Source organism: Cyclobacterium sp. SOCE241 (assembly GCF_056867545.1).
This window is the reverse complement of record NZ_CP149779.1, coordinates 576,715-692,057: the sequence shown is the minus strand read 5'-3', so window position 1 is coordinate 692,057 and position 115,343 is coordinate 576,715. Positions and strand designations below refer to the sequence as shown.

At 37.2% G+C, this 115,343-nt stretch carries 104 protein-coding genes, 2 tRNA genes and 17 pseudogenes (2 of these 123 only partly in view); 59 read left to right on the top strand and 64 right to left on the bottom strand.

The features are described from left to right. From WG932_RS03295 to WG932_RS03230, 14 genes and pseudogenes are all read left to right on the top strand, one after another. Window positions 1–102, top strand: the 3' portion of a protein-coding gene (locus WG932_RS03295) for a right-handed parallel beta-helix repeat-containing protein (protein WP_483086944.1). The gene continues 567 nt to the left of window position 1, outside the view; the window shows 102 of its 669 coding nt (coding positions 568–669); its start codon lies beyond the left edge, outside the window; the stop codon is at window positions 100–102. 119 nt (window positions 103–221) lie between these two features. Further along, complete coding sequence (locus WG932_RS03290) at window positions 222–1,574, top strand: malectin domain-containing carbohydrate-binding protein (RefSeq protein WP_483086943.1); 1,353 nt, start codon at window positions 222–224, stop codon at window positions 1,572–1,574. After that, the gene (locus tag WG932_RS03285; protein ID WP_483086942.1) at window positions 1,501–2,304 is read left to right on the top strand and encodes a malectin domain-containing carbohydrate-binding protein; all 804 of its coding nucleotides are present in this window, start codon (window positions 1,501–1,503) and stop codon (window positions 2,302–2,304) included. Before WG932_RS03290 ends, WG932_RS03285 begins: the two co-directional genes overlap by 74 nt. 129 nt (window positions 2,305–2,433) lie before the next feature. Next, complete coding sequence (locus WG932_RS03280) at window positions 2,434–3,609, top strand: exo-alpha-sialidase (protein ID WP_149392287.1); 1,176 nt, start codon at window positions 2,434–2,436, stop codon at window positions 3,607–3,609. A 9-nt stretch (window positions 3,610–3,618) separates the two neighbouring features. Continuing rightward, window positions 3,619–4,206 (top strand): hypothetical protein, encoded by a 588-nt coding sequence (locus WG932_RS03275; RefSeq protein WP_483086941.1) that lies wholly within the window; start codon window positions 3,619–3,621, stop codon window positions 4,204–4,206. Between the two features lie 7 nt (window positions 4,207–4,213). Next, a complete protein-coding gene (locus tag WG932_RS03270; RefSeq protein WP_483086940.1) occupies window positions 4,214–4,501 on the top strand; it encodes a hypothetical protein in 288 nt (95 codons plus the stop codon). An 11-nt stretch (window positions 4,502–4,512) separates the two neighbouring features. Continuing rightward, window positions 4,513–4,659 carry a hypothetical protein gene (locus WG932_RS03265; protein ID WP_483086939.1) on the top strand — a complete coding sequence of 49 codons (147 nt, stop codon included), beginning with the start codon at window positions 4,513–4,515 and terminating at the stop codon, window positions 4,657–4,659. A 274-nt stretch (window positions 4,660–4,933) separates the two neighbouring features. Then, window positions 4,934–5,251, top strand: coding sequence for a peptidyl-tRNA hydrolase (locus tag WG932_RS03260; RefSeq protein ID WP_483086938.1), 318 nt, complete (start codon window positions 4,934–4,936; stop codon window positions 5,249–5,251). Continuing rightward, window positions 5,252–5,434: a hypothetical protein gene (locus WG932_RS03255; RefSeq protein WP_483086937.1), complete on the top strand. Its 183-nt coding sequence runs from the start codon at window positions 5,252–5,254 to the stop codon at window positions 5,432–5,434. A 470-nt stretch (window positions 5,435–5,904) separates the two neighbouring features. Then, window positions 5,905–6,363: a tRNA (cytidine(34)-2'-O)-methyltransferase gene (locus WG932_RS03250; RefSeq protein ID WP_149392291.1), complete on the top strand. Its 459-nt coding sequence runs from the start codon at window positions 5,905–5,907 to the stop codon at window positions 6,361–6,363. Window positions 6,364–6,366: 3 nt separating this feature from the next. After that, window positions 6,367–6,699 carry an RlmF-related methyltransferase gene (locus WG932_RS03245; RefSeq protein WP_483086936.1) on the top strand — a complete coding sequence of 111 codons (333 nt, stop codon included), beginning with the start codon at window positions 6,367–6,369 and terminating at the stop codon, window positions 6,697–6,699. 5 nt (window positions 6,700–6,704) lie between these two features. After that, window positions 6,705–7,016 (top strand): RlmF-related methyltransferase, encoded by a 312-nt coding sequence (locus tag WG932_RS03240; protein ID WP_483086935.1) that lies wholly within the window; start codon window positions 6,705–6,707, stop codon window positions 7,014–7,016. A gap of 55 nt (window positions 7,017–7,071) precedes the next feature. Then, window positions 7,072–7,314, top strand: a pseudogene (locus WG932_RS03235) (RlmF-related methyltransferase); the annotation flags it as partial. 297 nt (window positions 7,315–7,611) lie between these two features. After that, a complete protein-coding gene (locus WG932_RS03230) occupies window positions 7,612–9,831 on the top strand; it encodes a TonB-dependent receptor (protein WP_483086934.1) in 2,220 nt (739 codons plus the stop codon). A gap of 79 nt (window positions 9,832–9,910) precedes the next feature. On the opposite strand, the pseudogene ypfJ reads toward WG932_RS03230, so the two are convergent. Next, window positions 9,911–10,805, bottom strand: a pseudogene (gene ypfJ / locus WG932_RS03225) (KPN_02809 family neutral zinc metallopeptidase). A 190-nt stretch (window positions 10,806–10,995) separates the two neighbouring features. Here ypfJ and WG932_RS03220 point away from each other — a divergent pair. From WG932_RS03220 to WG932_RS03165, 12 genes are all read left to right on the top strand, one after another. Next, window positions 10,996–11,727 (top strand): helix-turn-helix transcriptional regulator, encoded by a 732-nt coding sequence (locus WG932_RS03220; protein WP_483086933.1) that lies wholly within the window; start codon window positions 10,996–10,998, stop codon window positions 11,725–11,727. Between the two features lie 33 nt (window positions 11,728–11,760). Then, a complete protein-coding gene (locus tag WG932_RS03215; protein ID WP_483086932.1) occupies window positions 11,761–12,225 on the top strand; it encodes a GyrI-like domain-containing protein in 465 nt (154 codons plus the stop codon). Window positions 12,226–12,235: 10 nt separating this feature from the next. Beyond that, window positions 12,236–12,655: a DUF1801 domain-containing protein gene (locus tag WG932_RS03210; protein ID WP_483086931.1), complete on the top strand. Its 420-nt coding sequence runs from the start codon at window positions 12,236–12,238 to the stop codon at window positions 12,653–12,655. A gap of 168 nt (window positions 12,656–12,823) precedes the next feature. After that, on the top strand, window positions 12,824–13,402 hold the full coding sequence (locus WG932_RS03205; RefSeq protein WP_014021965.1) for a Crp/Fnr family transcriptional regulator: 579 nt from the start codon (window positions 12,824–12,826) through the stop codon (window positions 13,400–13,402). Window positions 13,403–13,467: 65 nt separating this feature from the next. Beyond that, a complete protein-coding gene (locus WG932_RS03200; RefSeq protein WP_483086930.1) occupies window positions 13,468–13,830 on the top strand; it encodes a DUF4260 domain-containing protein in 363 nt (120 codons plus the stop codon). Window positions 13,831–14,088: 258 nt separating this feature from the next. Then, window positions 14,089–14,592, top strand: coding sequence for a hypothetical protein (locus tag WG932_RS03195; RefSeq protein WP_483086929.1), 504 nt, complete (start codon window positions 14,089–14,091; stop codon window positions 14,590–14,592). Beyond that, window positions 14,589–15,083 carry a hypothetical protein gene (locus WG932_RS03190; protein WP_483086928.1) on the top strand — a complete coding sequence of 165 codons (495 nt, stop codon included), beginning with the start codon at window positions 14,589–14,591 and terminating at the stop codon, window positions 15,081–15,083. The genes WG932_RS03195 and WG932_RS03190 overlap by 4 nt, the downstream gene beginning before the upstream one ends. Before the next feature lie 155 nt (window positions 15,084–15,238). Then, window positions 15,239–15,682 (top strand): hypothetical protein, encoded by a 444-nt coding sequence (locus WG932_RS03185; RefSeq protein ID WP_483086927.1) that lies wholly within the window; start codon window positions 15,239–15,241, stop codon window positions 15,680–15,682. Continuing rightward, window positions 15,679–16,155: a helix-turn-helix domain-containing protein gene (locus WG932_RS03180; RefSeq protein WP_483086926.1), complete on the top strand. Its 477-nt coding sequence runs from the start codon at window positions 15,679–15,681 to the stop codon at window positions 16,153–16,155. The genes WG932_RS03185 and WG932_RS03180 overlap by 4 nt, the downstream gene beginning before the upstream one ends. Before the next feature lie 6 nt (window positions 16,156–16,161). After that, window positions 16,162–16,842 (top strand): Rossmann-fold NAD(P)-binding domain-containing protein, encoded by a 681-nt coding sequence (locus WG932_RS03175; protein ID WP_339680965.1) that lies wholly within the window; start codon window positions 16,162–16,164, stop codon window positions 16,840–16,842. Between the two features lie 538 nt (window positions 16,843–17,380). Next, window positions 17,381–17,821 carry an SDR family oxidoreductase gene (locus tag WG932_RS03170; RefSeq protein WP_483086925.1) on the top strand — a complete coding sequence of 147 codons (441 nt, stop codon included), beginning with the start codon at window positions 17,381–17,383 and terminating at the stop codon, window positions 17,819–17,821. A gap of 38 nt (window positions 17,822–17,859) precedes the next feature. Beyond that, complete coding sequence (locus tag WG932_RS03165) at window positions 17,860–18,348, top strand: Rossmann-fold NAD(P)-binding domain-containing protein (protein ID WP_483086924.1); 489 nt, start codon at window positions 17,860–17,862, stop codon at window positions 18,346–18,348. 159 nt (window positions 18,349–18,507) lie between these two features. On the opposite strand, the gene WG932_RS03160 is transcribed toward WG932_RS03165, so the two are convergent. From WG932_RS03160 to WG932_RS03150, 3 genes are read right to left on the bottom strand one after another with little or no spacing between them, the layout of a single operon-like run. After that, on the bottom strand, window positions 18,508–18,861 hold the full coding sequence (locus WG932_RS03160; RefSeq protein WP_483086923.1) for a glucuronyl esterase domain-containing protein: 354 nt from the start codon (window positions 18,859–18,861) through the stop codon (window positions 18,508–18,510). Next, on the bottom strand, window positions 18,854–19,414 hold the full coding sequence (locus WG932_RS03155; protein ID WP_483086922.1) for a glucuronyl esterase domain-containing protein: 561 nt from the start codon (window positions 19,412–19,414) through the stop codon (window positions 18,854–18,856). The genes WG932_RS03160 and WG932_RS03155 overlap by 8 nt, the downstream gene beginning before the upstream one ends. Window positions 19,415–19,425: 11 nt before the next feature. After that, on the bottom strand, window positions 19,426–19,761 hold the full coding sequence (locus tag WG932_RS03150; protein WP_483086921.1) for a hypothetical protein: 336 nt from the start codon (window positions 19,759–19,761) through the stop codon (window positions 19,426–19,428). Window positions 19,762–20,316: 555 nt separating this feature from the next. Between WG932_RS03150 and WG932_RS03145 the strand changes: the two genes are divergently transcribed. From WG932_RS03145 to WG932_RS03135, 3 genes are read left to right on the top strand one after another with little or no spacing between them, the layout of a single operon-like run. Further along, on the top strand, window positions 20,317–21,429 hold the full coding sequence (locus WG932_RS03145) for a Re/Si-specific NAD(P)(+) transhydrogenase subunit alpha (protein ID WP_014021958.1): 1,113 nt from the start codon (window positions 20,317–20,319) through the stop codon (window positions 21,427–21,429). Between the two features lies 1 nt (window position 21,430). Beyond that, window positions 21,431–21,748: an NAD(P) transhydrogenase subunit alpha part 2 gene (locus tag WG932_RS03140; RefSeq protein WP_014021957.1), complete on the top strand. Its 318-nt coding sequence runs from the start codon at window positions 21,431–21,433 to the stop codon at window positions 21,746–21,748. 5 nt (window positions 21,749–21,753) lie between these two features. After that, window positions 21,754–23,121 carry an NAD(P)(+) transhydrogenase (Re/Si-specific) subunit beta gene (locus WG932_RS03135; protein WP_483088565.1) on the top strand — a complete coding sequence of 456 codons (1,368 nt, stop codon included), beginning with the start codon at window positions 21,754–21,756 and terminating at the stop codon, window positions 23,119–23,121. A 239-nt stretch (window positions 23,122–23,360) separates the two neighbouring features. Here the strand turns inward: WG932_RS03135 and WG932_RS03130 are convergent, their stop codons facing one another. Next, window positions 23,361–23,837: a class I SAM-dependent methyltransferase gene (locus WG932_RS03130; RefSeq protein ID WP_483086920.1), complete on the bottom strand. Its 477-nt coding sequence runs from the start codon at window positions 23,835–23,837 to the stop codon at window positions 23,361–23,363. Window positions 23,838–24,099: 262 nt separating this feature from the next. Here WG932_RS03130 and WG932_RS03125 point away from each other — a divergent pair, with 262 nt between their 5' ends. The 3 genes from WG932_RS03125 to WG932_RS03115 are packed head-to-tail and all read left to right on the top strand — an operon-like array spanning window position 24,100 to window position 27,911. Then, window positions 24,100–26,010: a hypothetical protein gene (locus WG932_RS03125; protein ID WP_483086919.1), complete on the top strand. Its 1,911-nt coding sequence runs from the start codon at window positions 24,100–24,102 to the stop codon at window positions 26,008–26,010. Between the two features lie 3 nt (window positions 26,011–26,013). Then, complete coding sequence (locus tag WG932_RS03120) at window positions 26,014–27,672, top strand: receptor L domain-containing protein (RefSeq protein WP_483086918.1); 1,659 nt, start codon at window positions 26,014–26,016, stop codon at window positions 27,670–27,672. Window positions 27,673–27,713: 41 nt separating this feature from the next. Further along, entirely contained in the window at window positions 27,714–27,911 is a 198-nt protein-coding gene (locus WG932_RS03115; protein ID WP_483086917.1) for a hypothetical protein, read from the top strand. A gap of 184 nt (window positions 27,912–28,095) precedes the next feature. Here the strand turns inward: WG932_RS03115 and WG932_RS03110 are convergent, their stop codons facing one another. The 4 genes from WG932_RS03110 to WG932_RS03095 all read right to left on the bottom strand — a co-directional run bounded on the left by WG932_RS03110 (window position 28,096) and on the right by WG932_RS03095 (window position 31,377). Beyond that, entirely contained in the window at window positions 28,096–28,425 is a 330-nt protein-coding gene (locus WG932_RS03110) for an L-rhamnose mutarotase (protein WP_483086916.1), read from the bottom strand. A 15-nt stretch (window positions 28,426–28,440) separates the two neighbouring features. After that, window positions 28,441–29,124, bottom strand: a complete 684-nt coding sequence (locus WG932_RS03105) for an amidohydrolase family protein (protein ID WP_483086915.1) — start codon at window positions 29,122–29,124, stop codon at window positions 28,441–28,443. Window positions 29,125–29,290: 166 nt separating this feature from the next. Continuing rightward, complete coding sequence (locus tag WG932_RS03100) at window positions 29,291–30,376, bottom strand: 3-oxoacyl-ACP synthase III family protein (protein WP_483086914.1); 1,086 nt, start codon at window positions 30,374–30,376, stop codon at window positions 29,291–29,293. 365 nt (window positions 30,377–30,741) lie between these two features. Beyond that, window positions 30,742–31,377: a peroxiredoxin gene (locus tag WG932_RS03095; protein WP_483086913.1), complete on the bottom strand. Its 636-nt coding sequence runs from the start codon at window positions 31,375–31,377 to the stop codon at window positions 30,742–30,744. A gap of 229 nt (window positions 31,378–31,606) precedes the next feature. Between WG932_RS03095 and WG932_RS03090 the strand changes: the two genes are divergently transcribed. Further along, window positions 31,607–31,678 (top strand) — tRNA-Glu (locus WG932_RS03090). A gap of 27 nt (window positions 31,679–31,705) precedes the next feature. Continuing rightward, window positions 31,706–31,777 (top strand) — tRNA-Glu (locus WG932_RS03085). 136 nt (window positions 31,778–31,913) lie between these two features. On the opposite strand, the gene WG932_RS03080 is transcribed toward WG932_RS03085, so the two are convergent. The 5 genes and pseudogenes from WG932_RS03080 to WG932_RS03060 all read right to left on the bottom strand — a co-directional run bounded on the left by WG932_RS03080 (window position 31,914) and on the right by WG932_RS03060 (window position 36,119). Continuing rightward, window positions 31,914–32,207, bottom strand: a complete 294-nt coding sequence (locus tag WG932_RS03080; protein WP_483088564.1) for a CBS domain-containing protein — start codon at window positions 32,205–32,207, stop codon at window positions 31,914–31,916. Next, window positions 32,208–33,237: pseudogene (locus tag WG932_RS03075) on the bottom strand (chloride channel protein); the annotation flags it as partial. Beyond that, window positions 33,132–33,638 (bottom strand): hypothetical protein, encoded by a 507-nt coding sequence (locus WG932_RS03070; RefSeq protein WP_483086912.1) that lies wholly within the window; start codon window positions 33,636–33,638, stop codon window positions 33,132–33,134. The pseudogene WG932_RS03075 and the gene WG932_RS03070, both read right to left, overlap by 106 nt. Window positions 33,639–34,253: 615 nt before the next feature. Next, a complete protein-coding gene (locus tag WG932_RS03065) occupies window positions 34,254–34,772 on the bottom strand; it encodes a DUF4943 family protein (protein WP_483086911.1) in 519 nt (172 codons plus the stop codon). A 48-nt stretch (window positions 34,773–34,820) separates the two neighbouring features. Continuing rightward, window positions 34,821–36,119 (bottom strand): alpha/beta hydrolase family protein, encoded by a 1,299-nt coding sequence (locus WG932_RS03060; protein WP_483086910.1) that lies wholly within the window; start codon window positions 36,117–36,119, stop codon window positions 34,821–34,823. Window positions 36,120–36,359: 240 nt separating this feature from the next. On the opposite strand from WG932_RS03060, the gene WG932_RS03055 reads away from it, so the two are divergent. The 3 genes from WG932_RS03055 (at window position 36,360) to WG932_RS03045 (ending at window position 39,462) form a co-directional block, all read left to right on the top strand. Beyond that, entirely contained in the window at window positions 36,360–37,730 is a 1,371-nt protein-coding gene (locus WG932_RS03055) for a SulP family inorganic anion transporter (protein WP_483086909.1), read from the top strand. A 168-nt stretch (window positions 37,731–37,898) separates the two neighbouring features. Further along, window positions 37,899–38,348 carry a carbonic anhydrase gene (locus WG932_RS03050; protein WP_483086908.1) on the top strand — a complete coding sequence of 150 codons (450 nt, stop codon included), beginning with the start codon at window positions 37,899–37,901 and terminating at the stop codon, window positions 38,346–38,348. Between the two features lie 280 nt (window positions 38,349–38,628). Further along, entirely contained in the window at window positions 38,629–39,462 is an 834-nt protein-coding gene (locus WG932_RS03045) for a 3-keto-disaccharide hydrolase (RefSeq protein WP_483086907.1), read from the top strand. Between the two features lie 5 nt (window positions 39,463–39,467). On the opposite strand, the gene WG932_RS03040 is transcribed toward WG932_RS03045, so the two are convergent. The 4 genes and pseudogenes from WG932_RS03040 to WG932_RS03025 all read right to left on the bottom strand — a co-directional run bounded on the left by WG932_RS03040 (window position 39,468) and on the right by WG932_RS03025 (window position 40,925). Next, on the bottom strand, window positions 39,468–39,785 hold the full coding sequence (locus WG932_RS03040) for a LytR/AlgR family response regulator transcription factor (protein ID WP_483086906.1): 318 nt from the start codon (window positions 39,783–39,785) through the stop codon (window positions 39,468–39,470). A 120-nt stretch (window positions 39,786–39,905) separates the two neighbouring features. Continuing rightward, a pseudogene (locus WG932_RS03035) lies at window positions 39,906–40,013 on the bottom strand (LytR/AlgR family response regulator transcription factor); the annotation flags it as partial. Further along, window positions 39,995–40,183 carry a hypothetical protein gene (locus WG932_RS03030; RefSeq protein ID WP_483086905.1) on the bottom strand — a complete coding sequence of 63 codons (189 nt, stop codon included), beginning with the start codon at window positions 40,181–40,183 and terminating at the stop codon, window positions 39,995–39,997. The gene WG932_RS03030 and the pseudogene WG932_RS03035, both read right to left, overlap by 19 nt. Further along, a complete protein-coding gene (locus WG932_RS03025) occupies window positions 40,173–40,925 on the bottom strand; it encodes a sensor histidine kinase (protein ID WP_483086904.1) in 753 nt (250 codons plus the stop codon). The genes WG932_RS03030 and WG932_RS03025 overlap by 11 nt, the downstream gene beginning before the upstream one ends. Before the next feature lie 479 nt (window positions 40,926–41,404). On the opposite strand from WG932_RS03025, the gene WG932_RS03020 reads away from it, so the two are divergent. The 3 genes and pseudogenes from WG932_RS03020 to WG932_RS03010 form a co-directional block, all read left to right on the top strand. After that, window positions 41,405–42,136, top strand: a complete 732-nt coding sequence (locus tag WG932_RS03020) for a carboxypeptidase-like regulatory domain-containing protein (protein WP_483086903.1) — start codon at window positions 41,405–41,407, stop codon at window positions 42,134–42,136. Beyond that, window positions 42,117–42,470 (top strand): hypothetical protein, encoded by a 354-nt coding sequence (locus WG932_RS03015; RefSeq protein ID WP_483086902.1) that lies wholly within the window; start codon window positions 42,117–42,119, stop codon window positions 42,468–42,470. The genes WG932_RS03020 and WG932_RS03015 overlap by 20 nt, the downstream gene beginning before the upstream one ends. 17 nt (window positions 42,471–42,487) lie before the next feature. Beyond that, window positions 42,488–43,774 (top strand): annotated as a pseudogene (locus tag WG932_RS03010) (outer membrane beta-barrel family protein); the annotation flags it as partial. 595 nt (window positions 43,775–44,369) lie between these two features. Here WG932_RS03010 and WG932_RS03005 read toward each other — a convergent pair. The 6 genes and pseudogenes from WG932_RS03005 to WG932_RS02980 form a co-directional block, all read right to left on the bottom strand. Beyond that, entirely contained in the window at window positions 44,370–45,731 is a 1,362-nt protein-coding gene (locus WG932_RS03005) for an efflux transporter outer membrane subunit (protein ID WP_483086901.1), read from the bottom strand. 46 nt (window positions 45,732–45,777) lie between these two features. Next, window positions 45,778–48,587 (bottom strand): annotated as a pseudogene (locus WG932_RS03000) (efflux RND transporter permease subunit). A gap of 11 nt (window positions 48,588–48,598) precedes the next feature. Beyond that, entirely contained in the window at window positions 48,599–48,904 is a 306-nt protein-coding gene (locus WG932_RS02995; protein WP_483086900.1) for an efflux RND transporter permease subunit, read from the bottom strand. Window positions 48,905–48,910: 6 nt separating this feature from the next. Next, window positions 48,911–50,023 carry an efflux RND transporter periplasmic adaptor subunit gene (locus WG932_RS02990; protein ID WP_014021938.1) on the bottom strand — a complete coding sequence of 371 codons (1,113 nt, stop codon included), beginning with the start codon at window positions 50,021–50,023 and terminating at the stop codon, window positions 48,911–48,913. Between the two features lie 43 nt (window positions 50,024–50,066). Further along, window positions 50,067–50,369 carry a hypothetical protein gene (locus tag WG932_RS02985; RefSeq protein WP_483086899.1) on the bottom strand — a complete coding sequence of 101 codons (303 nt, stop codon included), beginning with the start codon at window positions 50,367–50,369 and terminating at the stop codon, window positions 50,067–50,069. Further along, the gene (locus WG932_RS02980; protein WP_483086898.1) at window positions 50,366–50,638 is read right to left on the bottom strand and encodes a TetR/AcrR family transcriptional regulator; all 273 of its coding nucleotides are present in this window, start codon (window positions 50,636–50,638) and stop codon (window positions 50,366–50,368) included. Before WG932_RS02980 ends, WG932_RS02985 begins: the two co-directional genes overlap by 4 nt. A 282-nt stretch (window positions 50,639–50,920) precedes the next feature. Here WG932_RS02980 and WG932_RS02975 point away from each other — a divergent pair, with 282 nt between their 5' ends. From WG932_RS02975 to WG932_RS02965, 3 genes and pseudogenes are all read left to right on the top strand, one after another. Further along, window positions 50,921–52,399 (top strand): hypothetical protein, encoded by a 1,479-nt coding sequence (locus WG932_RS02975; RefSeq protein WP_483086897.1) that lies wholly within the window; start codon window positions 50,921–50,923, stop codon window positions 52,397–52,399. Continuing rightward, a complete protein-coding gene (locus WG932_RS02970) occupies window positions 52,396–53,220 on the top strand; it encodes a hypothetical protein (protein WP_483086896.1) in 825 nt (274 codons plus the stop codon). The genes WG932_RS02975 and WG932_RS02970 overlap by 4 nt, the downstream gene beginning before the upstream one ends. An 89-nt stretch (window positions 53,221–53,309) precedes the next feature. Continuing rightward, window positions 53,310–53,701 (top strand): annotated as a pseudogene (locus tag WG932_RS02965) (hypothetical protein). Here the strand turns inward: WG932_RS02965 and WG932_RS02960 are convergent. Then, window positions 53,691–54,612 (bottom strand): annotated as a pseudogene (locus tag WG932_RS02960) (ROK family protein). The pseudogenes WG932_RS02965 and WG932_RS02960 sit on opposite strands and share 11 nt — an antisense overlap. A 177-nt stretch (window positions 54,613–54,789) precedes the next feature. Further along, the gene (locus WG932_RS02955) at window positions 54,790–55,617 is read right to left on the bottom strand and encodes a CvfB family protein (RefSeq protein WP_483086895.1); all 828 of its coding nucleotides are present in this window, start codon (window positions 55,615–55,617) and stop codon (window positions 54,790–54,792) included. Window positions 55,618–56,201: 584 nt separating this feature from the next. On the opposite strand from WG932_RS02955, the pseudogene WG932_RS02950 reads away from it, so the two are divergent. From WG932_RS02950 to WG932_RS02930, 5 genes and pseudogenes are all read left to right on the top strand, one after another. Beyond that, a pseudogene (locus WG932_RS02950) lies at window positions 56,202–57,631 on the top strand (alanine/glycine:cation symporter family protein). 320 nt (window positions 57,632–57,951) lie between these two features. Then, entirely contained in the window at window positions 57,952–58,959 is a 1,008-nt protein-coding gene (locus tag WG932_RS02945) for an acyl-CoA dehydrogenase family protein (protein WP_483086894.1), read from the top strand. Next, a complete protein-coding gene (locus WG932_RS02940) occupies window positions 58,935–60,245 on the top strand; it encodes an acyl-CoA dehydrogenase family protein (RefSeq protein WP_483086893.1) in 1,311 nt (436 codons plus the stop codon). Before WG932_RS02945 ends, WG932_RS02940 begins: the two co-directional genes overlap by 25 nt. Window positions 60,246–60,251: 6 nt before the next feature. Continuing rightward, window positions 60,252–61,129: pseudogene (locus WG932_RS02935) on the top strand (SLC13 family permease). Continuing rightward, window positions 61,090–62,022 carry an SLC13 family permease gene (locus WG932_RS02930; protein WP_483086892.1) on the top strand — a complete coding sequence of 311 codons (933 nt, stop codon included), beginning with the start codon at window positions 61,090–61,092 and terminating at the stop codon, window positions 62,020–62,022. Before WG932_RS02935 ends, WG932_RS02930 begins: the two are co-directional and overlap by 40 nt. 250 nt (window positions 62,023–62,272) lie before the next feature. Here the strand turns inward: WG932_RS02930 and WG932_RS02925 are convergent, their stop codons facing one another. From WG932_RS02925 to WG932_RS02880, 10 genes and pseudogenes are all read right to left on the bottom strand, one after another. Continuing rightward, a complete protein-coding gene (locus WG932_RS02925) occupies window positions 62,273–63,859 on the bottom strand; it encodes a sulfatase (protein WP_483086891.1) in 1,587 nt (528 codons plus the stop codon). A gap of 27 nt (window positions 63,860–63,886) precedes the next feature. After that, window positions 63,887–64,318, bottom strand: a complete 432-nt coding sequence (locus tag WG932_RS02920) for a sulfatase/phosphatase domain-containing protein (protein ID WP_483086890.1) — start codon at window positions 64,316–64,318, stop codon at window positions 63,887–63,889. Beyond that, complete coding sequence (locus tag WG932_RS02915; protein WP_483086889.1) at window positions 64,315–65,346, bottom strand: sulfatase-like hydrolase/transferase; 1,032 nt, start codon at window positions 65,344–65,346, stop codon at window positions 64,315–64,317. The genes WG932_RS02920 and WG932_RS02915 overlap by 4 nt, the downstream gene beginning before the upstream one ends. A gap of 221 nt (window positions 65,347–65,567) precedes the next feature. After that, window positions 65,568–66,428, bottom strand: coding sequence for a mandelate racemase/muconate lactonizing enzyme family protein (locus WG932_RS02910; protein ID WP_483086888.1), 861 nt, complete (start codon window positions 66,426–66,428; stop codon window positions 65,568–65,570). A 41-nt stretch (window positions 66,429–66,469) separates the two neighbouring features. Then, window positions 66,470–66,832 (bottom strand): hypothetical protein, encoded by a 363-nt coding sequence (locus WG932_RS02905; protein ID WP_483086887.1) that lies wholly within the window; start codon window positions 66,830–66,832, stop codon window positions 66,470–66,472. 10 nt (window positions 66,833–66,842) lie between these two features. Then, window positions 66,843–67,010, bottom strand: a complete 168-nt coding sequence (locus tag WG932_RS02900) for an SMP-30/gluconolactonase/LRE family protein (RefSeq protein ID WP_483088563.1) — start codon at window positions 67,008–67,010, stop codon at window positions 66,843–66,845. 61 nt (window positions 67,011–67,071) lie between these two features. Then, window positions 67,072–67,752, bottom strand: a complete 681-nt coding sequence (locus tag WG932_RS02895; protein ID WP_483086886.1) for an SMP-30/gluconolactonase/LRE family protein — start codon at window positions 67,750–67,752, stop codon at window positions 67,072–67,074. Between the two features lie 134 nt (window positions 67,753–67,886). Then, window positions 67,887–68,365 (bottom strand): annotated as a pseudogene (locus tag WG932_RS02890) (cytochrome d ubiquinol oxidase subunit II). Window positions 68,366–68,418: 53 nt separating this feature from the next. Continuing rightward, window positions 68,419–68,898, bottom strand: coding sequence for a cytochrome d ubiquinol oxidase subunit II (gene cydB, locus WG932_RS02885; RefSeq protein WP_483086885.1), 480 nt, complete (start codon window positions 68,896–68,898; stop codon window positions 68,419–68,421). Between the two features lie 6 nt (window positions 68,899–68,904). Beyond that, a complete protein-coding gene (locus WG932_RS02880; protein WP_149392322.1) occupies window positions 68,905–70,287 on the bottom strand; it encodes a cytochrome ubiquinol oxidase subunit I in 1,383 nt (460 codons plus the stop codon). A gap of 275 nt (window positions 70,288–70,562) precedes the next feature. Here WG932_RS02880 and WG932_RS02875 point away from each other — a divergent pair, with 275 nt between their 5' ends. Both WG932_RS02875 and WG932_RS02870 read left to right on the top strand, forming a co-directional pair. Continuing rightward, window positions 70,563–70,880, top strand: coding sequence for an antibiotic biosynthesis monooxygenase family protein (locus tag WG932_RS02875; RefSeq protein ID WP_014021923.1), 318 nt, complete (start codon window positions 70,563–70,565; stop codon window positions 70,878–70,880). A 139-nt stretch (window positions 70,881–71,019) separates the two neighbouring features. Further along, on the top strand, window positions 71,020–72,666 hold the full coding sequence (locus tag WG932_RS02870; protein WP_483086884.1) for an amidohydrolase: 1,647 nt from the start codon (window positions 71,020–71,022) through the stop codon (window positions 72,664–72,666). A gap of 51 nt (window positions 72,667–72,717) precedes the next feature. On the opposite strand, the pseudogene WG932_RS02865 reads toward WG932_RS02870, so the two are convergent. Together WG932_RS02865 and WG932_RS02860 are read right to left on the bottom strand one after the other, a co-directional pair. Continuing rightward, window positions 72,718–73,115: pseudogene (locus tag WG932_RS02865) on the bottom strand (DUF779 domain-containing protein). Between the two features lie 62 nt (window positions 73,116–73,177). Beyond that, complete coding sequence (locus WG932_RS02860) at window positions 73,178–74,704, bottom strand: aldehyde dehydrogenase family protein (RefSeq protein WP_483086883.1); 1,527 nt, start codon at window positions 74,702–74,704, stop codon at window positions 73,178–73,180. Window positions 74,705–74,885: 181 nt separating this feature from the next. On the opposite strand from WG932_RS02860, the gene WG932_RS02855 reads away from it, so the two are divergent. Together WG932_RS02855 and WG932_RS02850 are read left to right on the top strand one after the other, a co-directional pair. Beyond that, the gene (locus tag WG932_RS02855; protein ID WP_041934782.1) at window positions 74,886–75,818 is read left to right on the top strand and encodes an AraC family transcriptional regulator; all 933 of its coding nucleotides are present in this window, start codon (window positions 74,886–74,888) and stop codon (window positions 75,816–75,818) included. A 587-nt stretch (window positions 75,819–76,405) separates the two neighbouring features. Next, entirely contained in the window at window positions 76,406–78,715 is a 2,310-nt protein-coding gene (locus WG932_RS02850) for a hypothetical protein (protein ID WP_483086882.1), read from the top strand. A 346-nt stretch (window positions 78,716–79,061) separates the two neighbouring features. Here WG932_RS02850 and WG932_RS02845 read toward each other — a convergent pair whose 3' ends face one another. The 9 genes from WG932_RS02845 to WG932_RS02805 form a co-directional block, all read right to left on the bottom strand. After that, entirely contained in the window at window positions 79,062–81,272 is a 2,211-nt protein-coding gene (locus tag WG932_RS02845; protein ID WP_483086881.1) for a carbohydrate binding family 9 domain-containing protein, read from the bottom strand. Window positions 81,273–81,374: 102 nt separating this feature from the next. After that, window positions 81,375–82,025, bottom strand: coding sequence for an alkaline phosphatase family protein (locus tag WG932_RS02840; protein ID WP_483086880.1), 651 nt, complete (start codon window positions 82,023–82,025; stop codon window positions 81,375–81,377). Then, on the bottom strand, window positions 82,022–82,606 hold the full coding sequence (locus WG932_RS02835) for an alkaline phosphatase family protein (RefSeq protein WP_483086879.1): 585 nt from the start codon (window positions 82,604–82,606) through the stop codon (window positions 82,022–82,024). The genes WG932_RS02840 and WG932_RS02835 overlap by 4 nt, the downstream gene beginning before the upstream one ends. Before the next feature lie 96 nt (window positions 82,607–82,702). Next, entirely contained in the window at window positions 82,703–83,725 is a 1,023-nt protein-coding gene (locus WG932_RS02830; RefSeq protein ID WP_483086878.1) for a RagB/SusD family nutrient uptake outer membrane protein, read from the bottom strand. After that, complete coding sequence (locus WG932_RS02825; protein ID WP_483086877.1) at window positions 83,704–84,498, bottom strand: RagB/SusD family nutrient uptake outer membrane protein; 795 nt, start codon at window positions 84,496–84,498, stop codon at window positions 83,704–83,706. Before WG932_RS02825 ends, WG932_RS02830 begins: the two co-directional genes overlap by 22 nt. 13 nt (window positions 84,499–84,511) lie before the next feature. Further along, window positions 84,512–86,959, bottom strand: coding sequence for a SusC/RagA family TonB-linked outer membrane protein (locus WG932_RS02820; protein WP_483086876.1), 2,448 nt, complete (start codon window positions 86,957–86,959; stop codon window positions 84,512–84,514). 41 nt (window positions 86,960–87,000) lie between these two features. After that, window positions 87,001–87,342: a TonB-dependent receptor plug domain-containing protein gene (locus tag WG932_RS02815; protein ID WP_483086875.1), complete on the bottom strand. Its 342-nt coding sequence runs from the start codon at window positions 87,340–87,342 to the stop codon at window positions 87,001–87,003. After that, window positions 87,291–87,548: a carboxypeptidase-like regulatory domain-containing protein gene (locus WG932_RS02810; RefSeq protein WP_483088562.1), complete on the bottom strand. Its 258-nt coding sequence runs from the start codon at window positions 87,546–87,548 to the stop codon at window positions 87,291–87,293. The genes WG932_RS02815 and WG932_RS02810 overlap by 52 nt, the downstream gene beginning before the upstream one ends. 2 nt (window positions 87,549–87,550) lie before the next feature. Continuing rightward, on the bottom strand, window positions 87,551–87,730 hold the full coding sequence (locus WG932_RS02805; protein ID WP_483086874.1) for a hypothetical protein: 180 nt from the start codon (window positions 87,728–87,730) through the stop codon (window positions 87,551–87,553). 204 nt (window positions 87,731–87,934) lie between these two features. Between WG932_RS02805 and WG932_RS02800 the strand changes: the two genes are divergently transcribed. The 4 genes from WG932_RS02800 (at window position 87,935) to WG932_RS02785 (ending at window position 92,557) form a co-directional block, all read left to right on the top strand. Further along, entirely contained in the window at window positions 87,935–88,546 is a 612-nt protein-coding gene (locus tag WG932_RS02800) for a TetR family transcriptional regulator (RefSeq protein WP_483086873.1), read from the top strand. 316 nt (window positions 88,547–88,862) lie between these two features. Next, window positions 88,863–89,336: a hypothetical protein gene (locus WG932_RS02795; RefSeq protein WP_483086872.1), complete on the top strand. Its 474-nt coding sequence runs from the start codon at window positions 88,863–88,865 to the stop codon at window positions 89,334–89,336. A gap of 29 nt (window positions 89,337–89,365) precedes the next feature. Further along, window positions 89,366–90,937 carry a tetratricopeptide repeat-containing sensor histidine kinase gene (locus tag WG932_RS02790; protein WP_483086871.1) on the top strand — a complete coding sequence of 524 codons (1,572 nt, stop codon included), beginning with the start codon at window positions 89,366–89,368 and terminating at the stop codon, window positions 90,935–90,937. 231 nt (window positions 90,938–91,168) lie between these two features. Beyond that, window positions 91,169–92,557 carry an arginine decarboxylase gene (locus WG932_RS02785; RefSeq protein ID WP_483086870.1) on the top strand — a complete coding sequence of 463 codons (1,389 nt, stop codon included), beginning with the start codon at window positions 91,169–91,171 and terminating at the stop codon, window positions 92,555–92,557. A 653-nt stretch (window positions 92,558–93,210) separates the two neighbouring features. Here the strand turns inward: WG932_RS02785 and WG932_RS02780 are convergent. Then, window positions 93,211–93,660 carry a hypothetical protein gene (locus tag WG932_RS02780; RefSeq protein WP_483086869.1) on the bottom strand — a complete coding sequence of 150 codons (450 nt, stop codon included), beginning with the start codon at window positions 93,658–93,660 and terminating at the stop codon, window positions 93,211–93,213. Further along, the gene (locus WG932_RS02775) at window positions 93,636–94,964 is read right to left on the bottom strand and encodes a c-type cytochrome (RefSeq protein WP_483086868.1); all 1,329 of its coding nucleotides are present in this window, start codon (window positions 94,962–94,964) and stop codon (window positions 93,636–93,638) included. Before WG932_RS02775 ends, WG932_RS02780 begins: the two co-directional genes overlap by 25 nt. Window positions 94,965–95,195: 231 nt before the next feature. Here WG932_RS02775 and WG932_RS02770 point away from each other — a divergent pair, with 231 nt between their 5' ends. Next, on the top strand, window positions 95,196–95,735 hold the full coding sequence (locus WG932_RS02770; protein ID WP_483086867.1) for a hypothetical protein: 540 nt from the start codon (window positions 95,196–95,198) through the stop codon (window positions 95,733–95,735). A gap of 102 nt (window positions 95,736–95,837) precedes the next feature. On the opposite strand, the pseudogene WG932_RS02765 reads toward WG932_RS02770, so the two are convergent. From WG932_RS02765 to WG932_RS02705, 13 genes and pseudogenes are all read right to left on the bottom strand, one after another. Next, window positions 95,838–97,347: pseudogene (locus tag WG932_RS02765) on the bottom strand (IS1634 family transposase). A 244-nt stretch (window positions 97,348–97,591) separates the two neighbouring features. Next, window positions 97,592–98,803, bottom strand: coding sequence for a bifunctional glutamate N-acetyltransferase/amino-acid acetyltransferase ArgJ (argJ, locus tag WG932_RS02760; RefSeq protein ID WP_149392333.1), 1,212 nt, complete (start codon window positions 98,801–98,803; stop codon window positions 97,592–97,594). A 13-nt stretch (window positions 98,804–98,816) separates the two neighbouring features. Beyond that, on the bottom strand, window positions 98,817–99,860 hold the full coding sequence (gene argC, locus WG932_RS02755; protein WP_483086866.1) for an N-acetyl-gamma-glutamyl-phosphate reductase: 1,044 nt from the start codon (window positions 99,858–99,860) through the stop codon (window positions 98,817–98,819). Continuing rightward, window positions 99,850–101,052 carry an acetylornithine transaminase gene (locus tag WG932_RS02750; protein ID WP_149392335.1) on the bottom strand — a complete coding sequence of 401 codons (1,203 nt, stop codon included), beginning with the start codon at window positions 101,050–101,052 and terminating at the stop codon, window positions 99,850–99,852. The genes argC and WG932_RS02750 overlap by 11 nt, the downstream gene beginning before the upstream one ends. Before the next feature lie 2 nt (window positions 101,053–101,054). Continuing rightward, complete coding sequence (gene argB, locus WG932_RS02745) at window positions 101,055–101,879, bottom strand: acetylglutamate kinase (protein ID WP_483086865.1); 825 nt, start codon at window positions 101,877–101,879, stop codon at window positions 101,055–101,057. Between the two features lie 393 nt (window positions 101,880–102,272). After that, window positions 102,273–102,947: a PhzF family phenazine biosynthesis protein gene (locus WG932_RS02740; protein WP_483086864.1), complete on the bottom strand. Its 675-nt coding sequence runs from the start codon at window positions 102,945–102,947 to the stop codon at window positions 102,273–102,275. Window positions 102,948–102,963: 16 nt separating this feature from the next. Beyond that, window positions 102,964–104,414 (bottom strand): annotated as a pseudogene (locus WG932_RS02735) (TrkH family potassium uptake protein). A 2-nt stretch (window positions 104,415–104,416) separates the two neighbouring features. Beyond that, window positions 104,417–105,762 (bottom strand): annotated as a pseudogene (trkA, locus tag WG932_RS02730) (Trk system potassium transporter TrkA). 114 nt (window positions 105,763–105,876) lie between these two features. Beyond that, window positions 105,877–107,877, bottom strand: a pseudogene (locus WG932_RS02725) (alpha amylase C-terminal domain-containing protein). Between the two features lie 44 nt (window positions 107,878–107,921). Then, entirely contained in the window at window positions 107,922–108,548 is a 627-nt protein-coding gene (locus WG932_RS02720; protein WP_483086863.1) for a rhodanese-like domain-containing protein, read from the bottom strand. A gap of 20 nt (window positions 108,549–108,568) precedes the next feature. Then, the gene (locus tag WG932_RS02715) at window positions 108,569–109,339 is read right to left on the bottom strand and encodes a Ca2+-dependent phosphoinositide-specific phospholipase C (protein WP_483086862.1); all 771 of its coding nucleotides are present in this window, start codon (window positions 109,337–109,339) and stop codon (window positions 108,569–108,571) included. Window positions 109,340–109,383: 44 nt separating this feature from the next. Then, a complete protein-coding gene (locus WG932_RS02710) occupies window positions 109,384–110,364 on the bottom strand; it encodes an endonuclease/exonuclease/phosphatase family protein (RefSeq protein WP_149392341.1) in 981 nt (326 codons plus the stop codon). Between the two features lie 131 nt (window positions 110,365–110,495). After that, window positions 110,496–111,773 (bottom strand): DUF445 domain-containing protein, encoded by a 1,278-nt coding sequence (locus WG932_RS02705; protein ID WP_014021898.1) that lies wholly within the window; start codon window positions 111,771–111,773, stop codon window positions 110,496–110,498. A gap of 260 nt (window positions 111,774–112,033) precedes the next feature. Between WG932_RS02705 and WG932_RS02700 the strand changes: the two genes are divergently transcribed. Both WG932_RS02700 and WG932_RS02695 read left to right on the top strand, forming a co-directional pair. Then, window positions 112,034–113,185: a sensor histidine kinase gene (locus WG932_RS02700; protein ID WP_483086861.1), complete on the top strand. Its 1,152-nt coding sequence runs from the start codon at window positions 112,034–112,036 to the stop codon at window positions 113,183–113,185. Between the two features lie 25 nt (window positions 113,186–113,210). Continuing rightward, window positions 113,211–113,384 (top strand): ATP-binding protein, encoded by a 174-nt coding sequence (locus WG932_RS02695; protein WP_483088561.1) that lies wholly within the window; start codon window positions 113,211–113,213, stop codon window positions 113,382–113,384. A 6-nt stretch (window positions 113,385–113,390) separates the two neighbouring features. Here WG932_RS02695 and WG932_RS02690 read toward each other — a convergent pair. Beyond that, window positions 113,391–114,106 (bottom strand): annotated as a pseudogene (locus WG932_RS02690) (NYN domain-containing protein). A gap of 306 nt (window positions 114,107–114,412) precedes the next feature. Further along, window positions 114,413–115,343, bottom strand: partial view of a sulfatase gene (locus WG932_RS02685; protein WP_483086860.1) — the 3' portion only. It continues 374 nt past the right edge of the window; the window shows 931 of its 1,305 coding nt (coding positions 375–1,305); its start codon lies beyond the right edge, outside the window — the gene reads right to left on this strand; its stop codon occupies window positions 114,413–114,415.

Below are 115,343 nucleotides of genomic sequence, written 5' to 3'. Positions count from 1 at the left end.
ACGGTGGCAAATACCAGCAACAGTGGCCTTAAAATAGCAAACGGTAACAGCATAACTGTAGATAATAATCTTTTTTTAACAATGGAAATGCCCTTAGCATAGGAAATAGCACCACTGGAAATGATACAAGAAATAACCGCATTGTAAACAACCAATTTTTCAACAAACATATTGACCAGAATTCATATTTCATCAACACATACAAAGATGACATTTCTCAAATGGCAAGCTTTGATAAGAATTACTTTTTCAGACCCATGGGAGATGAATTCAGTATACTCAATCAATACCAAAAAAACGGTGAGAAGAAGAGACTGCTACACGACTTAAATGAATGGAAATCAAAGTATAATAAGGATCAAAATTCTACAAGCAATACTGTTGATATTTCCACCTATTCGATTCATAAGGTTATTGGTGAGAGCATATATGCAAATTCCACTTTTGATGAGAACATCAAAGAATTATCCTGTAGCAATTGTCTAGAAACCTGGGATGCTGAAAGCAAATTATCAGGAGGGGCATTAAAAGTGTCCAGCTCCACTCAAAGTTCTATTAAGATAAACCTTGGTACCTTAAAGCAAGATAAAACCTATGTATTGTCTTTTAAAAGTTATGCAACCAAACCTACTCATCTTGAATTTAATTTAAGGTTTTCTGACAGTCCTTGGGAAAGGCTCTCCCCTATTAAAACATTTAGGATCAACGAACAAGTAAGTTCTTATGAAGCAATTTTCACCCCTTATCAAGATGTAGAAGAGGTATCCCTAATGGTTCATTTCAATGCTGAAGAAAGCATAACCTATTGGCTTGATGATTTGGAGTTTGTAGAAGTGGAAGCTACCCTAATCTCTCCGGATGATTTGATGTTATTTGAATACAACCCAGGCAATACTAACAAAACAATTAATTTATCAGGGGCATATGTTAATGCTAAATTAGAGCAGTATTCCGGTAAAGTCATCTTACCTCCTTATGGTGCCTTGGCTCTTTTCCGCACCTCTGATACTAATAAACCCAATGAAAGCCAGGATGAGTTGTATTACCATACAGGTGAGGAAGCTTCTATTGAATACGATGGTCAAACCTTTGAACCAATCAAAAGTACCTACATCACCAGTTCAAGCAGTACTTATAAAAATACCAATGCCAGCAATGAACAGCTTTTTCAGTCCGAAAGGTTTGCAAATGAATTGACCTTTCAAATACCCGTAGAAAATGGGGCTTATACGATTAAAACTTACCATAACGAATTGTACTTTGGTAAAGGTGGGGCAACCGCCCAAAAAGGAAACAGGGTTTTTGATATTTATATAGAGGAGGAATTGGTGAAAGAAGATTTAGATCTTTTTGTTCATAGTAACAATTGGGAGGAAACGCTTACTTTTGAGTCGATACAAATCACTGATGGACTGCTTGACCTTAAGCTTATTTCCAGCGCCAATAATGCTACCATATCCGGGCTTGCTATCATTTCAGAAAATAGGATTGATAGTCCGGATGGTGAATTTACCTTTTTTAAACACCGGTGGCCAAAGGGAGGCAACCCTGATTGGCAAAACCTTTGTTGCTGAATCAGAAAAAGCCATCTTTTTTAACGATGAATCCTCTCGGTTCGAAAATATAGATTTAGATGTTGAACAGCTTTTCCAAACCGAAAGAAACGGAAAGCATCTGGTTTATTCAATTCCTGTTCCAAGTGGCAATTATACCTTATTTACTTTTCACAATGAGTTATGGTTTGGTCAAAATGGAGTTCCGGAAAAAGCAGCAAGCAGGGTTTTTGATATCTCAATTGAGGATGAAGTTTTGACAAGTGATTTTGATCTTTTTGTAGAAAACAATAACTCACCTACAATATTGTCTTTTGATAATATTGCTGTAACAGATGGGCATTTAACCCTCGAGATGATTTCCAAGCTTAACAATGCTAGTATTTCGGGAATTGCCATAATAGGCAACGGAGCCAAAAATAGTGAATTGGTCGTTGAACTGAAAAATCTACAGGCCTACTATTACAATATTTCTGATAAAGAAAGTCCAAACGAAAAAATCAACTATCGGATATTTCCAAATCCGACAAAGGGGGAAGCAAATTTAGAAATTGGTGCTGGGATGGAAAAAGGAACAGTTGTGATTTACAATAGCAATGGTCATCTGGTCAACAAGTTTGATTGGGACAAACCAACCAATAACAATAAACTAAGCATCCCTTTAGAAAATTTATCGATGGGTATCTATTTTATTAATGTCATCGATGAGCGTAACCTTTTATTCAGGCAAAAATTAATTATCAGCCCCTAAGTAATCGATCCTTATTCGGACGGAGGGACACGTTTAAATTCCCGAAAATTCGAAATCAATGGAAATTAGAGGGTATGATTATCTTTATAACCTTCAAAACATTCGCCAATAAACCAAAATAAAAACAAAATGAGAGTTACAGTTCTTTTGATGGCAATTTTAGTAACCATACCTATTATGGCTCAGGAAAATTTCCCATTGTGGAAGCCAAGTGAAAAGCTACCTGAATTAAGTGAAATCCCCACCATTGATGATATAGAATTTTCTGTCATCAAACCTTTTGAATTTGATAAAGACGGTTATCGATTTTTACATGGGGTGGCATTAATCTGGCACAAAAACAAACTCTACGCATCATTCGGCCACAATAAAAACGGTGAAAACACTGTAACAGAGGAAGCCAATTACCGTGTCAGCGAAGATGGGGGCAAAACCTGGGGACCACTTAAAAATATTGGAGGAGGTGATAAGGTTGCGGTAAGCCATGGTGAATTCTTATCCTATAAAGGGCAGTTATGGGCTTTTCATGGAGAATACGATGGCATTATGGAAAACCTTCGCATGCGGGCTTATCTTCTTGATGAAAATACAGACACTTGGGTGGATAAAGGCATCGTGGCAAGGGATAATTTTTGGCCACTAACAACTCCCGAAAAAATGGACAATGGCAATTGGATAATCTCCGGCTTTCAAGTTAATGAGATTGGAAGTGGTAACAACCCTCCGGCTGTAGCCATTAGTAGTGGAGATGATTTTACAGATTGGAATGTGGTGGTGATACCTATGGAAACAAAAAATGTCTGGGGGGAGAGTTCAATATTAATTGATGGACCCAATATCATTAACATTGCCCGATGGGGTGAAGAAGCCATTGCTTTGGCCTCAAAAAGTGCTGATTATGGACAAACTTGGTCTAAAGTTAGCCCAAGTAATTTACCCATGTCCACTTCAAAGCCCTACTCCGGACGCTTGAGCTCCGGTGAGTACTATTTAATAGGAGCAACTTATGAAGGTGTCAAAAAATCAAGAAAAACCTTAACCATTGCACTTAGTCAACCGGGTGAATTACTCTTTTCAAAGATCTTTGTGATACGACACGCAGATTTTCCTGAAGGTATAGGTGAATCCCACCCCAATGCCGCATTGGCCTATCCTCATGCGGTAGAACACGAAGGTAAACTTTACATTGGTTATTCCAACAATGGTGGAAAAGTGGGTCGGCCGGAAGGCGAAGGTCGTGAACTGTGGAACAACAACAGTGCAGAGATGGCCATTATCCCTATTGATCAACTTACTCAACCCTAATATTTATTTATGTTATATATCAAATTCAATCGTTTGTCCTCTGATAAGTTTGAAGATTTTATCTTGCTTTACAAGCACATGGAAATGGTTCGCCAACCCGGTTTTAGTTTTGAAGAAGAAGAACCTGAGCCCATTGAATGGGAAAAGTTAACTCAAGCTGAAGTTGATGAAGCAGTAGACAAATTATGTGAATTTGTCTTTGAAGATCCGGCAGCAAGAAGATACCAAAGGTTGATCCCTGAATACGCAAATGAGATATTATTGGAGTATTTGAAAATAGACAATGAAAGATTAGAAGAGCTAGGTATTGAGAAAAAGCTTTCCATATTTAACTATTTGGAGTTTGGCCTTGAAGTGGATTTCACAAATTTGGAATACAACGAGGAGCAAAAGGGTATAATTGAGTTTTCAACATTGAATTACCCTTTTGGAGGAATTGACCGGTTTTTGATAGTTTTAAAGGCATTTGATATACTTCCTACGGAGTGTTTTGATGGTTTTAATATTTTTAGGTTTGACTGGACAAACAATTTCGAATACAATGCCCATGAATTGCCGGAAAAAACCGCCGCTTACATCAAAAGATACGAAACTTAAAAATACCATGTTAAAAGAAAATGACTCAGTTGAATCAATTCTTGTTCGCGATTTCAACAACAATTCAGTTGATCTGATTAAAAAATACCAGGGCAAATCACTTTTGGTCATTATCTATAACAACCAATGTTTGGGCTGTACAGGTAGAGCTATTCCTTTGGCCTATGAATTACAAAAAGAAAATAAAGAGCTTCAGGTTATAGGCATTCATACGAGCTTCAATGCAGGCCAAGTGACAGAAAGCGATATTAAAAGCATTTTTACAATTAATGAGCTTCCATTTCCTATTTTTTAGACAATGGAAGAATGGTTTATGATCAATTTGATTCATCCGGCACCCCTCAATGGATATTAATCACCAAAGGGGGAAAATTGTCCCGCACCATTTTTGGATCCCAGGAAGGAGCGCAAAATCGATTGTATTATGCCATTGAGCAGTTAAAGGGAAAATAGCTAATTGCCAATTCACAATTTTAGCAAATAGAATACACGCTTAGTTCATTTTCAACAATCAGGGACATTAATCCTGCAATTGGAAGCTGAAATTCAGCCCGAGTTAGCTAAAAAACAATACTTTTTTTAATTTATGAATTGGAGTTGATTCGGTCTCAATCGAACTATTTTACTTAAATTGAAATTAATTTATTAAATATTTCTCAAGACCTCATCTAATTCATAAGCCATTGCCCATAAGGCGGGCTTTTGACCCCACTTGACATTCCCATTTATGAAAATGTACATTGTCGTAAAAGACAGCATTCCAGATAAATTAATCCCAGTCATTACTGCCCATGCTTCTTTAGCCTGCTACAAAAAATTTGAAGAAAATGAACAGATGATCAAATGGATTAATGGAATATTTAATAAAGTGGTTTGCGTAGTTAATGAAGATGAATTTGAGCGCTTGAAAAAAGAGGTCGATCATGTTTTGTTAACGGAGTCAGCCTTAGATAACCAAGAGGTTTGCCTGGCATTTTGTCCAAGAGAAGAATACCCCAAAAAATTCAAGTTTTTAAAGATGTGGACGCCTCAAGGGCTTGGATAAATGGAAAACCAACTTTTCAGTTTGTTTCCTAAGAAAGGAAACATTGTTATTGATAAAACTGAATACAAGATACGTTTGCAACTCGACTATGAAAATGGAGATCATTGTCTTTTGGCTTCTACGGATACCCAAGATCTCATACAATTGTTAACAAGTCTTTCACAGCAAATATGGGAGGACTAAAATTACACAAAAACACCTTATGTAGCACAATTGTTTGTCGAAAATCATAATGTTTACCATTGGAAAATAGATTCTTCAGAATTAAGCATCGAATGCAATGAATCAAAAAATGGTATTGAACTTTATCACAAGGGCAATAACCCTATGCAATTAGAAATAAACCAAGTAATTGAAATCGTGCAAATTCTGGAAGGATTGATAAATTAACCAAGCGTGTTGAAGGCTTATTTACATTTTCATAGGTAACTTGCTTTTTATAATTTTAAAAGTTTAAAATAGTTCAACTCGGATTTCACAATCGGATTCGCGGCGCCATTACCATATTTGTATAGGGAAAAGTAGCAATCCGAAGAAGAGAAGGGTATTTGGAAATTCAAGTCGAGTACATTCAAGAAAAATTTGAAAGGGATTCACCTTTCTTGCGTAACTACTGATCACCATATCGCTAGAAAAAAAGACATAAAAAAATAATGGGATTAAATATTGTATTAGTTGAACCGGAAATACCAACAAATACCGGAAATATTGGCCGATTGAGTTTGGGATCCGGATCAGCCTTGCACCTTATCAAGCCATTTGGTTTTGAATTAAGCGACAAACGACTTAAAAGAGCTGGACTGGATTATTGGAAACATGTTCCTCTTTTTATTTATGAAAACATTGCGGAATTCTATGATAAAAATGAAGGCAAGAATTTTGTTTATTTCTCAAGCCATGGCAAACAGGATTATTGTTCAATTGACTATCAAGATGATATGTTTTTGGTATTCGGTAAAGAATCCACTGGTTTACCCACAAACATAGTAGAGCAAAACAGTGATTTGGTTTACAATATCCCAATTTTCTCCCCACATATCCGAAGTTTAAATTTAGCCAATGCGGTAGCAATTGTGGTTTATGAGGGAATAAGAGCTATGAAAAACCGATAGTTCATGACTTCTTCTAATCTAGATAAATTGCGTCTTCACCCAAGGAATAAGAACAGGAAGAGGTATGATATCCATGCATTGACCAAGGAAGTTCCTGCTTTGAAAAACCACTTGAACACCAGTAAAACCGGAGCCATCACAATCAATTTTTCTAATCCAACTGCCGTCAAATTATTAAATAAAGCAATACTGTTTCACCATTACAATCTAAATTATTGGGAATTTCCTGATGGAAATTTATGTCCTCCCATTCCGGGAAGAGCCGATTATTTGCACTATATGGCTGATCTATTGGGAAACAGTAATAATGGTGAAATTCCCAAAGGAAAAAAATAAACTGTTTGGATATCGGGGTTGGTGCAAGTTGTATATACCCCATCATTGGCAATACAAGTTATAAATGGCAATTTACCGGAACGGATATAGACCCTAAATCAATCGCTTCCTCCCAAAAAATTATCGACAACAATTCCATTTTAACCAATAAAATAACATTACAATTTCAAAAAAAATCAAATGCTATTTTTAGGGGCATAATCAGACCTGAAGATAAATTCGACCTAACAATTTGTAACCCACCCTTTCATTCGTCCGCAGCGGAAGCACATAATGGTACCATAAGGAAAGTAAAAATTAAATGGAAAAAGGGTTAAAAACCCACAACTCAATTTTTCAGGTACTTCCAGAGAGCTTGTTTTTGAGGGAGGTGAATTAAAATTTATTCAACAAATTATTAAGGAAAGCCAAAATTTCCCTGACAAGGTTTTTTGGTTTTCAAGCCTAGTTTCCAAACAATCAAACCTTAGTTCAATCTATAAATCTCTAGCAAAAGTAGGCGCAAAAATGCACAAAACAATCCCCATGGGTACAGGCAACAAATCCACTAGAATTGTAGCTTGGACCTTCCTGACCACCAATGCCCAGAAAGAGTGGGTGGATAGGAAATGGTAAAGTGATCAATTTTAGGACGGAGATTTTGAGTCTTTTTATATTGATAATTTTAAGGGCTGTTTATATTTTTTCTATTTAAAGAATAGGTAATGAATGAAAACAGTTTTTTAACACACATCATGTGAAAATATTTCTGAGGTGCTTACCTTTGTTCTCTCAACTAAAAACATCTTATAATATCAAAATAACATGGCCTTTCCGCAAGAGTTTTAGTATTGATTTTAAGCTATTATATTTTTTCAAGCAAAAATAAGCACTAATATAATTTAATTGTAAAGGCCAAATACAAGGATCCTTATGAACCGACTATTTATTGTACTGTTACTCAATCTATTTCAAGCCAACCTTATAGGGCAAACCTTTCAGGGGTCAGTTATCAATAATAAAAAAGAATCGATAGTTGATGCTCAAATATTAGATCTTAATTCTAAAAAGCATACTCATACGGATGCAAATGGCAAATTCATTATTCAAGATATTTCCCAAGGTGACAGCCTTAAAATCTCTCATATCGGTTTTGAGGTAAAATACTTTATTGTCCAATCTATGAATTCTTCTCCGGTAATTGTTTTAGAGGACAAACCTGTTTCATTGGAAGGTGTAGTTATTTCACCGAAAACGAACGCACTGAACCTAATTACAGCCATAGATATAAAGACCAATCCTGTGAATTCTTCTCAAGATATACTTACACAAATTCCGGGGCTTTTTATAGGTCAGCATGCAGGAGGAGGAAAAGCGGAGCAGATATTTTTAAGAGGTTTTGATATTGACCATGGAACAGATATAGGCATTACTGTAGATGGCTTGCCGGTCAATATGGTTTCCCATGCCCATGGTCAAGGTTATGCAGATTTGCACTTTGTTATTCCCGAAACCGTAGACAATATCGATTTTGGAAAAGGTCCGTATTATGCCGACAAGGGTAATTTTACTACTGCTGGGTATGTGAATTTTAAAACCAAAAGAAATCTTGAAAACAGCACAATAAAATTAGAGAAAGGGCAATTTAGCACCAATCGATTATTGGGTATGTTTGATGTATTGAATACAGCAAAACATGATGCATATATTGCCGCAGAGCACCTTAGCACAGATGGACCTTTTGACAGTCCTCAAAACTTCAAAAGAATCAATTTGTTTGGGAAGTATACTGGCAATATTACTTCTACGGAAAAATTAGGCATGACATTCTCTCATCTTTCAAGTAAATGGGATGCCTCCGGTCAAATTCCACAAAGAGCAGTTGACTCAGGTTTGATTGGTCGTTTTGGAGCCATAGATGATACTGAAGGTGGGAATACAGGAAGAACAAATGTATTGGTCAATTATGAGAAAATTTTAACCAATGATTCCTATATAAAAAGTAGTTTGTATTACAGTAAGTATGATTTCGAGTTGTTTTCAAACTTCACCTTCTTCTTAGAAGATGAAATCAATGGGGATCAAATTAAACAGAAAGAAGATCGGAACATTTATGGGCTAAATAGTGAATTTAATAAGTCACTTGATTTAAATGATATAGAGGCTTCCATCCAAGTAGGTGTCAATTTGAGAAATGACCAGAGCAAAAATAATGAGCTTTCTCACACTTTAAATCGTAAGAATACGCTTTCTTTTATACAGCTTGGAAACATCAATGAAACCAATTTTGGCACCTACCTCAACACTAACTTTTATTATAAAAAATGGACTTTTAATCCTTCTATTAGGTTAGATTATTTTGATTTTCAATACAATGATGCATTACAAGAAATTTACCAAACTCAAACCTCTACTAAAACTATTGTAAGCCCAAAGGTAAACGTATTGTATGATTACACCCCAAACCTTCAACTGTATCTTAAGGGTGGAAAAGGATTTCACTCGAATGACTCCCGGGTTATCCTTTCGAATGCTGCTAAAGAAACACTTCCTGCTGCTTATGGATATGATGTAGGCCTAGTTTGGAAACCTGTACCAAAATTACTCCTTAACGCCGCCTACTGGTATTTATTTCTAGAGCAGGAATTTGTTTATGTAGGCGATGCAGGGATAGTTGAGCCTAGTGGTAAAACCCGAAGGCAAGGATTAGATTTGAGTATTCGTTACCAACCATTAAAATGGTTGTTTTGGAATTTTGATACCAACTATACTCATGCGAGAGCAATAGACGAAGAGGCAGGTCAGGATTATATACCATTGGCTCCGGATTTTATATTAAAAAGTGGGTTAAATGCCCTTCATGAATCAGGTATTTATGGAGGAGCAAATGTGCGTCATATCAAAGACAGGCCTGCCAATGAAGACAATTCAATCGTTGCCAAAGGCTATACTGTGGTAGATCTCAACATGGGGTATAAATGGAAGAATATAGACTTTGGGTTTCAAATTCAAAACCTTTTCGATACAGAATGGAATGAAACTCAATTTGCCACAGAATCCAAGTTGCAAAATGAAACATCAGCCATAGAAGAAATACATTTTACTCCAGGCACTCCATTTTTTATTAAAGGTGTAATTGAATACAGGTTTTAATTGAAATAAGCTATTGGGAATAATTTAGGATTAAAGAATTTAACCTTTCTTTTATCCCTATAAATTCATTTGGTTCTCCTTAAAGTGCCTTCGCATTAAACGTATCCCCTTGTGCAATATCTCCAGTTTCAAAACCTTTTTGAACCACCTTACCCTTTGTTCAGAGGTGCCATGGGTGAAGGAATCGGGAACTACCCTTCCGGTAGATTGTTTTTGCAAACGATCGTCACCAATGGCATTGGCCGCGTTCAATGCTTCTTCCAGGTCTCCTGCCTCCATCATACTCATCCTACTCTCCGAACGATTTGCCCACACTCCGGCAAAAAAATCGGCTTGTAATTCTAACATTACAGAATATTTGTTGTATTCTGCCTCACTAACTTGTCCCCTAAGTTTGTGTAATCAGTAATTCCCATTAATTTTTGCACATGATGTCCTACTTCATGCGCGATGACATAGGCTTGGGCAAAATCTCCCGGAGCATTTAATTTACGCTCCATATCATCAAAAAAGCTAAGGTCAATATATAGTTTCTCATCTCCCGGACAATAAAATGGACCTGTAGCACTTGAAGCTGATCCACATGCAGAAGAGACAGAACCCGTAAACAAAACAAGGGTAGGTTCTCGGTAATTGTCCAATATCTCATTCCAAACATCTTCCGTACTCGCCAAGATTGTCGCACTAAAGTCTGCCAGTTCATTTTCCTCATCTGTACCTTGATAGGTAGTAGAAGTGTTTTGTTGACCAACGTTTCCTGAGATTAATCCACTAAGTAGACTCAGTGGATTATTTCCCGTGACAAAAGAAACCACTATAAATATACCCGCTATAACCAACCCTACTTTGGAGAATAGAATTTTGATCAAAGGTCCCATTAGCAGTGAACTTAATCCACCAATTCCCTTACCTGAACCGGAATGCCCTCTTCGGTCATCGACATTCGAACTTTTACGCCTACCTTGCCATTTCATATTGTTACCTTATTGATGGTAAATATTTTATTCCAATAATTACTTAAATATATTTAATTTATTGCCTCGCTAAAGCATCAAGGTCAAATAAAATTATCTCTTTGCTACAATATCCGCTGCAGAAGATTTTTATTGATTATTTTCATTTTATGCTTGATAGTACTTAAGATTACTCGCAAAACTCACAATAATGGCAGCAGAAAAACCACGATTGGCTAGATTAACAGCAATGCTGACTCAATTACAAGCAGGCAAAATTGTAACTGCTAAGGAGATAGCTGATAGGCACAGAGTAAGCATCAGGACCATATATAGAGATATCCGTACACTTGAAGAATCCGGTATTCCCATTGTGACCATAGAAGGAAAAGGTTTCTCCATTATGGAAGGTTATAAAATCCCACCTGTTTTATTTACCCAGGAAGAAGCCAATGCACTTATTACAGCAGAACAATTGGTAAAAAATAACAAAGACCATTCTTTAACCACTCAATTCGAAAGTGCTATTACCAAAATTAAGGCCGTTTTAAAGTACAATCAAAGAGACAAAACTGCATTTCTTTCCAGTAGACTTCAGGTAAGGGATAACTTTGAGAAAAATAAAACAAGTAACTATCTTATTCAACTTCAATCGACGATTACCAATTATCAATTGATAAGAATTAATTATTTTTCATTAGAAAAAACACGGAGCAATAGGGAAATTGAACCTTTTGCACTTTATACAACACAGGAAAATTGGATTCTCATTGCATTTTGCCGCTTAAGAAATGATTTTAGGGCATTTCGATTGGATTGCATCCTTCAGATGGAGGTTTTATCTGCTAACTTTAAACCCCATGACATGACTTTAGAAGAATACTTGGAAAAGTGTAGAAAAAATTATTCGAACACCCCTGACATACCTATGTCAAAAGCCTAACTTATATTTGCTCTATACCTAAAGACAAAAAAGATGCAGACAAAAATAATTGAGCCTTTTAAAATCATAGGAATTTCAATTCAAACCACCAATGAAAATGATCAAGCTTCGAAAGATATTGCAGCTTTATGGGGAAGATTTATGGATGAAAATCTTCTGACAAAGATTCCTAATAAAACTGGAAGTGATATTTATTCTTTATATACCTCCTATGAGGGTGACCATACCCTACCCTATACCACCATTCTAGGTTGCAAGGTGGAAAATTTGGATGAGATTCCGGCAGGAATGGTAGGCAGATCCTTTGATGGAGGTAAATACTTTGCAACAAGTGCCAAAGGAAATTTGATGCAAGGTTTAATTGTAAAGCAATGGGAGAAAATATTTGAATTGGACTTAAATAGAACCTATTTGGCTGATTTTGAAATTTATGGTGAAAAAGCTCAAAACCCATTAGCCGCGGAAGTGGATTTTTATGTAGGAATAAAAGATGAATAATCCCTAAATCATGAAGTTAACAACAGATCCAAAAGTTGATACGGTATTTGACAATTATCCGGATCATGTAAAAGAAAAAATGCTTACCCTAAGGAAATTGGTGATTGAAACGGCTGAAGAAACTAAGGTCATCTCCGAACTTCATGAAACATTGAAATGGGGAGAACCAAGCTTTGTTACAAAGATTGGTAGTACCCTTAGAATGGACTGGAAAGCCAAGAATCCCAATCAATATGCCATGTATTTTCAATGTACCAGCAGACTGGTCTCTACCTTCAAATTGATTTATAAAGATCACTTTCACTTTGAGGGAAATCGTGCCATTGTTTTTTCAATGGATCAAAAAATCCCTACTTCTGTTTTAAAAAATTGCATTAAAGCAAGTCTTACATATCATAAAGTAAAAAACTTGATGACTTTGGGAATTTAAAAAGCATCTGTCATAAATTTAGAGAACATTGGTGCCATTTAAACCCCTTTTATGCAAAAAGCAATTCGAACTTCATCAGCATGTGTTGTAGCTTAAAATGAAATAATGCACTTTTATCAAATATTAAAAAATGTGTTTGACATAAATTAGTTAATTGAGATATCTAAATTGAAAGAGATCAATCAAATATTACAAGATCATTTTGGTAAGCTCTCTCCTCGAGAATTGGAAGTAATTGAACCCTATTTTCATGAAGAAAAGCTGTTAAAAAATGATTTTTTCACCTTGTCCGGAAAGAAATGTGACCGCTTAAGCTTTATTAAATCGGGAATGCTTAGGATTTACACTTTAGCTGATGGTAAGGAAGTTACACAGTGGATTTCTACAGAAAACTATTTGATCACTGAAGTAATGGGCTTTTTCTTTAACAAACCTAACCGCTGGAATATTCAGGCCATGGTAAACACTTCTTTGATTACAATTAGTAAACAAAATTACCTTAAACTTTGCAATGAATTTCCCAGATGGAATAATCTAGAAAAAGAATTCATCGTTAAGTGTTTCGTAATGCTCGAGGACAGGGTTTATTCTCATATTTCCATGACAGCTGAAGAGCGTTATGATTTGTATTATGCGCAAAACAAAGAACTATTTAACCAGATCCCTTTACAATACATTGCTTCTGTGTTAGGTATGTCGGCTGAAACCCTAAGTAGAATAAGAAATCGTAAGCGTACAAGTTCTTGATTAATGTCAAGGGGAATCGAATAAAATTTGTTGAATTTTGTAACCAACAAAACATTTCAGAAACCATGACAAAAAATATGAGCGCCCTATTGAAATCTGAAGAACTAGGGCAATTTTTACTGGCAATTTACTTGTTTACTAATTTAGATTATGCTTGGTGGGTTTTCCCGGCTTGTATATTATTGCCGGACCTCTCAATGATAGGCTATTTAATCAATCCTAAATATGGGGCTTTTCTGTATAATTTTTTTCACCATAAGTTAACAGCAATATTAATTTTTATGCTTGGCTCTATAACCAGCATGCCCGTCATAATTTTAGTGGGTATAATTTTATTTGGCCATTCTTCTATGGATAGAATTTTTGGCTATGGGCTAAAGTTCAATGACAGTTTTAACCATACGCATTTGGGCAAAATAGGAAAATAGAAAATATTCGAGGATAAGTTTTATTAGGAAAAATTCATCCAAATCACCCCATTAATCAACAACATAAAACACTGTCATTAAGTACATTTGGATTTTTTTACCTATTTTTATTAATGTCTTTTGGGTGACTCAAAAACCCTATTCGAACTCAATTTACCTTATAAAAACTTCTACTTAAAATTTCTTTCATCCTTTAATGTCCTTTCCTAAACAAAATAGACAAACTGGTAAAGATTAACAAAAGGACAAACGGGAAGCTTGAAATCAGCACCTATTATCGATTTAACTTTTCAAATCATGAATATTACTTTAGATATTGCCGCTTTAGCAAGTGCCATACTTTATCCATTGGTAATATTAATTGTATTTATCCTTTTTCGAAAAGAAATTCCTTTATTAATCAAAAGTCTGACGGGTCGCTTGACAGGCTTATCATTTGCAGGAATATCTTTAGATTTGGCAAAAGCAGAAGAATTTTCTCCCAATTGGTTAGCCCAGGGAGCATTGGACTTGAGACAAAAAGCACAGGCAGCAAATGTGAATGATAGTACGGCTGGTAATTTCAGATCCATTCTTGAGACTAAAGATGATGTAGATTATGTAATAGTTAATCTTGGCAGAGGGAAAGAATGGTTGGCTTCTCGCTTGTATATTATGGCCATTATTTTTGAAAATAGGAAAGGAATAAAAGGTATTGTATTTTTGGAATCTACAAAAAATACTAGAAAAAATACATTGGCTGGGCAGAACCAGAAAAAGTGAGGTGGGCATTGGCCAATCAATTTCCATGGTTCGAAAAAGCTTATTCTGAAGCATATGGTATAATTCTAGACCAAGGCGCCAAAATCATAAATTCCGAAGGAAGATTAGGTAACAGCTATGATCCTAATAGCTCAGGATACAGCATTACTTTATTGGAAAACTTCCTGAAAAAAATTCAGTCGCCTCCCGAAAACCCTCCATTACCTGAAGAAGAAATAGAATGGGTAAATTTACCTTCAGACCCCTTAAACCCAACTCATACAAAAGAACACACATGCTGGCTGAATGGCCAAAGCCTAGAAAACACACTCGCTGAAGTATTGATTACGGAAAACATTAAGCCTTCCAGTCAATCCTCCGAAGCTATTGATAAACAAGTGAAAATGGCTTTGATTTCATCTCAAAAATTTATAGCAGTAGTAAACGAGGAGAAGCAATTCTCCTTCTTGGTCAAACGAGAAAAAATATTGGAACAACTACTTCCGGATTAAACCAATTGTAGGCAAAATAGAAGAAATGTTTACTTTTTATTAATCAGTTGTCAAACTGACTTAAAAGTAAACACTCTATGTGTTCGTCTTTCTGCATTTTGTGTTATACTTTTTAATATTATTCGTTGAAATTTGAACCTGAGATAAACAAAAAAATGCCAGAAGATATATTTCATATAAACTCCATTAGCGAACTACATAAACAGCTTGGTTTACCTAAGCCTTCGCATCCTCTAATCAGTATCCTAGATGTAAGTCAACTGGAAATAGGCCCTCAATGGGTCGGTAAAAAGTTGGTTACTGATTTGTATTCCATAGCCCTAAAAGATGCCAGCTGCGGCATGGATTATGGACGAAATTCTTATGATTTTAATGAGGGAGTATTAATTTTTACTGCGCCTAATCAAGTTACATCTACTCAAAAGGAACAGCGACTAAATGAGATCCAAGGGTGGATGCTGTTTATTCATCCTGACCTTATTCGCAATACCGACCTAGGTAGACGGATGGATAATTTCGGTTTTTCTCTTACGATGTGTATGAAGCACTTCATATTTCCGACGGAGAACAAAAAACCTTTAACGAATGTATCAAATTGATTCAAACCGAAATTGATGAGCGCATTGATAACCATAGTCAAAGGGTTATCGTAAGCACATTGGAATTGCTATTGAATTACAGTTTGCGCTATTATGAACGGCAATTCAATACCAGAACAGCTCAAAATATCGATGTTGTAAGTCAATTTGAATCTTTGTTAAAAGATTATTATAAAGAAGGGAAGTTTGAAGAACAAGGGCCTCCTCCTATTGATTACTTTACTGAAGCCATCCACCTTTCGCCCCATTATTTAAGTGATTTATTAAAAAAAGAAACCGGACTAAGTACTAAAGACCATATCAATCATTTTCTAGTAGAGAAAGCCAAATTGCTTTTACTTAGTCAGTCAGACACAATCAGTGGTATTGCTTACAAATTAGGCTTTAACTATCCACATTATTTCAGTCGCTTATTTAAATCAAGGACAGGTTTAAGCCCAAATGAGTACAGAAACAAAGCCTCATTAAACTAATATTCAATGAAAATAATTATTACAGGGGCTTCCGGCATGGTTGGCCAAGCCGCACTAATAGAAAGTCTGAATTCCCCAACAGTTTCAGAAATATTGATTATCAATCGGAAGTCAATTGAATTAAAACATCCTAAGCTTAAAGAGCTCTTGATTGCAGATTATTCGGAAATCCCATTCCATACTGACAAATTTATTGGGTATGACGGATGTCTACACTGCATGGGGATCTCTGCAGTAGGAATTGATGAAATTGATTATACCAAAATAACTTTTGGCTATAGTAAAATTCTATTTGACAGCCTGTTAAAAATAAACCCTGATATGAAAATAATTTATGTATCGGGGGCAGGAACGGACAGTACAGAAAAGGGTAATTACATGTGGGCAAGAATAAAAGGCAAAACCGAAAATTACCTTTTAAACTTAGGCTTTAAAGATGCGTATGCTTTTAGACCGGGAATAATTTTGCCTGAAAAAGGGGTAAAATCAAAAACAGCTTGGTACAATGCAATGTATTCAATCCTGCGGCCTGTTTTCCCTTTAATAAAGAAAATGAAAGGTACCATTGGAAGTAGCGATTTAGGCAAGGCCATGCTATCTCTCCTTAAAAAACCAATAGAGTTAAAAATCATTGATCCTTTACAAATTAAAAATTTGGCGAAAAATTTTACAGAAAATGATTTATAGGAGTTAAAATCATACATTTTAAGTACTTTAAAATATAAGATCAGTGCTCAACTACCCTAGTTATCAAATAAAATAGTTCCTATTCGAAGGTTTAGCAATATTTCCTACCACATATTGTCAGAAAAAAAATTCAAAAGATTGGATTAATCTCCTATTTGTGTTTTTTATTCTGAATTTTGTGTTAACCTTCCTCTCAATTTTTAAGAATTTTAATCCGGAATACTAAACCTAAATCATGTAATAGACAATCTATTACGTACTGAAATTGCTTCAAAATCAAATATTTGATGCTATTTCCTCCCCAACTAATCGCTAATCAGGTATACCAAAGGGATGCTATGTTTAGATCTCCAAACAGCCTTATTTTCTTTCTCTTGCAATACTTATCAAGAATACCTAATGAATAATCCAAATTTAACTTTCATAATAAATTATAAAAAATGACGACAACAGATAAATCTAAACCGGTATTGGTAACAGGAGCCAATGGATATGTAGCCAGCTGGCTGGTAAAAAACTGCTTGATGAAGGAATAACGGTGCATGCAGCTGTTCGAGATCCTAACAATGACAAAAAAATAAGTCACCTAAAAGAGGTAGCTTCCAAGTCTAAGGGTGAAATTAAGTTTTTTGCCGGAGATTTAATGAAACCGGACTCTTACAAAGCAGCCATGGAAGGTTGTGCTTTGGTTTATCATACGGCTTCCCCATTTTCTTTGGATATAAAAGATCCTCAAGCAGAATTAATAGCACCTGCCGTAAATGGAACAGCCAATGTTTTGAATACCGCGAAAGAGGTAAGTAGCGTCAGACGTATAGTTGTCACCAGCAGTTGTGCAGCTATCTACACGGATGCTATTGACACGGTCAACGCGCCAGAAGGCAAAATAACTGAAGAAGTTTGGAATACTACAGCCTCATTAGACTACCAACCTTATTCTTATTCGAAAACTTTGGCTGAAAAAAAGCCTGGGAATTAGAGAAATCACAAAGTCAGTGGGATCTGGTGACCATTAATATGTCTTTAGTACTGGGCCCTGCATTAAACCTTGGCAATACAACTTCAGAAAGCATAAACATACTGAAAATGCTTGGAGGCGGAGAACTCAAAATGGGAGCTCCTAAAATGGGGCTTGGGGTGGTAGATGTTCGTGATGTTGCAGAAGCACATTATAAAGCAGGGTTTACCCCTGAAGCAAAAGGGCGTTACATAACGTCTGCTTATGACACAAACCTCTTGGAAATAAGTAAAATTTTACTGCCTAAATACGGGAAAAAATTCCCTTTACCCAAAAGAGCAATGCCAAAATGGCTTCTAATGTTGGTTGGGCCTTTGGCAAATAAACTTTTTACAAGAAAGTACATTAAAAACAACGTCAACATACCATTCCATGCTGACAATTCTAAAATTAAAAAAGAGTTGGGCATCAAATTTATACCCTTGAAAAAAACGATGGAAGATTCCTTTCAAATGATGATCGATGAAGGGATTTTTAAATCCAAATAGGTTACTCACTGTTGCGGGAAAGGAAAATTCAAAAATAGAAAAGCGGTCAATTGGATCTCTTTTCTATTCGCTATCACTTTGCGATGTCCATACATCATCAATACTATAGCGTTTGTAATAAATTTAGATCTCAATAAATGGTCTGATCCATATCTTGGCTTAAAAATGCCTGTCAGCAAAATCTAGGTATTGTTGCCAATCATATGGCAACAAACCATGGCCACCGGATCGAATGTGATAACCGATGGTTCCCATCACCGGTTGGTCTAATGGAGGCAGCACTGTTGCAGGCATTCCTACTTTTCCAAATAACTTGTAGGCCGGAGAAGCAGCTACACAAGACAAAAACTCCCCTTTGGGATCTGCCCACTTATCTTCTGCTCCACTTGCCACATAAAGAGGTCTAGGAGCCATTAAAGCCAATAATTGATGTTGATCTACAGGCAAATCATTTTCCCTTTTATAGTAAACTTTGAAGCTATCTGAAAACCAATAAGGAATTACCTCAATCATTCGCCCAACGGTCTCTCCATAAGATCGACGAGACAAGGCTGCCCCCACAACCCGAGTTATTGGAGATCACCATCGCAAACCTTTCGTCCGTTGCACCTGCCCATAATGCAGCTTTACCTAGCCTACTGTGTCCCAAAACAGCCACCTTTTTATTGTCAATCCAATCTTCACCTTCTAAGAAATCCATCACCCGAGAAAGTCCCCAAGCCCAGCCAGCAATACTTGCCCAAGAGTTGGGCTCTCTTTTTCTTTCGGAATACAATGCATGTACACCATCTTTAAATCCATCTGCATAATCGGGGTCTATTTCACCATAATACATGGTAACCAAACCATAACCTCTAGTAAGAATCTCTTCATAAGGCCAGTTAGCTATTCGTTGACCTCTTCCCTTTTCTGAAGCTTTATTATTAAAACTCCCCATTTTCTCATTGTTTCTTATCCAAGCATCAGGAACAGCCACCTGCTCATCGGAAGAAATGGTATGATTGCCATAAAAATTAAGCCCTAAAAAAGCAGGTACTTGTTTTCCCGAGTTTGGATAAAAAACCAATAAATTAAAATCTAGCGATTTTTCTCCCCTTTTAAAGTTAATTTTACCACTTTTCTAGTGGCTTCACCATTCAGGTAATCCTTATTTTCAAGTAATACTTTACTTGAAATTTGTCCATCCCATACAGGTGATTTGCCATAAATTTCATTTTCAAATATTTCTACTAATTCAGCCCTCCTATTGCTCCATTGTCTTTTGTTAGTAATAAGTTGCCCATTTTCCATCCTTAATAAGTCGGGCAACTGATACTCTGGGACCTTATCTTCTTCATAATTGGGTTCAAAATCTTGAGCTAAAACCTGAATAGAAATACCTACAAAATAAATTAGGGTAAATATTGTTTTCATTTGGGATGCATTAAATTAAGTAGACTGACCTAAAGTTAGGAATTATTCAGTGTATTTGTTCATGCGCTAAAACATAATAATACAGACTAACCATTTGGTATATACATCTATCGGCTTACCATCCTTTCTCAACTTATTTTATCATAAAAATAGGATATAGCTTTCTAAAGGGAGTAATTTTGAAGTCCGTTATTAATAAAGGATTTCTTTCTACGATTCCCTTTAAGTAGTTTAAAGCCGATTTATGAATGAATTTTTTAAAAGAAAATCATTTTAAAGGGTCCTTAAATATTTTATTTCCTTATGAAAAAGGGGAGGCAATCAAGCTCGGGTAAGAACAAAATATTTTTAAAGAAGTTTATCAAATAAGGCAAAAAAATCAATCAATCCGTTAAAAATCGAAAGTTTTAAAGGACAATACGATAAAATCCGTAAAAAAGTGCTTTTTTTGCACTGCCAAAGTTAAATGTTATTTTGAATCTATTTAAATGCGAGGCAAAGCGATGATTTGATTTTGGAAACTCAATGTTTGGAATACGTCAATAAACCACCATTATGATTTTAGGAATTTTAAAAGAACCTTCCCCGGAAACTAGAGTTTCTCTACATCCGGAAGCAGTAAAGGTCCTAACAGGAACAGGAAATAAAGTCCTGATTGAAAAAGGGGCCGGTGTGTCCTCTTTCCTTTCTGATGCCACATTTTTGGAAGCAGGTGCTGAAGTAAAAGAACGCCAAGAAGTTTTGAAAGAGGCAGAGATGATTTTTCAAATCACGCCCTTAGCACCTGAAGATTATCCCTCGTTAAATAAAGGAAAATTTTTATTTGGAGTCTACCAACCATTGGTAGCAAGAGAGCTAATGAAAACCATTGCAGATACCGGAGTATCCTTATTCAGTATGGATTCCATCCCAAGGATCACAAGGGCTCAGAGTATGGATGTACTTTCTTCTATGAGTACAGTTTCCGGTTATAAAGCGGTATTACTTGCTGCTGCCAACTTACCGAGATTTTTCCCAATGCTTATGACAGCTGCAGGCACTATTGCACCGGCTAAAGTATTGGTAATTGGTGCAGGTGTAGCTGGATTACAAGCTATTGCAACAGCCAAAAGACTGGGTGCTGTAGTAGAAGCCTTTGATACCAGACCTTCAGTAAAGGAACAAGTGGAGAGTTTAGGTGGGAAATTTGTTGAAGTTCCCGGTGCCGTTGAAGACAAAGGTGCCGGTGGATATGCAGTTGAACAATCGGAGGAATACAAGAAAAAGCAATCTGAAATGTTGGAGCAGTCTATTGTCAAATCAGATGTTGTAATCACCACTGCCTTGATCCCGGGAAGAAAGGCTCCGATACTTATTACAAAGCCTATGCTTGAAAAAATGAAGGCAGGAGCTGTAGTCGTGGATTTGGCCGCTGCTAATGGCGGAAACTGTGAAGGCACGCAAAACAATGAAACTGTTACAGTCAATGGTGTAACTGTAATAGGAAATTCTGCTTTGCCTTCCACAATGTCTCAGGATGCAAGCAAGATGTACAGTAAAAACGTACAGAATCTTTTAAAATTACTTTTAAAAGAAGATCAGTTGAATCTCAACTTTGAAGATGAAATTATTAAAGGAACCTGCATCACACATGATGGAGCGATAGTTTATGAACCCTTATTAAAATAATATGGAAGCGATTATTGAATATATATCAATTAACCAACAAGAACTCTATATTTTCATTCTAGCGATTTTTGTGGGTGTTGAGGTGATCTCTAAAGTACCTACAGTTTTACATACCCCGCTAATGTCAGGTTCAAATGCCCTTTCGGGAGTGGTAATTGTCGGATCAATTATAGTTTTGGGAAAAACTGATCCTTCAAATTATTTGGCCTTGTCTTTAGGCTTTTTAGCAGTATTGCTTGCTACACTCAATGTGGTTGGAGGTTTTGCTGTGACGAATAGAATGTTAGAGATGTTTAAGAAAAAACCCGGTAAAAAATAAGAATGATGATTTTACAGATAATAGATATTTGCTACCTGATTGCGGTAGTACTTTTTATCGTTGGGATCAAGATGATGAGTCATCCGGATTCTGCGAGGAAAGGTAATAGCATTGCATTATCAGGAATGATATTGGCTATTTTAGCCTCTTTTCTAACACCAGGTTTAGACAATCTGGCACTAATCATAATTGCCATGGTTCTTGGAACCATCGGCGGTATTTATTCGGCCAAAACCGTACAAATGACAGCCATGCCTCAATTGGTATCCTTCTTCAATGGGATGGGAGGAGCTGCTGCCGCTTTGATTGGTTTGGTAGAATACGGAGACCTTCCCGTAGATGATATTGGTAAAGGAGCTGTGTTGATGTCCAGCTTAATTATTGGGTCGGTATCATTTTCCGGTTCATTAATTGCGATGGGAAAACTACAAGGGGTTGTAAAAGACATTCAAATTAATAAAATTTTCGGCTTCGCTGTACTTGCCATTGCCGTGGCTTTGGCTGCATATATCCTAACTTCCGGCGCACCACAGCCAATATTAATCTATGTATTGGTAGTGTTGTCATTGATTTATGGTCTTATGTTCGTTTACCCAATTGGGGGAGCAGATATGCCTGTAGTTATTTCACTACTCAACTCACTTACCGGGGTTACAGCCGCTACTACAGGTTTACTTTATGACAATAAGGTAATGTTAATGGGTGGTATTTTGGTAGGTTCAGCAGGGATTCTATTGACCTTATTAATGGCCAAGGCCATGAACAGATCAGTTTCTAACATTTTGTTCACTTCCTTTGGTTCTTCCGCAGGAGGAGCTGCTGCAGGTGTTGATGGCGAACAAGTAGCCAAAGAAATCAATGCCTACGATTCTTCTATTTTAATGGCTTATGCTAAAAGGGTAGTGATTGTACCTGGCTATGGTTTGGCCGTTGCTCAGGCCCAACATGCAGTACATGATTTAGAAAAAATACTGGAAGAAAAAGGTGTTGAAGTCCTTTATGGTATTCACCCTGTGGCAGGTAGGATGCCGGGCCATATGAACGTATTATTGGCTGAATCGGATGTTCCTTATGACAAGCTTATCGAAATGGATGACATGAACGAGAAGCTACCTAACACAGATGTTGTCATGGTGATTGGTGCCAATGATGTTGTTAACCCGGCTGCCAATGACGATCCATCCAGTCCTATATATGGAATGCCTATTCTGGAAGTCAATAAAGCTGCCAATGTAATAGTGATAAAAAGAAGTATGAGCTCTGGTTATGCCGGAATTCAAAACGCACTTTTCTTTGAACCTAAAACCCGAATGTTATTTGGGGATGCCAAAAAGGTGCTCAATGAACTTGTTGCAGAAGTTAAAAATATGTAATAAAAAAAGGCTGCTTATAAAAGCAGCCTTTTTTTTGGAATGAATCTGTAATTCTCAAATAGTTTTTTCTGATTTCTTGAAGGTTTGTCAGCCTTATTTTTTCTTCCCGACGAACCGAATGACCGAGCCTTTCCCATTATGGTAAAGCCCCTCTCCCAACTCTACCTCTTTTTCTTCCAACTGCAAAATTTCATAATTGGGAAAGTCAGTTTTAAGTTCCTCAATAGAGAAAAGAGAATCTAAATCTCTAGGTCCTCCAATCTTCTCATTCTGAGCCCTATATTCCAAATTATTTTTACTAAAGGCTTCAAAAACCACAAAACCTCCTTTTTTAAATATCCATCCAATGTTTTATGGTATGCCGACTTGATATTAGCCGGAAAATGAGCATAGATAAGCCCAATAACATCAAACTCCTCCTTAGGGTAATTTACAAGCTCTAAGCTTCCTACTTGATAGTCTATGTTCACTCCATTCTTTTCTGCCAATTTCATGGCCTTCTTTTGCCCTTCTTCACTTTGATCAAAAGCGAAAACAGACCAGCCGATTTTGGCTGCAAACACTGCATTTCTACCTTCCCCTTCAGCCGGTAATAGTATTTTACCGCATTTTAACCCCTTAATCTTTTCCTCAAAGAATACATTAGGCTTTTCCCCATAGGCATATTCTTCCTCACCATATCTTTCATTCCATTTTTTTATCCAAATATCTTCCATAGCTTAAGGTTTTCTCAATTAACAAACTTGTTTAAAAAAAGATCTTTATTCCTAGCAGATTTTTATCAGAAAGCCACTAGTATGTAGACCAACACAATTTCCATCTCAATACCAAAAATACATCTAAAACTCAGAAAAAGAAAAACGCTTATATCCATACGAAACACATTTAAACTATTTTGAAATACATTATTAATAATTTAAAATACATTACAATGGTTTAAAAAATTATATTTAGTTTTGACAAACGTTTTTTAAAGATATGAACAAATGGAAATTAATCCAGTACATTCAACTTTTTAGTTTGATTGTTTTGGGAGCATGTACCACAGAGTACGAGCAACACATACCAACTGATGGAACCGTGAGCTTTAAGGTCAATGAAACCTATGTAGATAATGAAAGTAACAGAAATTTGGCGCTACCTGTCCAAGGAGTGAACAGTGTTATTCTATCAATCGAAACTGAAGATGGTTCTCAAACCATCTATGAACGTAAATCTTTACCAATTTTGGGTTTTGGTGATGAACTCCTAATTGAAGATATACATCTTTCACCGGGAAGCTATCAACTTAGTGCTTTTTATTTAACTGATAACACCGGTAACATCCATTATGCTACGCCAATGGAAGGCTCCGAATATGGGGATTATTTAGCAGCGCCTCTACCTATTCCGTTTGAAGTGACCGATAACGAATCCCAAAACTTAAACCTTGAAATCATCTCTACTGCGGGAAAAAATCCTGAGCCTTTCGGTTTTGAATCAGGTATGGAAGGTTTCCGGGAGACTTTTTACTTTTTCATTTCTGCAGTACGTGAGATGGTAGATGACTTTATGGACTTTATTCCGGCTGAATTGACAGTTAGCCAAGGGGAGCATTTGCTGACCCGTCAACTTACTGGCAAATTGAACAAAATTGTACTGCCAAAGACAAGTGAGAATTATGATTTTTCACTAACCTATGGCCCTTTCCAGCCTATAACAAAGGAAATAAGCTACGATAGCCTTCAAAAATTTGAGCATCTTCCTTTAGTAATTGAAATGACCAAAAAACGCGATGATGCCTTTTATATAGGCGGAACATTCAAAGGGAATATAACTTTGTCCACCCAAGCAGCCCTTGATTCTTTTGGTTTGAAGGGATATGATATTATCGAAGGAAATTTAACAATTGGGAATACTCCTGATGACTCAGAAGACCCTATTTTAGACCTTTCTCCATTGGCTACAATAGACCAAGTAAAAAATAATTTAAACATCATAAATAATCCGGAATTACGATCATTGGAGGGACTGAATTACCTCCGATACATTTCTCAAGAATTAATAGTAAAAAACAACTCCATGCTAGAGTCATTCTATGGATTGACATCTTTGGAGAAATTGCCAAGTCTGAACCTAACCAATAACCCTAGTATCCGAGACTTTAATGGATTTAACCATGTGGCTCCTACGATAGCATCTTTACATATTGAAAATATGGAGCATTTTATTGGATTAGAAGGAGAAGGATTTGAAAACGCAATAAATTTGAGCCATATAACCATTCTTGCCAATCCCAATTTAATTGATTTGAGTTTCCCTACCCAAACTCAAACCATCATTTCTAACCTTTATATAGCTAACAACCCTGCTTTAATCTCTTTCGGTGGTGGTGATGGAGGATTTAGATTTATATCCAACCTCGAACTAAATAATAACGAGAATTTGGAAAACTTGGAAGGACTTCTTCAACCTAAAGGTGAGGGAGTAGATGATTTAATTGTCTTAAACTGTCCCAAACTTACTACCCTTTCTCCTCTATTTTTAGCTGAGCAAGTTGGTGAAATCCACTTAGAGAACAATGCTACTTTGGAAGATATAACGGCAATTGCCTCTGCAAAGATAATTTTCAGCGATATTACTATAATTAATAATCCTCAACTAAAAAGTCTGAATGGTTTCGAAGGTGGAAAAGTCCTTTATTACTTTGTTTATAAAGGGGAAGATCCCTATCCGGGATATGTCTGGACACCGCCTGTAAAAATTACTATCAAAGATAATATATCACTTGTCGATTTTTGTGGACTAAAGGATATCAAGGTTACACTTGTTAATAACCTTCCTTTTGGCACAGAGATTAAAGGAAATGCCTTTAATCCAAGTTTCGACAATATTCGAAGGGGGGTGTAAACCATGAGAGAAATTATATTAAAATTCCGTTTAGTCTTATTTATTCTTTTTATTTCTCTTGGTGCAGGATTGGTCTCTTGTGAAGAGGCTGAAAAACCAACTGTAATCCCAGATCCGATTACAAACCCTGGAGAAGAAGAGGAAAACCCTGAAAATCAGGAGAAATTACCCACAGTTGTAATTAAAATTGCTAAAACTTCAAACACATCTTCAAGGCAACTTAGGGTAACCGCTTATAGTAAAGCAATTATTACAATCCAAACGGCAAACGGAGATTCAACCTCCTACACTAATAAGAATATTCAGGTTCAGGACATGGGAGACCATTACCTGACTGAGAAGATCATTCTTCCGGAAGGCTCCTATCAGGTAGTTGCATTTTATGTGCTGGATGATAACAATGACATTGTAGAGGCCACTCCTAAGAAAAACTCATCACTGAGTGAGGACCAAAATTTGTCATTGCCTTTGACTTTTGAATTAGAGACCATAGAAACAGAAGAGGAAGCAGAGATACAAATATCCATGCAAGTGGTAGCTGCAGAAGGACATAGCCCCTCGGACTTTGGTTTTCAGTCCTTTGGTTTGGATATTGTAACTGCTACTTCTAATAATATCTACGTGGCAATGGTTACTGACCAGCGATTAATGGACTTTCTGCCTGGATCAATAGAAATAACTGCAGACGGAGAAGTCATTACCCAAGAACTAATTGCCGGAATTAATGAATCTGTAACACTTCCCATAGCTGATAGTTATGCTATACTTTTTAAAAGCTTCAACTTTGATGATTTCATTGATACCCTAAGTTTTGATCAATTAAAGTCCTATGTTGAGCAGCCGTTGGTAGTTGAAATGGTAGAAGCAGAAATTAAATGTGTGGGTGGTGAATTCATCGAAGATTTGGTATTGACTACCCAAACTGAATTAAACGATTGGGCATTACGCTGTCATACCGGTATTCAAGGAGACCTTATCATTCAGGGTGGCGATGACCAAGACCCTATCGTAGACCTGAGCCCTTTGGAATTGGTTACTCATGTCTATGGGAGTTTAAAAATTGAAAACACTTCAAACCTAAAAAACCTTCATGGTTTGCAAAACCTAAATCTTGTAGAAGGATGGGTAACGATTGATGGAAACAGTAGTTTGGAAACACTCGAGGGTTTGTCTTTATCTGAAAACCAGCAAGTACATTTAACTATTTCGAGCAACCCCAACTTATTAAATTTTAATGGATTGGAAAGAATAAATAAATTAGGCTATGTAATCATAAGATCTAACCCTAAATTGGTCAATTTTAAAGGGATGGATCAAGTACAAGAGATTTCTGGCTTGGAAGTTTCTTTCAATGAAGTACAAACTTCATTCGAAGGGCTCGAGAATGTTCGTCTAATAGGTACTCTTGAAATTATAGGTCTAAACATTACCAATTTTAATGGATTCCAAGGAGTAGAGTCCATCAGTTCCCTAACACTGTACAACCTGTATGATTTAAAAGACTTTACAGGATTTACGGGCACCGTGACATCTTCCATAGATTTAATGAGTAATGGTATCAGGAAATTGGAAGGACTTACGGTTTCAGAGGAGCTTAGTAGGGTTAATATCAAAGATACCTCTCTTGGTAATCTTCGTGAATTGAGCAATCTTAAAAAATAACTAGAAGCCTAACAATTCAAGATAATATTAATTTTAACTCCTTGGAAGGACTCGATAACCTGGTCTCTGTTGCCGGTAGCATGATTATTCAATCAAATAATTATCTCACAAATTACTGTGCTATATCGAAATTGGTAAATGAGGGTACCCATCCGAAAATAACGATTGATAACAATGGTTATAATCCCACTTTGGAGCAAATTCAAGGAGAGGAATGTAAAGGGGAAATGGAATGGTAAAATTATCCCGGATAAGCAAATTGCTTATCCGGGATTACTTATTAAACCCGAAATATGCAATAAAATTTCCCTCGTGAAAACCACTCAATCCTTGCATAGAATTCTAGGGCTACCAATTTTTATTCAATCAAATGAAAAAACTACTTTTTTTGAAGTTAAAAGAAGTTATCAAAAAATCAGGGTGTTACAAAGAAAAAATCTTTTCCATTAGCACCCATTTCTCCCCGGGTTTTGCCCAAGGTAAATTTTTCTGAAGGGTTCCCATTAACGTTTCCCACTCCTGCACTTTTTCATTGCTAGCGTCCATTTTGGCTTTCTCTTCAAAAGAAAAGGAGTCCCCTACCTCCATAATCATAAATAGCCGATTACCTGTCAGGTAGATATCCATCACCTGGATATCCGCATCCTTAATACTAGAGATAATCTCATCAGAGACCTTTTTGTGATGCTCTACATACTTTTCAATAATTTCCGGATCATCCTTTAAATCCAGGGCAAGACAATACCTTTGCATAGTATAAGTATAAAATTAAAGTTGATAGAATTTTATGGCATTGGCTCGCCAAACTTTCTCCAATGCCTCTGGTGAGCAGCCTTTAAAATAGCCTTCGACCAAACCAATAACCTGTTCATAGCTCCCTGCCAATTTACAGACAGGCCAATCTGACCCAAACATTACCCGGTCTTCTCCAAATGCTTTCATTATAACATCCAAATAAGGATAAAACTCTTTTTCATCCCAATCTTCCCAAGCTGCTTCTGTAATCATACCGGACAACTTACAATAAACGTTAGGCCTCTCTGCCAATGCTTTGATATTGACCTCCCAATCTTTGATTAGGCCTGCTTTGATAGGGGGCTTGGCAATATGATCCAATACAAACCTCCCCTCCTCAAAATTAGAAACCGTTTGAATGGCTCCATCTAATTGATGGGGATATACCAATAGGTCATAAGTAAACCCTGCCTTAAAAATTGATTTTAAGCCATTTTGAAAAGCTTGATTTAAAATAAAGTTAGGGTCAGCTTCATCCTGAAGTACGTGCCTAAATCCTTTTAACTTTTTATGGTTTTTATAGCTTTCAAGTGTAGTTTCCAGGTCTGGTGATTTCAAATCTATCCAACCTATCACAGCCAAGATAAAAGGGTGTTTTTCTGCAAGTTCCAAAAGGAAAAAATTTTCTTTTTCATCCTGAACGGCCTGAACGGCCACCGTACCTTCTACGCTATTTCTTTGGATGATGGGAAATATATCATCAGGAGAAAATCACGCTTCAATTGAAGCATCTTATCATCAATCCAAGCATATCTTTGCTTACTATACTGCCAAAAATGCTGGTGTGCATCAATTTTATTTATCATATTTTGGGTTGCTTGACTTAAGGGTGAATGTATACAAAGGCATTAATATTCATTCCAGCCCCAACCGAGGCAAAAATTGAATGATCTCCGGATATAAAACGATGGCCTTCCTTCGCTCCTTTTGCGATTAAATCATATAAAATTGGAACTGTAGCAACTGAATTATTACCGAACTCCTGAATACTCATAGGCATGAGGTTTTCAGGTATTTCATGCTTGTCATACAATAAAAAAAGCCGCTCTAAAATGTTATGGTCCATTTTGGCATTTGCCTGATGGATTAACACATGTTGAATATCTTCTACTCTTTTTCCTGCTCGATCCAGACATTCTTTTAGTGTAGCAGGCACTGTTTTAATTGCATATTCATAAAGCTTCCTACCATTCATCTTTAAAAACCGTGTATTGTCTGGATAGTTTGGATTGTAAGAAGCATCCATATTCAGCAAGTGAGCATGGTTCAAGGTATCTGACCTTGTGAGATGGGCCATAATTCCTACTTTTGAGTCCCCTTCTTTAGCTTCCAAAATAACTGCCCCGGCCCCGTCAGAGAAAATCATACTGTCAATGTCATGAGGATCAGATATCCTTGACAAGTTTTCTGCACCAATCACCATCACTCTTTTTGCATCACCCGACTGAAGGTAATAATTGGCTTGAATCATTCCCTGCACCCATCCCGGACATCCAAATGGTAAATCATAGGCAACGGTGTACGGATTTTTTATACCCAATTTGTGTTTTACCCTTGCGGCCAAAGTAGGACAGGTATCGGTCCGAATATTATCTTTTAGTAGGTCACCAAAATTATGGGCTACGATAATATAATCCAACGTTTCTCCATCAATACCAGTAGAGGAAAGGGCGTCTTTAGCTGCCAAATGAGCCATATCTGAAGTCATTAAATTGTCTTCAAGGTACCTCCTCTCTCTTATTTCAGTAATTTTTTGCAGCGTGGCAACAATATCAGCATTGGGTTTCACCAATCTTTTGCCACTCGCATCGTAAAACTCTTTTGTTAAAAAATAGTCATTGGGAATAACCTTGGTTGGTAAATATTTCCCTGATCCAACAATTATGCTACTTATTATTTTCTTGTCCATTAACTAATTGTCCTTTCCAAAATTCTAAGACCGCTAAAATAGGCATTTATACTATTTATTTGATGAATTATCCGAAATGATACGGCTTCTATAAACTAAATAAACAGACATATACATTACTACAATCAACATTGGTGTAATTATAAGATGATTGTATAGGAAAAAACTATGCCTTACTCTTTAAACCCAATAAATTATAACAGCTCCTCAAATTTAAATACGTTCAATTAACAATAGAGACTATTAATCATTACAAAAATCAATAATAATAAAAATAATATTTGTACAATATTATTTTTATCCGAAGCTATTGTTTAAATCATTCATAAAAAAAGGCTGAAATAATTCAGCCTTCTCAATGTTTTTTACAAGTCCGGTTGCGGTGTAGTTCTTAAGTAAGGTTTAATTTCTTTAAATCCTTTAGGGAATTTAGAAGGAATGTCTTCTGTTTTAATCGCTGGAGCTACAACCACGTCTTCACCTCTTTTCCAGTCCGCAGGTGTGGCTACAGAATAATTTGCAGTCAATTGTAAAGAATCAATTACCCTTAATAATTCGACAAAATTTCTTCCTGTACTGGCCGGATAAGTAATAATTAGTTTAATTTTTTTATCATTACCGATGATAAAAACAGAACGAACGGTAAAGCTTTCGTTTGAATTAGGATGAATCATGTCATATAATTCAGACACTTTTTTATCCTCATCAGCAATTATTGGAAAGTTTACAGTGGTATTTTGTGTTTCATTAATATCTTCGATCCAAGACCTGTGGCTGTCCGCACCATCTACACTAAGGGCAAGCATCTTAACATTTCTTTTATCAAATTCCTCCTTTAATTTAGAAGCTGCGCCCAACTCAGTGGTACATACAGGCGTATAATCTGCAGGGTGTGAAAATAAAATTCCCCAACTGTCCCCAAGGTATTTGTGGAAATTAATTTCTCCTACGGAAGAATCAGCGGTAAAGTCTGGAGCAACATCTCCTAATCTAAGTGCCATAATTGAATTTTTTAGGTTTTTGAATTATTTTTTAGGTTTAAATAGAAAACAGAAATGATTAAAATAAAGTTTACCGTTGGTTAAATAAATTAATTGAATAAATTTAATGCCTTATTTTCAAAGGATTGTGTCTAGTTTTAGAATATTTTTTTGGTGGGTTTTGGTTTGTTCTTGAAAGACCCTATATTTGCATCACCATTTAGGAAAAAGAGCACATCACTCACAAAATGGTCCGTTCGTCTAGGGGTTAGGACGTATCCCTTTCACGGATGAAACACGGGTTCGATTCCCGTACGGACTACATTTTAGTGCTCTTTTCCTTTTATTTGGTCCGTTCGTCTAGGGGTTAGGACGTATCCCTTTCACGGATGAAACACGGGTTCGATTCCCGTACGGACTACAACAAATTCTGTTTGTTTGCCGCCAGGCAAGCAAATTTTATTTGTGGTTGTTAGTGGTTAAAGTGAATAAAAAAACCTGATCATTCGATCAGGTTTTTTTGTTGCCTATTTTTGGAGAAATAGATCAAATTTCATCTATTCTGAATAATCCCTTAACAATGCACGGTAGTTGGTTAATATTTTTGAACGGCTAATAAAACCCATAAAATTTCTTTCTTCATTAAGCAAGGGAAGTTGCCACACATCAGCTTCATCAAACATTTTCGTCACCTCCATAACAGAATCCTTGGGAGAAATAATAAAGGGTGGGGCTATGGCCAATTGACTTACACTTGTTCCTTCGGCAGATTCTTTATTCAATAGAAATGGACGCAGTTGCTCCCTATTTAACAAACCCCAAAACTGGTTGTTGACGTCTACAACAGCCATACTGTTTTGATCACTATTTCTGAATTTATGCAATACCTCTTCCATGCTATCCGTAGTGCAAATTTGCACTGAGGAAGGGTTGATACAGTCTTTGAGAGAAATATGAGAAAGAATATTTTGATCCTGTCTGGTAGTAAAGATGTCGCCTCTTTCGGCCAACTCTTTAAAAGATGGATTAATTGGTGAGAAAGATCTGTTGATAAGGTAAGAAATAACAGAAACTATCATCAAAGGAATAAATAAATCGTACCCACTACTAGACTCTGCAATTAGGAAGATGGCTGTCAAAGGAGCATACATGGCGCCTGACATCACCCCTGCCATTCCTACCAACATCAGATTGGTAGTAGGTACCTCAGTGAATCCCATTAGCTCTAAAGAAAAACCAAACACAAAGCCAAGAAGCCCCCTGCCATAAGAGAGGGGCAAAATTGCCTCCATTACCTCCGGAATACAAGGTGATACTGGTAGCGAAAGCCTTGAGCAAAATTGTAAGTGATAAGAACACAATAATAATCACTTCTGAATTGCCGAAGTAACTAAAGAGGCTGTCCTCAATAAGTAACTTCACATTCCCCTGATAAATGGTTCTTATATTGATATACCCCTCCCCAAAGAGTGGGGGAAACAAAACACAAAGGACTGATAGCATTAAACCTCCTAGTAAAGCTTTGAGAAGCATTTTCTTCTTAAACCGCTCAAAAAACCTATGAACATACTGCCCAACCACTAGAAAATACCTGGAATAAAATCCAGTAAGCACCCCTAAACCCAAGAAATAAATCACATTAAAATGGTTGAAGGTTTCTCTGGCTTGAAAATTAAAAAGTATGTCTTCATTCAGAATAATTGTGGATAGAAGGCTTCCGCAAATAGAGGCAATAACCAGTGGAATAAAATCCGTAAATACTAATCCAGTAAGAATTATCTCAAAAGCAAACATGATACCGGCAATCGGCGCATTAAATGCTGCTGAAATTCCGGCTGCTGCTCCTGCAGCCAACAGTAAAGTACGTTCTTTAAAACCCAAACGGTACCTTTGGGCATAATTGGAGCCAATGGCAGAACCTGTAACCGCAATTGAGTCTCCAGTCCTACAGAACCTCCAAAACCAACTGTAATTCCACTTTGGAGGATTTGGGAATACATTTTGGTAATTTTAACCTTACTCTGCTTTTTTGAAATGTCTTTTAGTATAAAAGATATCTCCTTTTCCTCATCTCCATTAAAAAAGTATTTGACTATAAATGCCGTCAAAGTAATCCCTATCAAAGGAAAAATTCCATAAATCAGTAACCTTTCCTCAAATGGGACATCAGTACTAATGGACGATTGGATATAATGAACAAATACCTTTAAAATTACCCCGGCAGAACCCGCACTCAACCCCACCAAAATACCCGATAAGACAAGAAACTGAGAACGTGTCAATTTCTCACTTACCCAAATTAAAAAAGCTCAATAAAATTAAATTTCCGGTAAGGATATTGAATAAAATTCTTTTTGAATTGTAAAAAGTTGATATAAAGAATTTTTACTTTCCTGTTCATTTAATTTTTCAAATCATTAAGTTGAAATAAAAGAGCAATAAAATAAGTAGAACATTAAGCATGATTGTTGGAAAAGCAATTTAATGCTAGCCTCCCTCCCACATCTCATGCTTTGGTATTACCTTTTAGATACCTACCTCTGAGTTCATAAACCACCTTTAACTCTGATTTCCACGTTTTATTCACAGCCAAATCCAGTTAAAAGGTAAATTTATCTTTTTTGAAGTATTTTGGGTTTTTTGGAGAATTTTCAAGATTCAAAGTTAGCATAAATTTTACATTATTTGTAGCTACCAACAACTTAGACTAACTGTGGTTTTATAGAAAAAATTTCAAAAATTCATTTTAATAGAGAATGGACATATTCATCCAATTAGACAGTAACGTCCGATACAATTAAAACTATTACCATTTGAGGTGTCTAAAAGCCATGAGTCCATAATTCCTTTACATAGTTTCGGATCTTTTTGGTCAATAAAATGCATCAAGCCTTTACTTAATGCCAACTCAAACCTGAATCAATCAATGGGTCTTTTGCTTTGAATGCTTCAAAACTTCGGTCTTGATTATCCTGCCACCATTCAAAATAGGCTTGGGCAACTTTGGGATGCGCATCCTCTTCCGGCACAAGATTGAAATCGCCGTCCCTTTCCCTCACAATCGGGTTTTGAGAAGGAAACCTTCCTATTAAATATTCGCTTTCTATAGCTACCGCTCGAATCGATTCTATGGTCCATAACACATACATTCCCAAAGAACATTCCTCATTAACGTACGAAGAAATCCAATTTCTAGGGAAATTAGTGATTTTCTCGGTACGGTTTCTATAAACCAGTAGTTTAGGGATATCTGATTCGGTAAATTCCGGCAAATTCATAGCAGTATACTCACCATTGATCAGTAACGCTATATATTCCTCAACATTAACGTTTTGAAAAGGATCTTCTTCATTAATATTACAGGCCGTAAAGACTAGAAAACAGAATACGAAAATACAACACCTTAGATTTTTCAAGTTGTAAATGTTTTAGTTAATAAATTCTAAATAAAAAAATTACTCTAGCTAAGGCTCTAAATGCTTCAATTCTAAACCAATAGAGGTTCTAGGTTTAAAACCTTTCCAAGTTTCTTCCAACGAATCTTCAGGTAAGTCAAGAAAAGATGTAAAATCTTTACCTTTTAAATGAATACCCAAGAATGCTGTTACAAAATGTTGGTTGATATTGTTTATTCTTCTTTGGTCCCAAGAAGACTCTGCATAACGCAAATATTCATCCAGATGCTTCCCTTTTTGAAAAGATTCCGCAGGCGGTGGATTAGGTGCCACATTGTGCCTGGCATTAATGTAGGTCAGCAAGTACCTGTTCGCATTGAGAGCTCCTTCAAAAATAGCCTTGATTCCATCCTCATAACCTGAAATATCATCCTGATCCCCGGCTACAAAAAACAATGGGGTTCTAAGGTTTGCCAAACCTTCACTATCCCAAACTCCTCTTGCCATTCCCCATGGTGCAAAAGCCACCACAGCCTTAATTCTTGGATCAACAGATGTTGCATAAGATGGATGAGAAAGACTACGCTCCATTATTAGGTCACTACCTCCTGTCATTTGCTTAAAAAAACTTCCAAAACCTGATGAAAAGCCCGCACCTGCTGCATTTAACGCACCATAGCCCCCCATGGAATAACCCACTAAGGCTGTATTCTCTACATCGACTATCCCTGCTAAAATACCATCAGCCCCTTTCTTTCCCAGTTTCTCCATTTCATTTAAGACAAATAAATCATCAATTGGTCGATGATAAAGTGTACTAGAAAATTTCCCCGGGTCCTCAAAGGTTGACTCGGTGTGGTGAATGGCTGCTACGATATATCCTTTAGAGGCAAGATTTTCAGTAAGATAGGTCATCAAATATCTGGAACCAACATAACCATGGGAAACAATTACCAATGGAAACGCCCCTTCATCATTCTTGGGAGGTGCATCTCGTGTCGCTCTTCCTTTGAAGGAGAACGGAGAAAGCGGACGTTTTTCATCGTTCGCGAGTCCAATAAAATCATCATAAATAGTTACAGTAGGGCTATCTATTTCTGCCGGATACCAAACTTCTACTTTTAAAGGCCTGTCATAAAAGGGTTTTTCGTCTTTATTAAAATTCGCAACATCCGGCTGATTATTATTCTGAAAGTTTAAAGTCTTTACACCAACATTATACATCCCCCGCTCTGCCAATTCCGGAGCATCAGGCAACAAGTCTCCATAGATAAAACCGGAAGGATTGGTTTGACCATCTGCAAGTTTTAAAGTAAATAGACTGAAAAGAATGACAGATATAGCGTAGTATAGCTTTGTAATTTTCATAAGGCATTTGGGTTATTTGCTTTCCATTAAAAAAGTCTAGAGATTAAAGATAATTTTTTTCTTTAGAATAAATATTTAGGAGTTAGAATAATTTTTTACTAATTCTTATTCTATTTTTGTTACACCGGTTTGGTTTGGAAGGAAAATATTAGTCCTTCATTGGGCTAGAGTCATTGTTGGTGCTGATTTTTTTATTATAAATAGTATCAATCTAATTAATTAACAGTCAACTACAAACGAATGGATAATAAGGAAAATAATACATTAAGCCAGGGAATTTTTAAAAACCCATCGAAAGACATCCCTGCTGGGATTGTTGTATTCTTGGTGGCCCTACCTTTGTGTTTAGGAATAGCGCTTGCGAGTGGCGCTCCTTTAATTTCAGGATTAATTTCCGGAATGATCGGAGGTTTGGTTATTGGGCTGTTGAGTAGGTCTCACACCAGCGTTTCCGGACCTGCTGCAAGCTTGTCGGCTGTTGTATTGGTTGCGATCCAATTGTTAGGTTCTTTTCAGGTATTTCTACTTGCCTTGATGATAGGTGGTTTGATTCAAATAGCTTTGGGTTTTCTAAAGGCAGGTGCAATAGCCGATTACATTCCTACCAATATTATCAAAGGCCTTTTGGCAGCCATAGGTTTGATTTTGGTTTTTTCACAATTGCCTTATGCTGTAGGAGTGGAAATCGATGATAGCAGGCTGTTAGATTATTCCAAGGATACATTTGCAGGTTTTGAAGAAAGAGTACTAATGGTAGTTTCTTCAATTGCTCCAGGTGCATTGGTTTTGTCTATCATTTCATTGGGGATAATGATATTTTGGGATAAAACCCCGCTAAAGAGATTAAAATTATTTCCACCTTCACTTTTTGTGGTGGTTCTTGGAGTGGCGCTTAATCAACTTTTTAAGGTATTTGTCCCGGAATTATTTCTGGAGGGGGTTCACCTCGTTAATATTCCGGAAATCAGTCAATTTAGCTCCCTCTTCACCTTTCCTGATTTTGCTGCTATCAGCAATGGTAAAGTTTGGACTTATGCCTTCACAATCGCAATAATAGGTTCAATTGCTACTTTACTAAACCTAGAAGCCACAGACAATCTAGACCCTCACAAAAGAAGGAGCCCGCCCAATCAGGAATTGGTCGCCCAAGGTGTAGGAAATACTTTGACTGGCTTATTAGGCGGTATTCCAATTACATCTGTAATTGTCCGAAGTTCAGTAAATATAGAGGCAGGTGCTGAATCCAAACTATCCACACTCATTCATGGCTTTCTATTGACAATTAGTGTATTATTTCTCAGTAATATCATCAACCTCATTCCTTTAGCTTCGCTTGCCAGTATTTTACTTCTTGTAGGATACAAACTCACCTCATTTCATATGATACGGCAAATGTATCACAAAGGCTGGCCCCAATTTTTACCTTTTGCTGTAACCATAATCGGCATACTTCTTACAGATGTGTTATTAGGTGTATTGATTGGTTCTGCAATAAGTGTGTTTTTCTTACTTAGGAGTAATTTTCACAACCCCTATTTTATAGAGACTACTAACCCAACCAATAAGAAAAAACCATTCGACTGGAGCTTTCCAATGAAGTTTCATTTTTAAATAAGCCCGCCATTAAACGGACACTATGGAATTTACCGAAGGGCTCAAAGGTAATCGTCGATGCCTCTTTTTCTTCTTATATTGAACCAGATATTATTGAAATATTTAAAGATTATAAACAGACCTTTGCCGTAGAAAATAATATTGACTTTTCAATATTAGGTATGGGTGAAAACCTTTCCTCCAAGAAAAAATAATTTTAGACAGGAAAGACACTCAAGACAGAACCGATTTAAATTCTCCCCAAAAATATTAAACTTCCTTGAGGAAGGCAATAAGCGCTATACAGATGGGGATTTAGTTTCCAGAAGGTATCAAAACAAAAAATTAAAAGATTTCATTAAGGTTGACCCCCTTGCGGTAATGGTCAACTGCATAGATATGCGTGAACCACTCAACATGCTAATGAACACGGGTATAGGAGATCTTATTCCTTTAAAGGTTGCAGGGAATTTATTGGATAGGCACTTGATAGAAAGTATTGAAATTTCATGTAGAAAACAGAAAGCCAGATTGATTTTAATAATGGGAAACACTTCCAATAAGTTAATTTTATCTTCATTGAAAAAATCTTGGAAAATCCCGATTCCTGCAGCCCTTTATTGGTTCCTGCAATAAATGAAAAGTTTTTAAACCTGAACAACTAACTAAAGCCAATTTGGAGGAATGGTCGGAAAGGTTGATGGCTTGGAATTTAGAGTTTTCTAAAAACTTAATTCTCAGCCAAAATCAATATTTGAACCATGAGATTTCACTAGGTAAAATTGGTTTATGCACCGCCATTTTTGACAGAAAATCTGGTAAAATAGAATTTTCTCCACTTCATATTTCCGAAAAGGTAACCAATAATAATCCTTAAATTAGTTTTTGAAACAGTTTACCCATAAAATCTAGAAAAATGAAGTGTTCATTGATCAATAATCAACAAAAATATATTCTGTCATCTTTTGCATGGTTCATTATGCTATTAATTTACTCTTCATGTGAAAGAGGTGAATCAAAAACTACTGATGAGACAATAGAAGAGGCATGGGAGATCATTTTCAATGGCCAAAATCTGGATGGATGGACACCAAAGTTCCAACACCATGAAACGGGTGATAATTATGCCAATACTTTTCGTGTGGTCGATGGAGTGATCCAAGTAAATTATGATGGTTATGATAGTTTCGATGAGCGCTATGGCCACCTATTTTACAAGAATCCTTATGGCTCCTTCCACCTTAAATTCGATTATCGTTTTACTGAGCAATGGATGGAAGATGCGCCAAGTTATACCTATAGAAACAGTGGAGTGATGTTCCATTCTCAAGCTCCTGAAACCATATTAAAGGAGCAGGATTGGCCGATATCCGTTGAATATCAAATGTTGGCAGATGCCGGAGATGGTAAGCCAAGACCTACTGGAAATATGTGTTCTCCGGGAACTGAAGTTTACTTTGAGGGAGAAATGGATCCGAGGCATTGTATTGACTCCAGCTCCCCTACCTTTCCTTGGGATGAGTGGGTACATGCTGAATTAATTGTGTACAGTGATTCACTTGTGATCCACAAAGTAAATGGTGAAGAAGTATTACAATATACCAAACCTCAAATTGGAGGTGGTGTAGCCAAACGTTTTGATCCTTCCTATAAAGTAGATGGGAAATTATTAAAAGAAGGATATATTGGCCTACAGGCCGAAGGACAAGGCGTTGAATTTAAAAACATAAAAATAAAAGCCTTTCAATAACTTTACTATTTAAGAAATCTTTCAGTAAAAGCTTCCTTATAAGCCCTCCCAATAGGTAGCTGCTCTCCATCAATTAAAGTAATCATATTGCCGGAAACCTTTTCTACTTGGGAAATATTTACAATATAGGATTTGTGAATTCTAACAAATTGCGATTCATCCAACAATTCTAACCACTTTCTCATGGGCTCAGAAGAAAGGTACTTCTTTCCCGGAAGAATTATATCGCAATAATCACCATCCGCTCGAATATAGATAATGTCTTGGAAAGCTATTCTGATATGTTCATAGCCCAATTTGACAAAATGTTCTTTTTTCTGCATTTCAGTCTTATTTTGGACATACTCTTTAGCTTTTGAGGGATTGTCAGAGGGAACTTTTCCTACAGCTTTTACAAACCTTAAAAAAGAAAAAGGTTTTAATAAATAATCCACCACATCAAGCTCATAGCTTTCTAAGGCATATTCAGAATAGGCTGTAGTTAAAATAATATAGGGCTTTTTATTAAGGCTTTTGAGAAATTCTAAGCCTGTTAACCTTGGTAAGTGTATGTCAAAAAAATTAAATCTATGGCATTGGAATTTAAAAAACTCATGGCTAAAATAGGGTCACTAAAAGTACCTTTTAGCTCAAGTGTACCCAAGTCATCTATGTATTTTTTAAGTATTCTTTGTGCTGGTGGCTGATCTTCAATAATGATACAGTTCATATTAGTTTTCATTCAATACCATTTCTAAAGTTACCTTATACATTAAATCCGTTTGCTGAATTTCCAATTCATGAGCATCATGGTATAACAAATTCAATCTTTTCCTAACATTGCTTAATCCAATACCTTTTCCCGCATTAGCATCTATATTAGCAGCTTTATAGTTGTTCTGACAAACAAAAGTCAACTTTCCTTCATCACTCAATGTCAACCTAATGTCGATCACTATTTGTTCCGATTGACCGGATTGACTGTGTTTAAATGCATTTTCAATAAAAACATTCAATATTAATGGGGCAATGACAAAACCTGAAATTGATTCAGGGGCCTCAAAGCTAACATTACCTCTTTCTTCAATCTGCATTTCATACAAGCGGGTAAAATTTCTCAAGTGTTCAATTTCCTTGGAAAGTGGCACGGAGGACTCTTTGCATTCATACAACATATAGCGCAATACTGAGCTCAGCTCTAAAATAATTTCCGGTGTTTTAGCAGACTTTACTACAGCGTATGAATACAAATTGTTCAGATTATTAAATAGAAAATGAGGATTTATTTGAGACTTTAAAAAGGTCAATTCTTCTTCTTTAATGATGGCCTTTAACTCCTCTACTTTTCTTTGATTTCTAAGGGCATCCCAAGCAAATTTAAAGCCTGACAGGATAACGATAACCGGCAAGACCTGACCCAGGCTAAACATTACCCCCGGAAAACCTGCTCCTCTTGAGTCAGGAAAATACCATTTTTCTATCACAAACTCCTCCATTAAAATGACCAATGCAAGGATAATAATAGTTAAACCAAAAAAGGCTAAGTATTTCTTAGTGTAAAAAAACTTAGGTAATAAAAGATAGCTTATGCAAAGATTGGCGATTGTATAATTAAGAAAAAAACGACATCATACCAATGGAAAGTATTGACCTTGTTGGGATGACTGCTATCAATTACATAAAAACTAAACACCAAAGCATGTAATATTAGTTGAAAAATTAACTCTTTTTTAGATAGATGTTGAACTATAGGCTGCCTATTCATAATATAAATATAAGAATTAGGTAACCCATTGGGCAAATTTTAAGGTTGAACACCAATTATATTCCTGTAAACAACAAGCTTTTCATATAAATCAAAATTATGTCGTTTGACAGATAAATAGAGCCGTTTACCGAATACTTTATAAGTATTGCGAATTTATTATCAAATTTAAATTATAAACCGAAAATATTCAACTACATGAAAAGACTTCTAACTTTTGTCACGGTTTTGTTTGTGACATTATTTACCTCACTGGCCCAGGATATTGAAGTATCCGGGAAGGTGGTGGATTCCAAAAGTAAAAGCCCCATAGAATTTGCAACCATTAAGTTACTGGACAAAACCTCTGGTAGTCTATTGGTAGGAACTACTACAAAGGCTGATGGTGGTTTGTTGCTCATTACACAAGAGGATGACTTTGTTCTTGAAATTAGTTTTATCGGCTTCATTTCTAAGACCATTGAAGAATATGAAATAAGTAATGGCAAAGTAGATTTCGGGACAATTTTGTTGGAAGAAGACAGCAAGTTAATGGATGAAGTGGTAATCCGTGGAGAACGGTCTTCTACTGAATTTAGACTAGACAAAAGAATTTTTAATGTAGGGCAAGACTTAAGTAGCACAGGTGCAAGCGCCCTTGAAGTACTAAATAATGTTCCATCAGTAACAGTAGATATAGAAGGACAAATTCAACTACGAGGAGCAGGTGGGGTTCAAATCATGATAAATGGTAAGCCATCGGTATTGACAAGCGATGGAGGAAGTGCCTTGGGCACATTGACTGCCGATATGATTGAAAGTGTTGAAGTTATCACCAACCCTTCTGCCAAATATGATGCTGAAGGAACTTCAGGCATTATCAATATCGTATTAAAAAAGAAGAAAAAGAGGGATCAATGGTTCTGTTTCATTGAATACTGGCGTACCTGATAACCATAGTTTAGGTTTTAGTTTAAATAAAAGAACTGAAAAATTCAACCTTTTCAGTCAAGTGGGGGTTGGTAAACGAAAATTCCCTGAGAACTATAAAGGTTATAATAGAAATGAAACAGCCAATACTGAAATAAACAACTTTGGAGAAAGAGATAAGGGGGAATCCTTCTTAAATGTAATTTTGGGAACAGATTATCACATAAATGACAATAATGTCCTTTCCCTCACCGGTAATTTTGCTTATGAGTGGGAATCAGAAACTTCTTTGATAAACTATAGTGCTATAGGAGCAGACAATGTGGTTTCCTCGCTTGGCAAAGGGACGAAGTAACTTCTGCCACCAACCCAAAATGGCAATTTGAAATGCAGTACAAAAAAGACTTCTCTGATAAAAAAGATCATTTTCTATTAATAAGTGCATTAGGCAGTTCCTTTTCGAAAGATCAAGAATCTTCCTTTAACAATACACCCGAATTTGGAGAAGAAGCATTGAGTGACCAACAGCAAACCCAAACTGACTTTGGACAGGTGGAATATACTTTTAAGGCGGATTATACCCAACCTTTTACTGAAAAAATTACTTTTGAAACCGGTGGGCAATACCTGATAACAGACGTTGGTAATGACTATTCTATCAGTAATTGGGAAAACGATCAGTGGGTGGTTGTAACGGATTTGTCCAACTCTTTTCTATACAACCAAAAAGTTTTAGGGATCTACAGTACAGGATCTTATGAAGGTGAAAAAGCGGGTATAAAGTTAGGCTTAAGAATGGAAAACACTGATTTGTTTACCCTCTTAGAAGAAACCAACCAAGAAAACAATCGGAATTTTACCAATTTTTTCCCTACGGTGCATACCTCTTATAAAATGAGGGATAACTTTAGTCTTCAAGCCGGTTACTCTCGAAGAATAGCAAGGCCAAGACTTTTTGATTTAAACCCATACTATAATATAAGAAACAACTATAGTATTAGAACAGGAAATCCTGACTTGCTTCCTGAATTAACGGATAGCTATGAAATTACAGGTATATTTGATCACAAAACATTTTCGTTAAGCTCTTCCGTTTATCACCGATACATTACCAGTACTGTGGAAAATGTGACTAGATTTGAAGGGGATATAGCCATCTCTATGCCCATGAATATTGGTACAAATAAAACCACCGGCTGGGAAATTAATGGAAAATATACTCCATTGGATTGGTTGTCATTTAACGGGGATTTCAATTACAATTATTTCCATAGAGAAGGTACTTACGAATCAACAGATTTTGATTTTAATGCAGATCAATGGTCATCAAGGTTGACTACTAAAATTGAATTTCCTGCTGATTTCACCCTGGAAATGGTAGGTAATTACCAATCGAAAAGACAAACTTTCCAATCCCTAATGAGTGGTTATGCCATGGCCGACATAGGGGTTAGGAAGAAAGTATTGAAAGGAAAAGTAATCCTTAACTTGAGCGTAAGAGACGCTTTTGCAAGTAGAATTTTTGAAAGTGAAACCATCCAAGACTCATTTTCCCAATACAGTCATCGTATGCGTGGAAGGTTTGTGACCTTTGGTTTAAGCTACGGGTTTGGAAAAGGAGAAGCCATGGAATTTAGTGGCCAGAAAAGACGTTTTTAATGCGCATACAGCGGGTAAAAATTGGCTATTTCTTTAAGTAAATAACAAAAAAGTTGCCTCAAATGTTTGAGGCAACTTTTTTTAGTTGATGACTTAGACGAAGGTTAATCCTGAGATTAGGGATAGATAATTGGCTACAAGAACCGGATTGAATAGATTTTCCTATTTTCAATGCGGAAAAAAACAAAAAAATGCCTTATTCAACTGAGATTGAATCATCGGATATTTGTCTTTTTTCTATTCACATAAAATCCCAAGAGCAACATTGACTGTACATCCAATCTTACTCTTGGGACATTTAACCAGAAATAAGCAACTGACAATCGAATAAGTGCTGATATCACTCCAAAATCAGGTACGTCGTTGCTGTTCTCAATTTCACCATAGCTGTCCTATGCTAAAATCATCAAGCATCCTTATTTTTTTGCGATTGCAACACATCCCAAACACGGGAAGGGCTATCACGAATCCAATTACATAATTCGGGTTTAACCTATGGCTCTACATCGAATAGGTCAAGGGAGAATTTTTAAAATTAGGCGCTAAAAGCTAAAGGTAAGCTCCCATAACTTAACATAAAAGATGGTACTATTGGTTACTGCCAACCACCACCTAGAGACCTGTACAAATTGGTTAGGGACTCAAGTTGCGAATACTTGGTGTTGATCAACTTAATTTCAGAATTCAATGCATTTTCTCGGGCAGTAATTACTTCTAAATAATTTCCAATTCCATTGTCAAGGAGTTCCTCAGAATATTCGATGGCCACCTTATAGGCATCTAACTCCTGTTTTAAAAGCCCTTCTTTTTCTTTGGCTGCATGAAAGTTATACAATGCATCTGACACTTCTTTCTCGGCATTAAGTATGGTATTTCTAAAGTTTAAATAAGCCTGCTCTTGTTGAGTCTTAGCCACTTCCAACTGGGTTTTCAATTTTCTTCCATTTAATATTGGTTGGGTAATTCCCGAAATAACATTGGCAAAAGCAGAGTTCAAACTAAACAATTGATCCAGTTCCAAACTTTGAATACCTCCAGTGCCTGTAATACTTAAGGAGGGATATAAATTAGTCTTTGCCACATTACTCAATTCAAAAGCATTGATCAGCCCATATTCTGCTGCAAAAACATCCGGTCGGTTTCGCAATAGTTGCACTGGAAATCCTATTGAAAATTCTTCAGGCAAGCTTTGCTCCTCAAGCCTTCCCCTCGAAATTTCTTCAGGGGATCTAGCCAATAATATTGCCAAAGCATTTTCTGTCAAATGGAGATCCCTTTGCAAATCCACTTTCAAGGCTTTAGCAGTAAACAATTGAGCTTCTGTTTGCTTCACGCCTACTTCTGTAACTATACCTGCAATTTTCAAGGAGGCAGTTGTTTCCAAAGCCTGTTCCCTGTTGTCGATGGTCTCATTGGTCAATTCCAATTGCTGATCCAATGCCAGCAATCTAAAATATAGGTTGGCGATGTCATTAATCAACCTGGTTTTGACTGCCTGATGGGCTGCTACAGATTGCAAATAAGTTGCTTCAAAAGCCCTTCTTTGACTTCTGATTTTCCCCCAAATGTCTGCTTCCCACGAAAAGCCAACAGAAACTTCATATTGGGTAATGCCTCCATCAAAGAAGGATCCAAATTGAGAGTTTTTTGACAATTCCTGGTGTGTAGCCTGACCTGTCCCGGACAAAGTGGGCAATTGCCCCCACTTTCCTTGTTTATAATAGGCCTGAGCTGCCAGAACTTTCTGTAAAGCTGTTCGAATGTCAATATTGGCAGCAAGACCTTCTTCTATATAAGCAGCCAGAGTAGGGTCAGTAAACACTTCTCTCCACGAATAATCAGCCATTGTCACACTGTCTTCAGACAGCAAATCTGTACGATAATAACTTTCATCTATCACATCGGAGGGCTGTTGGTAATCTTTAGCCACAAAACATGAAGGTAATAAAATTAACAAAAAAGGTATATATAGACTATTTTTAAACATAGTAATTAAGCGTTTTCTAAAGCTTTAGCTCTTTTTTTGGACTGATTTTTTCCTGAAGCCATTGAAATAAAATAAACAATATAGGGATGACAAAAACGCCAAGTACAGTACCGATCAACAAACCACCAACCGCACCAGAACCAATGGAACGATTACCCGCAGCTCCAATACCATTGGCAAAAGCAAGGGGCAACAACCCGATAATAAAAGCAAACGAAGTCATGAGTATAGGTCTTAGCCTAACCTTTGCTCCTTCAAAAGCCGCCTCGGTAATAGAGGCTCCACCTGCCCTACGTTGCATGGCGAACTCAATAATCAAAATCGCATTTTTTGCCAATAGCCCTATCAGCATAACCATGGCAATTTGAAAATATATATTGGCCTCCATTCCCAAGAAATAGGTAGTTAAATACGCCCCCATTACCCCAACAGGTAATGAAAGTAAAACAGCCAATGGAATCAGGTAACTTTCATATTGGGCAGCTAAAATAAAGTAAACAAAGAGAATGCTTAGCAAGATGATAAATGTAGTTTGGCTACTCGCATTGATTTCCTCTCTAGTCAGACCGGAATAATCCACGGCAAAGTTTCTCGGCAGTTCGGTGGCATTAACCTCTTGAATGGCCTTGATGGCATCCCCTGTACTGTAGCCGGGTGCCGCAGCACCGTTGATGGCAACAGAATTAAATAAGTTAAATCGAGTAACTGCCTGAGGACCATAAACCCGCTTGAGAGAAAGAAATTCAGAAATAGGAGCCATCTCTCCTTTACTATTGCGGACAAACAATGACTTAAGGTCATCAACTTCAGCTCGATCTTGAGGCAATGCCTGAACATAAACCCTATATTGCTTACCAAATTTAGAAAAGTCTGCTGCATAAATACTTCCAATATATCCCTGAAGTGTTCCCAATATGCTACTAACGCTTACCCCCGCCTCTTTGGCTTTGGGTATATTGAGGACCATTTCATATTGAGGATAACCTGTGCTAAAGGCCGTTTGTGCATATAGAATTTCCGGCCTTGCCATCAACTTGGCCATGTATTCTTTGACCTCAATATCCAGTTCATTAAAGCTTCCTCCGGATTGATCCAAAAACTTCAATTCAAATCCTGAAGAAACACCAAAACCTGGGATACTCGGTGGAGCAAAGAATAGTATTTTGGCACCAGGAATCCCTGCAGCAATTCCAAACATTTTACCAATAAGGGCTCGGGCAGACAATGAATCGGCTCCTCTTTCCTCCCAAGGCTTCAAGCGAATAAAGCCCAATCCAAAATTGCTCCCTTCCCCGGAAATTAAACTGAAACCGTTTACCATCGAGCCTCCCTCAACACCTGGAAGATTTTCAATAGATTGCATCAATTCATCGGTGACCGCAACTGTTCTATCCAAAGAAGCTCCTTCAGGAAGAACGATATCTGTAAATATTAACCCCCTATCTTCTTCCGGAACAAATCCGGTCGGCGTATTTTCGGCAGCCCAAATGATGGTACCTATAGACCCAAGAATGATAACACCCGTAATCCATTTGAAACGGTATAAAAATTTCAATGCACCCACATACCTGGCTGTAGTAATTTCAAATGCTGTATTGAAACCGTTGAAGAATCGTTTGGCTAATCCGGGTTTCTTATTTTGATCCTCAACGTGTGGTTTCAGCAATAATGCACATAGCGCCGGGCTTAACGTCAAAGCATTTACAGCTGAAATAGCAATGGCCAACATTAAGGTAACTCCAAATTGCTCATAAAAAACACCAGTTGGGCCGGTAATAAAGGTAACTGGGATAAATACTGCTCCCATAACCAAAGTAATTGAAATAATGGCTCCGGTAATTTCTTCCATGGCTTTATGGGTGGCTTTTCTGGCATTTTTTACACCGCCCTCCATTTTAGCATGAACGGCTTCCACTACCACAATCGCATCATCTACCACTATTCCAATGGCTAAGACCAAAGCAAATAGGGTCAATAGGTTGACCGAATAACCCAATAAATTTAGGAAAAAGAAAGTTCCGACTATGGAAACAGGAACCGAAATAGCAGGTATCAAGGTAGACCTAAAATCCTGTAGGAATATAAATACTACAATAAAGACCAATATAAATGCCTCAATTAATGTTGTGGTCACTTTTGCAATAGAGGCATTTAGAAAATCATTGGTGTCAAAATTTATAAATATTGACACCCCTTTGGAAACCTAGGCTCCATATCATTCAAAGACGCTTTTACATTGTCTATGATTTCTTGGGCATTAGAACCTGGGGTTTGGTATACAGCCATACTCACACCGGGCTTTCCATTGGTATAGGACATCACAGAATAGCCCTGAGCATCCATTTCAACATCTGCCACATCTTTTAATCTAAGGAACTGACCATTTCCTAAAGCTTTGATTACTATATCTTCATATTGAGCCTCATTTTTATATCGCCCACCATATTTTATTACATACTCAAAAGCCTGGGCATTATTCTGGCCAATTGATCCGGCAGCCGCTTCCAAACTTTGTTCATTAATGGCCGCGGTAACATCGGCAGGCATCAAACCATAAGCTGTAAGTTTATCTGGTTTTAACCAAATTCTCATGGCGTAATTTTTCGAACCAAAAACCGTCACATCTCCCACTCCTTTGATTCTTTTTATAGTAGGAATGACATTGATATTAAGGTAATTCTGAATAAAAGTGGCATCGTATTCAGGATTGTCGGACACCATGGTGAAAAACATTAATGAACTGGTTTGCTGTTTTTGGGTAATCACCCCTGACTGAACCACTTCGCTCGGCAATAAAGGATTTGCTCGGGCAACTCTATTTTGCACGTTTACAGCCGCTATATCCGGATCCACTCCTTGCCGGAAAAAACCTGAATTGTAGCTGTTCCACTGTTACTTGCAGTAGAAGTGATATAATCCATATCTTCCACCCCATTTACTTGTTCTTCTATGGGTATAATCACACTTTCCAACACTGTCTCGGCATTTGCCCCCGGATAAAAAGCCGTAATTCTCACTGTGGGTGGGGCTATATCCGGATACTGGCTGACGGGCAATGCCAATAAACCTAATACTCCGAGAATAAGAATTAATATAGAAACTACTGTGGATAGTACCGGTTTGTCTATAAATTGTTTGAGCATTTTATTTTATTTAAAAGCTACTTTTAATTTTCCTGCTACGCTATCAAAGGGAACTAGACGAGGTGAGATTTTCATTTCTCCTCTTACCTTATCAATTCCCTGATAAACTATTTTATCTCCCTGGTTCAGGCCTTCTTCAACCACTAAAAACTGACCTACTTTGGCTTCAACCTTTATCAAAACCTCTTCTACTACCGCATCTTCACTTACTTTATAGAGGTAAGTTTTACCTTGTTGTTCGAAAATTGATGCTTCCGGGACTATGGGCTTATTTTCATAGATTTTGGGTATGCGTATTTTCCCACTATTGCCATGTGCGAGCAAGCGGTTGGGGTTAGGAAATGTAGCCCTAAAGTTTACTGTCCCTGTCGATGGATTAACTTGGCCTGTGACGGTTTTAATTTTTCCTTTGTATGAATAAATTTGACCATTAACCAATTCAAGCTCCACCTCTTCCATATTCTTTAATTTTTCATCAAGGTTTTCTCCGGGTGTAATTTGAAGCATGTTTAAGTACTCTTTTTCATTCATGGCAAAGAATGCAAAAACATTGTCTACTTGAGAAACGGTAGTCAATGGATCGGTAGGACTTACCAAAGCACCTTGACGGTAAGGAATTGCCCCTACATGACCGGAAACAGGACTCTTGATGGTAGCATAATCAATATTGGCAGAAATGCTATTATAAGTAGCCAATGCTTGATTGTACCTCGCCTCAGCTGTTTTGAGTTGAACACTACCGATAATTCCTTTTTCTACCAAAGGTTTCAACTTATCAACATCCACTTTTGCGGCGGCTACATTGGCCTTAGCAGCTGCTGCATCGGCATCCAATGACTGAGTTTCAAGTTTAAACAAAGCTTGTCCTTTTTTCACTGCTTCGCCTTCGTCAACTAAAACTTGGGTAATGTAGCCTGATACCTTTGCCCTAACCGAACTACTTACAACCCCTTCCAAGCTGGCCGGATAGCTATCATAACCTGTTAGGGTTTTGTTGGGAACTTCGAGAATAGGTATGCTTGGGGCCTGTTGGGTTGCCATGTTTTTTGGTTCTCCTTCCGAACAGGATTGACCCAACACCACAAGGATGATGAGTAATACAAAAGAAAATTTGTTCATTTAAATATTAATTTATTATGCTAGTTAAAAATTTTGATTACGCTTATACATCTGCCATTCCGTACCACAACTTATTAATCAACAATTCTCGGTCTCCTTCATCCAATAAAATCGAACCGAAGACATTGATTTTCGAAGCCATTATTACGCTCCCCATATACATGGCCACATAAATTTCAGGCTTGGCAGGTTTGAGGTACTTTTTGTCAACTCCCTCCTTCAGAAAGGTAAAATAGGCTCCGGTAAAATGATGTGGACTTTTTTCCTGATTGTAAGGAGAATTAATAAACTGTTCAAAAAACTGTAAAACCTTAGGGTGTTGGGTATAATAAAGGTACAATGTCATCCATCTGGAATAAAACCTCTGCTTGTATTCTTTTTCCCCTTGCAAATGACTTGAAACATGTGCTTCCACTTTGCTACGATAGTAACAATACATTTTTTCATTAAGTCATCTTTGCTTGAGAAGTAATGATAAACCGTTCCTGTAGAAACCTTAGCCTCCTTGGTCAATAAACTCATTGATGTCCCATGAAAACCATATTTTGCTACAAGTTCAAGCGCACCTTCGTAGATGGCTATCTCTTTTTCCGAGAACTCTTTTATATTCTTCATAACTTTAGATCGAACGTTCATTCTATACGCAAAACTAAGAACTAGAGTTTGGGCTACCAAGGAATAAATACTAATACTTATAAAGAAAAAAGGATTTTTTATCTGTTAAACCTTATTATAAATCAAAATACAATAGAATATTTTACCAATTTAAAAGTACTATCTATAGACATTCACCCTTCAAAGAGAGCATAATTTGACAAAATTGATTATATTCAAAATAAAATATACCATTATGAATAATTGAGCCCAATTAGATTTATCTATAGTAAGGTTTAAAAAATGACTTCTATACCATCAATTAAAAACGGTAAACCCAGATTAATAATGAACTATTTTATCCCTTATAAGGAACCAAGGTTTTGGTTAATTTATCTTTTTGTTTTCATTATCAACAACACCTTTTCTCAAACCCATACCAATGATGCAAAATTTGGTCAAGCCTTTCATCTTAGTGTCAAACCTTGGGATAAATCCAAGGTGGATAAAAATGATTTTCTCGAGTTGATTGAAGCAACTTGTGAGGTAATGGCGATTAACCAAAACCCATCAGGGGCAATCATAGATCCCTACCTCAAAAGAGAACATCAATATTCTACACCTTATTTTGCCTTTGCAGTAGGGGTTTTGTTGAAAGCAGGCAAAGGGAAGCATCTGAAGGCTGCGGGAATTAAAGCGATGGAACATAGCACCTTGGCTTTTTCTAAAGGAAGCAAAGCTATTCCTGACGAGCACGGGGAATTTTTTATTAGTCCACTAACCAATAGCCTTCAATTCTACAAAAACCATGTATCACAGGATCAATTTAAAACTTGGACTGAAAGAATGCGAACCCCATTAGAAGTGGTAATGCAAAATTTTGATGGCAGAATTAACAATTGGAGAACCTATGCCATGAAAGGAGAATGGAACAGGGTCAACCATAAGCTAAGCGACAAAAGTTTCGCAACTGAATTTATAGAAACTGCTTGGAACCAATACAGTCAAAAAATTAGAATTGTCAACGACAAATGGAATATGTACCAAGATTGGAGCAGTGATCCACAATCTTTAGCAGTGGAAGCAGTGGGTAGAGGTAACCTTATCGCATTAGCAACAGAAGGGTACGATGGCCCATCTTCGCCTGAAATATGGAAGGCAATCAGAAAAGGCACTTATACTAGTCTATATACTCAATCTCCGGATGGTCAGGCTCCACCAAATGGTAGAACAGACAACCATATATTTAATGATGTATTGTACCAATTGGCTTTTGAAGTGATGGCGGAAGATGCTTGGAAGAATGGTGACCAATACCTGGCCGGTCAATACAGAAGAGCAGCTAATTTAGCTTTTAAGAGCATTTATCGCTGGCAGAGAGATTCAGGTCCATTCAAGGGCTCTTTTTATATTACCAAAAACCATTTCGACCCTAAAGATCGGATTGGCTATCAGCCCGCCAGTCAGTGGGGCAATTATACCGGTGCATTGGTTCAACATTTGGCAGAAGCATGGATCAGTCGAAAAAATGAAATCCCTGAATTCCCTTCACCTGCAGAGATTGGTGGTTATGCTTTCACTACAGACGATAGCTTTGGAGCATTTTTTGCCAATGCCGGTGGATTTCAAGTTATGGTCAACCTCAGAGGAGCTTCGGTACCCAAATATGGTTTGAGTTGGACACCTTTGGGCACCGTAAGAATGGTTAAGCAGGGATGGGATGGTAGATTGGGGCCATCTGATGGAAAACATTATATTCAAAAAATTCCACTTATCAAATGAAAACAGATAACGGGACACACGTTGATAGCTATGGGCCTCAATCAGGAATTAGCTTTGGCCCCGAATGGAAGGAAAGAGGACATTGGGTAAGAATTGCAGATGTACCCTCCACCTATCGTGCAGAGGCGGAGATAAAGTTTGTACACCCTTTATTGGTGAGGTTTACCATACATTACACCTACGTAACCGGAAGAGGGGGGCCATACTTTAGCCAAGAATTTATATTAACTCCGGATTTATTGGTTACAAGATTAAAAAATGCGCAAAGTCATCAGTTTGGATTAACAGTTCCTTTGCTGGAAAATGATGGCAGGCCGCTAATCACATCAATATCAAATAATATTGCTCAAACGGGATATTCTAAAAATGGTGATCAACAATCTTTTATAGGTTTAAATAAAGATATAAAAATAGTATCAGACGCTCCTTCTATTCAAAGTACCTATGGTTGGTTAAAACCTATCAGGTTTGAAAGTGAAGAAGAATCAATCGACCTTATGGTATATCCAAAAACTTCCAGTGACATGAGTAGTTCAAAAATGCATGAAAATTTCAAATGGACGGCGAATGGATTCACCACTCCCCTTGCTGAGATAAAAGGAAATCTTTACCGTGGAATCAATATTGCAGGAGGAGAAGGTGATGCCATGGACTTGGATGCAGATGGAAAATCGGATGTGGTTTTCAGCAAAAAATGCCGCTTTATGTTACAATTAAACGATAATTCTATTGATCAGGTGGAAACAGATCAAGATGTTATCATGACCTATCAAGGGAAAAATCATACTTTGACTGCATTTCAACCCTTTACTTTAAATTAATAAAAACAGTGTTTTTTTTAATTCCTTATAAAGCAACCAAACTTTCCCACTAGCTTTGTGGTAACATTTGTTACCATTATTGTTTACTCATGAATTTCAAAACGCTGTTCCAATACCTTTGTCTTTTCCTCTTGCTAGTTTCTGTAAATGCATGTTCAGGAAAATTAGAAACAGGTGATATAAATATAGAAAATTGGAAGAAAGACAGAAACGGATGTCTTGGCTTACGCATACAGGATTTAGAGGAGATTAAGAAATTAAAAAATACTTTTTAGCCAAAAACAACCAGGAAATTATCATCACCTTTGGACGACCGGACAGGGTAGAACTTGTAGACAAAAGTCAAAGTTTCTTTATTTATTTTTTAGAACCTTCTGATCGTTGTGAACAGAAAACAGAAAAAGAACCGTTAAAGGTTCTTTTTCGACTCAATGCTATTAATAAGGTTAGTGAAGTAACCGTTACAACGCTTAATCCATAAAACACAATGCAGCTGCACCAAGTGTGCCTGCATCGTTTTCTAGTGTGGCTTTAGACAAGGTCAAATCTGTAAGGTAGTAAGCACTTAAATATTGACGAATTGTTTTCTCCAACTGGGGCTTGATAAAAGGCAGGGCTGCAGATATACCACCACCAAAATAAATCTCAGTAACATCAAGTATTCGTATCGTAGAAACAAGTGCTTCTCCTAAAATTGCTCCCAGTTCAGCAAAAGTTCTTAATGCAATACCATTATTGTTTTTCGCAGAAGCAACCAATAGGTGAATACCAAGTTCTTGGCCTTCCATCTCACCAATTTCATCAGGAAATTCCTCCATCATTTTTTGGCCATATTCAATATTCCATTTCTGCCGATCAATGGCTCTAACCTGCTATTTCCTCGGGATAGCATGTGTCCTACCTCCATGGCATTACCTCTTACTCCTTTAAACACTTTTCTATCAAGGATCAAAGCACTGCCAATACCTGTACCCAAAGTAATGAATAGGTAATCGTCTGAAGTATTTCCTTTACCAAAATGAAATTCTCCCAGGGCTGCTGCACTTGCATCATTCTCTAAGTGGAAAATGATATCGGGATAATTTTCTAAAAGTGCCTCCTTAAGATTGAACCCGTTCAATTCAGAAATCGCAGGAATTTCCAGGGTCGTCGTCCTATCTTTACTTACAAGGCCGGGTAGCCCAATACCCACATGTTTTACTTCGGGGTTTTTCTCCAGGTATTTCCCTACCACTTCTACAAAGGCCTTGTTAAATCCTTGTGCACTTTTCCTTAACAAGCCTGTATCTTCTTTGCCAAATTCAATGATTTGGCCCTTGGTGTCAACGAGACCTATTTTTACGTGGGTTCCCCCACATCTATACCTAAAAAAACTTCAGTTTTGTTATCCATTCTATACTCAAATCAAATTTCAAGATGTAAATACCGCTAAGTCAAGCTTTTGATCAACGATCAGTAACAGCAAACCTCACGCTGACCAACAAAATACATGAATAGGGCAAAAATAGCAGATTTTCTTTCAAATCCTTTAATCAATAATATAATTAAAAAAAACCTTTAGGAGAGGCCTCAAACCTTATAAATGCCGTCTTCCTTAATCACAATCATTTTCTTTCGGTACAATTGACCGATGCATTGCTTGAAATGCTTCTTACTCATCCCAAAAGCTTCCTTAATTTCTTCAGGGGAAGATTTGTCAGTCAATGGGATAAAACCATCTTCCTTAAGTTTATCATAAACATGGTCAGCACCTTCGTCAAACTTCTGACGTCCTATTGGAGTAATGATCAAATCGATTTTATTGTCCTCTCTGATCTTTTTGATAAATGCCCTAACCGTATCCCCTACTTCTAGAGGCTTAAAAACTTCATTGGCATAAATCAATCCCTCATAAAAACCATTGACAAGAACCTTATAGCCTAAATCGGATAGATCAAAAATTAAAGCACTCACTTCCTCCCCAACTTTAAATCCACTCGTATCGGAAAGAATAAAATCCTCATATTTACTTACGGCAATCAAACGAGAAGTTCGATGATCTACACAAACTACCACCAAAACCTTATCCCCAGGAGATACAGACTGGCGCATTTCAGAGTTTGGGAGAAATAAATCTTTCTCTAATCCCCAATCTAGAAAAGCACCAATACTTGTAACATCTTTTACCTCCATTACGGCAAATTGATCCAACAATGCCAATGGTTTGTCTGTAACGGCAACAGGTCTATCTTCACTATCAGTATATATAAATACTTCCTTTAAGTCTCCTTCTTTCTCTTCTCCGCTAAGGTATCGTTTAGGAATCAATAGTTCGTTTCCATCACTTAAAGCAAGATAAGCACCATTGTCCGTAAATCTATTGATCGGTAAGGTACTGATTACTCCTAATTCTTTCATATTTAGTATTTCCGTATGGTTTGTAATTGACTACAAATTGCGACAAAGGTAATGATTTTTAATAGGGATTTAGCGAGGATCAAATAAGTTGCTCCTAAAATATTCACTTGCCCAGCTATAACACTCCGAACTTAGTTATCTATTATGGGCCTTTTTTTATTTTAATTTCACTCATAGTAAGAATAGGTTCCATTTCTCCCAAACAGCACCCTGATGGATCCCTACCATATCATTCCATAAATAGAGTGGCTGCCCTTTTATTATGAATTAGTCCTCTACTATAAGGAAAGGGGATATTTTGTAATGAAGTATACCTACACTGGATAATGAACAATGGGTAATTTTAATCAAGTAATTCCATTCCAGAATTCAAGAACTACCTACAAGCGGGCAGATTATAAAACATGCTTATTTTGCAAGAATTAAGCAGTAGTGCAGCCCCTACATCGTTTTAAAAGCATTCAAAACGATATATTTATAGTAAATTCGTCATTGGTGATCAATTTTTTACCTTCAAAATTATTATTACACCTAATTTAGGTTTTCTTTGTGTAACAAATATTCTTTTAAGCCAAACAATCAATATGGAGTCTATAATACACGCCCTTAACAACATCATTTGGAGTAATGCTTTAATTGTACTTTGCCTGGGTGTCGGAATATATTTTTCATTTGTTACAAAATTTCTTCAAATCCGATATTTCAAGGAAATGATCAAATTACTGTTTGGTGGAGAATCTTCTGATAAGGGGGTTACCTCCTTTCAGGCCTTTGCTATCGCCATTTCCGGTAGAGTGGGAACAGGAAATATTGCAGGTGTAGCAACTGCCATAGCTATGGGAGGCCCGGGAGCCATTTTCTGGATGTGGATCATTGCTTTTTAGGAAGTGCTTCTGCCTTTATAGAAGCCACCCTAGGACAGATGTTTAAGGAGGTTAAAGATGGTCAGTACCGTGGGGGGCCTGCATTTTATATAGAAAAAGGTTTGGGAATCAGGTGGTATGCAGTTTTATTTGCTTTTGCCACCATTCTTAGCACGGCTTTCTTTTTGCCTGGTGTTCAAAGTAATAGTATTGCCATAAGTGTAGAAAATGCTTTTAATGTACCTGTATGGATCACAGGTTTGGTAATTTGTGGTTTTCTTGCACTAATCATTTTTGGAGGTGTTAAACGTATAGGAAAGGTAGCACAAATAGTGGTTCCTTTTATGGCTGCGGCCTATATAATAATGGCCATAATTATAATGGCCATGAACTTCACAGAAATCCCTGGCGTAATTAAATTGATCATAACATCTGCATTCAACGCTGAAGCTACATTTGGTGGTATATTTGGCATGGCAATCTCATGGGGTATCAAAAGAGGAATTTACAGCAATGAAGCAGGACAAGGAACAGCTCCTCATGCTGCAGCTGCGGCTGAAGTAAGTCACCCTGTTAAACAAGGGTTAGTGCAAGCATTTTCTGTGTATGTTGATACTCTTTTCATTTGTACTGCAACTGCTTTTATGATCCTCTTTACAGGTCAATATAATGTAATCAATCCGGAAGGGGGATTTTTAGTAGAAAATCTCCCGGGCGTTACCTACGGCCCGGAATTTACCCAATACGCTATCAGCGAGCATTTCCCTAACTTGGGGGCAGGTTTTATTGCCATTTCTCTGGCTTTCTTTGCCTTTACTACCATCATGGCTTATTATTATATCGCAGAGACTAACTTAAGTTTTCTTCAAAAGGATCAGCACCGCGATTGGCCTTTATTTGCACTAAGAGCTTTACTCTTAATAGCAACCTTTTATGGAACTGTGAGAACTGCTGAGTTGGCTTGGACTTTAGGTGACATTGGCGTTGGGATTATGGCTTGGCTCAATATGATAGCTATTATATTGCTTCGAAAACCTGCAATGGCTGCCCTCAAAGACTATGTAGATCAAAGGAAAAAAGGACTGGATCCTACTTTTGATTCAAATAGTCTAGATATAAAAAATATTAAAGAATGGGATAAAATCAATTGATTAAGGCTAAATATTTTTACTTCTAGGTACCACTTTAATCATTAAAAGTTGGTTAAGGTATTTTAAAGTAGTCTTATACTTTCTAAAAAATATAGCCCACTAATAAGACAAGTATTCTCATCGACTCTGGTTGATAGTTTATTTTTCGACCTTCTTATTTTCTTTAAGGAAGTCCCATGAAAAGGTGACTAGATTTGGTATCATGACTCTTGTCGGGTTTCCATTTTAATTCCCGGCAATTCGTTTTTTGGTCGGATTATTGATATGCATAGCAATAATTTCTTATCTTATTAGTATTAAATCTTAAACCCAAATTTAGCATGGAAAAGAAACTTTCTCAACCAACCCATGGAAGTCTTGTTCTCCTCCCCACCTTATATAAGGTGTGGTCAGATGCCAATATTACAAACAATGAACACAAGGCTTTTCAGTCTTTTTTTAATAAAGTTGATTGGTTGAGCAAAGAAGATAGAGAATACCTTACCAATAAACTCGACCCTGAATCTCCACCATCTAGAGAGGAGTTGGAGATGTGGTGGCAAACCATTAAATCGGCAATTGCTGAGGAAAAATCGTACCCTCACCTTTCAAGTATCGGTGTGGATTTAAAAAAGAATGCCCCCATTTTCGCAGAAACTTTTCCTGTTGAAAAAGCGGAAATTGAACTGGGAAAGCTGGAAAATCAACTGGGAATCATCGGTAAATCTGCAGCCTTGACTTTTAAGTCTATTCATTCCAATATCTCTACATCCTATGAAACCCAAACAGCATTTGCCACAGAGAAATTGACATACCTTTTAGATGGCAAAAGAAAACCACTAATTGATGAAGTCAAATCTTTTATTTCTAAAAAGGAATTTGATTATGTAGACCCGGGAAATTTAAGAGAATACAGAGAACAAGTACTTCTATGGTGCAAGATGCTGGCTGATAAAGGTTATGGATCCATAGGCTTTCCTAAAGAATATGGAGGAGCTGATGATATGGAAGGATATTTTACAGTAATGGAAACCCTGAGTTATCGGGATTTAAGTACTGTAATTAAATTTGGGGTTCAATTTGGATTATGGGGAATGAGTGTATTTTCCTTGGGAACTAAAAAACACCATGAAAAATACCTTAAAGATATAGGAAGCTTACAACTTCCGGGTTGTTTTGCCATGACTGAAACCAATCATGGTTCAAATGTACGAGGGATTGAAACCACTGCCACTTACAATCACAAAGAAAAAACCTTCACAATCCATACCCCCATATTAATGCTAGGAAGGAATACATCGGCAATGCAGCCCTTCACGGTAAGATGGCCACTGTTTTTGCCAAGCTAATCATCAATGGAAAGGATTATGGAGTAAGTACTTTCATTGTTCCACTGCGAAATGAAGAAGGCAAAACTTTACCGGGCATTTCTATCACCGATTGCGGAAGAAAAATGGGCTTAAATGGCGTAGATAATGGTTTGATAAGTTTTGCCTCTATCATAATACCCAAGGAAAATATGCTGGACAGATTTTCATCTGTCGATGAGAAGGGAAATTTTCAAAGTCCTATAGCAAGTGACAATAAGAGGTTCTTTACCATGTTGGGGACCTTGGTAGGCGGAAGGATTGGAATTCCCCGCTCAGCTCTTGCTGCCTCAAAATCCGGACTAACCATTGCCATACGGTATGCGGATAAACGAAGGCAGTTTGGGCCTGATGGCACAGCAGAAGTACCCATTCTCAACTACCGAATGCACCAACGAAGATTGCTACCTTTATTGGCTAAAACTTATGCTTGTCACTTTGCCATGGAGTACGTAACTGACCGTTTTTTGAATAGGAAAGAAGAAGAAATGCAAGAAATTGAGGCATTGGCAGCAGGGCTAAAATCTTATGTTACTTGGCACAATACAGAGACCCTACAAGAATGTAGAGAAGCTTGTGGTGGCAAAGGTTTCTTATCTGAAAACAGGATTGATGCATTAAAAAATGACTCAGATGTTTACACCACATTTGAGGGAGATAATACAGTATTGCTACAACTTGTAGCCAAGAGTCGGCTTAGTGCATACAAAGAACAGTTTGAAAACATGAATTTGTTTACCATCATAGACTATGTGGTAGCCAAAGCCAAAACAAGCCTAACCGAAAAGAATTTAATTATCACCAGAAATAAAGGCGAGGCTCACCTTTTAGATTCTGAATTTCACATGAATGCTTTTTATTACAGAGAAAACAGCATTCTAAATTCTGCAGCCAATAGGTTAAAACGCTTAATGAGTGAAGGGATGGATCCATTTGATGCGGTGAATGTTGCCCAACATCACCTTTATACTTTAAGTCTCGCATTTATTGAAAGAGTTGTTTTAGAGAAATTTATAGAAAAAATTGAGCAAACAAGCGACCCTGAACTTAAGCAAGTTCTAAAGCAACTTTGCGACCTTTATGCCTTGCATCAGATAGAGAAACACAATGGATGGTATTTGGAGCAAGGCTATATGGAAGGTGGTAAATCCAAAGCCATCCGAAAAATGGTGAACCAATTGTGCTGGGATATGCGTAAGGACGCCGTCCCATTGGTCAATGCATTTAATATTCCGGATGCTTGTCTTGCAGCCCCTATCGCCACCTAGGTATATATGGAAGAAATTCAGGTATTTGTAATTCTAGGTCTCTCCCTATTGTTTTTTATATGGGGAAAGATCAGGTATGATCTTGTCGCGCTTTCTGCATTAATTTTATTGGCTATACTGGGCCTAGTCCCATATGAAAGTGCCTTTTTAGGATTTAGTCATCCGGCTGTAATCACAGTAGCCGCTATACTTGTTGTAAGCAAGGGTCTAGAGAATTCAGGCATAGTAAATGTAATCGTTGCCTTAATGGAAAAGGTGGGAAAAACCTTAGCCTACAGATCGCTGCCATGTCAAGTGCTGTTGCTTTAGCCTCGGGATTCATGAACAATATAGGAGCCCTAGCTATATTTATGCCTGTTGCCATACAACTAGCAAGAAAGCACAATTATTCTCCTTCAATCATCCTGATGCCCATAGCCTTTGCTTCTTTACTGGGTGGTCTCACAACTCTTATCGGTACGCCTCCAAATATCATCGTGTCTGCATTTCGAAAACAAACTGGAGAGGCAGCCTTTGGAATGTTTGACTTTACTATTTTAGGTGCCGTGGTGGCTATATCCGGCGTAATCTTTATTTCTACAATTGGTTGGCGATTGATTCCTACAAGAAGAGGCAGCCTATCCGATGAGGCTTTATTCAAAATTGAAAACTATATTACAGAAATTATCCTTAGAGAAAATTCTACTTTGGAAAACAAGCCTATCAAAAACATCACAGCCGATAAAGAATTAGATGTCAAAGTTTTAGGAGTAGTAAGAAACAAGGTCAGAATTCACGCTCCTAGCCCCTATTTTATTCTTATCCCGAATGATATTCTTATTCTGGGGAGTCTAATACTGATGATTTGGAAGAGTTTATTAATAAATACCAGGTTGATTTGGTAGGAGATGAAGACTTTTTGGAAGAAATCGTAGATAAAAATGAAATCGTCAATACTGAAGGAATCATACAAGAGAACTCATCATTGATTGGTCAGACAGCATCAAGTATTCATATGCGTTCTCGATTTGATGTTAACCTTTTGGCCTTATCCCGAGGAAACAGGACTATAATAAAGCGAATCGATCATGAAGTCTTTCGCTCGGGGGATGTATTATTGTTGCAAATGAGAAGAGACAAGATCTCGGAAATTTTTAAAGAAATGCAATGTTACCCTCTAGCCAAGAGAAGCATAAAGATAGGTCAACCAAGACGGACTGCTTTGGCCCTTTCTCTTTTCGTTCTATCTATAATTGCAGTAGTATTAGGCTGGCTCCCTGTTGCCATATCATTTACTTTGGCAGCCATGGGTATGGTTTTTAGTAAAATTCTTCCCTTAAAAAATCTGTATTCCAGTATCGACTGGCCTGTAATTGTATTGCTTGGGGCTATGATCCCCGTAGGTCATGCATTTGAAAGTAGTGGAGCAGCCAATACCGTTACCCGTTTAATATTAGCAAGTGCTGAAAATTTACCAACATGGACTCTCCTAGGCCTAATAATGCTTACCACCATGCTGCTATCTGCCTTAATAAATAATGCTGCAACTGTCGTACTGATGGCTCCGATTGCTCTACAAATAGCTTCCACTTTAGAATTCTCTGCTGATCCATTTTTAATGGCCATAGCCATAGGAGCCTCGTCCTCATTTCTCACACCTATAGGACACCAATCAAACACACTGGTATTGGGTCCGGGAGGCTATCGATTTGGTGATTATTGGAAACCAGGTTTGCCACTAACCCTTATTGTAATTGTGGTAAGCATTCCCATGATTTTATGGGTTTGGCCACTCTAGTCAATTTAATTTGGATGAATAAGGTTCGTAATAAGTAGTGCTATCTCGAAAAAATCAGGTTGCTTGAAGATGTTAAAAAAACCATGCTATGATGAAGTACAACTGCAAACTGGCGGCTGATTTTAAAGTGATTTCGTAAAGAAAAAGATTTTATTCTACCTAAATCGGGTTTAAATAAAATAGGGGCATTGTTCCTGTTTCAGCAACAATGCCCCACTATTGTCTTTAAAATACCTTTTCTTCTCAAAGTTTATTCCCCGGCTTCACTACCCCACCAATCTTCATTGGGTTGCCAGTTTTTATCTAAGAAATCAAGTCGTTGTTTTTCTAGTCGAGGCATCAATTCATTTTCCATTTGATGGCGTCTTTCATCAAATAAGGATTTATCGAAGGCTTCATCCGGACTTGGCATCAATACTTCCTTATCATTTAGGTAATTGGAAAGTAAGTTGGACAAGGAGGTCTTAATGTCAGGAGAAGCCGCTGAAAGCTCATTTTCCTCAAATGGGTCATCGGGTATACGATACAATTCCTCATGACCATCTTCAAAATATCTAATCAATTTCCAGTCTCCTTTTCTCACCATGGCAGAAGGGACTCCTCCTTGGTTGCCATAGTGAGGATAATGCCAAAATATAGGTCGTTCTTCCAGAGCTTCCCCTTCAATTATGGGTTTCAAGCTTCTCCCTTCAATCTCCTGCGAAACAGCTACTTTGTTTGGAAGATAATCCAATAAAGTTGGTAAAAAATCTGCCCCCACTACCGGATAATCAACAGGATTTTTTGGTTGTGTTCCCGGAACTTTTATCAAATAGGGTACACGAACGCCCCCTTCCCAATGGTGACCTTTTCCTCCCTTAACGAACAGGTTGGAGGTGGCAAATGCATCTCCTGCAACAACTCCCCCATTGTCTGAGGTAAATACCACGATGGTGTTTTCTGCAAGCCCCAAACTTTCTAACTGATCCATTACTATTCCTACAGCATCATCCACATATTCCACCAAACCTGCGTAATTGGGGTTGTCCTGAACAGTTCTATACGGAAGTTTTTCTCCCATTTCAAAACCTTTTTCAGCGATACCCATGGCCTCAGCTTTGTCTCTATATTTAGACCATTTCTTTTTGCTGGTTTGTACCGGAGCATGTACGGCATAAAAGGACAAAAAAGCCAAAAACGGTTCATCTTTACTTCTGTCCATAAAATTGGCCACTTCATTTGCCAATCGGATGGTGAGATTTTCTCCATCGGGTCCATTTTTCAATTTGGGGTTGGTGTAGGGTGCAAAAACCTCCTGAAGGGGAGCCTTTATCCCATCCACCAATGTTTTCATCAAATCCATGATCTTCAGGATAACTACCCTCATCTCCCAAATGCCATTTTCCGGCAAAAAAGTATTGTATCCATTGGCTTTGAAAGCTTCTGCCAAGGTGGTACTCTCTTTGGGCAACTGGTAAACATAATCTGCAGGAAGCATGGGGTCATGCCTATTGTGTGTTCTCCAATTTTCTCTTGTCTTTGCTCCTATCCAATCAGTAATGCCATGACTGGCTGTGAACTGCCCGGTCATAATTGTGGCTCGGGCAGGACTGCATACCCTACTTCCTGAATATCCATTGGTAAATTGCCAACTATCTTTGGCCAAGTTATCGATATTAGGTGTCTCATAAAATGTAGATCCTGAATATCCTAGGTCCGCATATCCCATGTCATCCACTAGGATAAACAACACATTTGGAGCCTTTTCTGAGGTGTCTACTTTTTCTGAAGAACATGAAAAGCACCCCAGACATAGCAAGTATAAGCTTACTAAACTAAATTTGGATAATTTAATCATTGTTAAAAGTCTTATTAACGTAAAAATTTACTTATCAAGTTCTGAGGCATACAACTTAAAAACCGGATTGGGTGTATGGTTTTCCTCCATTAATGCTTTGAATGATTTCACCAAATCAGGATGCTTTTCAGCTATATTATTTTCTTCGCCAGGGTCTTCTTCCAAATTGTATAACTCAATTGGAGGGTTATTGTCTTTTCTTAGATTAAGTCTAATAGCCTTCCATTTTCCTTGTCTAATGGCTTGTTTTCCTCCTTGCTCAATAAATTCCCAGTATAAATACTCATGTTGTTTTTGTTCGTTACTTTTGCCCAAAAGCGTAGGCTCAAAGGAAATACCATCTGTCTTACCGGGTAATTCACTTCCTGTTAGAGCAGAAAGGGTTGGATAAATATCCCAGAAAGCAGAGATATGATCTGTTTTGCCAGGTTTAATTTTCCCAGGCCAATTGGCGATCATTGGAACCCTGATACCACCTTCATATAAATCTCTTTTATACCCTTTCCACGGACCATTGCTATTGAAAAAATCGGGATCCGCTCCCCTTCCTTATGGGGACCATTATCTGAAGTAAAAATAATAAGCGTATTGTCCCTAATTCCTAGTTCTTCAAGTTTGCCCACGATTTCTCCAACTTGTTTATCCAATAATTCCACCATGGCAACAAAGGCAGCTCGAGGCTCTTCCTGAGACATATAGCCTCCAATTTTATAATCAGGACCTTCATCTACTCCTTGGTAAGGTTTTTCTTCAAATCTGCCCCGATAATTTTCCATAATATCTTCAGGAACTATTAATTCTGCATGTGGGATAATAGTGGGTACATAAAGAAAAAAGGGATTTTCTTTATTTTCTGATATGAAATCCAATGTCTTTGTTTGGATAAGTTCAGGACCGTATTCCTCAAGATTTTTACCGGCATTTCCTTCCAAAACTACTGAGTCTTGATTGTCCCAAAGATGAAATGGGTAATAATTATGCCCCATTCGTTGGCAGTTATATCCAAAAAACACATCTACTCCTTGTTTGTTCGGATCTCCTTCAGAACCCGGATAGCCTAGCCCCCACTTACCAAAAGCACCTGTGGCATAACCTTCTGCCTTCAAAGACTCAAAAATTGTGAAGACAGAGTCGGGTAGCGGATATTGGCCTTCAGGTTGAATTTCATAATTGCCCCTTACCGGAGCATTCCCCGTATGAAAACCCGAAACCAAAGTACTTCTAGAAGGTGCGCACACCGTTGAGCCGGAATAATGTTGGTTAAAAAACAAGCCTTCCTTAGCCAGTTTATCAATATTTGGCGTGGAAATATGTTCCTGTCCATTAAAACTTAAATCACCATAGCCTAAATCATCAGCCAATATATAAATGATGTTTGGTTTGGATAACGTAGGTTCGGAATCTGTGTTGGTTTCTTGTGTTGAGTTACACCCAATCAAAGAAAGGGTAAACAAGCCAAGACTTAAAAAGAGAGAAGGTTTGTTCATATAAATTACGGGTATCCTAAGGTTTATTATTTTATTAAATTTTACATCTAAAACTGATATTTCCTACGACCAATCTAAATCACGCTCTCCACAAGCAAGTTCAAATAAATTTCAAGCTTAAAATAATATGTCTGTATTCATATCAATCTATTCTTGGTGACTTTTCGTCTTCCGATACAAATGGCAAATTACATATTCTTTCGCTTAATTAAAATGATGTTTCAGCCCTTTACTTTTTTATGTGCATTCACAAAATCCGGATCTAATGTCACTCCCAAGCCGGCTCCGATAGGAACGCTAACCATTCCATTGATTATCGAAAGGTCAGAAGTCGCGCATTCAAAAGGAATTTCTTGGTTCAGACCTTTAAACTCATGAAAGGGTCCAGCATTAGGAATTGCTGAAACAAAATGTAACATGTATAAATAACCTAGCCCCGATCCTGAAATATGTGGCGTACAATCTTTTCCTTTTATTGCAGCCATTTTTGAAACTCTCATGGACCGAATCATTCCCCCAAAGTAAAAAATATCCGGTTGAATAATATCCAATGCATCTTTTTCAATCAACCATTTAAAGTTATGTATGCTTGGTTCTTGCTCACCTCCAGCGATTGGGATCTTCAATGATTTATTTACTTCTAGTGTTTCTTCATACCAATCAAATGGGACTGGTTCCTCAAAAAAATCAAACTTATATTCTTGCAATATTTCACCAATTCTGATTGCCTCTTTTACTGAATACGATCCGTTCGAATCAGCATAAATAGCCATATTTGCACCGAATCTTTCCCTTATTAAAGGAATCAATTTCTCAGTTCTTCCTGGTGGGAAGTCCTTGTCATTACTCATTCTCCCTCCTACTTTAAATTTCAATGCTTTGGCGCCTGTTTCGCCAACCTGAGCTTCGATTAGGTTTATGGATTCTTCTGCTGATTTACCTCTAAAATTATTGGCCTGGTAAACAGCTATTTTAGGGTTATGGATTTTACCAATAAGCATAGCAATACTTTTGTCGGTTAATTTCCCTAACAAATCTAAAATAGCAAATTCCAGTGTGGCTAAAGGTACCCACAACGCCAAACTTTGCAATTTGTAATTGCTCTTGTATACATATACCTCTTCTAACAATGACTCAAGATCCCTCGCATCCTTTTGAATAAAAAAGGGTTGAATACGATGTAAAAAATGGGGTAAAGGTATACCATTTGCATATTGTTACTAACAGATATACCTTCTACACCACCTTTAGACCTAACCCGACAAATAAAATTATCCTTCCTCCTTAACAGCTCAATTGATGCAATCCAAACGGGTTCTTTTAATTCAGGAATACTTAAAATAGGCTCTGTTAATGCCTGTCCTATGGCCTTGTTTTTATACAATTCAGGGTTTTTATTCAAATGAAGCTTCCCATTCGTTCCAATCAATCCGGCAGCAGATCCCAACCCTGCCTTTTGGATGAATTTTCTTCTTCCTGAATCCATAATAAATAGACTATTTCAGTCGAATGGAGTACAATCCTGTCCTAGCCGTTACGAAAAGGGTTTTCATATCATGCCCTCCAAAAGCCAGGTTAGCAGGCGTTTCCGGAAATTTAATTGTACCTAGCAATTCCCCATTTTCGGTTAAGACTAAAACTCCTCCGGGCCCGGTAGCAAATATATTTCCTTCAGGATCTACTTTAATACCATCAGGATTACCTTCCCCAGATAATCCTGATGCATCAAAAAACTTTACCCTTCCCTATTTTGCCTGATTTACTGATAGCATATTTAACAAATTGCTTGGGTTGACCCGAATTGGCTACGTATAGGCTACGTTCATCTGGAGACAAAGCAATACCATTGGGTCTATAGAGGTCATCCGAAATCAAATGGATTTCTCCCTTAGAATATTTATAGACTCCATTAAAAGATAATGTATCAGATGCATCTTTCGGCCTGCCATATGGAGGATCTGTAAAATAAATAGCACCTTGACTATCCACGATCACATCATTGGGACTGTTTAGTTTGGTGCCCATATAATTATCTACTATCGTAGAATAATTGCCTTCGGGGCTTATCTTGCTTATTTTCCTGCCACTGTGTTCAGCAATTATCAAGTTTCCTTCTTTATCAAAAGTTAGCCCATTAGAATTTTGACTGGGTTTTCTATAGGAAACGATTTCACCGGTAGGCTCAAGTTTAAATATTGTATTGGCAGGAATATCACTAAATAATAAATATTGACCTTCCTCATTCCAAACCGGACCTTCGGTAAACTGAAAACCATCATGTAATTTAATAACCTGACTGTTCTCATCAACTATATTTAAAAGTGCCGGATTAGCTATATCTAAATGCTGCCCATATACTGAAGAGAAGCAAAAGATAGTTATAATAATTATTCCAATCCTTTTCATAATGTTTTGGGTTTATATAATTAGATAGGGTTTTGCTTCTGAAAGATAAAACTAAACCGTTATATTTCCATACATTTCTATAGAATATCAACCCTATAAAAAAGGGAGCAATCAATAACTAGTTTCGTCTATTTTTACTTTCCCCTAAAAGTTACATAAACGAAGGCGGTATATCCCAAAACCAAAGGGGCTCCAATAGCAGCAAAAGTGAGCATTATTCCTAAAGATTTATCTGAGGAAGCAGCATTGTATACGGTAATTGTGTATTTGGGATCTAGGGTTGAATACAAAAGGTTGGGATACAATTCAATGGCCACCAAAACAAGCAACAAACTAATTGTTAGGGATGAAAAAAGAAATGCTTTTCCGAACTTTTTTTATTGGCTAGCCTAGGCACATTGGCGATACATAGCAAGGCTGCCAATGGAACCACAAATAGTTCCGGATTGCCTCTAAAAGTATCAGATAGATGCGGAATATAAATGAGGGTATACAAGGAAGTAATACTAAAACTTACCATAAAGAAAATCATCCCCTTCTTTAATAAAAGTTTGAGTTTTGCATACATTCTTCCTTCTGTTTTCAATAAAAGGTAAATGGCACCATGTGACATCATGAGGGCAAGTGTTGATATGCCAACCATTATCGCATAAGGGTTCAGAAAGCTCAAAAACCTTCCCCCTCATATTCAAACCCTTCTCCAAGGGGCATGCCCAAAAGCACATTACCTAGAACTATTCCAAGTAAAAATGGCAACATGATACTAGAAATTGAATAGGAAATGTCCCACATTTTTCTCCACCAAAGCATGGGTTCCTTGCTTCGAAACTCTATAGAAACTGCCCGCATAATGATCACCAATAAAAATAACATAAAAGGAACATACATGCCTGAGAATAAGGTGGCATACATTACAGGAAAACCTGCAAAAAGAGCTCCACCTCCAATCACCAACCAAACTTCGTTTCCATCCCAAACCGGACCTATGGCATTAAGGGCCAATCTTCTGCTTTTTTCTTTTTTAAAGAACAAATGCCAGGCCCCGGCACCAAAATCAAAACCATCCAAGATAGCATAGCCTGAAAATAAACCTCCTACAACTAAAAACCAAAGGGTAGGATAATCGATTCCAAATAAGGTTTCCATAATTTTTTATTTATCAGGTGAAAACGAAGCTGCAACATCATGCTGAAAAGGCCGATCCAAGTCCTCCTCTTCATCGTAAGGACCATGTTTTATTTTTTTGTTGAGCAAGTAAAGAAACAAGAGTAAAAGTATGGTGTAGACGATAAAAAATAAGATTAACGAAAACAACACCTGATTAGCGGTTACAGTTTTGCTTAATGCATCACTCGTTCTTAATAAACCATAAACTACCCAAGGTTGCCTTCCCATTTCAGCGGCAAACCAGCCCACTTGGTTGGCTATTTGAGGTAATATTACAGCAAAAGAAAACACCCAAAGCAGCCTCCTGCTTTCAAAAAGCTTTCCTCTGTACCATTGAATACATGCGGCAATGGTAAGTACAATTAAAAACATACCAATGCTGATCATAATATGATAAAATTGAAAAACTGCATTCACTTGAGAAGGCCGGTCTTCCTCCGGAAAGGCATTTAAACCTGTAACAGGCGCACCAAATTCATAATGCAATAAATAGGATAAACCACCGGGAATACTTAAGCCAGTTACTGTTTGTGAAGATTTATCTACCCAACCGAACAAGTACATGGGAGCGGCAGCATTTTCTTCAAAATGCCCTTCAAAAGCAGCCAATTTTGCCGGTTGATTAACAGCTACTCCATTGGCAGAACTATGCCCGGAAATCAATTGAGCCAAGGAAAAAACAGTGGCAACAATCAATGCAATTTTAAATGCTTTTTTTGAAATGTCTAGATACCTTCCTTTTCTTAAGTAATAGGCATGAACACTCAAAACCAAAAATGCTCCTGCTAAAAACGCTCCCTGCCAGGTATGAACAAGCCGGTCCATGCTGGAAGGATTAAATACCATTTCCCAAAAATCTATAATCTCTGCCCTGGCTTCCATGCCTTCTCCCACAATATGAAAACCAGCAGGTGTTTGTTGCCAACTATTTGCAATGACTATCCACACCGCCGAAAACATAGAGCCTAAAAACACGCCCAAGGTCGCTATCCAGTGAACCCATGGTTTTACGCGATTCCAACCAAAAAGTAATACTCCTAAAAACCCACTTTCCAAGGCAAAAGCAAAAATCCCCTCTGCCGCCAAGGCACTTCCAAATACATCGCCAACATAACGGGAGTAAGTGGCCCAATTGGTACCAAATTCAAACTCCATTACAATGCCGGTTGCAACACCTATTCCAAAGGTTAAAGCAAAAATTTTGGTCCAAAACTTTGCCAAAATCTCATATTCTTTATCTCCTGTTCGCAAATAGAGACTTTCCATGATAACCATGATCAATCCCAGCCCAATACTTAAGGGAGGATAGATGTAATGAAAAGCAATGGTGAAGGCAAATTGTACTCTGGAGAGAATTTCTACATCCATTTTTTCTTAATTTTAATTTATTTCACTCCAAATATTAATCAAACTTACTTAGTTCATACACCATCTAACGAAAAAAATACTGATTCTCTCAAACAGAAAAAGGTGTAATATTATTTTAATTTTTAGTCTGAATATTAAGATATAAAGTTAAAAAATCAGGGGAATTGATCAAATTAATAAAGGTTTAATTAATTTGATCTTATATAATAAAATTGCTTATCATTTCATGTATCTATCAAGGTATAAAAGCTATACGAACATCATCAATTTAAGCCATGGAAAAAATTAGCTCAACTCCTAAACCTCCCTATTATGCCGTTATTTTCACCAGCATTAAAGGACAAAACCTGGTAAATTATGCTGAGGTGGCATTGCACATAGAAAACTTGGTAAAATCACAACCCGGATATCTAGGTCATGATTCAGCAAGCGCTGAAATAGGAATTACCGTTAGTTACTGGAAAGACTTGGAATCAATTAAAGCCTGGAAAAACCAAAAAGACCACAGCTTGGCTCAGGTTCAAGGAAAATCTTCTTGGTATAGGCATTATAAAGTCCGTATTTGTAAAGTAGAAAAAGAATATGGAATTTGATAACCAATTGCAAACCTGTTTATTTAAAGTTTTGTTTATGAAATATTTACCCATAAGAATTATAGCAAAGTTAAAATTTAATTTGTTGTTTTTTGTTGGGTGGACTTGCTTCTCTTTAGCCTGTACCCCATCCTCAAATATGGATGAAGCCACGTTGGTTTTCAAAGGGGGCACCATCTATACCCAAGATGCGGAAAATCCAATCGCAGGAGCGCTTGCCATTAAAGATTCTCTCATTCTATTTGTAGGTTTAGAGGAAGACGTCGATGCTTTTATTGGACCACAGACCCGAATAATTGATTTTTCCGGTAAAATAATGACTCCAGGATGGATAGAAGGTCATGGCCATTTTATGGAAATGGGATATAGCCAATTGAACTTAGACCTATCCACGGCCGCCACCTATGAAGAAATTGTTGCTAGGGTAAAAGAAGCTACCGCCAATACAATTCCCGGTCAATGGATTATTGGCCATAGTTGGCACCAAAGCAAGTGGGAAACCCAACCTGATGAAACGGTCAATGGGTTACCATTGCATAATTCACTAAGTATCAGCAGCCCTGATCATCCTGTAGTGCTGTTTCACGTAAGTGGACATGCGCTTCTTGCCAATGCAAAGGCGATGGAAATTGCAAAAATCGGCCCCTTGAATCAAGAAATGAACAATCATAAAAAGCTAGGTGGTGGTGAAATTATAAGGGATAAAAATGGAAATCCGACCGGAATCTTTAATGAAAACGCCATGGACTTGATAATTGGACACCTACCCGAAAATAGTTTAGAAAGGAATATTCAAGCCTTTAATTTGGCTCAAAAGGCTTGCCATAGTAAGGGCATTACCGGCTTTCATGATGCCGGAGTAAGCCAAGAGACTTTAAATTTTTATCAAAAGCTACATGGGGAGGGCCAGCTTAAAACAAGAATGTACCTTATGCTCGCAGGCAATGACAAAGACTTATTGGAGGATTGGTACCACAAAGGCCCACTGATTGACCCCATGCTTACTGTGCGCTCCATAAAATTAATGGCTGATGGGGCCTTAGGAACAAGGGGTGCTTGGTTACTGGAAGAATACACAGACCAAAGCGGTCATTTTGGACATGAAACCATGCCGATGTCGGAAGTATATCAGACAGCTTTAAAAGGTATTGAACACGGGTTTCAGATAGCTACACATGCCATTGGAGACAAGGCCAATCAGGAAGTACTTAACCAATACCAAAAAGCATTCGAGACAACAGGTTCCAAAGGCAATCAGCATAGATTTAGAATAGAACATGTACAACATCTTCATCCGGAGGATATCCCTAGATTTGCACAATTAGGGATCATTCCTTCGATGCAAGCCATTCATTTATCTTCAGATAGACCTTGGGCAATTGATCGCCTTGGAAAAAAACGGATTCTAGATGGAGCATATGTATGGCAAGCACTTTTGGCTACAGGCACGCCTCTTATTAATGGAACCGATGTTCCTGTGGAACCCCTGTCTCCTATAGAGAATTTCTATGCAAGCGTTACACGTAAAACGCTAAAGGGAGAACCGGAGTCCGGGTATGAACCTCAGCAAAAAATGACGAGGGAACAAGCACTAAAATCCTATACCCTATCACCTGCTTTTGGGGCCTTTGAAGAAAAAATTAAAGGCAGTATCGCTACCGGAAAATTAGCAGATCTGGTAATATTAAATCAAGACATTATGAAAATAAAGGAAGACCAAATCCTTAATACCAATGTAATGATGACCATTATCGGAGGTGAGATTGTTTATCAACACGAAGAGTAAATATAATCCCATATAGTTTACCCACTTAATAGCTTACCCTTTTAAAATTTTTCACTTTTCTAAATATTCCTCACCTGTCATTATGGGAAATAGGCGAAGAAGTTCTTCAGAGGTAAACAATCGAGAACGGATCATAAATCGTATACCTAAAGGAATCTCAATGGAGAAACTACTCCCCTACCCTTAACCACATCTAAAGTTAACTGGGTATGTTTCCAATAGTCAAATTGATCTTCATTCATAAAAAAATCGCAACCATACACCTTACCCATCCATACATCACTCGCCCCAACGATGAAATCACCTTTCTCAAAACACATTGGCGAAGACCCATCACAGCAACCACCACTTTGATGAAACATTAAGTCATTGTTATGAGCTTTTTTCAATTGATCAATAACGGCTTTGGCTTCTTCAGTAACCAAAACCCGAGGTGTATATTCTTCCATGCTAATTCCACGATTAAATGAGAAAAAATGCCGGAGTCACAAGACATCCGGCACTTTGTCGATTAAAAGAAACCCAACTTATTCTTATCATACGAAATCAACATGTTTTTGGTTTGTCGGTAATGGTCCAGCATCATCAAGTGGTTTTCCCTGCCAAATCCAGATTTTTTATACCCGCCAAAAGGAGCATGTGCAGGATATGCGTGGTAACAATTAACCCAAACCCTGCCAGCTTTTATGGCCCTAGGAACCTGATACAATTCATGGGCATCTCTTGACCATAAACCTGCTCCCAAACCATACATGGTATCATTGGCTATTTCTATGGCTTCTTCAGTAGTTTTAAATGTGGTTACTGAAGTTACCGGACCGAAAATCTCCTCTTGGAAAACCCTCATTTTGTTATGTCCCTTAAAGATAGTAGGCTGCACATAGTATCCTTCTTCCAATCCACTGTTCAGCCCTGCTTTAGCTCCACCACACAAAATTTGAGCCCCTTCTTTTTTACCGATGTCCATATAGGACATGATTTTCTCCAGCTGATCATTGGAAGATTGGGCACCCATCATGGTGTCCTCTGCTAGCGGGTGTCCCATTTTTATGGCTTTTGTCCTTTCGATAACCTTCTCCATAAAAACATCATAAATATCCTCATGAACTAAAATTCTGGAAGGACATGTACAGACCTCACCTTGGTTAAAGGCAAATAAAACAGCTCCCTCTACAGCCTTATCAAAATAATCATCATCGGCATCCGCCACAGACTTCATGAAAATATTTGGAGATTTACCACCCAATTCCATGGTCACGGGCACCAAGTTTTCAGAGGCATACTGCATAATCAATCGACCAGTAGTAGTTTCTCCGGTAAAGGAAACCTTAGCTACTCTCTTTGAACTTGCTAATGGCTTTCCGGCTTCAGGACCAAACCCAGTAATCACATTTAGCACACCCGGAGGTAATATATCTCCGATCAACTCCATCAATACCATGATGCTAGTGGGCGTTTGTTCAGCCGGTTTCACTATGGTACAACAACCTGCTGCCAAGGCAGGCGCAATTTTCCAAGTTGCCATTAGCAAAGGGAAATTCCATGGAATGATTTGAGCTACCACCCCTAGGGGCTCATGTAATGCTATGCTGACAGTATTTTCATCATGTTCAGAAATGGTACTCTCATCAGCTCTAATTACGCCGGCAAAATACCTGAAATGATCGATTACCAAAGGCAAATCAGCCCCTCTGGTTTCCCTTAATGCTTTCCCATTGTCTACCGTCTCAATTCGAGCCAGGATTTCAAGGTTGTCCTCAATTACATCAGCAATTTTATTTAATAATTTACTTCTCTCAGCCGGAGAAGTTTTAGACCAAGTTTTGAAGGCCTCATGGGCAGCATCCAGAGCCAATTCCACATCCTCCTTATTTCCTCTTGCTGCTTTGGTAAATGGCTTACCATCTATGGGTGAAATATTATCAAAATATTCACCATTGGTAGGCGCCACCCACTTTCCTCCAATAAAATGATCGTATTTTTCTTTTACTTCCGGCCTATTCACCGGTATACTTTGGGATAATGTTTGTGTTGACATTTTATTATTATTTTGAGTTTTATCAAATTTATAAGTAAATTAAATTTTAAAATCCACCTGAAACACCATCTTATCCACTTGAAAAATCATTCTGCGATTTAAAACCTATAAGATGCTTTCAACGTGAATTAATAAAAGGCATAATGTATGCTTAAATGGTAACTTGTCTTTTGATAATATTATGCCACAAAAACCCTTAATAGCCGGAGTTCCTTGGAGAAATGAATTGGACCTAAAAACATTGGTTGAAAATAGGACCACCTATTCGTTGAACAATTGTGAACTTAATATCTTTGAAACGCATCAAAAAGCTTCAAGCGTCAACCTTAGTTTTGGAGACTTGGTTTTAACCACCATGATTAAGGGTAAAAAAGTAATGCACCTTTTTGACAACCCCGGGTTTGAGTATTTACCCGGAGAATCTGTCATTGTTCCGCCAAATGAATTGATGAAAATAGATTTTCCCGAAGCAAAATGGGACAATCCTACCCAATGCATTGCTCTCTCAATTTCTCAGGACATGATTGAGAATACTTTTAACTTATTGAATGAAAAACTTCCGGACAAAGAATGGCAAAAGCAGTGGGGGCTGGATTTAAATTATTTTCATTTGATAAATAATCAGGACTTATCCGAAATTATTAACCGATTTATTCGAATTGGGGTAAAGGAAAGATCTAAAGAAAAAGACTTGATTGCCTCATTGGCTTTAAAAGAATTACTTATCCGTCTATCGCAAACGCAAGCAAGGGATATACTTGAAAAGACCTACAAGTCATTGGCAAACTCAAACAGAATTGCCCATGTGGTCAATTTTATCAAACAAAATTTACAAGAGAATTTCACCTTGGAATCATTAAGCAATAAAGCCTGCATGAGCAAAACTCATTTTTCCAGAACTTTTAAAAATGAATTTGGATTAAGCCCTATGGAATATATTTTGGAACAAAGGTTGAATAAATCTGCCCAATTGCTTCAAAACATCAACTATCAGATCCAAGATGTGTGCATGCTGTCCGGCTTTAACAATGTTACGTATTTTATCAGGGCATTTAAAAATAAATTTGGGGAAACGCCAAAGGTTTATCAAGCAAGGTTTATTCACCTTCCTTAACTCGTTTATTTTTTTCATTAGGAGTTTCAATATTATATTCTTTTAATCTACACTAATTACCAATTGAAGGCTTTATGTGGCACAATTGTAGGTATTGCTGGTAAGCACAATTAATCTCAAAACTCATTTTAACCCGAAATATGTCATAAACAATCAATTACGTTTTGGAATCAATTCAAAATCAGGCATTTCATTGTAGCTTTAAATTTCACCTAAGCGGCCCCATACTAAAATCTCTAAACGGCCTGATTTTTTTACGTTGGCGACACTTCCAGAAAGCACGGTACAGGCTTCACTTCTGACTATTGTCAGGACGGAGAAATCCTATTACAAAATCCGGGGTTAAGGATCAAAGCTTACCTTGATTAAGAGTTATTCATTATGCTAAAGAAAAAAATCATCCCAATTAAAATCGGATTTTACAATAAGGGCTCTGGTAAATTCTTTGCTATCTATTGTACCCCTCAAAACTTTCATCCTTATCAACCAACAGCTATGATTCCAAATCAAATGTAAAAATATAGTCTTGCTGTGGTACATTCTTCTAGCCAAGGGGTATTTAACTAACAATCACAAATAATTAGACAATGAAGAAGACTTTTAAAGCCGGGCTTATTTTACTGATTGCCCTGATAAATGGTAATTATCTCTTAGGGCAAGGGAATACAGAGCAATATTGGAAACCTGTAGCAGACAATCCCTATTTACAAGAACGCAGAGAAGTAATACCTACTGATAAGCCTATAGACCAGGTGGCCATATTGGATGAAGTTGTTTACACAGTAAAAGAAGGCAAGTTATTTTTTTTGCAAGGGCAAGGATTAGTACCGGTAAAAGGAGCTCCGGAAAAAATTACTAAAATTGAAGTATTGAAAGGTGGCCTATGGGTAAGCAGTAATTCAGGCCTTTATCTATTCGACGACAAAAAATGGGCTAAAATCAGTGCTGAAAAGTTTGTAGATTTTTGTATGCACCTGAATCAGGTCCATGTAGCTACTACGGAATCCATTTTTAAATATGAAGATGGTAAATTATCCAATATAATGCCTGAAGGAGGATATCTTTCAAGTGATGTGACCATGTTTATGGAAGATGGTACTCAACTACTCGCCGACCCTGTAACTTTGGGTCCCATTACTGCCATAGAAAGCTATAGCCAAACCTTACATATTCTGCAGCCCGGTAAATTAGTACAGCTGGCAGGAAAGGTGGTCAATGAACACCTGATTGATTGGGGAAATTTACCTTCTAATAACACCAATGATTTACTAAGTATAGGAAGTAAACTTTATATCAGTACCGATCGGGGCTTAGGCCTACTGAGAGGAACATCTCTGACCCAAATTAAAGGAACAGATGGCTTACCGGTAGAAAACACTGCTCAAATGGTCAAAGGTTTTGACAGCGACATGTGGATAGGAACTCCTCGTGGTCTGATCAGAATGACCGCTGATGAATTCCATTATTTTGGTTCCGGGCTTTGGTTACCAGACAATAAAGTCAATGGAATTGCAAGCACCAAGAATAAAGTAGTAGCTGCCACTGAAGGAGGATTGGGGATTATTCACTATGAACCTTATACTTTACAGAAGAAAGCAGCCCATTACGAACAATGGATGGAGGCTTACGGCCATAAAAGAATGGGCTTTACCCATTTATTATCCAAAAGAAATGGAGAATGGTTCAGAGACATTAGTGACAATGATGGTGCACATACTGCCACATATCTAGCGGCTATGAGTTATAAATATGCAGTGACCGGTGATGAAGCGGATAGAGAAGAAGCTTTGGATGCTTTTCAAGCCATGCTATTTCTAGAAAGGGTAACACCTATAGATGGTCTAATTTCAAGGGCTGTTTTTTCAAGAAAGGGAGACCCGGGAACTATGGACAACAGAGGATCTGGTGGTTTGCCAGCCAAATGGTATGCCACTGCAGATAGCTTATGGTACTGGAAAGGTGATGCCTCAAGTGATGAAGTAATTGCCCATTATTATTCGGTAGCAATCTTCCACGATTTAGTAGCCAAAGGAAAAGAGAAGGAACTAGCAAAGGAGCATATGACAAGAATGACTTCTTATATAATGGACAATGGTTGGAAATTAATTGATGCGGATGGAGAAACTACCAGATGGGGTCGATGGAATCCGGAGTATTTACTTAGACCATATGGCTATGAAGATCGGGGAATTAATGGATTGGAAGTACTTGCCTTCACTTATGCTACCTATGCGCTCACCGGTGAGGAAAAATACAAAAAAGGCTATGATCAATTGGTGAAATGGGGGTATCCTGAAAACACAATCAAACAAAAGAAAACTTTCCCACCTTCACAAATCGCTCCTTGGGATGATAATTTGGCTTTAGAGTCCTATATGATACTGCTTCCTTATGAAAAAGATCCAGACTTGCGATCCACTTATTTAAGAAGTTTAGAAAGAACATTTGAAATCAAACGCATGGAAAAAATTCCTTGGTTTAATTTCACCTATGCAGCGCTAACAGGCAATGATGCAGACCTTGGGGCTGCCACCCAACACCTTAGGGAATGGCCACTTGACTGTACCAATTACAGTTATAATAATTCTCATAGAGATGATTTATTTGTTGAAAAAGGATACATATCTTATGAAGGGGGAGTTAAGGCCATATCTCCTAGAGAAGTGGCAGCACTCAGGGAATCCAGAAGAGCTATTGTTTTGGATGGTGGTAGAAATGGTAATAGAATCATGGAGCCTACCGGCTATTTAAGAGATTATTGGAAAGGCAGGTATTATGGATTTATCAAAGCACCAACCGTTACGGATAAGAATTTATTAACCGTTGAAAAATTTAGTGGGACAAATTTGGGCGCTAAACCATATGATGGTACCGAAAGACCTGATTATTTAAAATAATTTAAAGAAAATAAAAAGCTTATATAGGTGGCAGGGCGATAATAGCTTCAGTCACCTATTTTTTTGCCCTATTTTTAACCCGAAATATACATTAGACAATCTATTTGGTGCTGAAATTGCTTCCAATTCAGCCACTTCTTTGCCGCTTTCAATTTTCACCATAGCATTGTGTGCTCAAACCTACAAACAGAACAGACTGATTTTCTGTCGATGGCCACATTCCCCAAAATCATAGGATAGGCTTCATCCCTGACTATTGTCAGGGCGAAGAAATACCATTACATAGTATTGGTTTATTTAATTATAATAAGGCATTGGGATCAAACATTGTCTGTCTACCCAACTATTATAAATTCAACCAATAGTTCAACTTCATTACAAAAGCTCTTTGTTTAGAGGCAAATGAATCCGGAAAATAATTGTCTGTATAAACCATAAATAAATCTGAAACCGGGGCATACCTCCATTGTAAACGGGTATTGATATTGATATTGTCGATCTGATTATTGTATTGAATAAATGTAGTCCAAAAGAGGCTTCTCGTAAAAGTTAAATCAAACCTTGGACCAATTAAAATCAAATCCACATCTTTTTGAGGTTGAGGAAGCCTAAGGCGGCTGTAACTTAAATTCATGGATATATTGGCTGTATAACCAACCCTCCACTGGGCTGTACCCATGAAATTAGCCAAATTTCCATTGTAATATTGTCCGGCTTGACCGGTTCCTATCAAGGAAAAGGATTTTCTTGGATCAGTCTTCATTTCTATACCAAAATAATTATATCTGTAAGAAGTACCCTGTGCTAACGGCTCTCCTCCCGTCCTTGTAGGATCAAAAGGGAAAAATAAATAAGTATATTGATTATTGACACTGAAAGTCACTTCTGCATAAGAATGCAAGCGAATCAGGTAATTAAGGGTATGTAATTCATCGGTAATCCCTAATGAGGGTGTCCACAAGGTCTCCGACTCAAAACCCGGCCCATGCCGATTGATTAGTTTAGAATCCGGAAAAAAAGTATAACTCATGATGGGAGCAATCCTCTGATAACCCACTCTAGGAGTATACCCCACCAGAGGATTGTAATGTTCCCCCACATTGGAGTAAGACAATCCCGCCATTAAGTTAACATCGGTAAAAGTTAATTGAGCATGGCCTGTTCCTGTATTCTGGCGCTTACCTTCTTCAAATGTTTTATGGTAAAAAAATTTTCCCGTCCAGCGATTGTCTTTAGAAAATAAATTGTAATCTATCCCGACCAAACGATTGTGTTGCCCATTGACCAAATTTAAGCCACCTTGCTCCATGTCCATGGTTTCTCTGTTAATGAGCATTACCCCAACATTTGAACGGTTAAAAACTTTACGTTGCAAAGCAGCAACGGTAAAATTCTTTCCTGAGATGCCTCTGAGTGGATCGTTGGCAGTTTGCATATTCATGGCTCCAATTCTCCAATCTTCATTCAACTTCCCACTTAGTCTAGCACCATATAGGATCTGATTTTGCACATTTTGCCCGGTATTTTCATCTCTGTCCACCCCAATTCTCCTAGAAAAAAAAGGCCTAATTCTGTCTGTACCAAAGTCAGCAAAAAGATCCACATTCTCCAAAAAGAATTGTCGCCTTTTCGGAAAAAAGATTTCAAACCGATCTAAGTTGGTCACTTGTTCATCCACTTCAACTTGAGAAAAATCCGGATTAACGGTAAGGTCCAAATTCATCGCCGGGCCTATCCCAATTTTTGCATCTCCTCCAAAGGATGGTTTTAATGGTTCTTTTATCCCTTTAATGGAATTATTGGATGAAGCAATTGCAGTATAGGGTATTATAGAATAATTTCCACCAGATTTAGGCAAAGGTTCAGAAAAATGTAGGTTACGGGAAAAAGCAGTATGGGTAACGTTGAAGGTTTTTGGAATAGGTGTCCATGTGGTTTTCTCGGAGTATTTGCTATCTATCCTATAAAAATTTATGTTCCAGTCTCTAGCCCCATCTTTGTACCTTAAGGTGGACAAAGGAATACCAATCTCAACAATCCAATGATCTTCATGTATAGTGGCCTCTGAGTACCATTTATTATCCCAAGCCAAATTGAAATCAGTAGATAACAATCCACCATTACCTACCATGGCTTCTCTTTGCACACCATAGGGATTTACTCCAAAAATATAACCATTGGTTTTGTCATTAAAGGTGTCAATCACGATACTGATGCCATCGTTTTGATTGCCACGATAATCCCTTCTTAAAGAAGTACTCACATATTTCTTCCTTGGTTCAGGATTTAAAAGAATGGCGGCTATATAAACGAATTTGTCATCAAAGGCTACCTTTACTTTGGTCTCAGCAATTGCCTTTTCTGTATCTGTAGGAAAAGTCTGAATAAAATCACTTTGCCAGCCAACATCTCTCCAAATAGGCTCGTTTAGGACTCCATCTATATTGACCGGCTTTTCTGCCTTCTCTGCAATAATACCTGGGTGTTCTGAATCTTGACCTAAAACAATATTAATTGTTAAAAACGTAATTAAAGAGGTGATAATTATCCTATACATAAATAAATGGTATTCGAAGACTAAGTTAAGCCTTCAAACACCAAATATTTTATTAGTTTTACACTAATGGTAGGCCAGAAAGTAATTTATAATAACTTTTAATTATTTATCATTTGTAACCCAAACATTTAAGTATCCATTAGGCAACTCCATTACTACTTTTAAATCCTCGTATTCTGCCTTTAAATCCAAAATAACCTCCTTGTCGCCAAGTCTCACTTCTCTAATTAGCCGGTAAATATCTGTTTCACCATATTTAAATTGGTTGGTATCGGTGATCCAAATTTTTGCCATTCCTTCGGATGAATAACTTTTCCATGAAAGTTGAAGTGATTTACCATCCAACTTACCTGAGAAATGACTGGCATAAGCTTCCCCAAAAAGTGCTGCTCCATCCAACTCCATGGCTTGATTTTTTGGAATACTAATGTCCATGAAATTTGCAATGGTTGGGAAAATCGATACAATTCCAGGAGTTTGTTGGAACACATCATTGAATATTTTATTGGTAACAATCCAAGTGGCCCGTTCTTCATCTGTTTGTCCTCCATGCCCATGACCTCCTACTTTTCTTCCATGATCCGTTGTAACTATAATCATCCAATCCTCGTTATAATCTTGAATTCTTTCCTTAACCGCATTCCAAATTAAACCCACCTGCCGATCGGCTTCTTGAATACCTGCATCCATCTGTGGGCTTTCCCCAAATCTGTGGCCCATGTCATCCGTATACTGTAAATACACCCATGTCATGTCAGGATTTTTTCCATTATATCATTTGCTGCATAAGCTGCAACAGCTTGATCAATCCTTTTGATATAATCACTTTTATCATCATGAGGATATGAAAGCGTATCTATTTCCAAGCCATCGAAATGGTAGTCCAATTGAAGATGTCCGGTTGCCGCTAAATTTTCACCCACCAGCTTTGTTCTATTGTCCAACCAAGTAGAGTAAACTGCCGTGGTTTTGTGGGGATAACTGTTCTTAAAATTCCTGAATATGGTTGGGTAAAAATAGTTGGGTTGACGAATTCCGTTGCCTTTAACATTGTGTTTATTTACCCAAACCCCTGTAAGCAAACTATTGTAACCCACTGCTGAAATGGTCGGTGTTTCTGAATAGCCTCCTTTTTTACCACCCACATAAGCATGGCTGTAGCCACCATGGGAAGCAATTTCATCAAGATTGGGCGTAGGGTTACGTTCCAAAAGCTCCCTTTGGATACCATCTAAAATAATAAAAAGCGTCTTTTTCTCTTGGGCATGGACAGCCAATGAAAGCATGTTGCCTACCACAAAAATAATGGCAAACCTTATTGTCTTTTTCTTCATCTAATTTGGGTATTAAATTCCTTTTTTAGGTAAAACGAAAGTAAGCTGTTGAAACCAAGTGGTTCCAACAGCCTAAATGGTATTCTTTTCAACTGGTTATTCCCATCCAAAAATTTGTTCAAGGTTTGGATTGAGTGTAACCTGCTGTACAGGGATAGGTCTGTAATAGTATTTGGGCTCGATGAAATTTCTAGGAGTTACTTCTGTAACCAAGGTACCTCCATCTTCCCCATTTTCAAGATAGACAGTTACATTATCATCTATAGTACCCGCTTTATAATAGATGAGCTTTTCACCTAATTCATTTACTTCTTTGTTGCCATCTTCAGGGATATCTGAACCTTCATCTACCAATTTCACATCCGGAATTCCATCTCCTGTTAAATCGAAATTTCCTAGCCCCGAAAAATACATGCCTTCCGGAATATTTTCAAGCAATTTCCCTGCTCCATAGCGCATTAGGTCATCAAATCTATAACCTTCAACGGCCATTTCCACCCTTCTTTCTCGCCGAATCTCAAGCAAGACTCCGGTCATTGGCCCCGACACATTGGGATATTTGTTGACCATAAATGGATCAGGTTGGGCATTTGCCTGATTTATATGCAAAGACGGCATCCCAACACGACTTCTAAGTAGGTTGATGGATGCATCCAAATCTGCTTGAGTTAATGTTCCGAGCTCAGCAAGGGCTTCAGCATATGTCAAAAGTACCTCCGCATACCTATAGACAGGAAAGTCTAAACCACCTAACTCCAGATTGTCTGTGGTATTGCTGTATCCTTTATGCTGGTAATAACCTGTAAAATTCCTATTCAATAAAGGGATGTATGCACTGGTTTCCGGTTCTCTGATCCAACCCGGATAAACCAATGTTTGATACAACCTAGGATCTCTGCCTTGAAATTCTTCTACGTAAGTGAACTTTTCGTATCCGGATTTTTGAGTAAAACTGGTACCATCAGCCATCAGGTAAGCTTGTACCAAATCTCTTGCAGGAGATTGTTCATAGGTACCAAAAACCCCTGTGTTGACATCACTGCTTCTGTCTTTATTTCGGTCATACGCATTAAATAATATCACTTCACTATTGCTAGTTAAGTCTTGGCTATTGAACAATGCCTTATAATCATTTTCAGGATTTCCTGTATTATAAATACTGAATTCCCTGAATCCATAATAATTTTAGAAATCTCACTTGCTTTGGTCAAGAAAGTATTGGCAGTACTTTGTAAAGCCAATTCCTCATGATACTTCCTAAAAGTACCTTCATAAAGGGCAAACCTTGCATAAAACAGTTTCACAGCCCAATTACCGGGAGTTCCTGTCGGCACATCTTCTCGCACATGTTCGCTGGCAAATTCCAAATCTTCCATAATTCCATTCACTACAGTTTCCCTAGAATCCCTTCCTTTGTACAAATCCTCATCTGTAGGAGAAAGCAGTTGATCATACCAAGGTACATCAGAATAGCGTTGTACCATATCTGAATAAAAAATGGCTCTATAGTACCTGGCAATGCCTTCAAAATGTTCGATCGCTTCAACACTTGCATCCGCTTGGCGGCTATTTTCTAAGAAATAATTAATATTTCTTAACCTGCCCCAATCCCATCCATTTGTAATGTTCTGAGAGTTTGGGGTACCTGTCATTATGCTTTTTACTTCAACTGCTCCGGTTGTAGCAAGGTTATCACTACTCTGATCCGCTTGGTACTGAAACATGCCCGGAAGAGACAATAATCCATTGACATAAAGTTCTAAATCCTGTTCAGTTTTGAAAAACTCTTCAGGTGCAATAGAAGTCTGGGGGTACCTGTCCATGAAGTCTTCATTGCATCCGGTAATCCAGAAAATATTCAGTATCAATAAATAAAATATGTATTTTTTCATTTCTATTTTTCGTTTATAGGTCAATATTTACCCCGAATGAAAGCTTCCTTTGGAAAGGGTACGCCCATCCATTTCCACCATTGATAGCTTCAGGATCAAGAAATGACTTGATTGCTGAAAACTCATAAAGGTTTTCTCCTGAAGCAAAAACCCTAATTCTACTGGCTTTAACCTTGGAGACCCAGTGCTCAGGAAGATTGTAACCAATGGTAACATTCTTTACCCTAACATAGGCTGCATTTAATAAATAGCCTGTTTGGGAAATATCTAAGCCTGATCCATAATTGGCATCCGCAAGCCAGGACTGTAAGACAGGGTAACTGGAATCTGTATTTACATCGGCCAATCCGGCATCTAAATACGATTGACTATGTTGAGCACGCATGGCATCACTATCTGCTTCTCCCCTATAGAAATCTAAATTCCAAGGGTAGATATTGGCATAAGGCTGTTGGTATGGCCCCCAGAAAAGGTAATGCCTAGGGTAATAATCCTGTTTGCCTACCCCTTGAAGGAATAGAGAAAAATCAAAGCCATTCCAAGCCAGGCTTAGGTTAGCCCCCAGTTGATACCTTGCACTGCTATTCCCAATAAGCTTTAAGTCTTTAGGGTCATTGGCAGAAAGTCCTTCTTCAATTTTCCCATCGTTGTTAAGGTCCACATATTTTGGCCAACCTGGAACAATATCCAAAGCTCCCCAAGGAATAATTGCAGATTGATCTAATTGGCTAATTTCATCTTCTGAGGTAAATAAACCATCATTGGTTAGGCCCCAAATTTCACCTACTTCTTCACCGACCCGATAATTTGAAAACAAGCCTTGTTCATTTTCAAACCTTGTAATGTAAGATCTGGAATCTGATACGAAAAATTTTGAAGTGAATTCAATGGGCTTGTTATAAGCACCAAACTGATTTCTATAATTCAATGAAAGCTCCCAACCTTTGGTTTGCAAATCTGCGGCATTTTGTTGCGGTGGCGAAGTTCCCAATACGCCCGGAAGTTCAACCGGGTTGGTCAACATATCTTTTGTATCTCTAATAAAATAATCAAAAGTAGCAAAGAACCTGTCTTCCCATAAACCAAAATCAAGCCCGAAATTTGTAGTCACTACTCTTTCCCAAGTATAGAAATTGGGATCAACGGCTAATAACGGGGAACTGGAAACCACTACTTGTCTATTGTTATCTATCAAATAACTTGAAAGCTCAGTTGGCAAAGATTGTAAATAACCAAAATTAGAAACATTTTGATTTCCTAAACTACCATAAGATGCACGTAACTTGAGTGTAGGATCAGAGGAAAAGTCATTAAGAAATCCTTCATCACTGATAATCCAAGCCCCCGAAAGTGAGGGAAAAAAACCCCATCTACTAGAACTTGGGAACCTCGAAGATCCATCGTATCTACCATTAAATTCGAGAATATATTTATTGTCGTAGGTATAATTTGCCCTACCAAACACACTCTGTGTAGCATAAGAACTATACCCAGGAGTGATGAAAGAATCTCCTGTAGTTAAGCCAATATAGGGCAAAGATGAAGAGATCAAGACCCTTCTCTCAGATTGTACAGAGGAATAAGAATAACTTTCTTGATTATAACCGGCAAGCAAACTTATCGTATGGTCACCAAAAGTTTTGGTGTAATTACTGTACAAGTCAAAAATAGTATTTTGTAAGCTTCCATTTCGCTGTACCACAGCCCCATCTCCTCCTTCAGTTCTTACATCATCCGGCCCAAAGCCTATATTATAACTTTTGGTATTCCAGCCATATACCCATTGTTCTCTCTTAAAACTGGCATTTCCTGTCACCGTCAAATCACCCTCCAGAAAGGTCCCTATGGCCCTAAAAATGTTATGAAAACCAAACATATCTTCTACATTTCTACCTCCATCAACCAACCGTGCAGCCAATCTTCCTGCATCTGTATTCGCCCAGGTTCCGTCCGGGTTTTCCGCCACTTCAATCGGCGTTAGTGAATAGATATCTGTAATATTATTGGTAGACTCTTCCCGTTTCGTTTGATAAATATTAAGGTTATTGTCCAATTTTAACCATTTCTTAGGAGTGGCGGTAAGCCTTGCTCTTAAGGAATACCTGTCCCAGTTGTCAGGTTGTAATTTATTCATTCCATTTTCTCGTGTATAATCACCCGAAACATAATAAGTCATGGGCATCCCTTCATTATTGGAACTACCACTTATGGATAGACTTTGGTTGGTAGAAAAACTAGAACCGTTAAAAAAGTAATCATACCAATCATTATTTCCCATATAAGCCCATTGGTTTGGATTGTTGGGATCAACTCTTACATCTTCTACAGAAGGGTCTTCAGACCTTTCTTTGGCCCAAGAATAATGGTAATCATTAAAATTAATATAATTCCATGGCGTATTACTTGTTGCTTGGTCCATTACCCTACTATAAATATAAGGGTCAGTTACGGGTTGAGGCATTACGGTTGGTTTTCCCCAAGAAAAATTACTGTTATAAGAAATCACCTGCTTGCTCCCCCCTGTTTTGTTGTAATCAATACTACGCCAAATGCAGCTCTGGCACCATAAATGGCAGCAGATGCCGCATCTCTTAATACTGAAAATGATTCAATATCAGCCGGATTCAATCGCAACAAATCATCATAAGCAGCCGCCACACCATCAATTACAATTAGTGGTCCACCTCCATTAATAGAAGTAAAACCTCTAATATTAATATTGGGTATACTACCAGGCCTTCCTCCTGAATAAGTAATGTTTAAGCCCGGACTTACACCTTGAAGGCTTTGCATCACATTTCCAACAGGTCTATTAACGATATCCTCTCCCGAAACCTGATCCACAGCACCCGTAAGATTAATTTTTTCTGGGTTCCATATCCAACTACAACAACCTGTTCAAGTAAGGTTTCCTCTGCTACTAAAGTAATGTCTATGGTTGTCCTATTGCCCACTACTATATTTTGACTCTCAAAACCTATAAACGAAAAGATTAATTCAGCTTGAGCATCAGAAACTTCAATTTTATAAGCCCCATCTAGATCAGTAATACTTACCTTTCCACTACCTTTTTGATAGACAGAGACCCCGGCAAAGGGATGTCTTCTATTCCATCTTTAACAACCCCAGTTACCACTGTTTGGGCCTGGAGTGTCAAAGCGAACAGCATGAAAAGAGCGATAAGCCCTATTTTCAAACTGTTTTTCTCAAATAATTGTAAATTTTTCTCCATAAATTTTGAATATAAGTTGGTATTGATTGAGTTATTCGTCTTAATGAGCGCAAGTTAGTTGCTGAATATTATCAAAACATTAACCGGATTTTATCCTTTGTTTATTGAATATTCATTCAATATATATCATAATAAAATTAGTGATTTTTAGACTAATTAATAATTAAAAATGATTATTTTCGCACCTTTATTATAAACTAAAACATGAAGTCAAACATTAGAACAGTTCGAAAGAAGGAAATTATAGAAGGGTTTTACGAATTGTGTAAGCGGGAAGGTTTAGAAAATGTTTCAATAGCTAAAATTGGAAAACAACTGGGAATGCCTCCCAGTTTGATCATGCATTACTTTTCAAACAAGCGGTTATTGGTCCTAGGACTAATTGACCATATTTTGCATCAATACCAATTGATTTACAAACCAATTCTGTTAAAATTTGAAAAAGAAAGTAGTCTTGACCCCATCTTACTGGTTGATGACCTCTTTTCAAGAGAGTGGAATCTATTATTTGATGATGGTGTATTTTTTAGTTGTTATGCCTTTATTTTCAGGGATACTACCATTAGAAATGCGTATAAAAAATTACACCTAAAATTAAGAAGCACCCTAAAAACAATACTTGATAAGGATAAAGATCTTTCACAAAAGGATACTGATTTGTTAGCAGAGAAAATTTTTGTGGTAATTGAGGGTGCGTATTATTATTTATCAATGATCGAGGAACCAAAGGAGTATCAAAGAAAGTTGGATATCTTTAAGAACCAGGTATTGGAACTTATTCAGATGAAACAAGGTGTCAAACATCAGGAAAAATAAAACACTAAATTATCGGTTATTGCAAACACTATTATTACCTGAAAATGAAGCTATAGTAAGGATACTATCCTCCAAGTCATTGTTTTAAAACTATTGTAAAAAAATACTCAAAATTTTGAAAAATAATTGAAATCAAATTGTCTCCCTAAACCATTATTTATGCTAGATAAAACGTACTTCATATATTATTAACCGCAAATAAAAATGAATGAGCTTCCTTTCATAAATTTTTAGAATCAAAATCACGAAATAAGTCAAAATTTTAGCCATATAAAAATTAGTCTTTTTAAAGAATAATAGATTAATTTGGGCAAATATGAAAAAACGAAGCACTTTTGTTTTTAATCTCGTGAATTATTGGCAACATTTTATAATATTTTTTATTTGCATCCTAATAGGAACAGCTTGCAATAATACAATTTCTAAAATTGAGGAACCATCCCCGGAAATTACGGCAGCATTAGAAAATGCAAGTATTATTTTAAACAATGGTAAATTAAACCATTCCTATCAATTTTTTGACAGCATTTTCACTCAGATCCCTAATAAGACATATTTAGACTTATGGGAAGGATATAATTTTTACGCCACGCATTATTTAAAATACGAATTTGACCTTATTAAAGCAGAACAATATTTGGATAGCATGTATTTGGTTCTTCAAAAAGGGAATACCCTAAATGATTATAGGTATGTGCAGACCAAATTTATGGAAGGAGATATTTTGAAGGCCAACCATAAATTTAACATGGCTTTCCAGAATTTTTTAGTGGAAGAGAATACGCCTTAGAAAATCTTGACAATTGCAATGTAAGTAATTTGACTTACAGATTAGGGATTTTTCGATATGACCAAAAACAATATCAGGAGGCCATTCCTTTTTTCAAAAAGGCAATAGAAGAAAATCGGTCTTGTTGGGGAAATGACAATATCATTCAAAACATAAATGAGCCCCAATTGTACAGAAATACAATGGCACTCTGTTATGAGAAAATGGAAAAATACGACAGTGCCGCTTATTATTATGTGGATGCACTTGCCTACCTTGAAGAAATCAAACCTCTTTATCCTGAAAAGGAATTATTTATCAATTCTGCCATTGGAGTAGTAAAAGGAAATTTAGGTGGAGTCATGGCCAAATTAGGGAATATGCCAGTAGCCAAGAACCTTCTAAAAACAAGTATTATTATCAATAGCCAACCCAATTATGACCACAGTGATGCACAAACTGCGAAACTCAAATTGGCAGATATTTTTATAAAAGATCTTGAATTGACCAAGGCAAAAAAATATTTAGACGAATTAGACAAAGAATTACCACAAGCAGAAATTAAAGACAGAAAATATTACAATGCCCTGCTCAAGTGGTATTTGGTGAAAGAAGCATATTTTGAAAAAATAGGAGACACAAGAAATGCATTAAGAGTGATGAAATCCTACCATCACCTTAATGATTCCTTACAATTAATAGACAATAATTTAAAATTTATTGACATTGAAGGGTCCTTTAGAAATGCTGCACAGAAATATGAACTCTCGATATTAAATAAGGACAATAAAATAAAAAACATATACTTGGCAACTGCAGCCGGTTTCACAATTCTTTTGACTATATTCTTAATTGTAAATTGGTTTAATCTCAAAAAATCCATCAAAGCAAACGATCTTATTCTCCAAAAAAACAGTGACCTTCAAGACACCTTAAATGCATTGGAGCTGAGTCAAGCAGAAAATGCTAAAATCATGTATATGGTGGCCCATGATTTGCGAAACCCAATAGGAAGCACATTGATGATTGCCAATTTAATATTAGAAGATCCTGATATCAAGGTAGAAAACAAATACCTATTAGAAAACATAAAAACCTCCTGTAATAACTCAATGAATCTTATTACAGAAATGCTTCTCCCTAATAAAAATCAGAATGAAATTAAGAAGGAATCCGTAGAAATTGACAGGTTATTAAAATATTGTGTTGAAATATTAAATCATAAGGCGAATGAAAAAAATCAGAAAATTCACCTTGATATTTTTCCGGTCTCAGCATTGATCAATAAAGAAAAAATGTGGCGTGTCCTAACAAACTTAATTGCTAATGCTATCAAATTCACTCCAAACGGGAAGGATATTAATATCTTAATGAAGCACAACAATGAAAAAGTAACCATAATAATAAAAGATGAAGGAATAGGGATACCAAATTCAATCAAAGACCAATTATTTGAATGGGATACCATGAGTAAAAGGGATGGAACAAATGGTGAGAAACCTTTCGGAATGGGCTTGGCCATATCCAAACAAATCATTTCTGCTCACCAAGGCAAAATATGGTTTGAATCTCAAGAAAATATAGGGTCAACTTTTTATGTAGAATTCCCTGTTAAAAGTTAATTACCCTTCAAAGTAATAAACATCAAAAAGTATTAAATATAGCTTATTCACAAACGTACTATACTTTGCTCCCTTTGAAGACACTGGTCCATAAATATTTATATTACCAAAATCTACATTAAAAAAACACCAGATGTGAAGATAAAATTTCCAAGGATAAATGGTTTAATTTACATTTTTTAATGCAATTTTGAAGCTTAATACAAGCTTTGCATTGAATAATCTTTTGGAATGAACAAATACATTGACTTAATAAAGCAGACTTTCGATTTCCCTACAAAAGAATTTGAAGTGTCTAACAATCAACTTCATTTTAATGGCGTTAATCTTTTGGAAATCATAGAAGAATATGGCACACCACTAAAGTTAACCTACCTGCCTAAAATCTCTGAAAACATTCAGAATGCTAAAAAGTATTTCGGCAATGCCATGAAAAACCATGACTATAAAGGTAGCTATACTTACTGCTATTGCACCAAGTCTTCTCACTTTAGTTTCGTTGTAGATCAGGCACTAAAAAATGGTGTGCATATTGAGACAAGTAGCACTTTTGATATCCCACTAGTAAGAAGCCTATTCGAAAAAGGGAAGATCACAAAAGATACCTTAATTGTCTGTAATGGATTTAAAAGAGATCTTTACAAGCAATACATTTCAGAGCTACTCAATGATGGATTTGTCAATTGTATTCCTGTATTAGACAACATTACAGAAATAGATTATTATTTGGAACATGTGAAGGTTCCTTTTAAAGTTGGGATTCGTATCGCTGCAGATGAGGAACCAACGTTTGGATTTTATACTTCTAGATTGGGAGTTAGGTATAATGATATCATCAAACTTTACGAAGAAAAAATTAAGAACAATCCCAATGTTAGCCTTAAAATGCTCCATTTCTTCATCAATTCAGGAATCCGAGATACGGCCTATTATTGGTCTGAATTGACCCGGTTCATTCAAAAATATGTCGAATTAAAAAAGGTAGCTCATGAATTGGATACCATGGATATAGGTGGAGGCTGGCCTATCAAAACCAATGTATTTTTTGATTATGATTACCAGTACATGGCCGACCAAATCATTAAAAACATCAAATGGATGTGTGCCAAAAACAATACCGTAGAACCAAACATCCTGACAGAATTTGGAAGCTATACGGTAGGAGAAAGTGGTGCAGTCCTGTATTCTATATTAGATGAAAAGTTGCAAAATGACAAAGAATTATGGTACATGATTGACGGTTCTTTTATCACACAACTGCCAGATAGCTGGGGACTAAACCAGAAATACATTATGCTGGCAGTCAACAATTGGGACAAAGAGTACCACAACATTTCTTTAGGAGGACTAACATGCGACAGTATGGACTATTACAATTCAGAATCCCATCAATTCAATATCTATTTGCCTAAAATGGAAAAAAACAATCAACAATATATTGGTTTCTTTCATACCGGCGCTTATCAAGAATCTTTGGGTGGATACGGGGGAATACAACATTGCCTAATCCCTGCACCCAAACATGTCATTATTGATAGAGATGAGGAAGGGAACATAAACCACCATCTTTTTGCTCCGGAACAAGCAAGCAATGACATGATGAAAATATTAGGGTACTGATATTCTCCATTAACTAAATAAAAAATAGCGCTTCCTCTTTAGGGGAAGCGCTTTTTTTGCATCAAAAGTACATACAGAAATTAAACTAATTTATTAGTCATTTTTTGAATAAAAATAAGCTATGAAAATTTTTTCATAGCTTAAGTCAATTAACAATAAACCCAAAATAACCAAAGTTGTAATAGCGGGATTTGAACCTGCGATGAAACATCATCTCCTATTTCCCTTTCGGGGTATTACAAATACCATTTCTTTCGATTTGGTATTACAAATATAGCTATAAATATTATTTTACAAAAGTATTCACTACTTTTTTATATTTTTTTAACTATACCTATTAACTAAAATAATTGAGACAACTCTTAATATTATAGTATTTGAAAATAAATAACAAATTAGGGTTTGTGAAAACCATAATAAAAGCTATTTGCCAACATTTATTTTTTTCAGGTCTATTTTTAATCCCTTTTTATCATTTATTCAAAATTTTATGCAGACTCCTTTAAACAAGAAAAAATACACATTGGGTATTGTGGATTTGAGTTACCCACATACCAAGATTAAGTCATTAATCGAATTTCAAATAAAACCCAAGGGTGATATTTCTAATAAAAAGCTCCTAAATAAAAAACGATGCTTAACTAGGCTAAATATTATTCACGAGAGTCTTTAAATGTAATTTTCCATATATTTCCTCCCAGCTCCCTACCGCCATATTCAATCACATATAAATTTTCATCCACTAGGACAGCGTCAACGGGTTGTGAAAAACCAGTGGCTATACTGAAGGCATTTAAATTAAAGTTTTCTTCGGCATTAGAAAATTCCAAATCCAACAACAAAAGATCCTCACCTTCGGAGGTAAATGGTTGCATAAGTACAGACTTCTTCCCACTGGTGTACCTTAGAACCATTGCCTTACCTTTAAATCTACCCGGAAGCAGATTCGCATTATCAGAAACAAGACCAAGAGGAGATGAGTGTGGGGTAAATGTTGTTATCCCTACCCCTAAATTTGAAGCGTCCTGAATTTCACCGGTAATTTCATCTCGGAATTTATCAGCATCCGGACCATAATTTACGATACTCTTTCCAAATTCCACCCCTTAGGTTTTTCAGGAAATTCTGGATCATTGTAAAAATCATCCGGCCATGCTGCTGCTCCTTCATTTAAGAAAGGGTCTTTTGACGGATCTGGAAACCAGTCTGGAAACTGTTGTGGAGATTCCATTCCACCCATAACCCAAGGATATCCGTAGTGAAAACCTTCTCTAACCCAAAACATGTCTTCATTTTGATCATAATCACCACTATTTACTACAGCTAAGAGACGTCCTTTAGGATCTAATGCTAAATCATAAGCATTTCTAAGACCTTCTGCATACAAATAACCACTCTTTTTAAGGAAACTCAGATCATCGGGAAGAAGTAGGTTCTCAGCATCTATTGGTATACGGAAAATTTTAGAAGTAAGCGCTACATCTCGAGAATTAGGATAGGCTCCCAAATTGTCTTGAACCTCCCCATGATCCGTTCGACTACCACTAACAACAAAAATACTCTTGCCATCTTTACTTACTTGTAAAGCAGACCAACCATGGTCGAAAGGTGTATTCGTAGTTCCGTATTCCGCTGTTGTAAACATTACAGTCACCTGTGCATTTGCTGAATTATCCCAGTTTACACGAACCATTCTTCCCATTGTACCTTTATTATCATTGACCCTTACATTGCCAGACAAAAAAAGCTGTCCCGCATGCATGGTGGCACCTTGAAGCCTACTGATTCCATGATCAGACAGTTCAAGCATTTTTTCCAATTGATGAGGATCATTCATTGGCAGCCTGTAAACATCTCCCCCAATGGTTGCATACCAGAGGAATTGATCAGGTCCTTCCCAAATTCTCACCACTCTGGGGACTACTTTAGTGAAATGTTCGATAACTAAATCTGAAACAATGGGTTTAGGTTGTATTGTTTTAGATGTACTGGGTTCCATCTCTTTGAGATGCTGAATAAACACTACCAATGCCCAACGTTCTTCTTCAGTTAATAAATCTCTAAATGAGGGCATAACACCTTTTCCTTCTGCTATCTTATAAAAAATTTCACCCCCGGATTGAGCTAGAACTTTTTCTGAAGTCAAGTCTGCCGGGTGGGCTCCCATGGCTTGACCGGCAGCTCCATCTCCCCTGCCTTCATTACCATGACAAGTTGAACAGTAAATTTGAAATAAATTTTTCCCTTTATCTATACTATTTATGCTTACCTCAGGTTGATGCGCCAATTTAATGGAATCCGGTATAATCCAAGAAACTTCTGATTCAACTTTATTTTCTTTCTGATCTTTACAGGAAACAATGGACAACAAAGAACATAAAAACAATAATTGTAAATTGGCATTCATAATTTTGGGTCTATAATTAAATTATTCCCATAATTTAAAAAAATGTTAATAGGTTTATATCATTTCCTTTTTATTTCTGAAATAAAAGCAAAAAAAACATCAATTATCACACCTTGAATATACTCAAAATCGACACCGTCCTACTTTTACCCTATTGTAACTAAAAAATTAACATTAAAAATTTACTAAATTAGTTTAATCCTTTCAATTGAACTTTTCCTACTGAAAATCATGAAAAAACTACTTGTAACCATTATTTTATTGACTGGAATCAATCTTTCTTCCTTTGCCCAAAAAGGAACCAACCAAATTAATATAGGCTTTGATGCAGGTGGCGTGCTTAATGAGTATTATCAATCCCAATTCCTGGCAGGTTTTGGGGCTTCCGTTAAGGGTTTATTGGGCCTTGACATCAACTCACAATTTTCAGTTTCGGGGCATTATTTGTATTTTCCTCTAAATTCAAATTATACCCTCCCCAAGGGGGAAAGCATAAGCTTACACCAAATTCCAGTATTTATTGGATACAGAGTGTATAGGGATTCTTTCTTCTTTGAACCCCAAATAGGTACAGCATTATTGCTCAACAGTAGTAAAAATCAACTTGGTAAAACCTCCTCCAATGACTTTGAATTTGCTTTTTCCGCAGAAATAGGCTATGTGTTTAATCAATTAGAATTCAGTCTTAGGTATCAGCAATCGGGGGGTTCACCCTTCCAATTGGCTTTCTTGGGGGCCAGGGTAGCCTATGTCTTAGGTGGTATAAACTAGGTTCTCAATTTCCCTTGACTGCTAACTTTCCGGATAAAAAAAATGCCTCTAATCATTAATTAGAGGCATTTTCTCCTGGCTTCGACACTGGGACACCCAAAATCAAAAACCGAACATTTTCGCTAGATTTTGTTGACTTTCAGTCAAAAATAGGGTCTTTCTTAGCTTTTTCCCTGAAGATTTGAGTTGTACTTCTACAGTATAAATTCCTTTTTGCTATTTCATGGCTTTTTGGGATGAGAGTTTTGATCCTTTTTCCAATAATTGCTCTTTCCAGCTCTTTGTATACTTTGTAAGCAACGAATGCTATACTTATATGTGCCTCAATTCTACGTTGTTTATAATGAAAAACTGGCCTCACTTTTATTTCGTTTTTGGTTATCCTAAATGCCTTTTCTATTTTCCATAGATTATTATAATTCTCAATTACTTTGTCTTTATCCAAGTCAGTATTTGTGATATATCCTTTGAGACCATCCCATTTCCCATCCTTTTCAAATTTTTCCATGTCTAGGGCAATCTTTACCTCTCCATCCATTTTGAGGTATTTATTATAGCCTCTATTGTTGATGTGGGTTTTGTTGAGCTTCCCAGTTTTTATCTGTTTTCTAGCTTTTAAAACCTTTCTCCCTGTTTACCTTATCTTTTTTTTGCTCTTTTATCTGAATAACTGACAACCATCCTAAGTTCCTCTTCCCAATCTAGTAATCTACTTTCCGTTTTCAAGTTCTAAGGCCAATACCTTCTTTACTTTTATCTGATGATAAAAAAAAGTTACCTTGCTCCTAAAATAAACTCATATCCATTTTTACGTAATTCTTGAACATTTCTTTGATAATAACCCTGAGTCTGCAACAACAATTGAGCGGGTAGACTGTACTCTTCTTCTGAAAGTTTCTATGACTGGAATCATGGTATGTCCTTCAAACTTATTACCCTCAAAGATCTCATAAGCTAGAGGATAGCCTTCCAGACCAACCAAGAGGCCCAAGACAATCTGAGGGTTTTGATGTTATTCTCTGGAAAAACCTGTTTTTCTCAAATCATCTTCCTGATCCACTTCAAAATAGAGAGTTGTCACATCATAAAAAACGATATTAATGCTACCTCCAATACCTTCTTTGTGTGTTCAAAACTGATCAACTGAACTGTTTCCTTGTAGTTATTGTAAAGCTTATCCATATACCTATATAGATCCTGAACTTGGAATTCAAGACCATGATAAGTGGATAAATAATCACAAGTTTTCAGTTTGCTGGCTGGAAAACAGATTCGTGAATAGACCAACCATCTAAAATATCATCATTGATAACATTGAACCCGATATCGTTGAATATCTTATCAAGAAGTAACTCTGTTCCAGAAACAGTAATTTTTTCTACCCGATCAAGGACAGAATCGGCAATCTGTTCTTTCATTATTAAACGGTATCTCAAGATTACCTTTATACTCTTTAATCCATTGCTCTCCAAGAATTACAAAGCTTTTCAATTTCTCGGGACTCGATGGAACTACTTCCAATCGTTTTGGCAACTTTGTATTTCCCTCTAACTTTCTCGATTACCTGAACACTTATCTTACCACTTTTATTTGGCTTTCTGCGAACGAACATGCCTAAAAGTACTAAAAATCCCCTCTGGGACACCTAAATTAAAACCATAAAAAATATAAATCACTATTATACAGTTGTTTACATTCTAATGGGACTGAAATGAAGTCAGGAAAAAAATGCCTCTAATCATTAATTAGAGGCATTTTCTTCTAAACTTTGCTAATGTATATTATTTTCAACTAATGGTTTAACAATCAAAATTTCACGAAAGATAACAGCAAACTTTTCTCCATTCCAACTTGGATTAAGTGGTATAAACGGAATTGAACATCACATAATCAGTGGTAAGATCTGATCCCCAGCCAGTGGCTTCTTGCTTTCCGGTATTTAGTTCTAAATGAACGATTATATGAGATTCTCTAAGCAGTTTTTTCATATAATTTTTATCAAATTTTGTAGGAGCTCCTTTCAGAAGCACCTGAACTTGGCTGTCAGCATCTCCGAGGTACAAATTGGCTTTTTTGTAGTTAAAACTAATACCTGCATTTCCACAAGCCGCAATAATTCTACCCCAATTGGGATCGCGGCCAAACATGGCAGTTTTCACTAAAGTTGAGTCAGAAATTGCTCTGATAAGCTTCATGGCTACATTTTCAGAGATAGCCTTTGTTACCTTGTACTCAATAAACTTTGAAGCGCCTTCACCGTCAGAAACGATTAATTTAGCCAAGTGGGTCAATAGCTCTCTGAGCTTTTCTTTAAATTTGAGATAGAGTGGATCCTCTTCGCTGGTAATCTTTTCATTCCCTGCCATCCCATTTGCTAAAATTGCCACCATGTCATTCGTAGAAGTATCTCCATCTACCGTGATCATGTTAAATGATCTATCAACACAATATTTCAGTGTTTTTTGTAGCAACTTTTCGTCAATAGCTATATCTGTAGCCAAGAATGAAAGCATGGTTGCCATGTTTGGGTGGATCATACCTGAACCTTTGGCCACACCGCCAATAGATATGGTTTTTCCTTCCCATTCAAAATCCACAAACCCTTCTTTAGCAAAAGTGTCTGTCGTGAGAATTGCATTGGCCAAAAAAGAACCTGCTTTGGCATCGTTGGATAATTTTGGTACGGTGGTCTTAATTCCTTCCACTACATCTTCCGTTGGGAAAGGCTCACCAATTAAACCGGTAGAAGCTACAATTACATCTTCCGGGGAAATATTCAAGGCTGCAGCTACGGTATCGGCCATGGCCTCGGCTCCTTCTCTTCCTTGTTCGCCGGTACATGCATTGGCATTTCCTGCATTGCATACAATCACCTGAGCCCTATTATTGGAAAGGTTTCGTTGGGTTACCTTGATAGGTTCTGCTTGAACCTTATTTTGAGTTAGCGTAGCAGCCGCTGCTGCAGGCACTTCCGAAAAAATGATGGCCAAATCCCTTCTCATGGACTTTACTCCGGAATGAGCCCCCCAACATTTTATTCCTTTAACACTTGTTATATTTCTAATCATTAGATCTTTTAATTTATGGTTGCATTGGAACCTGTAGAAGGCCAATAGATTCGTTCAATCCCAACATAATGTTCATATTATGAACAGCTTGACCAGCTGCCCCTTTGACCAAGTTATCTATTACCGTGATTACAATGGCTTTTCCCGTTCTCTTATCCCAATATGGATAAACATCTGCATAATTGCTCCCTCTTACTTCCTTTATTGATGGAGCTTGGTTTCTTAACCTTACAAAAGGCTTATTTTTATAAAAATCCTTGTAAAGAGCGGTCAACTTTTCTTGGTCCATCTCTGTATCAATGGAAATATAAGAGGTAGCCAAAATACCTCTATCCACCGGTAAAAGATGGGGCGTAAACTGTAAAATAACTGATTTTTTCAGTAAAAACGAAAGCTGTTCCTGAATTTCTACAGTATGCCTATGAGTGCCTATTCCATAGGCTTTGAAATTGTCATTTACATTGGAAAAATGTGTGGTATTACTGGCCTTAACCCCTGCTCCTGTAGTTCCTGACTTGGCATCAATTATGGCCCCATCTGTATTCCCAATACCTGCTTCAAATAATGGAGCCAAGCTTAATACTGACGCTGTGGGATAGCAGCCGGGATTAGCAATTAAACTTGCTTCACTAATGGATTCAAAATGCAATTCAGGCATTCCATAAACAGCTTTGTCGAAACCTTTAGGGAAAGTATGGTCTTTTTTGTACCAATCTTCATAAACTTTCGGACTTGACAATCTAAAATCTCCGGATAAATCTACAATCTTCACTCCTTCATCTATCCAGCGCTTAACAAATTCCATGGAAACACCATGAGGAAGAGCCAAAAATACTACATCTACTTCGGCCACATTCACATCATCAGCTCCAACCAATTCAAAATCAATTATCCCTGAAAACTGACCATGCAAATCTGAAAATCGCTTTCCTTTATGGCTTTCAGAAGTGATACTTACGATTTCTACTTCAGGATGATGGATTAATATCCTTGCTAATTCAGACCCTGTATATCCGGAGGCACCTACAATGCTAACTTTATATTTACTATTTCTCATTTTGTTCAATTGATCCAATTAACTTTTCCAATTTTTCCAAAACTGTATTCACATCTTCATCTGGAATATTTAGTGGGGGCACTAGACGTATCACCGTCTCTGCCGTTCCATTTACAATAATTCCATCATCCAATAGTGCTTTTACAAAAGGGGCCGCCGGACGATCCAAAACGATACCAATCATCAGTCCCATGCCTCTCACTTCTTTGATCATAGCGTGCTTGGTTTTCCATGATTTTACGGTATTCATTATCCAATTTCCCTTTTCAAGAGCTCTTTCCACCAACCCTTCTTCGAGTATGGCTTTCAAAGTGGCCAATGCAGCTGCAGAAGCCATAGGATTCCCTCCGAAGGTGGTTCCATGATCTCCATAATCTATCGCATCTCCAACTTTTTCATTACAAAGCAATGCTCCTACAGGCATTCCTCCACCTAAGCCTTTGGCTAGGGTCATGATATCAGGTTGAATTTCAAAATGCTCTTTCGCAAAAAGCTTACCTGTTCTACCTATTCCACACTGAATTTCATCAAAAATCAATAAAATATCCTGTTCGTCACATAATTGGCGAACCTCCTCTAAATATTCTTTTTCTGCAGGCACTATTCCACCTTCTCCTTGGATTGGTTCCAGAATTACAGCTGCGGTATTTTCGTTTAGGGCGGCTTTCAATGCATTGATATCATTGAATGCAACCTGAGAAAATCCTGTCGGTATTGGAGCAAACCCTTGTTGGTATTTTTTTTGACCTGTGGCTATGGTGGCTAGGGTACGCCCATGAAAGGAGTTTTTCATGGAGATTATTTCTCCTCCTTTATTGCGCTTATGAGCATATTTCCTAGCAATTTTAATTGCACCTTCAACAGATTCCGCTCCACTATTAGTTAAAAAAACATGTTTTAATCCGGTCAAATCAACTAACAGTTTGCTAACGGCAACTTGAGGAGGACTAACAAAAAAATTGGAGATATGCATCAACTCGGCAGCCTGATCTTGGACAGCCTTTACCACTTTTGGATGACAATGCCCCAAATTATTAACAGCTATTCCAGCCAGCATATCAATGTATTCCTTCCCATCTGCATCCCAAAGTCTACTCCCTTTGCCCTTGATGAAAGCAAGAGGAAAGCGTTTGAAAGTGGGTAAATAATTTTTCTTGTCTTCTTCGTACAAATACTCGTTCGAAATATGCATGCTTAAAGTTTAATTGTTGTTCCTATTGAAATTTGCTTGATAAGATAATTTGAAATTTGTTCCGGACATGTTCCATTTAAAATTACCGCTTTTTTAACTCCGGATTTAACGGCATTGACACAAGATTCAATCTTTGGAATCATACCGCCAGAGATGGCCTTACCATAAAATTTTGGAATGGTAGTGGTATCAATTACTCTAATAATGGAGTCCGGGTTTGGATACTCTTTGTACAGTCCATCTACATCTGTCAATACAATATAAGCATCAGCTTGGATTGCTGCTGCAATTTTACCCGCAAAAACATCTCCATTAATGTTGTAATCATTCCCCTCTTCATCAGAGGCAATGCATGTAATGACAGGTGTGAAGGCATTTTCCAATAAGGACTCAATTAACAATGGATTAACAGAAACAACGTCTCCTACCTGACCCAAGTCTACCTTTATGGCTTCTCCATTCTCCTGTTGTCGAATATGCCATCTCTTCTGAGCAATCGCTAATTTTCCATCTTTCCCTGAAAGTCCTACAGCTCTCAGCCCTTGCTTGTTCAGCAAATTAACAAGGGAACTGTTTACTTCTCCTTTTAAGGTCTTTTCAATGCAGGACATGGCCTCCACACTGGTGTGCCTGTGACCATCAAAAAATTCTGATTTAATTCCAGCATCTGCCAAGGATTTATTGATAAATGGCCCTCCACCATGGACAAGTATTACCTGAATACCATGACTTTGCAGTTCTTTTATTTTATTAGCAATGTCATGTTTAAGTTCTTCACTGACCATTGCATTCCCACCGTATTTAATGAGAATTTTGTGATATTCCATTGTATATATTTATTTCGTCAATATTAGAAATTCCAAAACTTAGCAAAATAAAAAAGCAATAATTATACCAAGGAAAGAAATTTATACTGAAAAAATCATAATGAATGAATTCGTTTAAATATTGATACAGAATATTGAAATAATGAAACCCTATTCCTAAATCTTGACAGTATGTCATGAAAGTAAAGGGTAGAGCGAAAATGGATCGCGTCTGGATCAGGTTTAAAAAGCTATTTAATTGAACAAAGAACTTTTAATCTTTTTTATCAATAAATACAACGATACGAAACTATCAATCCAGCTTAGGAAAGCCTTTCATATTGGCCAGACAAGGTTACCTCTTTACCATTAATCTTGGTGTAAAACCTTCCCCTTTATCACTTAGTTGATCTGCTACCATCTCGTTTTTTTAAGCCTTTCAGCCCAAAAAGGTACTAACATTGCATGTGAGGAACCGGTGGCATAATCTTCCAGCTGGCTTACGTGTGGAACTAAAGTTCTACTTACAAAATCAACCTTATCTCCCGGAGCAGTTATGGCATAACCAAAAATTTCTGAATCTCTTAACCTAGCATAATCGGGATTCATATGCTTTACGGAGGTAGCTGAATCAGTAAGAATCAGGTGTTTATTGGCTGTTTCAAAAACACCTAAAACAGGTATGCCTAATCCCTCCCTTATCGGCTCAGGACATCTAGGAAGCTCCCTAATAACGGGAATGGCACCTAGGCTCATGTAAAAAGTTTCTTCTTCAACCGTCACAACAATTTCTCCACCATTGTAATAAAGCACTGTGTCTTTCTTATTTAAATAATCGGAGAGGAAAATTCCAGCAGCTGCAGCCCCATGTCCACACAAATTGATTTCAGCATCCGGTGCAAACCACCTTACATTACATCTACCTTCTTCATCAATATTCACAAAGGTAGTAGCAGGAAGACCAATCACGGTGGCTTTTTGTTGCATGTCTTCGGTACCCAACATTTTATCACAAAGAAAAATAGCAGCCGGATTTCCTGTGAAACCCAATTCTTTTGAAGTAAATACGGATATTACTACTGGTTCCATGGTTAAATTCGTTTAGTTAGTTGGCCCTCCAGAAATACGGAGTAAATAAAACCAATATAGTAAACAGTTCCAATCTTCCCAACAACATTAAAAAACTAAGGAACAATTTTGCAAAAGGAGAAAAGAAGGCAAAGTTATCTACAGGACCTACCCTTCCAATTCCCGGTCCGACATTTCCCATCGAAGTAGCTACCGCTCCAAAAGAAGTAATCAAATCGTAACCTGCTATGGACATTACAATAGAACCTAGGACAAAAATCATTAGGTACAACAAGAGGAAATTCATGATATGAGTAATTACCTTGCCCGTCACTCTTTCACCATTAATTTTTAAAGGTACCACAGCCCTTGGGTGTACAATACGCTTGAACTCAAGGGTTGAGTTTTTAACAAAGGTCAAGTGTCTGATAAATTTTATCCCGCCACTTGTTGAACCAGCACAAGCCCCCATGAATAGCATCATAAAGAAAATAATGGTCAAACCATTGCTATACCCCGTATAATCAGCGGTAACATAGCCGGTAGTAGTGATTAAGGAAACCACCTGAAAAAGCACATCTCTAAACGATTTTTCAATGTTTTCATTGGCTAAAAAGTATACGGCACCAAAAATCCCTATAACCAAAAAACAGACACTAATAAAATAAGCCCTAAACTCATCACTGGCCCAGATTCTCTTAAAATGACCTTTGAAGGCAAAGTATATCAAAGTAAAATTAGTACCAGCTAAAAACATAAAAAACACAGCCGTGTATTGAATAACAGGACTGTCAAAAAAGGCCATGCTATTGTTTTTTGTGGAGAATCCACCAGTGGACATTGTGGTAAGTGAATGATTCATTGCATCAAAAAATGACATCCCTTCCAAATAATAAATCACCACTAGAAGAAGGGTAAGACCGAAATAAATTAACCATAGTCTTTTGGCGGTCTCTCTAATCCTGGGGTGCACTTTATCCGAAGTAGGTCCCGGTGATTCCGCCACAAAAAGCTCAATTCCCCCAATTCCTAACAAGGGGAAAATGGCTACAGTAAGAACAATAATTCCCAACCCACCTATCCATTGGGTCATGCTTCTCCACAAAAGTATACCTTCTGGCAAACGTTCAATGTCTGTCAGAATTGAGGCTCCTGTAGTAGTAAATCCTGAAACAGTTTCAAAAATGGCATCTGAATAATTGGGAATAGTTCCACTTAGAAGATAGGGCATCATTCCAAAAACCGACATAATGATCCAGCTTAAGGCAACAATCATATAGCCCTCTCTTTTTCGGATGTTTTGATCTTGTTTGGCAAATGAAAAGAAAAAGTCCCCCCAATGGTCAAACAAATTAATGCTGATCCAATTAAGGTTATCTGATCTCCACTTTGGTAATAGTAAGAGAAAGCAACGCTTGGAAACATCAAAACTCCCAAGAGCATCATCAATCCTCCCATGACTTTTAAAATGGCCTTATAATGAATCATGGTTAATTAAATAATTTTTCCAGTACCGGTTTGGCTTCAGGGAGAGCCAAAACTATTGCTTTGTCATGAAGTTGTAATTGAAATTGACCATCAGGAATAAAAACTTCTTCGCCCCTAATAACCCCTGCTACCACAGCTGTATTTGGAAAATGCAATGCCTTCAAGTTTTTCTTGGTTAGTTTATTGTTTTTTGTAACTGCATATTGTACAAACTCTGCCTCTACCCCTTGAATCCCTGAAACAGCTTCTACTTGTCCCTTTTTCAGGTACCTGCTTACATGGTTTGCCGCCACCAACTTTTTATTTATCAGAGAATCTACTCCAATACTGTGCGATATATGGATGTATTCTCTGGTATCCACATGTGCAATGGTTTTATATACTCCGTGGTTCTTGGCACTTAAACTGGTAATAATATTTGTCTCTGAACTATCTGTTAATGCCAAAAAGCCGTCCATTGTTTCCAGACCTTCCTCAATCAAGAGATTGATATTTTTATAATCTCCGTGGATAATCAAGGCAGTATCCAGTCTTTCTGCCAACCATTTACATCGTTCTTTTTCATTATGGATCAATGTAACACCATAGTCATCCTCCAATTCCCTTGCTGTAGAATAGGCCAAATCATCACCTCCAATAATCATGACGTCATGAATATCTTTTTCCTTATGGTGTACAAGGTCTTTGACTGTATTTACAGATTTGTTATTGGAAATAAAAAATACATGATCATTGTTTCGAATAAAAATATCCCCCCTTGGAATTATGGTTCTTTGATCACGAACAATGGCAATAATCCTAATTTCTTTGAAAATCGGGTCAGTTCGAGTATCAGAAAGCTTCCTATTAATCAATGGAGAATATCGGTCCAAGGTAATCCCGACAACACTTAACCTTCCATCTTCAAATTCAATAACATCTGAAAAGCTAGAGCGCTTCATCAATCGCGATATCTCTTTGCTACAGAGCATAGAAGGAGAAATGATGGAGTCTATCCCAAGGTTCTCAAAATAAATTTTATTTTCCGGGTATAAATAATCATGATTTCTTACCCTAGCGATAACCTTTTTGGCCCCCAATTGTTTGGCCAAAACGGCCGTACAAATATTGGTTTTTTCTGAAGTAGTAACAGCCAACATCAATTCAGCATTGTGAATATTCGCTTTTTCAATACATCAATCGAAGCCGAATCCCCCTCTATGGTCAATACATCCAATCTGGAGCCTATATTGTCCAGAACATCTTTGTCCAAATCAATTAATATGATATTCTTACTTTCGTAATAAAGCTGTTCTGCCAGGTGAAAACCCATATCTCCTGCACCAGCGATCACGATATTTACTGCCATAGCGTTGTATTAAATATTCAAAGGTAATATTAATCAAAAAAGGTGCAAGACCAATAATTATTAACTGATTTCCTCATAATATAAGGGCTTGCCAAATTTTAATTGGATTAATGCTCAATCGAATTTTTCAAAAACCAAAGCAGTTCTGTTGGTCATATAGATGCTTAATTGTTGCTTTTGGTCTGTAAAATAGGCCAAACTATTGTCAATTCGGCCAAACCCTCCATACTGCACATCATCTGAATTGAGCACAAGCCTGTATTGCCCCATTTCGGGAGCTTTAAATTTATAATCGGCAATTGCTACTTGGGGGTTGAAAGAAAAAGCAAACAATAATGCCCCTCTTCGAAAGATTATTACCTTATTCGCCGGATCAGCATGCACTTGATCGGCAAAGGGAGCACATAAAACCTTATGCGCTTTAATAAGGGCAAGCATGGACCTGTCCCAGTTAAGTAAAAATTGATATTTAAGATCCTTGTCTTCTGCCAAACTCCACTGTCTTCGTGCATACTTATAGCTCCAATTGTTCCCTTCTCGTGGAAAATCTACCCATTCAGGATGTCCAAATTCATTCCCCATAAAGTTTAGATACCCTTCTCCTCCTAGTCCAATAGTGAAAAGTCTTAATAACTTGTGTAGGGCTATCCCCCTATCAATAACAATACTTTCATCCCCCACGCGCATGTGAAAGTACATCTCCTTATCCATTAACCAAAAAGCGATGGATTTATCACCTACTAAAGCTTGATCATGAGATTCTGCATAGGCAATGGTTTTCTCTTTGTACCTACGATCACTGAGCTCTTTCCAAAACTCAAGGATATCCCATTCTTCGTCTTTTTCTCTCTTTGAGCATTTTGATGTAAAAATCAGGCACACCCATGGCCAACCTATAATCAAAACCCACTCCACCTTCTGCAGGCAACCTACAAAGCCCGGGCATTCCACTTACATCTTCTGCAATGGAAATGGCATAAGGTTTTACCTCCTTAATAAGGCTATTTGCCAGTTGCAAATAAATGATTGCGTCCCAATCTACATCTTTCAAAAAATACTTCTCAAAATGATCAAAAGTTGTCAATCCGTGGTGAAAATAAAGCATGGAAGTTACTCCATCGAATCGAAATCCATCAAAATGAAATTCTTCCAACCAATATTTTAAATTGGAAAGTAAAAACCTTTTTACCTCCCATTTTCCATAATCAAACAACTTAGAATCCCATACCTCATGGTATCCTCTGGGACCTGAATGAAAATACTGGTGATCTGATCCATCAAATGCATTTAAGCCTTCAGCAACATTCTGTACAGCATGGGAATGCACAACATCCATGATCACTGCAAGCCCAATTCCATGGGCTTTATTGACAAGGTATTTCAAATCTTCAGGAGTCCCAAATCTACTGGAAGGACAGAAAAACTAGAAACATGATAGCCGAAAGAACCGTAATACGGGTGTTCCATTACTGCCATTAATTGAATGGCATTGTACCCTAAGTCCCTAATTTTCGGCAATATTTTATCGGCAAAATCCAAGTAAGAACCTACAGCTTCTTCCTCAAGCCCCATACCTACATGACACTCGTAAATCAATAAGCCTTCTTTGTCGTGAACAGGTCTATACCCCTTATCCGTCCAAACAAAAGGTTTTTCCGGAAACCATAATTGGCCGGAAAAATCTTTAGTATTTTCATCCTGAACTACTCTTCTGATATAAGCAGGTATTCGGTCTAAGCCTCCTTTTTCGGAAATGACATGAACCTTTACCAAACTCTTATGTACAAAATTGTCTTTATACACTTCATATGGCAATTCAATGGACCAGACTTCCCATTCATCCATTTTAAGGGGATGGCTGGTGCGATTCCAATTATTAAAATCACCTATTAAAAATAAAGCTTGGGCCTCCGGTGCCCATTCCCTATAAATCCATGCATGTTTTGACTTATCAAAATTAATCCCAAAATAATCATGTCCGGAGGCAAATTCTTTTAGTCCTTTATCTGGCGTCTTAATTTCATCATATGCCCTTTGAAACCTCACCCATCTTTGGTAAATCTCTTCTTTGTAATCCTCTAACCAGGGATCTTCTTGAACAATTTTCAGTTTCATATAGCTGTCTGCAAGGTGAATGTTTAAATTATTAAAAAGTGAAATTATTGCTTCACAGGGTAGCCATTCTTTTTCCAAAGATCATAACCTCCTTCTAAGTTGAACACTTGACTAAAACCCTTCCCTACCAATAAATCAGCAGCCTTTTTGCTTCGCCCGCCTACTTTACAATATACCAGCACTTTTTGATTTTTATCCAGTGTAGCTATTTTTTCAGCAAAATCGTCTTGAAGAACATCGATATTCACTGCTCCGGGAATCAATCCTTGGGCCACTTCTTCTTGAGTGCGAACATCTAATATCACCGCATCCAACTCTTTTTCTGCCAATAAAAAAGCCTGTGGATCAATATTGATTGCTTGTGCCATTTCTTCAGAAAGAGATTGAAGGGAAGTTTTATTTTTTGATACTACCGGATTGACCCTTGCGTAAGCTGCTTCATCAAACTGAACTTTGTATTCTCCCTCCCACCTGGCATCTGCTTGATAATAATCAGTGCTTATCAATTGTGCACCACTTGAAAATGCCATTTCACTTCTCTTTGTATCATTTAATCTGGCTTCTTTCGTTCCTGCATCTGCCCTTGTTCTTACTATGTATCCTTTTTTAACATATTCAGATATTTGATCATGATGATTGATTGGATCGTTGATGATATGTATGGCAGACATAGGATGTTCTTCCGGAACGTTTACAAAAATGAGGCCTTCCCCTTGGCAAGATACTTTCCAATCTTTTCTTCTCCCTCATCCAGAATAAAAATAAACTTCCCTCTGGCTTCATCCAATTCAGGCCAACCGGATTCCAACACCGCGGTTTTTAGATCTTTAAAGTCTCCTTGAATACTTCGAGGGGTGATTAATTTTTCTGTACCCAAATAATCCACAATTTCTTTGTCCAATAATTTAAAGGCTTCTTGGTCAAATGGTATTGCCTCGGTAAACCCCAAATCAGGATAGTTTTCATCTTTTGCATTGATACTTATAAAGATTGGTAAATGATGGGGGTGAAAGGAAGACCAAGCCTTAAGGTCTTTCAGGTACTCCCTAAATAAAGCATGATGACTCAGAAAATCTATATCTTGAACGTGAAACACCTTAAAACCCGGTTTATCAAAACCATTGTCCCATTGCAATGAATCAACCATTTCTTTCCCCAATGGATTGCTAAACTTCCCTCCTTCAGGATCATGATAAACATCTAGTTCAAATAATCTAAGTCCGGCCTCAAGCTGTTTCCAAAGATTGGGATGACTATAGTCCAGACTTTCTGCCATTTCCGGATTTTCTCCTTTTATCTTGTTTAACAATGGCCCAGGAATTGCTTTTTTATAACTATTATGGGTACCAATTAATTGAATTTCATTGATTGTCAATGCTTTCTGTACATGAACTTTTTCTTCTTTATTGTCGCAACTGACAAAGAATATTAATAGACAAATCGCAAGACACCTTAAAATCATAAGCATTTATTTTTCTAACTTTAAATATATCGAATCTAACTCAATTATTTAACTCGAGTAGAGAACTCTGCCCAAAGCGGAAGATGGTCTGAAATTCTCCAAGACAATTGAAAAGGAGTCAATCCTTTATTTTTCTTAATGTGGGGTCCAAAATCAAAAACACCGCCATTTAGGTATCGAATAGAAAGTTGAGGGATTTTAAATTGATTTTCAAACCATGCAATCTGGGAGTAAAATTTTGTTTGATTGTCTATTAATGTTCTGCGCACATCCCATAAATCTTCCGGCACAGATAAACCAGTTGAAACAAATGCTTCGTAACGAGGGTCTCCCCTTCTATCTATATTAAAATCTCCTAAAAGTATTAGGCTTTGATCAAATGAACGCATATTAGATGCCCAGTCTCGGAGCCATTCAGCAATTGCCGTCAGCTCTCCTTCCCGATCCGAAGCTTTTTTCCCATACAATACATGAGCACTAACCAGGATAAAAGTTTTATCTTCTACCTTAAATCCCACGGCATAAGGTGTCCGGGCAAATTGCCGATTAAAGGCCCCTTCTTTGATATTATTATCCTTTTGTTCGGGAACCACAAGCTCGCAGGCCAAACCGGACAATTTAACCTTTCGGGTATCAAATAAAAACCCAATCCTTTCATCATTCCCTTCGTTTCCTCCCGAAACATCTGTTAGAATAAAACTCCAATGGTTACCCAATAGCTTAAGCATATGCCGAAAAGCTTTCAAATCCCCTTTGAGTTCCTGTACAGCTATGATGTCAAACCTAGAAATAATTTGGGCAATTGCCATTATGGAATGAAGATCCCTTTTGGGAGAATCAGAATCCTCGGCTTCCCACTTTTCCGTTAGCCCACCAAAAGCCCGAATATTCCATGTAGCTATTAAAATATTGTGATCCAGTTTTTTAAAAGGAAGCCCCTTATCCAAAACTGTATTCAGCGCCTCCATTTCTTCTAAAATATACTCCGGAGCTAAGCTCAAAATTTTTGAAGATTTTTTGTTCATGAGAAAATGGATTTTACAAGCAATTTTAAATAAAAATAAGGTTTTTTATGCTTTATCAAAACCATAACCCTTATTCATTCAAAATTTAAAAGAAATATAGTATTGAAAAGCGATTGAAAAGTAGTTTAACATCAGTTAACAAGCCACCTGAGTAAAGCAATTAAAATCCCAACCATTCCACCAACTACTGCTCCATTGAGCCGAATGTATTGCAAATCATTACCTACCTTATTTTTTATCTGAAGCATTATGCCTTCATCGTCCAGTTTTGCCAAACTGCTTCTCACCATAGCTCCCAATTCAGGATGGTATTTCGTTACCATTTGAGTGATGGTTGACCTCATCCAAACATCTATTTGGTTTTTACTTTGGTCATCAGCTCGAAGTTCATTTAAAAAGCGTTGCAATTGCCTGTCAATTAATTGTTTAATTGGAGTATTTTCTTTGGAAAATTGTTCATGAATGCTCACTTGTAATTGGGACAGTAGCTTAAGTATCATGCCTCGGGTTTGCTCATTTAAAACCCAATTTCGCTTTAATTTCTCCACATAGGCCAAGGTTTTTTCATCTTCATTTTCAAGGTTAGCTGCAAATTCCAAAACGTATCCCTCCAATTTTTTCCTTATGGGATGGTTTTTATCATTCTTCACTTCCTCTAATAGGGCCAAGACCAAATCCATTATCCTGTCTATCATTAAGTCCGGATCAATTCCTCCGGTTTTCTTCCCTATCCAGACTGCGGATTTTTTTACCCAATCTCTATTTGCATAGGAAAGTAAGGCACTTTTCAATTTACCTAAGATTAACTCTCTGGTATCCGGTTCTTGTACAGAAAGCGCAAATTGATCCAATGCTACAGCCATAAACTCATGATGTTTTCCTTTAACCATCACTTCATTTAACCATATGCCAAGCGGTCTAGCTATATCAGTACTTTGAAGCTTATCTTTTAGTAATTTTTGGACCAGTACAACAAGTTTTGGATGGTCTAATTCGGCGGATAACCTTATAAATACTCCGCTAAAAAAATCAAGCAATTTTCTGCGATTTCCATCAGAATCTAAAGCTTGCAAAACTCCATCCGAGATTTTAATATTCGTGAGTCTTTCCCTTAACACCTCTGGAGACAACCATTGGGTAGTAACCAAATCAACAATGCCTTCCGTTAATTTTGACCTATTTTTAACAATAATATTGGTATGCTTCCTTACATAAGGAATAGGTATTTCATAAAAAAGTGCACTTACGGCAAACCAATCTGCCAATCCTCCAATTGTCCCTGCCTCAAACCCCGTAGCCAAAATTCGCCAAATGTATCCTTCCAGAAAATCATAATAGATCCCAAACTCTAAAAGTAGAAAGCCAGATATAGCTATTAGCAAAGAATTCCTTCCAATTTTACTCTTCAAAATTTAATGTTTATTGAGTGAAAATTAAATGTGTTAAATCAAAAGCCTTTATATTAAGGCATTACCACAGAGAAAGCAAAATTTGATCCATTTATAGAAATTATTAATATATTTTATAGGAATCTTGCTAAAGGAAATATTTATTCACTATTTTTATTGGCCGTTCCTAAAAGTATATTTTAAAGCCAATTATTTAGGGCAATAGTGGATAGACGGCCCCTGCCTCTAGGGATTTTTTTATTAAACAGCTATTAATCTTCATGTGGAATAGGTATTTATTATTTATTAAAAATATTTGTTTAGCTACCGAACAAAATGCTGATCCCCTCGATCATTGGAGGGATAGACTCTTTGTTTCTGGAATCGCTTTCTTACTTCCTTTTTGCCTCATAGGCCTAATTCCGGGACTAATCATGTCCTACATTAATCAATTTATTCCTCTCTTTATTTTCGATTCGATTGCATTTATCGTCTCAGTAATAGTAGCCTTGGTACCAAGAATCCCTCTTGTAATTCGTAAATGGGCGATTTTTATGGTTTTTTATGGTATAGGTGTTGTCCTTATTTTTTTTATTGGCAATTATGGCCCCGGATTAATGTACCTTCTGGCTGTCTCCATTCTCATGATTTTATTCTTACCGAACAACCAGGCTTATATTAGTTTTTACTTTAACCTTGCCACTTGCATTATATTTAGTTTGTTGATACACTTTAAACTAATTTCCAATCTTCCAAAGCTTCCGAATTTGGATTTGGTTCATTGGATAACTGTATCTTCAAATCTTATTTTCTTAAGTGCCATGTTTTCATTTCTTATCCCCAAACTATTCTCAAGACTAGAAAACAGCTTAAGAGAACAAGTTACTCTTCAAGAACAATTGAAAAAAGGTAATGTAAAACTGGAACAATCCCTTGAAGAAGTAGAATCTAAAAACAAAGAGTTGGAGCACTTTACTTATGTTATATCTCATGACTTGCAAGAACCTTTACGAATGATTTCCGGCTTTTTAGAACTGCTTAAAATAAAATATTATGGAAAATTGGATGATAAGGCTAATACCTACATATCTTACGCTGTAGATGGAGCCAACCGAATGCGGTTACTTATTTTAGACTTATCGGAATATTCCAGGATCAATAAAATTACTGATGATCCGGTTCTCCTTAATCCAAAGAAAATTCTTGATGAACTCCAAATCACCTTTCAAAATGAAATTCTAATAAAAGAAGCAGAATTTACCTCAGAGAACTTAAAACCATTTTACGGTTACCCTAGCTTTTTTTCTGTTCTATTACAAAATCTTATTGCCAATGCATTGAAATATTCAGACCCAAATCGTCCGCCAAGAATTCACTTTTCAATGACGGAAAGGAAAAAGACTATTTATTTCAGCTTACAGACAATGGGGTAGGAATAGAAGATGAGTATTTCGAAAAATATTTATCCTTTTCCAAAGGCTTCACCATAAAAATGCTGGAAGAGGAACAGGAATGGGATTGGCAATAGTCAAAAAAATTACCGATATGTTAGGAGGGGAAATTTGGGTTTCATCAGAGGTAGGTAAAGGCTCAGTGTTTACCTTTACCCTACCCATATACCTAGAAGAATAAATAAGCTTATTCTTTGTTTCTCACATAGATCAACTTTTCCCTCCGTTCAACTTCAAAGTTAGGAATAGCACTTACCAAGGGGTAAGTTTCTGAAAGCCATAATTTCTGGAATCAAAATTAGGTTGTTTTTTCTGTAGTAAATTTCCAATATCTCCCATAAAAGCCCAACCATCATCCTCTGCCAAATCAGAAATGGTACTTGAAATTAAGCGAATAAGTTTGGGGTTAATTTTATCTAACTGAACAGAAGCGACCTCTTTATTCTTTCCATTTTCTTTGCTTACACTGGCTTGTAAAATCTCCAAATAAATAAATTTGTCACAGGCTACAATAAATGGATTGGGGGTTTTCTTTTCTCCCATTCCGATCACCAACATCCGGGATTCGCGCAGTCTGGTCGCTAATTTGGTGAAATCGCTATCACTTGATACCAGGCAAAATCCATTGACCTTATCAGAATATAAAATATCCATGGCATCTATGATCATGGCTGAATCAGTAGCATTCTTGCCTGTGGTATATCCATACTGTTGGATGGGGTTAATGGCATTCTCCAATAGTACATTTTTCCACTTTCCCAATTGAGGTTTTGTCCAATCCCCGTAAATTCTTTTAATGGTTGGGTTGCCATATTTTGCAATTTCCTCCATCATTTCCGTTACCTGAGTGGAAGGAACGTTATCTGCATCTATTAATACGGCAATTTTAATATCTTTTTCCATATGGTCTTAATATTGAGTAATAATGATTGTCAGACTAATGTAATTTGTCTTAACCAATCCAAAACCCATTAATTTATGTTTTATCTGGTCTTTCTTTTATGGCCTTGATTAAAACTCCCCAAATCTAAACAATTCTTAAGAGATTGGTTATTATTAACCGACTTATCATTTATTCTATCGTCTTAAAGGCTAATCTGACTTTAATTGGAATTCGTATATAAAATTTTAGAATCCATATCAAAAGTAAACTCGAATAACTTATTGCATCGAATGTCAAACTAGACCTCACAATAATACTATTGTTGGTTATTCACTTTGCTCTTGTTTCTGCTTGATAAAATATTGGTTATTGTCGTATTTCGATGCTTTGGCCCACTTCACATTTGTTTTGGGTAAAAATTTTGCCAAATGCTTTTTAATTTCTAGATACTTTGGATTTTCAGCGAGGTTATACCATTCATTGGGATCTGTTTTCAAGGCATATAGCTCTTCCGAACCATCTTCATAGTGAATATACCTATACTCTTTGCTTACAACAGCATGGTTATTTCTTGCCCAAGTGACAATGGCAGGTTTATCCCAATTTAACTTTGTATTATTTATCAAAGGGTAAATGCTCTCTGCCTCAATATTTTCAGGTTGGGGAAGCTTGGCCAAATCTGCTAAGGTTGGATATATGGAAAATAATTCCACAGGTGATTCTACTTTTTCCCCTTTTGGAATTCCCGGTCCGGCATAAATTAATGGAGTAGCAGTTGCACTGTTCCAAAGGGCCACCTTGGCAAAAGTGTTTTTTTCGCCTAACCTATAGCCGTGGTCAGACCATAAAACTACGATGGTATTTTCTGCATGTTGGCTTTGTTCCAAAGCTTCCAAAACCTCCCCAATATAATGATCTACAAAGGAAACGCTTGCCAGGTAACCTTGAAGAATGTTTTTCCATTGTCCATTGGCCAATGCCCATTCTGTGGTAGGCATCATAGGTAAATCATCAATCTCAAGAGCAATAGGAGGTAAATCCTCCCGGTCATTCTTCAGATATGGAGGAAGGGTAAGTTTGGCTGTATCATATAAGTCAAACCATTTCTGCGGGACATACCAAGGTACATGAGGCCTCAAAAACCCTACAGAAAGAAAGAAAGGTTGATCATATTCTCTGTTGAGTTTTTCTGCTGCCCATTCTGCCGTTTGGTAATCCGGCATTTGTTGGTCTTTCTCCGGAAATGGTCCCCAGTCC

Excerpts from the sequence above, each read along its gene's own strand:
- WG932_RS03125 (WP_483086919.1), top strand. The coding sequence starts at position 24,100 with ATGAACAAATGGAAATTAATCCAGTACATTCAACTTTTTAGTTTGATT.
- WG932_RS03140 (WP_014021957.1), top strand. The coding sequence starts at position 21,431 with ATGGAAGCGATTATTGAATATATATCAATTAACCAACAAGAACTCTAT.
- WG932_RS03150 (WP_483086921.1), bottom strand. The coding sequence starts at position 19,761 with ATGAAAACAATATTTACCCTAATTTATTTTGTAGGTATTTCTATTCAG.
- WG932_RS02845 (WP_483086881.1), bottom strand. The coding sequence starts at position 81,272 with ATGTATAGGATAATTATCACCTCTTTAATTACGTTTTTAACAATTAAT.
- WG932_RS03120 (WP_483086918.1), top strand. The coding sequence starts at position 26,014 with ATGAGAGAAATTATATTAAAATTCCGTTTAGTCTTATTTATTCTTTTT.
- WG932_RS02975 (WP_483086897.1), top strand. The coding sequence starts at position 50,921 with ATGACTTCTATACCATCAATTAAAAACGGTAAACCCAGATTAATAATG.
- WG932_RS03255 (WP_483086937.1), top strand. The coding sequence starts at position 5,252 with ATGGAAAACCAACTTTTCAGTTTGTTTCCTAAGAAAGGAAACATTGTT.
- WG932_RS03200 (WP_483086930.1), top strand. The coding sequence starts at position 13,468 with ATGACAAAAAATATGAGCGCCCTATTGAAATCTGAAGAACTAGGGCAA.
- WG932_RS02940 (WP_483086893.1), top strand. The coding sequence starts at position 58,935 with ATGGCCACTGTTTTTGCCAAGCTAATCATCAATGGAAAGGATTATGGA.
- WG932_RS02770 (WP_483086867.1), top strand. The coding sequence starts at position 95,196 with ATGAAAAAACTACTTGTAACCATTATTTTATTGACTGGAATCAATCTT.
- WG932_RS02875 (WP_014021923.1), top strand. The coding sequence starts at position 70,563 with ATGGAAAAAATTAGCTCAACTCCTAAACCTCCCTATTATGCCGTTATT.
- WG932_RS03055 (WP_483086909.1), top strand. The coding sequence starts at position 36,360 with ATGGATAATAAGGAAAATAATACATTAAGCCAGGGAATTTTTAAAAAC.
- WG932_RS03020 (WP_483086903.1), top strand. The coding sequence starts at position 41,405 with ATGAAAAGACTTCTAACTTTTGTCACGGTTTTGTTTGTGACATTATTT.
- WG932_RS02825 (WP_483086877.1), bottom strand. The coding sequence starts at position 84,498 with ATGAAAAAATACATATTTTATTTATTGATACTGAATATTTTCTGGATT.
- WG932_RS02835 (WP_483086879.1), bottom strand. The coding sequence starts at position 82,606 with ATGAAGAAAAAGACAATAAGGTTTGCCATTATTTTTGTGGTAGGCAAC.
- argJ (WP_149392333.1), bottom strand. The coding sequence starts at position 98,803 with ATGATTAGAAATATAACAAGTGTTAAAGGAATAAAATGTTGGGGGGCT.
- WG932_RS02795 (WP_483086872.1), top strand. The coding sequence starts at position 88,863 with ATGAAAAAACGAAGCACTTTTGTTTTTAATCTCGTGAATTATTGGCAA.
- WG932_RS02820 (WP_483086876.1), bottom strand. The coding sequence starts at position 86,959 with ATGCCTCAACCCGTAACTGACCCTTATATTTATAGTAGGGTAATGGAC.
- WG932_RS03230 (WP_483086934.1), top strand. The coding sequence starts at position 7,612 with ATGAACCGACTATTTATTGTACTGTTACTCAATCTATTTCAAGCCAAC.
- WG932_RS03110 (WP_483086916.1), bottom strand. The coding sequence starts at position 28,425 with ATGCAAAGGTATTGTCTTGCCCTGGATTTAAAGGATGATCCGGAAATT.
- WG932_RS02870 (WP_483086884.1), top strand. The coding sequence starts at position 71,020 with ATGGATGAAGCCACGTTGGTTTTCAAAGGGGGCACCATCTATACCCAA.
- WG932_RS03145 (WP_014021958.1), top strand. The coding sequence starts at position 20,317 with ATGATTTTAGGAATTTTAAAAGAACCTTCCCCGGAAACTAGAGTTTCT.
- WG932_RS02955 (WP_483086895.1), bottom strand. The coding sequence starts at position 55,617 with ATGAAAGAATTAGGAGTAATCAGTACCTTACCGATCAATAGATTTACG.
- WG932_RS03245 (WP_483086936.1), top strand. The coding sequence starts at position 6,367 with ATGACTTCTTCTAATCTAGATAAATTGCGTCTTCACCCAAGGAATAAG.
- argC (WP_483086866.1), bottom strand. The coding sequence starts at position 99,860 with ATGAGAAATAGTAAATATAAAGTTAGCATTGTAGGTGCCTCCGGATAT.
- WG932_RS03210 (WP_483086931.1), top strand. The coding sequence starts at position 12,236 with ATGAAGTTAACAACAGATCCAAAAGTTGATACGGTATTTGACAATTAT.
- WG932_RS02840 (WP_483086880.1), bottom strand. The coding sequence starts at position 82,025 with ATGACATGGGTGTATTTACAGTATACGGATGACATGGGCCACAGATTT.
- WG932_RS03095 (WP_483086913.1), bottom strand. The coding sequence starts at position 31,377 with ATGGCACTTAGATTAGGAGATGTTGCTCCAGACTTTACCGCTGATTCT.
- WG932_RS02710 (WP_149392341.1), bottom strand. The coding sequence starts at position 110,364 with ATGAACAAAAAATCTTCAAAAATTTTGAGCTTAGCTCCGGAGTATATT.
- WG932_RS03040 (WP_483086906.1), bottom strand. The coding sequence starts at position 39,785 with ATGCAGAAAAAAGAACATTTTGTCAAATTGGGCTATGAACATATCAGA.
- WG932_RS03290 (WP_483086943.1), top strand. The coding sequence starts at position 222 with ATGGCAAGCTTTGATAAGAATTACTTTTTCAGACCCATGGGAGATGAA.
- WG932_RS02860 (WP_483086883.1), bottom strand. The coding sequence starts at position 74,704 with ATGTCAACACAAACATTATCCCAAAGTATACCGGTGAATAGGCCGGAA.
- WG932_RS03045 (WP_483086907.1), top strand. The coding sequence starts at position 38,629 with ATGAAGTGTTCATTGATCAATAATCAACAAAAATATATTCTGTCATCT.
- WG932_RS03260 (WP_483086938.1), top strand. The coding sequence starts at position 4,934 with ATGAAAATGTACATTGTCGTAAAAGACAGCATTCCAGATAAATTAATC.
- WG932_RS03080 (WP_483088564.1), bottom strand. The coding sequence starts at position 32,207 with ATGGCTGTTGTAGACGTCAACAACCAGTTTTGGGGTTTGTTAAATAGG.
- WG932_RS03130 (WP_483086920.1), bottom strand. The coding sequence starts at position 23,837 with ATGGAAGATATTTGGATAAAAAAATGGAATGAAAGATATGGTGAGGAA.
- WG932_RS03030 (WP_483086905.1), bottom strand. The coding sequence starts at position 40,183 with ATGAAAACTAATATGAACTGTATCATTATTGAAGATCAGCCACCAGCA.
- WG932_RS02905 (WP_483086887.1), bottom strand. The coding sequence starts at position 66,832 with ATGGATTCAGGAAGAAGAAAATTCATCCAAAAGGCAGGGTTGGGATCT.
- WG932_RS02920 (WP_483086890.1), bottom strand. The coding sequence starts at position 64,318 with ATGATCGCCAATTGGCCTGGGAAAATTAAACCTGGCAAAACAGATCAT.
- WG932_RS02715 (WP_483086862.1), bottom strand. The coding sequence starts at position 109,339 with ATGATTTTAAGGTGTCTTGCGATTTGTCTATTAATATTCTTTGTCAGT.
- WG932_RS02880 (WP_149392322.1), bottom strand. The coding sequence starts at position 70,287 with ATGGATGTAGAAATTCTCTCCAGAGTACAATTTGCCTTCACCATTGCT.
- WG932_RS03220 (WP_483086933.1), top strand. The coding sequence starts at position 10,996 with ATGGCAGCAGAAAAACCACGATTGGCTAGATTAACAGCAATGCTGACT.
- cydB (WP_483086885.1), bottom strand. The coding sequence starts at position 68,898 with ATGGAAACCTTATTTGGAATCGATTATCCTACCCTTTGGTTTTTAGTT.
- WG932_RS02720 (WP_483086863.1), bottom strand. The coding sequence starts at position 108,548 with ATGTCTGCCATACATATCATCAACGATCCAATCAATCATCATGATCAA.
- WG932_RS03060 (WP_483086910.1), bottom strand. The coding sequence starts at position 36,119 with ATGAAAATTACAAAGCTATACTACGCTATATCTGTCATTCTTTTCAGT.
- WG932_RS03175 (WP_339680965.1), top strand. The coding sequence starts at position 16,162 with ATGAAAATAATTATTACAGGGGCTTCCGGCATGGTTGGCCAAGCCGCA.
- WG932_RS02740 (WP_483086864.1), bottom strand. The coding sequence starts at position 102,947 with ATGGAACCAGTAGTAATATCCGTATTTACTTCAAAAGAATTGGGTTTC.
- WG932_RS02915 (WP_483086889.1), bottom strand. The coding sequence starts at position 65,346 with ATGAACAAACCTTCTCTCTTTTTAAGTCTTGGCTTGTTTACCCTTTCT.
- WG932_RS03185 (WP_483086927.1), top strand. The coding sequence starts at position 15,239 with ATGCCAGAAGATATATTTCATATAAACTCCATTAGCGAACTACATAAA.
- WG932_RS02700 (WP_483086861.1), top strand. The coding sequence starts at position 112,034 with ATGTGGAATAGGTATTTATTATTTATTAAAAATATTTGTTTAGCTACC.
- WG932_RS02775 (WP_483086868.1), bottom strand. The coding sequence starts at position 94,964 with ATGAATGCCAATTTACAATTATTGTTTTTATGTTCTTTGTTGTCCATT.
- WG932_RS03160 (WP_483086923.1), bottom strand. The coding sequence starts at position 18,861 with ATGATTGAGGTAATTCCTTATTGGTTTTCAGATAGCTTCAAAGTTTAC.
- WG932_RS03280 (WP_149392287.1), top strand. The coding sequence starts at position 2,434 with ATGAGAGTTACAGTTCTTTTGATGGCAATTTTAGTAACCATACCTATT.
- WG932_RS03250 (WP_149392291.1), top strand. The coding sequence starts at position 5,905 with ATGGGATTAAATATTGTATTAGTTGAACCGGAAATACCAACAAATACC.
- WG932_RS03265 (WP_483086939.1), top strand. The coding sequence starts at position 4,513 with ATGGTTTATGATCAATTTGATTCATCCGGCACCCCTCAATGGATATTA.
- WG932_RS02980 (WP_483086898.1), bottom strand. The coding sequence starts at position 50,638 with ATGAAGAATATAAAAGAGTTCTCGGAAAAAGAGATAGCCATCTACGAA.
- WG932_RS03275 (WP_483086941.1), top strand. The coding sequence starts at position 3,619 with ATGTTATATATCAAATTCAATCGTTTGTCCTCTGATAAGTTTGAAGAT.
- WG932_RS03165 (WP_483086924.1), top strand. The coding sequence starts at position 17,860 with ATGTCTTTAGTACTGGGCCCTGCATTAAACCTTGGCAATACAACTTCA.
- WG932_RS02800 (WP_483086873.1), top strand. The coding sequence starts at position 87,935 with ATGAAGTCAAACATTAGAACAGTTCGAAAGAAGGAAATTATAGAAGGG.
- WG932_RS02805 (WP_483086874.1), bottom strand. The coding sequence starts at position 87,730 with ATGGAGAAAAATTTACAATTATTTGAGAAAAACAGTTTGAAAATAGGG.
- WG932_RS02750 (WP_149392335.1), bottom strand. The coding sequence starts at position 101,052 with ATGCATATTTCGAACGAGTATTTGTACGAAGAAGACAAGAAAAATTAT.
- WG932_RS02895 (WP_483086886.1), bottom strand. The coding sequence starts at position 67,752 with ATGAAAAGGATTGGAATAATTATTATAACTATCTTTTGCTTCTCTTCA.
- argB (WP_483086865.1), bottom strand. The coding sequence starts at position 101,879 with ATGGAATATCACAAAATTCTCATTAAATACGGTGGGAATGCAATGGTC.
- WG932_RS02925 (WP_483086891.1), bottom strand. The coding sequence starts at position 63,859 with ATGATTAAATTATCCAAATTTAGTTTAGTAAGCTTATACTTGCTATGT.
- WG932_RS02985 (WP_483086899.1), bottom strand. The coding sequence starts at position 50,369 with ATGACATTGTACCTTTATTATACCCAACACCCTAAGGTTTTACAGTTT.
- WG932_RS03215 (WP_483086932.1), top strand. The coding sequence starts at position 11,761 with ATGCAGACAAAAATAATTGAGCCTTTTAAAATCATAGGAATTTCAATT.
- WG932_RS02855 (WP_041934782.1), top strand. The coding sequence starts at position 74,886 with ATGCCACAAAAACCCTTAATAGCCGGAGTTCCTTGGAGAAATGAATTG.
- WG932_RS02850 (WP_483086882.1), top strand. The coding sequence starts at position 76,406 with ATGAAGAAGACTTTTAAAGCCGGGCTTATTTTACTGATTGCCCTGATA.
- WG932_RS02785 (WP_483086870.1), top strand. The coding sequence starts at position 91,169 with ATGAACAAATACATTGACTTAATAAAGCAGACTTTCGATTTCCCTACA.
- WG932_RS02945 (WP_483086894.1), top strand. The coding sequence starts at position 57,952 with ATGGAAAAGAAACTTTCTCAACCAACCCATGGAAGTCTTGTTCTCCTC.
- WG932_RS03135 (WP_483088565.1), top strand. The coding sequence starts at position 21,754 with ATGATTTTACAGATAATAGATATTTGCTACCTGATTGCGGTAGTACTT.
- WG932_RS03100 (WP_483086914.1), bottom strand. The coding sequence starts at position 30,376 with ATGGACAAGAAAATAATAAGTAGCATAATTGTTGGATCAGGGAAATAT.
- WG932_RS02990 (WP_014021938.1), bottom strand. The coding sequence starts at position 50,023 with ATGAACAAATTTTCTTTTGTATTACTCATCATCCTTGTGGTGTTGGGT.
- WG932_RS03270 (WP_483086940.1), top strand. The coding sequence starts at position 4,214 with ATGTTAAAAGAAAATGACTCAGTTGAATCAATTCTTGTTCGCGATTTC.
- WG932_RS03285 (WP_483086942.1), top strand. The coding sequence starts at position 1,501 with ATGGTGAATTTACCTTTTTTAAACACCGGTGGCCAAAGGGAGGCAACC.
- WG932_RS02995 (WP_483086900.1), bottom strand. The coding sequence starts at position 48,904 with ATGCTCAAACAATTTATAGACAAACCGGTACTATCCACAGTAGTTTCT.
- WG932_RS02970 (WP_483086896.1), top strand. The coding sequence starts at position 52,396 with ATGAAAACAGATAACGGGACACACGTTGATAGCTATGGGCCTCAATCA.